Below are 115,343 nucleotides of genomic sequence, written 5' to 3' on the forward strand. Positions count from 1 at the left end.
ATCGTTTAAACGACTTGTTAGGTATTCCCGATCGTTATCGACCATGTAATAGGCTAACAATGCATCGGCCAACCATGAGCTGAATTGGTGGAATCGCGGCCTACTTTCTCCTTTATCCGCGTGATATAACCAAAAATCCACATACTCTTTCAAAAAATCATTATTCCGCAACCACCTCCCTTCATAGATATGATGTCCTAATGCACAACTGATTGCATTATATCGCGCGGCGTGCTTTACAGGCTCGATAAATTCCGTCACAATCGTGCCCTCCGGTGTCTCCTTGATGTGTTTTCGGTAAGACCACCACCGGAAATAATAGATCTCCTCTATCGCGCTATCCGGACAGGCAAACAACGGAATATTATCTTTCATCCAAGCTGCTGAACTTTTGTTATCAATCTTGTTGATAACTGCTTCATTATCCTGTCTGTTAAATTTATGGACATAGGTATCCAGCTTGGTGTTTAAATCCTCCTGTGCCGTTAAGGCTCCTGGTAAGAGGAACAGCAGCATACCTGCAAGTTTATTTATCTTTATTTTCATCGTTATTCTGTTACAGTTTAGTTTCTTCATAATACCCAAACAGATCGTCCATATCATCGCCTTGGTTATCCACATCGGCGTTGTAGGCATGTTGAAGCTCATCGTCGGATATAAATCCTAATATCAACGCCTCTCCTTTCGGTATTTTGAGCTCATTTTTTCCTTTCGGAAACGAATACGTATGGATATCCAACATCGGCATATATTGTATACGCAGTGCATTTCGAACCTTGGCTTCCGCCTGTCCGTAGTCGTTGGCAGAGGCATCAATTTCTAATACGGGTTTAGGTGCAAACACCTTATCTGTATTATTAAAGTATCCGACTAATACTTTCACATTTTGGTCACTTTCAAATACCAGCGTCGTTCCGTTTAATTTCTGTTCCTCCGAATTTATCATGACGGCTTTCATGCCTTCCAGTTCGTTTGCAAGATGGGTAACCACCAGTTCTTGATCCAAATGTAGTTTCGCACCTTTTTTCAACGTTGCATATTGTACGTCGGTCTTCACTTGAACTTCTTTTTCCCGGAGTAATTTACGTTCTTCTTTTGATGTTCCTGCTGCCGATGCTATCGAATCTATTGCTTGCCGAAAATTCTGTAGTTCGGTTTTGAAAACAGGCAACATTTCCGTCCAGTGTTTAAAGGTTGCATCTACGCCCCGCATCGGAATCTTCCGTTGCTTTGTTTGCATGCTATTGGCATAGAGATAGGTATCCGTTGTCAAATCTGTCAGCGCTCTATACGCTTCTACACTTTTTTCTAAGTCCGGTATTGCCTTACGCAGAGATTCTACGTCCTCCGTATACTTATACTCCAATAACTGAATAGCAGACTTTACTTTGAAGCTATAATGTTCGGCAAGTGCTTGATGTATATAGATATCATTTATCAAACGCTGAAACTCCTCTTTATTCCTGTTGGCAGCCTGCTGAATCCCGTCTATTGCCTGTACGGCTTTATTGGCATGGGCGACAATCTCGTCCGCAACACGCAAAGGTGTTTCACCGATATGCTGCTCGCCTTTGAATTCCTTTTCGGCATATTCGATGATCATTTCCCCTTCGGGTGCTTCCGATTCGTAAAGCAACGTAAAGAGTCCATATCGATAAGGGTTGATAAGCTGCGTCATCAGCATACCCAGCGAAGAGGTTTGGCGATTACCGTCTGTAATACCAAAACGTCGAAGAATCTTAGGTGATATTTCTCCAATTTCGTCCAACGCTGTCAGGAGTCTGGTTGCATCTTTCTTTGAAACACCGTAATATTCGCTTAATAAAGACGACCAATAGGCTTTTTCTTCCGATTCGGGGCGATCAGCTTTCCACGCATAACGTGCCCATGCTTTATACCATATCCAGTCGCGTTCCACCTGCAACAAGCGTTTTTCTGTCTTATCCGCCGTATACGGCCAATCCCAGTAAGAAGCTTGCGGATACAAATGTAGTCCATTGGAGAAATGGATGTCGTGCATTGATTTCACCGATTTCTGTATAAAATCGGGAGCGGCATATCTAAACGGTTCCAGGTTTGCTAAGATATGTACGTTCTGTATGTGTACCGTACCGATACTACCCAACGTTTGATGAAGTTCTGCCCATTTTCCGCGAGTTTCGTAAGTCGTAAGGGCTTCTCCATTAAACTTCGCCATCGTATACAAATTCTTATAAATCGGTAACGCCTCCTTCATTACGGCTGGTGCATCGGTATCATGAGCCCGCAATATAATCGGCGGTTCCAGCTCACTGCGTATAGCACCTAAACCATCTTTGACACCGGGGATAATCGTTTTTGTAAACCAATCGATATCATCCTGCCCTACGCCTTCCATCGCCTCCCCCAATGTAACCAGCAGCCCTACATTCGGATACTTCTCGACAAATGCAGCAATGGATTTACGCGTATAATCTTCTATCAGCGGTGTAATGACGCGGTTTCTTTCCTGCGTTTTTAAACCATGCTTGTCTGCAAAGGGTTTTGGGAGCAGAATATTGTAAAACATCTGAATGACCCAGATCCCCCGCTTATTCGCCTCTTCTGTTAAGAACCGATAAATCTCTTCATTCTTAGCGAATGTTTCGTCGTCCACTTCCAGCGCATAAGGGTAGTCTTTCAATTTCACCAATGACGAAAAGGGATGTCCGTTCCACAAATACAACGTATTGTAGCGGTTTTCCAACATCATATCCAGATACTGTATCCATAATTCCTTGTCATAGAACCATGGAAACAAATCTTCGGTATAAGGATATTCGTATACATCACGTCCGGGTAGATATTCGGTTTTCTGCATACCGATAGCCGTTCCACGCAACACCATTTCCGGCCCGTCCGTGTAAGAAACGGCTTTATCATCGTAAAATGCATTCTTTAGCGCTTTTTCACATCCATACAACAGTCCCGTTTCATCTTTTCCGACAATAATTAACGGAGATTTTTTATCTTTTCTATAGACAAGGAATGATTCTTTGTCTTTTAAGCTCTCTAACAGCGTTGTAGGAACAAATCCCTCCCAATGTTCTGTTGCTCCCAATACGCCCAACACAAGGTCATCTTTTTTCAATGATGTTTCTGCAAAACGGAACACGGATGATGGTTGACCTGTAGCGTTGACCATTTTATCAACGGCATACTGCAACCGTTGCTCATTCGTCACAGCGTTTTCGGCATAAAGGATGCGGACAGGCGCAGCAATTAAATCTGCCAGACCTACCAATCCACATAAGTAAAACACGAAAATATACCTAAAAAAACCCTTCATCTTTCTTCTTTTCTCTCTTGATTAATCCGCCCTCTTCTAAGCGGAAAAGTATTATAAAAAACCTAAACATAGATACACGTCTATATTGGTTATCCAAAACAACAATTAATATCGGTATTTTTCCTCTGTATAATTATCTAATTATTACAGAATGTTATCATCTGAACCTTTCATAACATGGACGTTACAGATAAAAGAAGCGAACATGCTATAGTAAAAGCCATTCTTTTCAGACCATATAATCTTTTTATTTTTTGCAAATCCCTTTTTTATTTTTCAACTTTAGCATTCCATTGGGGAAAAATTATTTTAGTTATCTCAAAACTTATGTTAAAAAAACTCTTGTTTTTCGCTTTTATCGTATCGACAACCACACTTTTTGGACAAAATAAACGGATGTTGCCGTACGCCATCCAAGAAGGCACATTGAACGAGCAATTCAACAATCTCAGCAATTTGTCTAGATCACAGGATGCCGATTTCAAACTCATCCGTCGTACAAATCTGGAAATCGTACGAAAAAATGTATTGGACTCGATCTCTCGATATCAAAAAGAGATTGCGACGCTTAAGGCAAATTCTTCCTCTTCGACAGGCACCATCAGTTCTCTGCGGGATTCGGTTACCACATTGGATGCCGCATTGCAAGCCGAACAACATAAAACGAATAGCATTTCCTTTCTCGGTATTGATTTTGCAAAAGGATCTTACCACACCATGGTGTGGAGCATCATTATCGTCTTCGTATTGGCATTTTTAATAACGTTAGCTTCTTTCAGAAAAGCAAAAGTAGATACGAACGAGCATAAGAAAACTTCAGAACAATTGCAGGAAGAACTGCAAGCATTGCGCAAGAAATCATTGGAAAAAGAGCAGCAGTTAAAGCGTCAGTTGCTCGACGAACAAATGAAGCGGAATTCATAAGACGCCTGTTTTTTATAACCATAGTTAAAAAGGAATAACTGATCAAACAATGATTATTTCTGAACATGCTAAGGAAGATAAAAGCTGGTGATGAGGTTGCATTCGGAAAGGTTTATCAAGAATACTTTCCAAAACTACTAAATTACATTTATAGCAAGACTCAATCTTGGTTTTTAGCGGAGGAAGTGACACAAATCACCTTTGTAAAATTGTGGAAAAACAGATCCCGCATTAACGAAGATTTGGCCATAGAAATACAGTTGTTCCGTATCGCTAAAACCTCCCTCATCGATGAAATCAGAAAACAAAATAATTTAATAGCAGCCCTTCGGGAGTTCTCACAACAAGAAGTGTCAAGTGGGGTGTGGGATCAGATACAATTAAAGGAAATTAATACAATGCTTCAGAAAGGTATCGAACAAATGCCTCCTGTGCGTAAACAGATATTCACATTAAGCAGAATTGAGGGATATTCTAATAAATATATCGCTGAAGAGCTTTCTATATCCATAAAAACAGTAGAAAAGCATATTACTTTAGCTATTAAACAGTTAAGAAAATATTTCTTGATATTCATTTTAATTGTACAAAAATTATTTTTCTATTGATTAGGGGTTGAAAGCTTTTAAAACGTAGATAATACAGGATGATAAGTCAAAGAGCTATACAGAATTTCTTAAAGGGGGCTTTACCACGCGAAGAAAGTGAGGCCATTGCCCGCTATTTAAGGGAAAACCCGGATGCGCTCACACCTTTTCTAAACGAAGACGACTGGTTATCTTATCTCACTAAATACCAAAATAATAACACACTGAACCATGATCTCCGCGAAAATGATAAGTTAATCGCTTTTTGGGCAGAAGAAAAGCAAAAAAGAAAACGGCGAAACGTCTTCAGGCTAGCCGTTTCTGTTGCCGCTTCTATCGTGATCATACTCGGTATTTTTGTTCTACTGCTCCATCAGGAGCAAAGACCTATAAATCAAAATCATGACTTTTTTGTCAATACAGGAACTGATTCTTTACTCTTCTCCCTTAAAGACGGCACTCAAGTAAATTTAGCACCTAATAGTAACCTGAAGTACGAAATAACAGAAGAAAACGAACGACTAGCAACGCTAGATGGTGGAGCTCATTTTGTCGTTCAAAGAGATAGCTTACGGAAATTCATCGTAAAAGCTCAAGAAATATATTCAACAGTACTCGGAACATCATTTTCGGTACAGGCAAATAAGTCGGATCGGATAATTAGAGTTGGCTTACATACCGGCAAATTAGCTGTACAATACATTTCAGATAATTTTTCCAAGGATAAGTATATATTACAACCAGGAGATGTTTATTATTATTCCAAAGAAACACAACAAGAAGAAGTAATACGGCATCAGCCATCAGAATTGATTGATAGTAAAGAAAACCCCTCACATCCGACTACCGAAACACGGAATCCTGAAAATCAATGGTATATGTTTAATAATCAGCCCTTGGGAGAAGTTTTCGATCAGTTGAGTGGTATCTATGGTGTAGATATATACTATCATACAGAAGATTTAAAAGAATTAACCTTTATCGGTAAAATTGATAAAACCGATACGCTTGAGCAAATTTTAGAATACCTTTCCAGACTAAATGGACTTGAGCTATCAAAAAAGAATAACCAATATATTATTAAAAATAAAATACCTAATTAAATAACATCAAGCAGCTTTTCAAATTCATTATAGACGCCACAAACGTCGAGGGTACGATATATTTTACCGCGATTCTATCGAATTATGTTAAAAATATAACTTAGGAGGTAGGGTTGGTCTTTTATGAAACGTATTCTTTATAGTTTATTTGACAATTGATTCAAAATTACTAATCAAATTTAAATTTTAATTATGTTTCATTACTTGTTTTTTCGGGAGTGGAAAAAATCTTTTCTAATCTTCTACACAATCTGCCTTACAGGTTTTGCTTTCGGTCAAAACTCCAATTCGGCAAAAGGGTACGTTCGCGATGACAAAGGGGAACCCCTCGGAGGTGCCTCTATTGTAGTTACGAACACAATTTCCGGTTTTACATCTGGAACTTCGTCTGATTCCAGTGGTTATTTCGAATTCCGACATCTCCCAATAGGTGACACCTATTCGTTTACTATTTCTAATACCGGATATATAGAAGAGAAATTATCAGGCTATAGAATCAAGGAGAATTCTAACATCTCACTCTTAGTAAAGCTTAAGGCTCAAGTAACCGATCTAGATGAGGTTATCGTAATCGGATACGGTACGCAACGGCGTAAGGACGTAAATGCAGCCATTGTTTCAGTAAACCCCGAACATATTGACAAAACATCGCAGCCATCTATAGACAACTTACTACAAGGACAGGCTTCTGGTGTTACCGTTACCAATTCTAGTGAACCGGGTGGCGGTGTTTCGGTATTAATCAGAGGTGCTACTTCTGCAGCCGCAGGAAATGGCCCCTTGGTTGTTATAGACGGGTTCCCAGTTATTTATGACGCTGTTGAACCTGGAAGTGGTAACAAGTATTACAACGGTGGCAGGGGTGCATTAAACGACATAAACCCCAACGACATCGAATCTATTCAAGTTCTAAAAGACGCTGCAGCCACCTCAATCTACGGCGCTAGAGGAAGCAATGGTGTCATTTTGATAACCACGAAAAGAGCCAAACTTGGTTCCGTTGTCGAAGGTTCTTTAAATACCTCCTACCAAACTATTGCGAGACGCCCACAACTTTTGACTGCAAAAGAATTTCTGGTTGAACAAAACCGATATATGTATGATATGTACCTTCAGCAAAACAAACTGCCTCCTTATGGCGGCGTAAATTCCTCTTTGGTTCCTCCTTTCGTACCCCCAAATTCCGATGAATTGATTGCTAATACCGGTAACGGTACAGACTGGTATGACATGATTACACAAACTGGAAAAGTGAACCAATTCAATCTTAGTATAGCCCGGGGTAGTGAAGCGGCTAAAGCATATTTTTCCTTAAATTATTTTGAACAGGAGGGTGTTATTAAAAGCACCGGCCTTGAAAGAGTCACCGCCCGATTTAACTACGATCAAAACATTAAAAGTTGGTGGGACTATGGCGCTTCCATTAGTGCGGCGTCTACCGAATCAAAAAATTCTCAATTAGGCGACGGACGGGATGCAGATGCCGGTATTATTGAATCGGCTTTAAACTATAGCCCGCTCATTGCCCCCGAACGAGATCCTGTTTCAGGTAAATGGGTAGAAGATCCGAAACAACCGCTTTTAGCACATCCATTATCTTATTTGGATATCGAAGACAACACCCAAGCCTATAGGTTTCTAGGCAATGTTTTCACTAACTTTTATCTTACGCCAAACAAAGACATCTGGCTAAAATTCTCGTACGGTGCGGATATTCGCAACAGTGCACGGAAAAGTTATTATCCGACCACGAGCAGATATGGAAGCCAAGTCAATGGAGAGGCTAATATCAACCGAGCTGAACGAACAGACTACGTCTCGGACATTACTTTAAATATGAATAAGACACTAGGAACTCTACACAAACTAGATGGGGTATTAGGTTATTCTTATCAAAACTATAACGGACAAGGATCTGGGGCACGGGCACAAGATTTTACAACGGATATTCTATCACACGATGCCATACAGGCGGGTTCGCAGAGACCTGTTGTCAATTCTTACCGCGACCGGCACGTACTCGTTTCCTATTTTTCCAGATTACAATACGCCTTTGACGGAAAATATATTGTGATGGCATCGGGACGAGTTGATGGCAGCGACCGGTTTGGAGCAAATAACCGGTACGCTTTTTTCCCGTCTGTCGCATTAGCGTGGCGGTTGTCAGATGAACATTTTCTTAAAGATGTCGCTGTCGTTTCTGACCTCAAATTGAGAACAAGTTTGGGACAAGTCGGGAATGAAAATATTCCTAATGACGCCGCGTCTGAATACTATCGCTTTGATGGCAGAAACTACTATTTCAACGGAAACCTCACACAAGGCGTAAATCTAAGTAAATTGGGAAACCCAAATCTTAAATGGGAAACGACCACGGAATTTAACGTTGGACTTGACTTTGGTTTCTTCGAAAACAGGGTGACGGGAAATTTTGATTTCTATTATAAAACCATTGAAGACCTTCTAAGTTATCGCGCACTTCCCCGAAGCTCGGTTGTGGGCTCCATACCTTGGAATATCGGCAGTACCCGTGGACATGGCTTTGAGTTTACGTTAAATACACTAAACATCGTCAATCCTTTGCGATGGAATACCATCCTAACTTTTACCGCTTATCGTGACCGTTGGGTGGACAGAGACCCCAAGGTAATGCTACAACCTTATCAGGGGCTCCATGATCCAATGACAGCAGTTTATGCACTTGTTCCTTACGGCATCAAGCAATTTGGAGAAAGTACACCAACTATGCCCTCCCTATTACCGGGCCAGCAAAAGTTTAAAGACATTGATGGTCTTGATGAAAATGGAAACCTAACCGGTGAACCAGACGGCATGATTAACCAGGCGGATGTGGTATATATGGGTACTCAAGCACCACGGTTCACTGCCGGTATAAACAATATCATCGAGTTTAAAAATTTTGAAATAATGGCTTTTCTATATGCTTCGGTCGGCGCATTGAGATGGCCAACAACGTACATAGAACATGGTGTGTTAGGTAGCTATGGGAAACAACGCTTTAGGGATAATTTTAACTTTCTACGCGAAGTTAAAGACCGTTGGACGCCTGATAATCCAAGCACCACCATGCCAAGCGGAGAAGTGAACAGCTATGGCTCTTACGGAAACCCGTATTGGCAAAATGCTTCATATCTCCGGTTGAAAACCCTTTCTGTAGGGTATAACTTTCCCAACGGATTTTTACATCGCGGAGGGATACAAAATCTTAAAATGGTAATCGGTGCACAAAATCTATTTACTATTACTAAATATACTGGCTTAGATCCCGAAGCGGAAAATAGTCGTGCAGCTTATCCTGCACAACGAACATTTTACGCTGGTATTAACTTTAAATTTTAATTTATGAAAAGGATAATATTTTCACTCATAGCATTGGTAGTGTTATCAAGTTCTTGTGAAAGAAATCTTGACCCAGAGCTGCCTGGCACTATTAATACCAATAATTTTTTCAGAACACCCGGAGACTTAAACGCCGCAGCAACAGCCATCTACCATGAACTGAGGTTGGGCGGGTGGGGTCCCTATTTGTTCTCCGATGGTAGTTCGCTCGTTATGGACGAAGTGGCAACCGATGAATGGACAACGAAGTGGGCCTGGTCTAACTTCTTAAACGGAAATTGGATTATCAATGAGGCCATGACAACAGGGTTTTATGACTGGTTAAATCCGGCAGTAACCAGAGCAACCTACACCTTGGCAAAAATGGATGAATCGCCGGTTGCTCCAGAGGCAAAAAAGGTCGTTATGGCAGAAGTAAGAGCCCTGAGAGCATTCTTCGTGTATGATCTATACCGGTTTTACGGTCCTCTTCCGCTTATTACAGACTATACCCATGCCTTACAGCCAGACCCCGATTACAAGCCTAATCGCCCGTCTGAACAAGAAGTGGAGACATTCATCGTTGATGAACTAAGGACAGCTGCAAACGATCTGCCTGTAGCACAAACTGAATTTGGCAAGGTGACAAAAGGCGCAGCACTGCATTACTTGTTAAAATTCTACATGAGAAAGAAAGACTGGAGTGAGGCAGTCCATGTAGCAGATGAAATCATCAATCTCAACCATTACCAACTGGAAACCGACTATGAGAAAATATTTCGCGCAGATAACAAAGGAAACCGAGAATTGATATTTACCATAGCTGGTGAAGCGCGAGATCAATATGGGAACCACACTTTTGTAAATATCATCCCTGGCGATTTTCAGTCACCTCATGGAAGTTCGCAATCATTAGACGGGTGGAATGGACACCGAATGCCATGGGCATTTTATAACACATTCCATGAAAATGACCTAAGACGAGATCTCTCATGGGCAGAGTACACCAATAAATCGAATCAAACCGTCAATTTAAGAACTACGGATATCGGTGCCTTACCCTTAAAATACGGCATCGACCCACAGGCTTTTGGAATATGGGCGGGGAATGACAAAGTTATGGACAGATATGCTGAAGTATTGTTATTTAAGGCTGAAGCTTTAAATGAAATAAATGGACCAAACCAAGAAAGTATAGATTTAATTAACCAGATAAGAGGGCGCGCGTTTGGTACGCCTACCGGTGTCCTCCCGTCTATGACGCTATTAGATGAAAAATTCGAAATTCCAATAGAGGGAAACAAAGCTGGTATCTTTAACATGAACAAATATGATGAAGCGGCATCTTGGAGTTATGAAATTGACAATACAGATAAATTAGGCGATCAAAATGCCTTAAAAATCGACGTAGCAAATTCAGGTAGCGAGTTTTGGGCTTTGCAAGTAAGAAATGAAACTTTTACTTACGAAACCGGGAGACAATACAAACTTTCTTTTATTGCTCTATCCGATAAGAACATCCGTTTCGATATACGGTTTGAGAATGGCTTTGACCATGTTGAAACCATATCTTTGGAAGCAAATACGCCTACAGAGATTGAAATAGAAACTTCCGAATCTTCAAGAACTGGTAATAATGCCAATGTTATGTTAGCGCTCGGTAATTCGGGTTCGAATTTTACGTTATGGATTGATAATTTTAAAGTAACATCGGTAGCAAAGCAAATAGGAGGAGACAACGAGTATTCTTTAAAATTGGTGGATTTTCCTGATAAAGGATCCTTAAGAGATCATATTTTAAAGGAAAGAGGCTGGGAGTTTTGGTATGAAGGAAAACGAAGAGAAGATTTAATCCGGATGGGAAAATATATAGAAGAAGGAAAAAAATACGCATTTAACTTTTCCGAAAAGAACTTATTATTTCCTATTCCACAATGGGCGATTATAGAGAACCCCAACTTAAAACAAAATCCTGGTTATAATTAATAAAATATTGACAGTCATGAAAGTCTTTTTATTTAATATCTATTTTTTATCTATATTATTTTCGGCATGCGATACCCAATGGGGTGAATATCCCGAAAGTATTATTGACACAGTTAAAGTTGCATATCCGATTCCCATAGAACAATTGCAAGGTAGAGATCCCTTTGTCTTTGCAGATGAAGTATCGGAAACCTATTATCTCACGTTTAACAATCAACCACATTTCCGAATGTATAGTAGCAAGGATCTTGAAAATTGGAAAGACGAGGGATACATATTTAGCGCAGGAGCCGATTTTTGGGGTAAACAGGATTTTTGGGCACCGGATTTATATAAATATCAAAACAAGTTCTATATTTTCGCTACATTTTCGGCTCCATCAGCTAAAAGGGGTACCTCTATATTAATTGCTGATAAAGTCACCGGACCGTACAAGCCTTTAGAAAACCGTGCTATCACACCAACTGAATGGATGAGTTTGGACGGAAGCCTTTTCATTGATGAGGAAGACACTCCGTGGATTGTTTTTTGCAGGGAATGGCTAGAAGTCACAGATGGTTTAATTTACGCACAGCGTTTAACCCCTGATTTAAAAACAACAATCGGAACACCTTTGTTGTTATTAAACGCTTCCGCGGCGGCATGGGCCGCTCCTATTCGCTCCGGAAACACAATCGGTTATGTAACAGATGCCCCATTTTTGTACAAAACGGCCAGTGGCAAGCTACAAATGTTATGGTCAAGCTTTGACAAAAACGGAAATTATGCAATCGGAGTTGCCGAATCTGAATCCGGAACAGTGGAAGGTCCTTGGAGGCATCTACCGGATCAACTGAATAACGACGATGGGGGACATGCTATGATTTTTAAAGGTTTCGATGGTTATAAATATATTTCGTATCATGTTCCGAATTCTGGCACTCCACGACCCAGGATCACCAAAATAGAAGAAGTAAACGGAAGCTTAATTATCAAATAAACATCTATAAATATGAAAATATTTTTGAACTATATCTACATCCTATTTTCTGCTTTTCTATACGTAGGGTGTGGTAGCCTACAGAAATCTGAAGATATGCGGCGACAACAAACACAGATGATCGACGCGAATGAGATGTCTTTAAGAGACCCGTTTATTCTCTACGATAGAAAAAGCGATTACTACTATACCTATGCTAATAATAAGCCTTCGATAAAAGGTTATAGAAGTAAAGATTTACAAGCTTGGGAAGATATTGGAAACGTATTCATTCCGGAGAATGATTTTTGGGGAAAAGAGGACTTTTGGGCACCGGATTGCTATTATTATAGAGGAAAATATTATTTGTTCGTGACATTTTCTGATGTATATAAAAAAAGAGGAACATCGATATTGGTATCCGATTACCCCGACAAAGATTTTAAACCACTAGTGAACGCGCCAATCACCCCTAAAGAATGGATGAGCCTTGACGCAGCATTGTATGTAGATCAAGATGACAAGCCCTGGATGCTTTTTTGCCGCGAATGGTTAGAAGTTACGGACGGGGAAATATATGCACAGCGAGTAAGCGATGATCTGACAACAGCTTTGGACGAGCCAATTTTATTATTTAAAGCAAGTGCGGCTCCATGGGTAAAGGGCATTTACTCTGAACAACATGATAAACACGGGAATATCACCGACGCTCCCTTTATACATCGCGGTGAAGATGGTATCCTGTTCATGCTGTGGTCGAGTTTTGATTTAACTGGGAAATATGCGATAGGTGTGGCTTATTCTGCTTCGGGAAAGATAGAAGGGCCTTGGAGACAATCGGAAAATCCCCTGAACAGTGACGACGGCGGACACGGAATGTTGTTCCGGACAAGAAACGGTAAATTCAAAATATCATATCACGCACCTAACAGTGGATCGGAAAAACTTATTATAAAAAATGCAAAAATCAAAAATGGAGTCTTAACGATCGCTCCCTAAATTATACATGTAAAAACCATATTCTCTTTTTGACAAAGTTCAGCCTTGGCCAAGCTTATATAGTTGGTCAAGGCTTTTTTGTTAAACCTGCTCCCGCCTTAGATAGTTTTAGTAACCTTTAATTAACATTTAAGTAACAGCTTTTTTCTAGTATTGCAACAAAATTTTAACATCCATTTTGAATTATGCTGTTACGTTCATTCTTTTATAACCCACCCCTTTACTTTCGTTTTGCTACGATTTTTTATTATTTATTTACGTTTTGTTTGTGTGTATAATTTTTTATATTTAATATTGTATCAGCAACCGTTATTTTTTGGATTACATATTGAAACACAACAAACAAACCACTATAAAAAACACTGGAAACAAATTATAAAGGAAGAAAACATACACATAACCAATAAAATAAAAAACTTTCATAAAGCTTCGTTTAAAAAGATAAAACAAACAACCAAGTACAAACTAACATATAATCTTAGTCTAGAGAAATTATTAAAACAACAAATATGATGAGAACTTTACTCTACCAAAGAGCAGATCGGCGTCAGGCAATTTCAAAAAGAAATTGTATGCTGCAGTTGTCTGCGTTCTTATTGCTCGCCCCACTGGCTTCGGCAGCGGCGAATAATATCGAACGAACGCACATCAGTTATCAGAACCAAGAACAGGTGACTGTACAAGGAAAGGTACTAGATGCCGCTAGTGGCGAATCCATTTCTTCGGTCACAATCACCAGCCAGGGAAGAACGTTGGGTACAACAGATGTTTCTGGAAACTTCTCTATTAGGGCAACACGCGGTAGCGAAGTAACGTTTTCCAGTATCGGATATACTGCCCATACTCAACGTATAACGGCCGGCGGCGAGGTTACAGTTCGTTTGACCTCCAGTACACAAGAAGTAGAAGAAGTTGTTGTAACGGCATTGGGAATCAAAAGGGAACAGAAAGCACTAGGGTATTCAACAACTACCGTATCAGGCGAAGCATTAACAGAGGCTATATCCAACAACTGGTCAGACGCCTTGGTCGGTAAAGTGGCAGGTCTTAATATTACAAAGTCAAATGGAGGACCCCTTGGGTCTAACGAGATTATCCTTCGGGGAGAAACCTCTCTCTCGGGTGACAATGGTGCCCTTATCGTCATTGATGGTATCATTATGGAAGCTGGCAGGACAATGACTTCCAGTGGAAGTGGAAACTACATCAGCTCGGACGCCCCTGTAGACTTCGGATCGTCCTTGTCCGATCTTAATCCGGACGATATCGAATCAGTTTCCGTACTAAAAGGACCTGCTGCCGCAGCTTTATATGGTTACCGTGGAGCTAACGGCGCTTTGATTATCACGACCAAAACCGGACGTAAAGGTGGTGGTTTCGGAGTTTCCATCAATTCCAATACTGCCATGGGAACGATCAACCGATGGCCAGACTATCAATATGAATATGGGCAGGGCAACGATGGGCAGGATTTGTACTATTCATACGGACAAACCGAAGACGGTGCCAGCACACTTAGTACGTCTTCCGCTTGGGGACCGAAATTTAACGGGCAGATGTATTACCAGTATGACCCCGAATATTATAGACTAGTTCCACCCGAACGTACCTTGTGGAGAGCTTACGAGAATAACCGAAAGTATTTTTTCAAACCGGAAGTAACTTCTACAAACAACATTAGTCTTTCCGGTTCTACAGATAAAACAGATGCTCGTTTCTCTTATACCAACGTATATAACACTTGGATAATTCCAAACATGGGCTACCGGAGAAATTCCGTGGCGGCAAACCTCAGCAACAAGTTGACGGATAAACTCACATTGGCCACCAAGATTAACTATAATCACCGCGGATCGGACAACTTGCCGAATACCGGTTACAATAACCAGACCTATATGTATTTCATTAGAGGATTGACGCCGAACATGAACCCGGAATATTTTGACGAGAATTGGCGTCCCAATAGATATGGTATTGAACAGACAACACCTTATTCCAACCTATTGGATAACCCCAAAACCATGTCGTATGACATGCTCAATTCGCAGGACAAGAATCACGTCATCGGTAATTTTCAAGCAGACTACAAATTTAACGACGAGCTGAATCTGATGGTCAGAGCCGGACTAGATTTTTCATACGATCAACGTTCGCAAGCACGGCCTTTTGATACGTACAACTTTTCACAAGGTTATTATCGGGAGCAGGGGGTTTATAGCCAGGAAAGTAATGCCGACTTCTTGTTGACCTACAACAATGTCAGACACAGCGACTTCAAATTTGGGGGAAGCGTCGGTGGTGCGCTGATGGTGAATACTTACGACAGAGAAGATGCTTGGACAAATCAACTTAACACACCAAACGAATACAGTTTCGCAAATTCAGCTATTGCTTTGTTATACGACCCATATTATCAACAATATGCCGTAAACAGTATCTATGCACTAGGTACTTTTAGCTATAAAGACACCTATTTTATTGATGCGACATCGCGTTTGGACTGGGCAAGTACATTAGCTTCGCCAAAGAAAAAAACATTGCTCCCGTTTTTTTACCCTTCGATTAATGCAAGTGTACTGTTGTCAGAGGCGTTTGAATTGCCCGGAGAAATTAGTTTCTGGAAATTGCGTTTGAGTGCTGCCAGTGTGGGTGGTGGCGGTAAAAGACCATACCTGAACCGGTATACGTACAGCAGACAATCAGCTTTCCCTGGCGGAGCGGCAAACCCAACACGGATTCCGGATGAAGATTTAACGTTTGAAATAAAAACATCTTATGAACTCGGAACGGATTTCAGGATGTTCAGAAACCGGGCGAGACTTGATGTAACGGTGTATAAAGCCATTAACACAGATCAGATTTTAGAAACCCCAATCGATCCTTCCAGTGGTTACCGAACACAGATCATCAACGCCGGTAAGGTAAGCAGCAGAGGGCTTGAAGTGGAAACCGAAGTGGAAATCTTAAGAAATCCCGAAGGATTTGGCTGGGCACTATTTGGAAACTACACCGCTTACGATACGAAAGTAGAAGAAATTCCGATTCAAGATGATGCCACATCTCTAGTTTTATCGACCATCTTTGGAAGCCGTGGTACGGTGGAAGCACGGATTGGTGGACGCTTCGGCGACCTTTACGGACTAGGTTATCTCCGGAATGCTGATGGAGCTATTATATATGGTGGCGGCGTACCCCAATATACCGAAGATCTGATCTATATCGGCAATCCGAACCCAACACAAAAGTTTGGTATCGGCAGCAGATTCAATTACAAAAACTTTCGCCTGAACGTACTGTTTGATGGTCAGTTTGGCGGAAAAGCATATTCATTGACACATGCTGTACTGATGGAAGAGGGAAAATTGAAAAAAACTATCCCTGGCCGCTATAACGGCATTATTGGAAACGGTGTAGTACAAAATGCGGATGGAACTTTCAGCCCAAATACCGAAATAGCACAAGCATCAACCTATTATCGGGCACATTTTAACCGGGATAATATCGAAGCCAATACATTCTCGACCGATTTCATCAAGCTTCGGGAATTACGCTTGGATTATACCTTGCCCAAATCGTTCTTGAGTCGTTTCAAAACTGAGCGAGCAACTATTGGTCTATACGGACGCGATCTTTTCGTATTCAGTAATTGGCCAGCTTTCGATCCGGAATTTGGCTCGCTGAACGCCAGCGGTATAGAAAAAGGAGCAGAAATTGCCCAGTTCCCGTCGACAAGAACTTTTGGTATTAATGTATCACTTGGATTTTAAGACATTATGAAAACAAGATTAAAATCAATCATATTAATGACAACCTTAGCCCTCGGAGGACTAAGTAGCTGTCAGGATTTCGTAGAAATCAACACCAATCCCAACGAGTCCGCAACAGCGGCTCCGCAAAGTTTATTAGGGCCTGCCGTGTATAAAGTAATCACGGCCAATATCAACCGAAATCTACGGATAAACAACGAGTTCACACAGGTTACCGTTACCACCAATGACAACCTGGAGTTCCACCGTTATCTTGTCCGCCCGTCGGAAAGCGAATACATGTGGCGAAGCTGGTATGTAGAACTGACCAACATTAAAGATATATATAAAAGTGCTGGTGAGCAGCAGCAGGCCGGTTACCAAATATATCAAGGTATCTCCCTGGTATTGGAAGCCTGGGTTTATTCCCTGCTGACCGATATGTTTGGCGATATTCCATATTACGAGAGCAACAAAGGCTATACAGACGGGAATACAAGCCCGGCTTTTGAAAGACAACAGGAAATATATAAGAATTTATTTTTGAAATTAGAACAAGCTAACCAGCTATTGAATACTACCAATGATATCGCGGGTGATAAGGCTGCATTAGACCCTATTTTCAACACTGATCCCGAAAAATGGCGAAAATTCGGAAATTCCTTATATCTGCGACTATTGCTTAGAGTTGCACATAAACCGGAATTGAATGCTATAACAAAAATCAAGGAAATAGTGGACATCAAACCGTCAGAATATCCAATTATGGAGAGTAATGATGATTCAGCTGTTCTGCGTTTCACGAATCAGCAACCCTACTTCAATCCTTATTTCAATGCCCGAGAGATTGATTTTAACGGCAATAAAGGTTATTCTGATTTCTTTATTAACAATTTAGTCGCAATGGGGGATCCGCGCCTTAAAATATGGGCAACAGAAGCTACATTAGGAGTTTACTCCGGTATGCAATCAGGCTATCAAGAAGGGTCTGTACCCGAGCGCGGCTCTACACTGCACAAAAATCTGATGACCGACCCACGCTTGGGGAACATCATGAACTATGCGGAACTACAGTTCATCTTGGCAGAATGTGCATTGCGCAATTATGTGAATCAAGATGCCGAAGCCGCATATAACGTTGGTATCAATGCTTCCATGGCCTTTTGGGATCAAACTATTGGTGACGAATACTTTGACAACCCTTTAGTTAGCTTCTCATCGACTGATAGCAATAACGATAAGTTAGGTAAAGTACATTTGCAAAAATATTTTGCAATGCTATTTACCGATTTCCAGCAGTGGTATGAGTACCGTCGGACGGGGTTATTGGATTTCAGCGACTATATCGGTGGCGGTGTGCAAAATGATGGTAAAATGCCCGTCCGGCTAAACTATCCGTTAATTACACAATCCTTAAATACGGCAAACTATAAAGCGGCCGTGGAGCGTCTGGGGGGTGATAATCTAAATGGATTAATGTGGTGGCAACCTAACCTGTTTTAAACTAAAAAATAATTCAGATGAAAAAGAGAATATTAAACGCATTATCATATATAGCTATATCGTCTTCCTTACTAGCAATAGGCTGCATCAAGGAAGACACAAATTACGCCATCGGGGAAAATAATCCGGAAACCTCGCTGTATGTAGTCAGAAATATCTTTCAAGGAAGCGATGTCACCTTAAACGCCGATTTGTTGACAAATGCGATGTACACAAAAGGTGTCGTGGTATCAGATTACACCGGAAAGAATCTTCCGGCAAACCATATTGCTGTTCAAAACGTATGGCGAAACCAACAAAGGGGTATATTGATTGAAGTGGATGATGTTGCAAAGTATAACTTCGGAGATTCCATAAGGATTAACCTTAACGGAGCAAAATTGTCTGCCCAAACCGGCTCCTTGACACTAACAGGTATAAAACAGAGTGATATTACTATTATCAATACTGGCAATACAGTGGCTTCAAGACCTGTAGCCATTTCAGTCCTACAAAATAAGTTCGGCGATTACGAGTCGACTTTTATTGATATTACTGCAGACTTGGAAGTAGAACCTGCTCCAGGAACACCAATTAGAGGAACAAAGACACTGATGGATCAGGATTCTTTAAAAATTGATCTTTATACATCTGATCAAGCAAGCTTTGCTGATGAAGTTGTTGCACCAAGTGCAACATTCAGAGGGATAGCCTATTCGGATGGCGAAAAAAGACAGCTACGATTGCAAAACTATGCAGGGATGGCTTATCCAAGTGGTAAAATCTATCCTGGATGGCCGGAAACATTTGAAACGAACAACAATAAAGACGGCTATGCAAACGCCAATAGAGTGTTAAAAACCGGAACTTGGTATTTCCAGCAATCGCTGTTGGGCATTACCGCCGGCCGTGACCGTATCGTATCTGGTGATACAGCAGTCCGCTTTCAGCAAGGGTTGAGCACAGATGCACTTCTACAGATGAATTTTGATGTACCTGACGGTGCCTCTAAAGTAACCTTATGGTATGGATCTTATTATACCGACAACTCCTGTACATTCACTTTGGAATCTTCAATAGACGGCGGGATTAACTGGCAACAAATCGGAGATCCCATCACAGATGCACATAGGACATCAGAAAGTTTAAACAGCAAACAAGCGGTATTTTTGATGGATATTGAAGGTCCTGTACGATTTAGAATCAATAAAAAAGGTATTGGAGCGAATACGAATTCCAATCCTAATGGTCGATTGGGAGTGGATGATATTTCCATTTTCAAAAGTTACTAACAAACTTACAATTAAAGCAAAAGTATGATGAAAAAATATAATTTTTTGGTATTAATTATCCTTGGTTTATTTGCCACAGGTTTGACTAATGCTTGCAAAAGTGATTTAGCCGTAGGGGTGGAGGATAAGATTGCGACCAGCATTCCTATTACCCATATTAATATACCTTATGTGTACAATATTAAAATTGGCGTGACAGAGATTGATATTGAAGGGGCAGGTTTTCTTGCCGACGATATCATATCATTTGTTCCGAGAAGCGGCCAGGGTGAAACTGTAGATCTGCCTATAGGTTCGCTCACGGACAATGGTGTCATCGTGGCTATATCAGATAATGTAAAAGATGGCGCTTATGATATTCGCGTGAAGCGAGGCGAGTTAAGCCAACTGATCGGAAAAACTTACGTTAATTTCGTTTTCAATACTGATATTCCGGACAAAGACGGTATGACTGTAAAAGGAACGGTATTTGTAGGTGACAAAGGCGTCGCCGATGTGGTGGTCTCTGACGGCGAAGTCGTAACTAAAACAGACGCAAACGGTGTTTATTATTTACCTTCAGCAAAGAAGAACGGCTATGTATTTGTTTCGGTTCCATCTAATTACGAAGTCATCACAACCAATACAGTACCACTGTTCTTTAAACCTTTAACCGGCATCACATCGGATGCTGAAATCCGGGATTTTGAACTATTCCCTGTAAACAACGATAACCATGTCGTTGCATTTTTGGCTGATATACATCTAGCCAACCGAAACGATGATATTGCACAATTCCAAAGCAACTTCTTAGCCGACATAAACAAAACATACGACTACTACAAGGATCAGAATAAGAAGTTCTATGGACTTACTTTGGGCGATCAATCCTGGGACCAATACTGGTACGCTAACAATTTCAAACTAGCGGAGTATTTGCAAACGATAAAGGATCTGGAATTTCCAATCTACAATGTTATAGGAAACCATGATTACGATCCTTATGTTGCCCTCAACGACTGGCTAGCGGCATCCCCCTACAGAAACCTCATGGGGCCAACTTATTACTCGATGAATATTGGTCAAGTACATTACATAATTCTTGACAACATGGACTACAAAAATACAGGTGGTTCAAATGGTATAATTGGCGATAGGGAATATACCAATGTCATCGCTCAAGAGCAATTAGATTGGCTACAAAAAGATTTATCCTATATCACGGATAAATCTACACCAATCGTAGTAGCCATGCATGTTCCCCTTCACTCAAATCCGGATGCGAACGGCAACTCCAATATTTCTTTGCAAAACGGGGCCACACTCGTTGGTATGTTGTCAGCTTTCAATAATGTAAAAGTACTTACCGGGCACACTCATATAAATTATCGTGTAAAACAATCTGGATCGAATATTACCGAATATAATATAGGAGCAGTAAGTGCGACATGGTGGTGGACAGGAAGGAGTGGTTATGCCGGTAATCATATCTGTAAAGACGGCAGCGTGGGAGGATATGCTGTACAGGAAGTCGAAGGGAGAACCCAAAAACTATATTATAAGAGTATTGGATATGAAAAAGATTATCAATTTAGGTCGTATGATTTAAATACCGTACATATTACAGCAGCTGCACATACACCTAATGCAAATGCCACATTTAAAGAAAAAGTTCCTGGAATAGCTGGAGAATATGCTACCAAAAGAGATGACAACCAAGTGTTAATTAACGTTTGGGGATACCAAGATAACTGGAAGATTAACGTAACGGAAAATGGTAATACACTGCCTTATACACGCGTTCGTAAAAAAGACCCATTGCATCTTATCTCCTATGATCTACAACGAATTAACGTAAATGCTGATCCAACAAGCTCATTTACAACAACAAATACCGCTCATTTGTTCTTAGTTAAGGCTGCAGAGGCGAAGACGACCTTGAAAATTACCGTCGAGGATGAATTCGGCAACGTCTATTCCGAAACAATGGAAAGACCAAAAGCATTTAATTATACTATGCGATAGGATAAAAAATATAAATGAGTTAAACCTTATACTTATAGCAGAGGCGTCATATATTATGCCTCTGCTTTTTTATGTGCCCTACCTCACTAAAACCCATAACGTAAAAAAACCGTTATAAAACGAAAAAAAACGAAATACTTTCTGATATTAGCGCAATAGATTGGCATAACATAAGACTGACAAATAAACCAGCATACAATGAACAATCAACGAAGAGATTTTCTAAAAAAGGCTTTATTACTTACCGGAATGGCAGGGATCGAACACACTATTCCAGCCGCTATACAACGCGCACTAGCCATTGAACCCCTACCCGGAAGCACCTTTATGGATGCGGAACACATCGTTATCCTTATGCAAGAAAATCGGTCTTTTGATCATGGGTTTGGAGCACTACAAGGTGTAAGGGGATTTAACGACCCTAGGTACATACGTCTTCCAAACGGCAATCCCGTTTGGTTCCAATCCGATAAACAAGGGAATACCTATGCCCCATTTCGCCTGAACCTCATGGATTCCAAATCGACGTGGATGGGTGCAGTACCTCATTCCCGACATAGCCAAGTAGACGCTTTTAATGGAGGTCATTATGACAACTGGATAGAAGCCAAACGTGTTGGGAAAGACTATGCCAATATACCTTTAACAATGGGGTATTACAATAGGCAAGATATTCCATTCAATTATGCATTGGCTGATGCATTTACAATATGCGATCAACATTTTTGTTCCGTAATGTCTAGCACTTGGCCCAATCGCTTTTTCTTTTGGACGGGCACGGTAAGAGCCGAACAGAACAAAAATGCCAAAGCCGAAATGCGAAATGAGTTACCCTTTGGTGCGGGGAAATGGCCCACGTTCCCAGAACTACTTGAAGATGCTGGGATACCATGGAAAATTTATCAAAACGACATAAGCTGTGGCGGTGGCTTCAGTGGAGAAGAACGCTCCTGGCTCGCTAGTTTTAGCTGTAATCCGCTAGAACGATTTGAAAAATATAATGTTCAGTTTTCCGATCGCTATGTCGCCAATCTCAAAATACAGACGGATAAGTTGCCAAAGGAAATTGCAGACCTTGAAGATAAACTACAGAAAACACCTCTTCAGGACAAACAATATGGTAAAATCCAGCATGCCTTAGAAGAGAAAAAAAAAGTCTTACAAAATGCCGAAAAAGAGCTGAAAATTTGGTCAACATCTAACTTCGACAAACTTCCTCAGCGAGAGAAAAACCTCTACCAAAAAGCTTTCGTCACCAACAAAAATGATCCCGACTACCGTCGTTTGGATAAGCTCCAATACACGGATAATAAAGGCAAAAAACAAGAAATGGATATTCCGAAAGGTGATATACTTCATCAGTTTAGACAAGATGTACAACGTGGGGAATTGCCTACAGTATCTTGGCTGATTCCGGCGCAGCGTTATTCGGACCACCCAAGCTCACCATGGTATGGGTCTTGGTACATCTCGGAAATTATCGATATCCTTACAAAGAATCCAAAAGTTTGGCAGAAAACCATTTTTATTTTGACATACGATGAAAATGATGGCTACTTTGATCATATCCCTCCCTTCACCCCTCCGAACCCCTATGCCGCGAATAGCGGAAAATGCTCTGCAGGAATAGATTCCGAAATAGAGTATATTACAGCAGAACAAGAACTCGCAGAAGGCCGTAGCAAAAAAACAGCCCGCACCGGTCCAATAGGGTTAGGATATCGGGTGCCGTTAATAGTGGCCTCACCTTGGAGCAAGGGAGGCAAAGTTTGCTCAGAAGTTTTTGATCATACGTCCACTTTACAGTTTCTAGAAAAATTCCTAAGTCATAAATTTAAGCGTGATATCGCATCAGATCAAATCAGCGATTGGAGACGGACGGTTTGTGGCAACCTAACCTCTATATTCAACGGCGCAGATCAGGAAAAAGCAGATGATAAGCTTCCATTTCTCAACCGCAACTCCTATCTGGAAAACATCCATCAAACCCAGCACAAGGCGTTACCCATCTTTGGTCAGCTTACAGTAGAAGATTTAATAAAAGGCAAAGAGCAGCCACATCATGTCGCCCTTATGCCCAAACAAGAAAGTGGGATACGTCCTTCCTGCGCCTTACCTTATGAACTGTACGTCGAAGGAAAATTGGAAGAAGAGGCCTTTGATTTGAAATTCCATGTGGACAACACTATTTTTGGCAACAGAAGCTCCGGTGCGCCTTTTACAGTATACGCAGACGGAGCGATACGTCATTATGCTGTCAAGGCTGGTGACAGCATTTCGGACGAGTTTACCTATACGCCAAACCAAGGGATTGATCTACATGTACATGGTCCCAATGGTTTTTTTCGACGTTTTAAAAACAAACATAAACTTGCCCCTATACAGCCATCTCTCGAATATGAACGGGAGGATAAAAGTTTCACCGGAAGAATTCAGTTATCATTAAAGAACGAGTCACAAAAAACAGTGCAGATCTATATCCAGGACAAAGGTTATGGACAAGCAATAAGGGAAGTGCTTCTTCCAGCTGGAAAACAGCATATCGAACTCGTCGACTTAAGAGCTAGCCGTCATTGGTATGATCTTGAAATAACCGTAAAAGGCTATCAAGATTTTCTATGGGCATATGCAGGACGTGTTGAAACTGGACAGTTGGGGTATACAGACCCTCAGATAGCACAAGTATAAAATTAACTAAAAATGAATAGAAGAAGTTTCTTAAAATCATCCGGCCTACTCATCGGCGGACTTTATCTGTCGGGTAAAGCCTTCGCCGTCATATCGCCGCAAGACAGGGGAAAACTTATCAAAGGACGTATAAGAGCACATCGAAGAAATATCGCCAATGCAGTCGTATCCGATGGATACAATGTGGCAATAAGCGACAGAAGGGGTAGATATGCCCTACAGCTGCACAACAACGCTAAACATATTTTCTTATCGAATCCATCTAGTTATAACGTAAAAAACGTAAATGGTTTCGCAGCTATTTATCGACTATCCGACAGTGGCGCGTATAATTTTGAACTTGAAAAAACTAGCTACAACGACGATCACCACTATTTCCTCGCCTTAGGCGATCCGCAGATACGGGATAAGGAAGACGCGCGGCAATTTCGAGAAGAATCGCTTCCGGATATCACACAATTCCTCACATCCATGCCTCAGGAAAAGTTTCACGGTATCAGTTTGGGAGATTCCATCTGGGATAAGCCAAAATTGTGGCAAGACTACAAAGAAACGATAGGTAAGATGGGTATTCCTTTCTTTCAGACGATCGGAAACCACGATAAAGAGGAAGCAACAGCCGATGAACCAGATGACGCAGCCTTATTCAAGGAACATTTTGGTCCTTCCTATTATTCCTTTAACAGGGGAAAAGCACATTACGTAGTATTGGATACTATCCGCTACACCAACATCAAAAAATATGATGGTCATATTAGTCCTGAACAGCTCTCTTGGTTGGAAAAGGATCTGCAACATGTACCCAAAGACCACGTACTGATCATCAGTGTGCATATTCCGATATATAATAGCATCAAAAATCGGGATGAGCTGTACGCTCTTCTCGAAGGTTTTCAGCAGATCCATGTTCTTTCCGGCCATACCCATCGGAACGCCAACCATGTTAACGGGCATATTTACGAACACACCCATGCCACACTATGTGGCGCCTGGTGGACAGGCTCGGTTTGCACAGACGGTACGCCGCGCGGATATGGTGTCTTCGAGGTGAACGGCACATCAGTAAGCTGGTTCTATAAATCTATCGGTAAAGACCGTAACTATCAATTCCGCAGCAGTGTTCAAAAGCTCAGTGGCGGCATGAACCGTGTGATGGTAAATGTCTGGAATTACGACCCACTCTGGAAAGTGACCTGGTTCGCCGATGGTGTCGCCAAAGGTCAATTGGAACAAACGAAAGGTTTCGACGAATTGGCTGTTGCCCTATATAAAGGTAAAGAGTTACCCAAAGAACGCAGGGCCTGGGTTGAACCTGGACGGACGGATCATTTATTTTATACCCAAACCGATGCTAAAACAGTGAAGATTGTGGTTACCGACCGTTTTGGAAAGGTGTATAAAGAGGAGATTAAACTCGCTTAATGGTCTATCATCGACATTTTGTCTGAGCCACGTTTAATATGATCATCATAGCGCTCAATACAATTGGAAGATACAGAATTGCACCACCCCTCCTTAACTTTAAAGGTCGCATCCAAATTTTTGAGGTTTCCGGAACTCATCCTTAGTACTATCCCTCTCCTCAAAGATTTGAAGCGACGATTTTTTTTGTTTCTTTTTTTGAGGTAAAAAAAGAAAATAAAATTATTATCAATAACCGTTTTGCTTTTAATAAGATATAGTTTATTTTTGCATTCCAAAATGTAGATGTATGAAACCATCTGCTATAAATTGATTAATAATTATTTAGTCCCTATAATATGCCCAATATTGGTAAAATAGCGCAGATTATCGGCCCAGTAGTTGACGTCAACTTCGCCGACAATGACAATCTTCCTAAGATTTACGATGCCTTGTACATTGAAAAAGACAATGGTCAACGTATTGTTCTAGAAGTTCAACAACACTTAGGTGAGGATCGCGTTCGTACTATCGCGATGGATGCAACCGAAGGTTTGGTACGTGGAATGAAAGTGGTTGATACCGGCGCTCCGATTAAAATGCCTGTTGGCGAAGAAATCAAAGGCCGCGTATTTAATGTAGTTGGTGGTGCCATCGATGGTATCCAAGATTTGGACACAACAAACGGACGCCCTATCCATGCTGAACCACCTAGATTCGACGAATTATCGACCGAATCAGAAATATTGTTTACAGGTATCAAAGTTATCGATTTGCTAGAGCCTTATGCTAAAGGTGGTAAAATTGGTTTGTTTGGTGGTGCCGGAGTAGGAAAAACGGTATTGATCCAGGAATTGATCAACAACATCGCTAAAGGACACGGTGGTCTTTCCGTTTTTGCAGGTGTTGGGGAACGCACGCGTGAAGGAAATGACTTATTGCGTGAAATGCTTGAATCAGGCATTATTAAATATGGCGAGCACTTCATGGAAGGCATGGAAAAAGGCGAATGGCCTTTGGACAAAGTAGACAATGAACTGCTTAAAGACTCTAAATGTACGTTCGTTTTCGGCCAAATGAATGAGCCTCCTGGAGCACGTGCTCGTGTAGCATTATCGGGACTTACCGTAGCGGAATATTTCCGTGACGGGGATGGACAAGGACAAGGACGTGATGTACTTTTCTTTATTGACAATATCTTCCGTTTCACGCAAGCGGGTTCTGAAGTATCCGCACTTTTAGGCCGTATGCCTTCAGCCGTAGGTTATCAACCGACGTTAGCAACAGAGATGGGTTTGATGCAAGAGCGTATTACCTCTACTAAAAACGGATCTATTACATCGGTACAAGCAGTATATGTACCCGCCGATGACTTAACTGACCCTGCGCCAGCCACAACTTTCGCCCACTTGGACGCAACAACCGTATTGTCACGTAAAATTGCAGAATTGGGTATTTATCCTGCGGTTGACCCGTTGGATTCGACTTCTCGTATCTTGACTCCAGCAGTATTAGGTGACGAACACTACAATACAGCGCAACGCGTAAAAGAAATTTTGCAACGTTATAAAGAGCTTCAAGATATCATCGCTATCCTAGGTATGGACGAGTTATCAGAAGAAGATAAATTGACTGTTCACCGTGCACGTCGTGTACAACGTTTCTTATCACAACCGTTCCACGTAGCAGAGCAATTTACCGGCTTAAAAGGTGTACTTGTTGACATCAAAGATACGATCAAAGGTTTCAACATGATTATCGATGGTGAGGTAGATGAATATCCGGAAGCTGCATTTAACTTGGTCGGCAACATCGAAGAAGCTATCGAAAAAGGCAAAAAATTATTAGCGGAGGCTGTTTAAGATGAAATTAACGATTATTACGCCAGACAAATTAGCATACGAGGGGAACGCTACGGCAGTAACGGTACCTGGTAGCGCTGGCTCTTTTCAAATTTTACAGGACCACGCTCCCATCGTATCTACTTTAGAAGATGGAAAAGTTATTATTCGGGACGCACAAGGCCAAACGGTTTTCGTTATTAAAGGCGGTGTTGTAGAGGCTAAAGACAACAATATTACTGTTTTAGCAGAAGGAATCGTGGAAGAATAATAGTTAAAAAATACATTCAATTATATAGCCCAGGGTCTAAACCGAGGGCTATTTTTTTTCAACTTTCCTCCGACTTTTGCCTATTTTAAGAAGAATTTTGCTCTTTTTCCATAAAGACTTAATTTTGAACATCTATACCGATTTTAATTTTAGTCTATCAACACAAAAATATAAAATCACTATGCTTAAAGTATATAAAATAATATTCTATTATAAATAAAATAACAGAATAATAAACTTTTTCAAAATACTTTGTTTTGCTATTGTAAAGAATTTTTAATAGCGCTAACTTGACCATAGTGAAATTGAGGGAGACACTATGCAGTATTATAATCAAGACACTTACATTTATTTGGATGGGGATTTTGTAAAAGCCACAGATGCCGGAATCGACTTATTTGGTCAATCACTGCATTATGGGTACGGTGCTTTTGAAGGATTAAGAGCATACGGCACACATCATGGCACAAGAATTTTTAAAGCAGAAGAACATTTTACGCGTTTGCAGCGGTCATGTGAAGCTATTAACCTTCCTTATCTTTGGAACAATCAAGTATTGATAGAAAAATCATACGCTTTATTAGAAACTAATAATCTGCGATCTGCTTATATCCGTCCACTTGTATTTTCCGGATCGAACATGCATCTTACTTCGGCAAAAGATGCGCATATTATGATTGCTGCATGGGAATGGGGGCCCTATTTAGGGCAAAACCTACTTCGTGTCTGCACCTCCAAAATTCAACGTCTCCATCCCAAATCTTTTCAGATCGAAGCGAAAGTATCCGGTCAATACATTAATGCTATTTTGGCGTCGAGTGAAGCGATACGTGAAGGGTTTGACGAAGCACTTATGCTGGATCACGATGGCTTTTTAGCACAGGCATCCAGTGAAAATTTATTTATAGAGAAAGATTTTAAGCTATACACCCCGCCGTTAGGGAATATATTTCCTGGCATCACACGTCAGACAGTTATTGAACTGTGTAAGAGTTTAAATATTGAGGTAATAGAAAAAAAACTGACCGTTCAAGACGTTCACGAAGCAGACAGCGCTTTTTTGTGTGGTACCGCAGCCGAAATCATCGGTATCAAGGAGGTGGATGGCATTATGTATGAAGAAGACTGGGAGCATACTATTGGTGCTTCTATCCAAAGGAAATATAAAAAATTAGTTTTAGAAGAAGAGAATTATGAAGTCATCATCTGACATGAAAAGTGTAATGAACAAGTACAGTCGCATCTTTACACAAGATGAAACACAACCTGCAGCAAAAGCCATGTTGTATGGTATTGGACTTACAGACGCCGATATGGACAAAGCGCAAGTCGGTATTGCCTCTATGGGGTATGATGGAAATACCTGTAACATGCACTTGAACGACTTGGCTCAATTGGTAAAACAAGGCATTTGGAGCAGTGATTTAGTCGGGCTCACCTTTGGAACAATCGGCGTAAGCGACGGTATGAGCAATGGTACAGAAGGAATGCGCTATTCGTTGGTATCTCGTGATGTCATTGCAGACAGTATCGAAACAATCTGTGGTGGTCAATACTATGATGGTGTAGTCGCTATTCCGGGCTGTGATAAGAACATGCCAGGCGCTATCATGGCAATGGGCAGATTAAACCGTCCGGCTATTATGGTATACGGAGGAACAATTGCTCCGGGCCATTATAAAGGCGAAGAATTAAATATTGTATCCGCTTTCGAAGCCTTGGGTAAAAAAATCGCAGGCACTATTTCGGACGAGGATTATGATGGCGTTATCCGCCATACTTGTCCTGGCGCAGGTGCGTGTGGCGGGATGTACACCGCGAACACCATGGCGTCAGCTATCGAAGCACTGGGCATGAGCTTACCTTATTCCTCTTCCAACCCAGCCATCTCAGAAGAGAAAAAGAAAGAATGTTTGGAGGTAGGAAAATATATGCATACGCTTTTGGAAAGAGACATCAAACCGACCGACATCATGACACGTAAGGCTTTCGAAAATGCCATGCGTGTGATTGTGGTTATGGGTGGATCGACAAATGCGGTATTGCATTTTATCGCGATAGGTAAAGCAGTAGGTGTTGATATCACACCAGATGATTTCCAACGGATGTCTGACGAAACTCCGGTATTAGCAGATTTTAAGCCATCGGGCAAATTCTTAATGCAAGATTTACAACAGTACGGTGGTACACCTGCCGTCATGAAATATCTATTGGATGAAGGTTTATTACATGGAGACTGCTTAACCGTTACTGGAAAAACTATAGCAGAAAATCTAGCGGACGTTAAATCTATTATGGCATACGATCAGCCGATTATACAGCCGCTGGATAATCCTATCAAGAAAACAGGACATTTGCAGATTCTTTACGGAAACTTGGCAGAACAAGGATCCGTAGCTAAAATATCGGGTAAAGAAGGAGAGAAATTTACGGGCCCTGCTCGTGTATTCGATGGGGAACAAGATTTGGCGAAAGGCGTTGCTTCGGGACGTGTTAAACCGGGCGATGTTATCGTCATCAAAAACGAAGGCCCCAAAGGTGCGCCCGGAATGCCAGAAATGTTGAAACCAACTTCTTTGATTATCGGGGCAGGCCTGGGGAAATCCGTCGCCCTAATCACGGACGGTCGTTTCTCTGGTGGTACACATGGTTTCGTCGTCGGTCACATCACTCCCGAAGCTTACGAAGGCGGTCTTATCGGTCTCGTCCAGGACGATGACATCATTGAAATTGATGCCGTAAACAACACCATTAATGTAAATCTGTCGGATGAAGAAATTGCTTCTCGCCGGGCAAACTGGAAACAGCCGGCATTAAAAGTAAACAAAGGTGTGTTGTATAAATACGCGAAGACAGTTGCCAATGCTTCCCAAGGTTGTGTAACAGATTTATAAAAAGTAGTGATACAAAATCTCTAATATTAAAAAAATGAGTACACTGGAAAAAACACGATCAAAGCCACAAGAGTCTACAGCGCCTAAAACCCAATTAAGTGGGTCTCAAGCTGTATTGGAAGCTTTGATTCAAGAAGGAGTAGATACCCTATTTGGTTATCCAGGGGGGGCGATTATGCCTATATACGATGCATTATACGATTATAATGACAGATTAAACCATATCTTGGTTCGCCATGAACAGGGCGGAATCCATGCTGCGCAAGGCTATGCCCGCACGTCTGGACGCGTTGGTGTCGCATTTGCGACCAGTGGGCCTGGAGCAACCAATTTGGTAACTGGATTAGCAGACGCGATGATCGACAGTAATCCTATCGTATGCATTACGGGACAAGTATTTGCTTCATTGTTAGGGACAGATGCTTTCCAGGAAACAGACGTCATCAATATCACGACACCGGTCACTAAGTGGAATTATCAAGTTACCGATGCGACGGAAATTCCGAGCGTGTTGGCAAAGGCATTTTATATAGCACAAACCGGACGACCAGGCCCCGTTTTAATTGATATTACGAAAAACGCACAAATACAATTGTTTGATTACAAAGGCTATGAAAAATGTGACCATGTTCGTAGCTACCGTCCTAAGCCTATTGTGCGCAAGGAATATATCGAACAAGCCGCGGCGCTTATTAACAACGCAAAAAAACCTTTTGTGCTGTTCGGACAAGGTATCATTTTAGGTAAAGCGGAGCAGGATCTCAAAGACTTTATCGAAAAGGGCGGTTTTCCAGCTGCAACAACCGTAATGGGTTTAAGTGCATTGGAAACGGATCATCCATTGCATGTTGGTATGCTCGGCATGCACGGGAACTATGCGCCCAACGTCATGACTAATGAATGTGATGTATTAATTGCCGTTGGGATGCGTTTTGACGATCGTGTAACCGGTCGGTTGGATAAATATGCCAAGCAGGCAAAAGTCGTCCACCTGGATATTGATCCAGCTGAAATCGACAAAAATGTAGCAACTACCGTACCTGTGTGGGGCGATTGCAAGGAAACCCTGCCTATGTTAACGCAGCTGATCGAACGGCATGATCATAGCGCTTGGCTAGCGGAATTCCGCGAATTAGAGAAAAAGGAAGTTAAAGAAGTCATCCAAGATGAATTGAACCCCACGTCAGATATCATGACAATGGGAGAAGTAATCAAGGTTTTGAATGAATTAACTGGGGGCGACGCCGTTATCGTAACAGATGTAGGGCAACACCAAATGGTTACTTGCCGTTATGCAAAATTCAATAAATCGAAGTCGAATGTCACTTCCGGAGGATTGGGGACCATGGGCTTTGGGTTACCTGCGGCTATTGGTGCATGGTACGGAGCCCCCGAGCGCGACGTCGTTGCAATCATCGGCGACGGCGGAATCCAGATGACCATCCAAGAATTGGGGACGATCATGCAATTCGGTGCAAAAGTCAAAATCCTCATCCTTAACAATGAGTTTTTAGGTATGGTACGTCAATGGCAACAGTTATTTAACGATAAGCGTTACTCTTTTGTCAACATAACGAGTCCAGATTTTGTAGCGGTAGCGAAAGGGTATCATATTGAAGGGAATAAAATTTCCGAACGTAAAGATCTACATACAGCGTTGAAGACTATGCTTGACCATGATGGGTCTTATTTACTGGAGGTTATGGTCGGCAAGGAAAATAATGTCTTCCCTATGGTTCCGCAAGGTGCATCTGTATCGGAAATACGTTTAAAGTAAAAAAGCAAACAATGGAAAAACAAGAATATACTATCACGTTATATACAGAGAACTCTATTGGTATGATAGGACGCATCTCTGGTATCTTTTCCAGAAGAAAAATCAATGTAGAAAGCTTGAACACCTCACCATCAGAGGTAGAAGGCATCCACCGCTTCACAATTTTAATTAATGAAAGTGAAGATGTGGTCCGTAAACTATGTCGGCAGATCGAAAAACAAGTAGAAGTTCTGAAAGCCTATTACAATACGGACGAAGAGTTAATCTGGCAAGAGCAGGCCCTTTACAAAGTTCCGACAGAAGTCATTGCCGAAAAGGCATCTGTAGAACGGCTGCTTCGGGAGTATGGTGCCTCTGCCGTCGTTATCCGGCATGATTACACCGTGTTTGAAACCGCAGGGCATCGTGAAGAAATCGACCGTCTGACAAATGCCTTAGGTGAATACGGACTCATTGAATTTGTACGAGGTGCGCGTATTGCCATCATCAAGGACAGTGCTGGCTTCCATACAAAAATCAAACAATTTGAGCGTGAGGAGCCGTCACCAGATACCGTAGAAAATGAATACCTTGATCAGCAGGACAGTGTTTTTACTATGTAAAGTGCGGAGAAAAAAATGACAGAAATATTTAAATTTATTATAGATAGCCGTAACGCTTTTATCCGCTTACTGGACGAACTTACTTTAGATGAACTCAATCAAATTCCAGCGGGTTTTAATAACAATATTATCTGGAATTTCGGGCACATCGTCGTGAGTACACAAACGCTATGCTATGTACGGACAGGCATCACTTCCGATACATCTTTCGTCAAGTATATCGAAGCATATAAAAAAGGTTCAAAACCGGAATACTTCGTCTCGGCGGAAGAAGTCGCCGAACTTAAGCAGCTAGCTATTTCTACTATTCAAAAAATACAGGAAGATTACCAGAAAGGAACATTCGAAAAAATCGCTCCTTTTGATACCTCCACCTTCGGTGTGCTCATAAACAGCATCGAAGAGGTTTTGGTCACCACGGTAGGCCATGATAACACGCATTTCGGTTATGCTATAGCCCAGCGGAGAACAATTAAAAAATAAATCAATCAAAAACAAACGTATTATAACAACAAAAACAATGGCAAATTATTTTAACACATTACCTCTTAGAGAACAATTAAACCAATTGGGACATGCTGAATTTATGGATTCAAATGAATTTTCGGATGGTGTTAGCGCTTTAAAAGGTAAAAAAATCGTCATCGTAGGATGTGGTGCTCAAGGCTTGAACCAAGGTTTAAACCTTAGAGACAGTGGATTGGACGTTTCCTATGCATTACGTAAGGAAGCTATTGAACAAAAAAGAGATTCTTGGAAAAATGCCACGGACAACAACTTCAACGTAGGAACTTACGAAGAATTGATTCCGTCAGCAGATTTAGTAATCAACCTCACACCTGATAAACAACATACATCGGTTATCAATGCTGTTCAGCCATTGATGAAACAAGGAGCTGCCCTATCCTATTCACACGGGTTTAACATTGTGGAAGAAGGTATGCAGATACGTAAAGACATTACAGTTCTCATGGTAGCGCCTAAATGTCCGGGTTCTGAAGTCCGTGCAGAATATTTAAGAGGATTCGGTGTTCCTACTTTAATTGCGGTACACCCGGAAAATGATCCAGAAGGCAAGGGATGGCCTTACGCAAAAGCATATTGTGTAGGTACAGGCGGACACCGTGCGGGTGTATTGAAGTCTTCGTTTGTCGCTGAAGTGAAATCCGACTTGATGGGTGAGCAAACCATCCTTTGTGGGTTATTGCAAACCGGCTCGATTCTATCTTTTGATAAAATGGTAGAAAAAGGTATTGACCCAGGCTACGCTTCGAAATTAGTACAATATGGCGTGGAAGTCATTACAGAAGCCTTGAAACATGGTGGCGTGAGCGGCATGATGGATCGCTTGTCCAACCAAGCAAAAATCAAAGCTTTCCAAGTATCGGAAGAATTGAAAGACATTATGCGTCCGTTATTCCAAAAACACCAAGACGATATCATGTCGGGCGAATTTAGTAAAACGATGATGGAAGATTGGGCAAACGGAGATGCCAATCTATTAAAATGGAGAGCAGAAACAGGTGAAACGGCTTTTGAAAAAACGCCTGCCGGTGATGTAAAAATCAACGAACAGGAATATTTTGACAATTATTTGTTAATGGTTGCTTTCGTCAGAGCAGGTGTAGAATTAGCATTCGAAACCATGGTGGAAGCAGGTATTAAACCAGAATCTGCTTATTATGAATCGTTGCATGAAACACCTTTGATTGCCAACACCATTGCGCGTAAAAAATTATTCGAAATGAACCGTGTCATTTCAGACACAGCTGAATATGGTTGTTACTTATTCGATCAAGCATGTAAACCGCTATTGACTGATTTCATGACAAAAGTAGACACTGATTTAGTTGGCAAAAACTTCAACGAAGGAAAAGACGGCTCCGTTGACAACGTTCAGCTGGTACAAGTTAACGAAATTTTACGCAGCCATCCTGTAGAAACCGTGGGTGTTAGATTACGTAAAGCAATGACAGCGATGAAGGCTATCAAAACTGTTTAAGAGCGTTATAAGGTGATAATGGGTTACAAGGTTACGGGAATAGCGGTCTATCTCGTAACTTTGTAACTATATTACAAAAAAGAGAGAAATGGGAAAAACATTAGTAGAGAAGATTTGGGATGCGCACGTTGTCAAGCGCCAAGAGGGCTTCCCAGATATTTTATATATAGATACGCATTTGATTCATGAGGTAACTTCGCCTCAAGCATTTGACGGATTGCGGAAACGAGGAATACCCGTTTTTCGTCCGAATCAAACGGTAGCTACCGCGGATCACAACGTGCCTACACTCAATCAACATCTTCCAATCCAAGAAGAACTTTCACGTTACCAAGTGGATATGTTGACCAAAAATTGTAAGGAGTTTGGTATTGAGCTTTATGGCTTGGGACACCCCTATCAAGGTATCGTTCACGTTATCGGACCAGAGTTAGGTATTACCCAGCCGGGGAAAACAATGGTATGTGGAGATAGCCATACCTCTACACATGGTGCTTTCGGCGCTATTGCGTTTGGAATTGGAACTTCGCAGGTAGAGCAGGTATTTGCTACACAATGTTTATTGCAACAAAAGCCAAAAACGATGAAAATCGAAGTTAACGGTGAGTTGGCAAAAGGCGTTGGTGCGAAAGATATTGTTTTATATATCATCTCTAAAACAACCGCTGCGGGTGGAACGGGATATTTCGTAGAATTTGCCGGTTCAGCCATTCGTTCATTAAGTATGGAAGGCCGGATGACGGTCTGTAACATGAGTATAGAAATGGGTGCCCGTGGTGGACTCATCGCTCCAGATCAAACGACATTTGACTATGTTCATGGTCGGGAATTTGCCCCGAAAGGCGAAGAGTGGGATAAGGCCCTTGCTTATTGGCAGACATTGTATTCAGACGAAGATGCGCAATTCGATGCGGTATTGAAATTTGATGCTGCTGACATTCAGCCTATGATTACCTATGGAACCAATCCGGGAATGGGAATCGGTATTTCGGAAGCCATTCCGGCAACTGTAGATCAACCTGAATCAGAACGCCCATCCTATAAAAAAGCATTGGATTATATGGGCTTCCGTGATAATGAAACATTATTAGGGCATCCTGTAGACTATGTTTTTATCGGTTCTTGTACCAACTCCCGTATCGAGGATTTACGGGCTGTTGCTTCTTTTGTACAAGGCAAGAAAAAAGCAGAACATGTAGAGGTGTGGATTGTTCCGGGCTCTAAACAGGTAGAAGCGCAAGCTAAAGAAGAAGGTATAGACAAAATATTTGAGGAAGCGGGTTTTATGCTTCGCGAACCAGGTTGTTCGGCTTGCTTGGGTATGAATGAGGATAAAATCCCGGCGGGAAAATATTGTGTTTCGACTTCTAACAGAAATTTCGAAGGTCGGCAGGGTCCGAATGCACGTACCATGCTTGCCAGTCCACTTACCGCTGCTGCGGCTGCTGTCAGCGGAAAGATTGTGGACGTGAGGGAATTATTGGCGGAATATGATGTTGTTTAAACCATCCAACCGCAAGCTTTTGGGAGATGTGGACAAAAAGGCTTTTCAAACGATGCTTCGTTTTGAAGAATACCTTGCACAAACTTCCATTTCTAAAATCCACGCCGAATTGATTAAAATCAGAGTGTCCCAAATTAATGGCTGCTCTTATTGTATCGATAAACACATTCAGGATGCTATACAATATGGTGAAGACCATAGACGTATACATCTTTTGTCGGTGTGGCATGAAGTTCCTTGCTTTTCTACAGAGGAGCGTGCAATCCTAGCGTTGTGTGATTGTATCACCCTTATCCATCAACAAGGTGTACCGGATGATGTATATGACCAAGCTTTGGAGATTTTAGGTCAACAGTATTTTACAGAGGTAATGATGGCTATCATCGCGATGAACGCCTGGAATAGAGTTGGAATAACAACCGGACGTTTTCCTGAGATATAACTTTGAAATCTGATAGCTTCATCACCTTAAAGAACATTTATTAAGATGAAACCTGCATAAATTGCCCTATACAGAAGACAATGAATAATTTATGCAAGCTTCATTGTCATTAAAAAACAAACCGAGTGTAATGAGCTCATCTATACAATCGAGATTTAACACTCATAGATAATTATTCGAATGAAAAAATTTGAAAAATTAACATCAAGGATAGTACCCTTACCGATTGAAAATATCGACACCGACCAAATTATCCCTGCGCGCTTTTTAAAAGCAACCACAAGAGAGGGTTTTGGCGACAATTTGTTTCGCGACTGGCGTTACGATAGTGACGGACAACCGAAAGCAGACTTTGTGATGAACAACCCTAACTACAGCGGCAAAATGTTAGTAGCTGGTAAAAACTTTGGTTGTGGTTCTTCCCGCGAACATGCGGCATGGGCTATCCAAGATTATGGCTTTGACGTCGTCATCAGTTCATTCTTTGCTGATATTTTCAAAGGCAATGCGTTAAACAATGGTGTATTGCCTATTACAGTGTCCGATAGTTTCTTAGAGAAAATATTTGACGTCGTTTTTGCAGATCCAAATACCAACCTAACCGTTGATTTGGAGGCACAAACAGTAACGATCAACGCTACGGGAGACAGTTTTGAGTTTGAAATCAACCCGTATAAAAAATCTTGTTTAATCAATGGCTATGATGATATCGACTACATCTTGAGCCACAAAGTAGACATCGAAAAATTTGAACAAACAAGACATTTTTCATATTATCAATAAAATCGTTAACATGAAGAATCAAAGGATCACATTACTATTTTTTATTGCTCTGTCATTAATATGCCGGATAGGGTTTGCACAAACGAATTCTCTGGAGCAATTGCAAAGTGAAATTACAAGTCTCAAGAGGCAACTAGCCGATGAAAAGGAAAAGGTAGCTTATTTCAAAGATGCACTCGATCTGCGTAATAGTGAGCTTGAAATCACACAAGATAGCGTAACGATAAAACTGACCGAAGTCAAGGGTAATTCTTCGGAAAAAACAATTTCGATTAAAGGGTTAGTCATCTATCACGGTGATACTGAAAAAAGGTTTCAATTTTATCATGAGCAGCAATTTGTTGATCCTAACGGCAACATCATTGATCAGCAATTTAATATAGTAAGAGCAAATGATCCTACAAAGCGTCTAATGGCCATAGAAGATTTAGAAAAAGATATTCCGTATGCATTTCTAATGAAATTTGAAAATTGTTCAGAAAAAATTCCAACCATTAGTTTATTACGGATTGAGGCTTTCAGCAATCCTTTAAAATCACGCTTAAACTATAAATTTAAAGGCGTAGACGTTGCTTGGGATTAAGCATAAAACATAATATTTCAACTTTTGAATCTTAACGTTTTAAATATCGAAAACCTGACAGTCCAATACAGTAATAAAGCTGTATTAGATAATTTTTCGTGGGCAATTATACAAGGCGAAAATTGGGTTATTGGTGGAAAAAGCGGAACAGGGAAAACTTCTTTAGCCAAAGCTATCGTAGGAGAGGAGAAAGCTACGGGAGAGATTACCTTTCATTTTGATGAACATAGCGCATGTCCGCCGCGTGCTTATTATGTCTCCAACTGGTATCAGTTTACAAACTTGGAGGGAGACCGCAACTTTTATTATCAACAACGCTATAATAAATTTCAGAAAAACGATACGCTTACTGTCTACGCCGACCTTTTACATTTCGGTCGGAAGAACAACCTTCGCTATGCAGATGCCGAGCCAATTTTGTATGCACTGGGTTTCGAAAACTGTAAGGATACACAGCTAATCGAGCTATCTAGTGGCGAGCATAAAAAACTGCAATTGGTACAGGCTCTTTGGCTTAATCCACAGCTTTTAATCATTGACGAACCCTTTACAGGACTAGACAAACAATCGAGAGCCAATCTTTTGGATATTTTCAATGAAGTTACCCGTAAGGGGACAACATTAATTTTAATCACAAATGATACACAACTCCCTTCTTGCATCAATCGTTTTGCTGAAATCAAAGACGGTCAGCTCCATGTGGTAGAACAGGCAAACGATTTTTCAAAAGATGCTATCCGCGAAAAGAAACCTCTCCCCTATTTCTTACAAAAGGAGCCGGAAAGCACGAGTCAAACCATGGTTGAGCTGAAAAATGTTTCTGTTCGCTACGGAGATAAAGTCGTATTAAAAAATATAAACTGGAGGGTAAAAGCAGGTGAAAAATGGTTGTTACAAGGACCAAATGGCTCTGGTAAATCCACTTTGTTGAGCTTATTAAATGGAGATCATCCCCAAGCTTATGCTGCAGATATATGGTTATTCGGAGCCAAACGCGGTTCAGGTGAAAGTATTTGGGATATTAAGGAAAAAGTGGGTATCATCTCACCGGAGATGCACTGGTATTTTGATCGGAATGCCACCGTATGGCATACGGTGGCATCGGGTTTTTACGATAGCATCGGTTGGTTTATGGACGTAAAGTACGAAGAAAAAAAACGTATGGAGCAGCTATTAGATTTCTTTGATTTATTGCCCTATAAAAACCAATTGCTTCATACGCTTCCGTTAGGAAAACAGCGCTTGGCTCTTTTGGCAAGAACCATCATCAAAAATCCGCCACTGCTGATACTGGATGAGCCTTGTCAAGGACTGGATATCGCACAAACCACACATTTCAACGCCGTGGTAGACGAGCTGTGTGCGCATGGCAATACACTAATTTACGTCGGTCATTATGAATCACAATTACCGTCTTGCATAGAACATAAACTTATTTTGGAAAAAGGTGAGGTGGTAGAGGAAGTAACGATATAAATAATTATATACACATGAACAAAAATATTTTAATCATCCCCGGAGATGGTATTGGACAAGAAGTAACGACATGGGGAAAACAAGTATTAGAAACAGTAGCAGCAAAATATGGTCATGAGTTTAGCTTCGATGAAGCCATTATGGGGCATACGGCTATTGAAGCAACAGGTAATCCGCTACCCGATGAAACGCTAGAAAAAGCGAAAACATCAGACGCGATCCTATTCGGTGCTATCGGACATGCGAAATACGATAATGATCCATCGGCGAAAGTAAGACCCGAACAGGGTTTATTAAAAATACGTAAAGAGCTAGGTTTGTACGCGAACCTGCGCCCTATATTGTTATTTGACGAGTTGTTAGAAGCTTCCAGTCTAAAGCCGGAAGTCTTACGCGGAACAGATATTTTATTTTTCCGCGAGTTGACTGGAGATGTATATTTTGGAGAAAAAATACGCAGTGAAGACAATACTTTTGCTTCGGATTTAATGAATTACCACCGTTATGAAGTAGAACGCATTGCACGTAAAGCTTATGATGCGGCTCGTACACGTAATAAAAAGCTGTGCTCCGTTGATAAAGCAAACGTATTGGAGACGTCCCGCTTATGGCGAGATGTTGTGCAAGAAATAGCACGCGAATATCCGGATGTTGAAACGGAACACATGTTTATCGACAACGCCGCTATGCAATTAGTGAAGAATCCTAAAAAATTCGATGTCGTATTGACGGCCAACCTGTTCGGAGATATCCTGACAGACGAGGCTTCTCAAATTGCAGGTTCTATGGGTATGTTAGCGTCGGCATCTATTGGTGATGGAACAGGATTTTTCGAACCGATTCACGGATCCGCACATGATATTGCGGGGCAAAACAAGGCAAATCCATTAGCATCTATTCTATCCGCCGCATTAATGCTCGATATTGCATTCGGCTTACAAGAAGAAGCCAAAGCGGTAACCCAAGCTGTTGCGGACACCCTAAAAGCAGGTTGGCGGACAGGTGATATCGCCAATGCAGAAACACCTGCTACGCAGATATTAGGCACAAACGAGATGGGCGCCAAAGTATTGGAATATTTGAGATAAGGAAAAAGATTTTTTAATTTTAGGTTTTTAACCGATCCGCCAGTTGGCGAATCATCTTTAGATAAATTTAAGACTATGTTACACGATCCTAATCATTTATATATTTTCGATACGACCTTACGCGATGGTGAACAGGTTCCTGGCTGTCAGTTAACGACTTCAGAAAAAATAGATATTGCCAAAGATTTAGAGCTTTTAGGTGTTGACATCATCGAAGCCGGATTTCCCGTATCGAGTCCAGGGGATTTCCAATCGGTTGTCGAATTATCGAAAGCGGTGGACAATGTTATCATTTGTGCACTTACGCGTGCAAACAAAAACGACATTGATGTTGCCGCTGATGCGTTGAAGTATGCCAAACGTCCACGTATCCACACCGGAATCGGCTCGTCGGATATGCATATTCAATACAAATTCAATTCTACACGTGAGGAAATCCTGGAACGTGCGGTTGCTGCAGTAAAACATGCCAAATCTTATGTAGAAGATGTTGAATTTTATGCAGAAGACGCTGGCCGGGCAGATTTAGCCTATTTAGCCAAAATGGTAGAAGCTGTCATTGCGGCAGGAGCTACCGTTGTCAACATCCCCGATACCAACGGCTATTGCTTACCAGATCAATACGGTGCAAAAATCAAATACTTAAAAGAAAATGTAAAAAACATCGATGAAGCTATCATCTCTGCACATTGCCATAATGATTTAGGATTAGCCACAGCCAATTCCATTGCCGCTGTTCAAAACGGAGCTCGTCAAGTCGAGTGTACTATCAATGGTATTGGTGAACGTGCAGGAAATACCTCGCTGGAAGAAGTTGCGATGATTATGCAAGTACATGCAAGTCAATTTCCAGGCCTAACCTCCAACCTCAACAGCAAGATGTTCACGCACATTTCCCGTAAGGTAAGTTCCATGATGCGCATGCCTGTGCAACCAAACAAGGCTATTGTTGGGAAAAATGCCTTTGCACACAGTTCTGGAATCCATCAGGATGGTTTCTTAAAGCATCGTGAAAATTACGAGATTATCCGTCCGGAAGATGTAGGCTTAGTAGAAGCCGATATTATCCTGACTGCTCGTTCTGGCCGGCATGCATTGAAACACCATTTGGAGCGTTTGGGTTATCAGTTGGACAAAGATAACCTTGCTGTAATTTATGAGAAGTTCCTTATCATGGCAGATGCAAAAAAAGACATCAACGACGAGGATCTGCATACCTTGTTAAAATAAAACATGGCCAAACATTTAGAATTTGGAAAGCAGGGGGAATGGGAAGCACAAGAATTTCTACGTACTCAAGGCTACCAAATTCTACAATTAAATTGGCGATATAAATGGTGGGAAATAGACATCATTGCTAAAGAGGGTGATATACTGGCTTTTGTAGAAGTAAAAAGTCGCAGTTCAACCGCATATGGTGAGCCGTTTCAGTTTGTTGATTTAAAAAAGCAGAAAAGCCTCATCAAAGCCGCAGGTGTTTTTTTAAAACGAATCAACCATCAGGGCGATATCAGATTTGATATTGTTTCTATTTATAGCCGTAACGGCAAAAAAGATATTTCACTCGTTAAAGACGCTTTTTGGGGCAGTTATTCTTAAACACTATGACCTTAAACAACTTGTCCGACCACTGGCGGATAGATTCATTGCAAGCGGCAGAACGCATAAAAGGTGTTGTGAACCGTACACCTTTGCAGTACAACATACACCTTTCCGAAAAATATGATGCGGAGGTATACTTAAAACGGGAAGACCTGCAGGTTGTCCGTTCCTATAAGCTACGTGGTGCTTACAATAAAATCGTCAGTCTATCTGAAGACGAAAAACGTCGGGGCGTTACCTGCGCCAGTGCAGGTAACCACGCACAGGGTGTCGCTCTTTCCTGTAAAAAACTAGATATCAAGGGTGTTATTTTTATGCCAGGTCCTACCCCACGTCAAAAAATTACACAAACCGAGATGTGGGGCAACGGCAATATTGAAATCGTATTAACCGGCGATACCTTCGACGACTGCCAGAAAGCAGCATTAGAATACACAAAAGAACACAACATGACGTTCATTCCTCCTTTCGACGACGAAAAAATAATCGAAGGGCAAGGTACGGTCGCTGTAGAAATATTGGAAGATCTTCCTGAAGTAGATGCTGTCATTATCCCTATAGGAGGTGGTGGACTATCGTCGGGGTTGAGCTATCACATGAAAAAATATGCTCCTCATGTGAAACTGTACGGTGTAGAACCAGAAGGGGCACCGTCCATGATTGCCGCTATGCGGAATAACGGTCCGATAGAACTGGAACACATCAATAAATTTGTGGACGGGGCTGCTGTGAAAAAAATAGGTACACTAACGTACGAGATTAGCAGTAAGCTACTTGATAGTGTGAAGCCGATACCCGAAGGCAAAATCTGCACGACCATTTTACAGCTTTACAATAAGGACGCCATTGTGGCAGAACCCGCAGGAGCATTATCCATTGCGGCCTTAGATTTCCACAAAGAAGAAATAAAAGGGAAAAAAGTTGTTTGCATTGTATCCGGAGGCAATAATGATATCGATCGCATGAGCGAAATTAAAGAAATGTCGTTGCTCTACGAAGGCTTTAAGCATTACTTTATCGTTCGCTTCCCACAACGTCCGGGCGCGTTACGTCTGCTTGTAACAGAAGTACTCGGACCAAAGGACGACATTACCCGTTTCGAATATATTAAGAAAACAGAACGCGAAAGAGGCCCCGCATTAATCGGTATCGAACTAAATGATCCCAAAGATTACATTTCTTTTATCGAAAGAATGAAATCTTATAAATTCGATTTCATCGAGGTCAATAAAGATCAGACGTTGTTTGAGTATTTGGTTTAATCCTTTATTTTCAACATATTCCGTTCTCTCGGTTTGTTGATGATACCTAGTTTCACACGAGATGGTGCTGAGCCGCTTTTTCGCGTCGAAGCACGCATACTACTAGGAATTCCCGCTAATGCTAATGCTTTGGCAATCATATCCTCATTAGTATCTCCAAAATCATAAAATATACGATCGGGCACAATCTCGGTCGTTGCTATGGGTAGACCATCCCAATAATTTTGAAATTTTCTATCCTCTTCCGTTTGTGCATTGTTCATGGTTTTGAAAGAAGCAGCCCATAAGGAAACTTCACTATCAGGAATTTTCTGTTCGAAAAAGCCCACTGGTTTTCCATATGTTCTCGGTTCATCTCCTATCAAGATAACATTCATATATGGTTTTAAAACACTAATAAGTAATTCAGACGCCGAAGCGGTTTGTTCAGTGACTAGCACAAATACCTTGTCTAAGTTCAAATTATTTTTTCGATTGAAGTTGAGTTGCTCAAAATTCAGACCACGAGGCACGTTATTATTAACAGCCAAATATTCATTTGTTTCATAAGAAAACATCATTTGCTTATCTCCGGAGCTCCCAATAATTTTATTTGCTAGATATTCCGCCGCATCCACGTATCCACCAGGATTATACCTTAAATCCAAAATCAAATCGTTAATGTTCGCGGACTCAAATGCTTGGAATATCTGTTCCAGCTTTTGATAATTTCGATGACTACTAGGCCATACTTCTTCAAACGAAGAATAAGCCAGGTAACCAATTTTTTTATCTGGATAGGTATATATAGAGTCTAAGATGACAGGATCTATTTCATAACTCGAAGCATGATTCAAGGTATAATCATTTATCAAACCTTCCGAATCCTTCAATTTCAATTTCAACTCAGGCTTGTCCATGGCGTCATACCATTCGTTTTGTATTTGTTGTGCCAGGTTCTCATCTTCAATATAATAATTCCCATTTCTATATACTACCGACACCCGGGTATTCTCTCTTTCATTTATCGCCTGCACTGTCAGCCCTCGTTTTATACCTTTTTGTTGTCCAGGAGATCCCCCTTCCACAAAATAAATGACAGGACGAGCCCAATTCTCTGAATTTTCCTGTATCTGTCCCCAATAGAAATAAAGTCCATAACCTTCATTCGTATCCATCCGAAAGCCATCAGCGTAGCTTACATTTCCTTCTGTGTCAGATTCATCTAAGAAAGAATAACGGTCGTAGCGATTCCCAACAGTAATATTTAGAGTTTGGTAAGGTTGAAAAAAATACTGGGGCGTCATATTTTTCAAAGCCGTCAAGAGGCCTTGGTGAGAAGAATATTTCTTTACAAAGTCCAGCCGTCCCTTCTCATCGAGATCCGGGATATTCTCTGTCCACAACGAATATTTATTAAAATAGTCGTATATATTTGCTCTTAAACGTTCCTGCTCTGTCGGTTCTTCCGGCTCAGGATTCGGCGGACTTTTGATTTCCTTTTTACAAGCAAACAAAATACCCAAGCAGAGCAATAATAAATATTTTTGTAGGTTCATTAACTGCTTTTATAGGTTACTAAGATAGCAGTTATTTTTGTTATTTCTTATCCCAAATATTTATTGGAATATTTATGATACGGACGGTGTATTTCCTAAAGATACACTAGGTATTAGTTCTGTTCTCTAAAAGCAGAAGGGATCACACCTATTTTTGATTTAAAAAATTTAGAAAAACTAGCTTGATCATAAAACCCCAACTCATAAGCAATTTCTTTAACTGATCTATCAGAAACCTTAAGTAACCTTTTAGCTTCTAATAAAACTCGATCTTGAATGAGAAAGGATGCCGAGATAAACATATACTTCTTGCATAGGATATTGAGATAATTCGCTGATATACATAATTTATCCGCATAAAAAGCTACCGATCTGCTTTCTCTAAAACAGTGATCCACTAATATGGAGAATTTCGATAAAATGGGATTTATATTATAAGCTTGGATATCTCGGAACGTATCTTCCAACACTAGACTAACCAAAAGTGATACTACTTGCAGACGGGAAGTTAACAAAGGCCAGCATATATTTCTGCATTGTAAGCCTTGTCCAATCTGTCCAAATTCATATCTCAATGTGGTAAATTGCTCAGGCGACAATTGCAATACAGGATGTTTCTGGTAAAATGTCTGTGGAAATCGAAAAGAAGGAACGATATGTTCAAATAACGATCTATCAACCATCAGTTGATATCCAACCGTTTCCTCCTCAACATGCCATTGATGCACTTGCCCTGGAAACACCAAATGCAATTGATAGTCCCTAAGACTATGCTCAATAAAATCAATTTTGTGCATACCCCTCGCTTTCTCAAACAAGAGGATCATAAAAAAATCATGTTTATGTGGTCTATCGATATGCCGTTCGCCATGCAATTCGTGGAACAACAAGCTATTGTTCGAAAAGATGTCCTCATGATATCGGCTTATTCCCAAAACAGGAAAAGATTCCTGTCCCTTGCGATCCCCCATATTCTCCTAAACGTAAACGGTCAAAATATATCTACCTTCTCCAAGGTATTTGTTTTTTCTACAATTTACTAATTTTTTGCAATCTGAAGTATTTTCAATATTTCCGTGTACCCCAACCGTTCGGCATGCTGTAGTGGAAAGATTCCGTCTTTATCCGAAATTAACGTATCGCATCCGGCATCCACTAAAATTTGTACAATCTCGATGTAACGTGCACTTCCATCGCCAAGCACTATAGCTTCCATCAATGCTGTCCAACCTAATCGATTTATATGATCTATCGGAAAACCGTTTGTATTAGCCAGCAACCGTACCGTTTCTACATGACCACGTTCACACGCTGGAATAAGCGCCGTTCCGTTATAACGGTTATACACATCAAAACGTGCACCATGCTTTAAAAATAACTCCAAGAAACTCGTTTGTCCAGCCGCACCGGCGTACAGAAAGGCACTGTCATGATGGCTATCTTGCAAGTTGACATCTGCACCATGTTGTAAAAGTAATTCTATCATCTCTATGTTATCTGCCTGCGTTGCTATCAATAACAAAGATTTTCCACTCTCGTCCTGGGTGTTCACATCTATTCCTCTCTCCAGTGCTTTTACAACAATCTCTATCTTATTCTCTTCCACTGCCTCTATAATGGATTTTTGGGGTGTTTTCATTTCCATATACTCCTTCTGTTCCTAGAATACCATATTTCCTTTATACACCAATGATTTAACAGGAGATATCCGGGATACTGCCTCTGCAGAACAGCTGGCATCTAAAAGCACAAAACTTGCTTCTTTTCCTTCCTTGGGCCATTGTTGTACCCCGCTATCGTCGAGTGGCAACACATTATGAGTGGCAAGCTTTAAGCTACGCGACAACATATATTCCGTGTTATATCCATACAGCTGCGCCATCAAATTAGCCTTTTCTAACACACTCCCTGACCCGAAAGTATTCCAGTGATCTACGATACTATCATTACCCGTAGCGACATCTACCCCATGCTTATATAAAGTTGGAATAGGCATAATTAATCGCCCAAATGGAATAGTCGACACTACACCAATTTTTGCCTGCCCTAATCTTTCAGCAAGTTCTTCCTGTTTTTTTGGTTCTATAGCGCCAAGCACAAAGCAATGACTTAGAAAAGTTTTACCCTTTAAAACCGGATTTTCATTAACGCGATCAATTAAATATTCCACCGTTTTTAAGCCGGAATCACCAGATTCATGTAGGTGTATATCTATGCCCTTTCCATTATCCAATGCCAATTGAACAATAAAATCGATAGGCTTCTCAATACTTCCGTCAATACTATAAGGATCAACGCCTCCTATATAATCAATATTCATCGTTGCAGCTTCCTTCATAAGACTAGCAGAATCAGTATAAAAAAGACCATGTTGTGGGAAAGCCACTAATTCAGTACCAAACAAGCTCTTTTTATTCTCCAGTGCTATTTCGAGATTCTTCAAAGAATTAAGCCCCGATGTCGGTTCAATATTCACATGGCTTCTGGCAAAACCCGTCCCACAGGATTGTAATAGCTCAATAAGTTTTTCAGCACGATATGTAGATGTTTTTAACAGCTCTGGTAGAATTTCCTGTTCCAATGCAATCATGCCTTTCACTCCTCCCTGCCTTTTACGGGTAGCTCGCCAAGGGCCAGCATAAAATGTTTTATCCAAATGGATATGCATATCCTTAAAAGCGGGTAACATCAATAAACCCTGCGCATCGATAGCTTGCTTATGCTCATCATTTGGTGCAATAGTGCTAATTTTTCCTTTGGAAATTTCTATACAGAACAACGCTGTAGATGTCGCCACAACCTCATCTTCCTCATATCTAAAACCGGTTTCCAGTCGAACGTTCTTTAGCCAAAAAGGTTGTCCATCACGTAAAATCTCTTTCTTCATATCTTTACTTGTTACATCATCCGCTGCAAATCCCTGAGAGGAGGCCATAAAGCCACCCAATAGTAAGGCAGAATTTCTTATAAAATCCTTACGGGATACATAGTCTCTGTTCATGGTATAAATTTCATTTTTACAAAAATAGCGATTAGACAACCTATAGGATTATACGGATCATCACAATACTTGTATAATTTATAACAAAAACATAAAATCATATAATCATAGTACAAAATATAAATTCGATACTTTCCTTCTTAATTTTTTCAGAAAAATTGGTTTGAAAAACCGAACTTATTCAGACTCAGCAACTATGAAAAACACGTCAGAAATGAGTCAGTTTTTTACCCATATGACCTATACAATTTTTATATAAAATTTGTGTAAATTTTAGTCGGCAAAATTGATTTTAAAGTTATCAACATTTACGTCAGATTCTATAAATCAATATTTTACACGAAAAAACACGCGTAGAACGCCGTTTATTCTTCACGTTTGTCAACCATGTGGAAAAGTATCATTACCGCTCGGAATTAAAATGTTGGATATTTGTTATGCTTGAGATGCAGACCTGCCTCAAGTCTCGTGTTTTAACTTCTTGGAGATGGTTAACTGTCTCCGCAAATTTAAACTTAACAACAACATGGCAAGAATCATTAAATTCGAAAAAAATGACTGTGCGCCATGCGCACAAGTGTCCGCCTTCTTAGACAACAGAGGGATCACATACGAAACTATCAACCCGTTCGACCAACCTGATTTAGCTGCTAAGTTTAAAATCAGAACGGTTCCAACGGTCCTTGTACTCGACAATGAAGAAGTACAACAGCGCATCATCGGTTTCAAACCCGAAGAATTGGCGTCTATAGCCCTTTAATTGTTTCACCCTTAACGGAGCGAGATATGGTTCATCTATATTACGATTCAAAAACTGGAAATGTCCAGCGCTTTATCGACAAAGTTATCCAAATAACCGGATGGCAGGCGCATAAAATTGAAGAAAATCTGGAAATACAGGAATCCGGACATCTGATTACTTATACGACCAAGATGGGTGCTATGCCGGATAATACGAAGATGTTTATGGATAACCATGCGGAAAAGATCTATTCCGTAACCTCCAGTGGAAATAGAAACTGGGGCCGAAACTTTGGGTTGGCAGCCGACAAGGTATCAGAAGATTACGATATCCCACTCGCCATGAAATTCGAGCTTTCTGGCACCATGGAAGATATCAATCAATTTATTGAAATTATAAAACACCAATACAATGATAGCAAACGAGGTAGCAAAAAATTGGATATTGCTTAATAACGAAATCATGATTAAGCATGATGAGGAGTACAGCTTGCATAAAGACAAAGAAGCTGTACGTGCCTATTTCTTGGAACACGTAAACAAGAACACCGTTTTCTTTTATACGCTGAAAGAAAAGATTGATTATTTAATCGAGCATAATTATTATATCAATTTCTATGAGTGGTTCACCTTCGAAGAAATGGAACAGGTATACAATTATGTCCATGCCAAGAAATTCCGGTTCCAATCGTTCATGGCAGCATTTAAGTTCTTCCAGAGCTACGCATTACGTGATGACTCGGGAGAAAAATTCTTGGAGCGCTATGAAGACCGTGTGGTAGCCGTAGCACTTTTCCTTGCTCGAGAAGAGGGTATACAAAAAGCTATCGAGTATGCCGAAATCATGATCAATCAAGAATATCAGCCTGCTACCCCGACATTCTTGAACGCTGGAAAAAAACGTTCCGGCGAATTGGTATCTTGTTTCTTAGATGAGATTGGTGATAATTTGAACGGTATTGGTTATGCTGTCGACTCTGCCATGAAACTATCTTCTATCGGTGGCGGTGTTTCCTTTAATATTTCCAAAATTCGGGCTCGCGGAGAAGCTATCAAAGGTGTGGATGGCCGTGCAGGAGGTGTTCTTCCTATTATGAAAATCATGGAAGATACGTTCTCCTATGCCAACCAACTGGGGCAACGCCCAGGTGCGGGAGCAGTGTACCTCAACATCTTTCACGCCGACATTGAAGAATTCCTTGATTGTAAAAAAATCAATGTTGATGAGAAAGTGCGTATCAAATCACTTTCTATAGGTATCATCGTTCCGGATAAATTCATGGAAATGGCCGAAAAAGATGAACCATGCTACCTTATTTATCCGCATACCGTCATGCAGGAATATGGCAAATACCTAGACGATATGGATATGGATAAGATGTATGATGAATTGATTACCAATCCAAACGTCAAAAAGAAAAAAGTCAATGCACGCCATTTATTAGTACGCATCGCCCAAATTCAGAAGGAGTCCGGTTACCCTTACATCTTCTTCAAAGAGAACACCAATAGAGTACATGCCTTAAACGGGATTGGCCAAGTGAAGTTCTCTAATTTGTGTACAGAGATTATGCAAGTTTCCGAAGTTTCGGATATCGAGATATATGGTAAAGAGGACACTATCCGATATGGTATATCCTGTAACCTCGGGTCACTCAATATCGCAACCGTAATGGATAACAAGCGTATTAAAGAGGCTGTGAAAACGGCCACACGTGCGTTAACTGTCGTCACGGATGTAACGAACATCGATATGGTTCCATCTATTGCTAAAGCAAACAGAGAATTACATTCCGTTGGGCTAGGTGCTATGAACCTACACGGTTATCTCGCTAAAAGCTTCATTATGTATGAATCAACGGAAGCATTAGATTTTGCCAATACCTTCTTCATGATGATGAATTACTACTCTTTGGAAGCATCTATGGAGATTGCCAAAGAGCGTGGTAAAACATTCGTGGGCTTTGAGAAATCTGCTTATGCAGACGGTACCTATTTCGACAAATATACATCGCAAGACTATATACCAACTACCGACAAGGTTAAGGAATTGTTTGAAGGTGTTCACGTGCCAACGAGACAAGATTGGGAAAACTTAAAAGCACAAGTACAAGAGCATGGCATCTACCACGCTTACCGCTTGGCTATTGCACCGAACCAATCTACTTCCTATATCATGAATGCGACGGCATCGGTTATGCCTGTAGTGGATATTATTGAGGTTCGTGAGTACGGAGATAGTACCACTTATTATCCAATGCCTTATTTAACGAACGATAATTATTTCTATTTCAAGTCGGCATACGATATGGATCAATTCAAGGTACTGAAGTTGATTTCGGTTATCCAGCGTCACATCGATCAAGGAGTGTCCACGATTCTTCATACCAATTCGAAGGATACAACAAGAGATTTAGCGAAGTATTATATCTACGCGCATAAGCTTGGTTTGAAATCGCTGTATTACACGCGCACACGTAAATCAACCGTAGAAGAATGTATTTCCTGTTCAGCATAATTGGTTAAAGAACAGAAACTGATCACTAGCTACTGATCACAAATAAAAATAGATATACAATGAAACAATATAAAGCGGTAAACTGGAACACCCCTGAAAACGATTATGTATTGATGTTCTGGGAACAGAATATCAAACAATTCTGGATTGATACGGAATATATCCCTTCCAAAGACATCGATAGCTGGAAAGGATTAAGTTGGGATATGAAAGAGTGCTATAAGAAAGCATTAGGCGGACTAACGTTATTAGATACGCTCCAAAGCCATACGGGTATGCCTAAAATCATCGATCATATCGACTCTTTGCAGAATAAAGCTGTATTGTCGTATATGTGTATGATGGAAGCCATACATGCAAAATCATATTCCACTATTTTTACGACCGTATCAACCACAAACGAAATCAATGATGTATTCGGTTGGGTAAAAGAGAACAAGTTCTTGCAGTACAAAGCCGCAACTATCGATAAATATTACCGTGCTATTGATAAAGAAAAAGTCTCTGATGAGGAACTTTTCATGGCACTTGGCGCATCCGTATTATTAGAATCTTTCTTATTCTATTCGGGTTTCTTCCTGCCTCTTTGGTTATGCGGTCAAGGACAAATGGTTGCTTCTGCAGATATTATCAAGAAGATTATTGCCGATGAATCCATCCACGGTGTATTTGTAGGTCTGATTGCACAGGAAGTATTTGCGAAACTTCCAAACAAAGAAGAGGTAAAAGCACGTTTCTTGAATTTGTTGAATGACCTCTATGAAAACGAAATTAAGTACACCGAAGAATTGTATACTGTCGTAGGTCTAACTGCAGAGGTGAAAGAGTATGTACGTTATAACGGAAATAAAGCGCTAATGAATCTCGGCTTCGATCCTATTTTTGAAGTTAAACAAGTGAATCCGATTGTGTTGAATGGATTAAATACAGAAACCACACAGCACGATTTCTTTTCAAAAAAATCGACTAACTACGAGAAAGCTATGGAAATTGTACATTTAAAAGATGATGATTTCAAAATGGAAATCTCGCTGGAAGTATAAAAAGTTTAACAAACCGTATCTATTTAACAAGCCTTTTTCGGTATAGAGAAAGGCTTGTTTCTTTTAGGGAAAATTGCTGTTCTATTCAACGAACCCAACATAAACGGAGTCCGACAACTCCTCCGTATACACATCAACAACCCCCATATACACATGTAGTGGTCCTTTCTTATATGCGGATAACGTACATAACATACTGTACTCCTCTTTATGTACATCCTCCTCTGCAACATGGAATCGGCACTCATGATCAATGTCGTAAATTACAATATTAATTCTGTATGTTTGACTACCCCGTGTGGGTTCATAGCTCCATTTAAAATGTAAACTATCATCTTCCTGCCAAACGGAACAGTCTTTTGGAGGATTCAAGCTACCGCGAAACACACGTACTTTTTCCGGATTGACATACGGTTTACCTTTTCCGTCAATCTCCAAACATTCTTTGAAAATATGTGATTGGGCCAACTGTACGGCTCCTACCCGACTACCTTTGGGAGCTAGCTCTCGATATCCGTAACGAAAACAGGGGACTAACATGGTAGCAAAATCACTGGCGACCTTCATTTTCGCCCGGTTTAGAAGCATAGCAGGTGTAGGTTTCTTTGTAGATGGTTTCCGCTTTCCCCGGATAATGTTCTGACCATTGAGTACATAGCCATAAACACTTCCTACTTTTCCGATATAAGCTCCGTTTGGCCCGTCTTTCTGTATAGCCATAATCTTTCGTTTAATTCGTTATCATTTAATAGGTATCTCAATATACACAGATTATCCCTTAAGTGCAATTTTATAGGGAAATTATAGGGTATTAATAGGGACTTTATCTCCACTAATACCCTATTATACCCCTACTAACCCCCTGTTAAACCCCTATAAATAGATAAGCAGATAACTAGAAGTTAGCTTGTCTCCTATAACATTTTATTTATCTTTGTTATGAGCACAATAGTAATACATATGAAGATTATTGCCATAGGTAGAAATTATATCGATCACGCTAAAGAGTTAAATAACCCTGTTCCCGACGACCCGGTGATCTTTATGAAACCGGATACCGCATTACTAAAAGACAATAAAGATTTTTATTATCCTGAGTTTTCTCAGGACGTGCACTACGAAGTCGAAGTAGTATTTCGTATCTGTAACGAGGGAAAGCATGTATCGCCTAAGTTTGCGCATAAATACGTTGATGCAGTAGGTTTAGGCATTGATTTCACTGCACGTGATATCCAATCCATTCATAAAGAAAAAGGTCTGCCATGGGAGTTGGCAAAATCATTTGACCACTCTGCTGTCATCAGTCCGCTTTTTCCAAAAGAAAACTTCCCAGACCTTAAAAACATCGCTTTCTCTTTAAAGAAAAATGGTGAAACCGTACAATCGGGAAACACAAAAGATATGATTTTCGATATCGATAGCTTGATCGTATTCATTTCAAAATATATTACATTACGCAAAGGAGACCTTATCTATACCGGAACCCCAGTGGGTGTTGGGCCTATTGCGATAGGTGACAAATTTGAAGGGTTTATACAGGAGAACCCCGTATTCAGTTGCCAGATAAAGTAGACATTCCAATATGAAAAAAAAATACAGATTATTATACGTATGCCTGGGGCTTGCCGTAAGCAGCATTCCAGCACAGGCACAACATAAAGACATCATTACTTCGCGCGAATATCCCCAAGGATATTTCCGTAATCCACTCAATATAGCGATGGACGCGTCCGGCACCTTCGGTGAACTCCGCGCTACACACTTCCATGCCGGCGATGACTACCGCACACAGCAACGTATTGGCCTGCCTCTACATGCAGCAGCGGAAGGTCATGTCTCCCGTGTCCGTGTACAGATTGGTGGCGGTGGAAATTCCGTTTATATTGACCACCCGAATGGATACACAACGGTTTATTTGCACATGGATAAATTCAACGATGCGCTGACGAATATTATCCGAACCGAACAATACAAACAACAGCTGTTTGATGTAGATGTCATTGTAGACCCTGGTGTGGTAAAACTGACAAAAGGACAATATATAGGTAACGCCGGTAATACGGGAGCATCCGGTGGACCTCACCTGCATTTTGAAATTCGCGATACCAAAACACAGCACCCGCTTAACCCACAATTGTTCGGGTTACGTTTCAACGATCGTTTTCTTCCTACAATCAACAACATCATGGTTTACGATCTAAACGATGATTTGTTCAATGAACATACACCACGACGTGCTATGCAAGTAAAGGCGGTCCGAAACGGTGTGTATACTTTAGCGCAAAACACACCCATTAAAGTAAACGGAAGATTCGGATTGGGCATTAACAGCATTGATAGACACCGTGCTGGAGGTTTTCAGAATGGTGTTTATTCTATTGAGCTTTTCATCGATGGAAAAGCTGTTTCCACTGTCGTGTTCGAAGAGCTTGACTTCAATACTTCCCGCGGCATACATGCTTATATTGATTATCCGCATTGGCGAAGAACTAAGGCTAAAGTTCAAAAGAGCTTCAAAGATCCAGGAAATCCTATTGAGATATTCAAAGTCCTAAAAAACGAAGGTGTAATAACACTTCCCGATGATAAAATATACGATGCAAAGTATGTCGTGAAAGATGTTGCAGGGAATTGTAGTGAACTGAACTTTAAGATACAAAATGGCGCTACTACACAGGGTGCACAACAAAAACGTCATGGTGTTCAACTATTCAAATACAATGCGGAGAATATGTTTGAAAACAACGATATCCAGATAAATATGCCAAAAGGTGTCCTATATGGTGATTTAGACTTTACATACAATACCGCTCCTCAACCTGTCGGAGGATACTCTTTGATCCATCGTGTACATAACAACTTGACGCCGTTATTTAGCACATATAATTTGCGTGTCAGGCCCAGTAACCTACCCGCTCATTTGGAAAGCAAGGCACTTCTGGCCTCTGTCGAAAATGGTTCGGAAGGCGGTAAGTTTGAGGATGGATGGGTAACAGTCAACACGCGGAATCTTGGGAGTTTCTACGTAGCTGTAGACACAGTAGCGCCTACAATCACACCTCGCAACTTGAGCAACGGAAAAAATGTAAGTGCACAGACAAAAATAGATTTTACCATTCGGGACAACTTTTCGGGCATACAGTCCTTTAATGGATATATTGACGGAAAGTGGGTATTGATGGAATATGATCCGAAAAATCGACATTTATGGCATACATTTGATTCTTCCCTTTCCAAAGGACAACATATCTTTAAATTGGTTGTAATAGACTGGAAAGACAACGAACAGGTTTACGAAGCGAAATTTATTAGATAAAATACCATGGCAACACTACAAATAGGCGATAAAGCGCCGGCAATCACTGCAACGAACCAATCTGGAGAAACCATTAACTTGTCCGATTTCAAGGGCAAGAAGGTTATCCTTTATTTCTACCCCAAAGACAATACGCCCGGCTGTACCACCGAAGCTTGTAATTTCCGAGATAATTATCAGTCACTAGTTAAAGATGGGTTTGAAGTGATAGGCGTTAGCATTGACAGCGAACAATCGCACCAAAAGTTTATCAGCAAGTTCGACTTACCTTTCAATTTGCTAGCAGACGAAGATCAAAAAATCGTAAATGACTACGGTGTATGGGTAGAGAAAAATATGTATGGACGGAAATATATGGGAACAGCACGTACTACTTTTGTGATTGACGAACAAGGTATTATCCAGCATATCATCAAGAAGGTAGATAATAAAAATGCTTCACAGCAGATTCGGGATTTAGTGAGCAAGGATTAAGTTCTTTTAGCTATATTTGCGATTATGAGTAAGCAAACAGACGACTTTTTCAAGAATATTATATCACATGCTAAGGAATACGGGTTTGTATTTCCTTCAAGTGAAATTTACGACGGTCTAAGTGCCGTGTACGACTATGGTCAAATGGGTTCGGAATTGAAAAACAACCTAAAGACCTATTGGTGGAAATCTATGGTGCAATTAAATGAAAATATTGTCGGTATTGATGCGGCAATTTTCATGCACCCTACAACTTGGAAGGCGTCTGGCCATGTCGATGGGTTTAACGATCCGATGATAGACAACAAGGATTCCAAGAAACGTTACCGTGCAGATCAACTTATAGAGGATAAAATAGACCGTTATGAAAAAGACGGCAAAACGGATAAAGCAGCGCAGCTTCAAAAAGACCTTGATGAAGCTATTACGGCTGATGATTTAGTACGCTTAAAAGCAATCATCGAAGAGCATAATATCGTATGTCCGGTTTCGGGAACAAAGAACTGGACAGAAGTACGCCAGTTCAACCTTATGTTTGCTACGCAGATGGGGGCCATGGCGGAGGAAGCGGAAAAGGTATATCTCCGTCCAGAGACTGCCCAAGGTATCTTTGTTAACTTTTTGAACGTACAAAAGACAGGTCGTATGAAGATCCCTTTCGGGATAGCACAAATCGGTAAAGCTTTCCGAAACGAGGTTATTGCCCGTCAGTTTATCATGCGTATGCGTGAGTTTGAACAAATGGAACTGCAATTTTTCATCCGTCCCGGAACGGAAATGGAATGGTACGAAAAATGGAAAGCAACACGTTTGAAATGGCATTTAGCTTTAGGAGCAGATTCCACAAAATATCGTTATCACGATCATGTGAAACCAGCCCATTATGCTAATGCAGCCGTGGATATCGAATACCAATTTCCATTTGGGTTTAAAGAAGTCGAAGGAATACATTCCCGTACAGACTTCGATTTGAAACAGCATCAGGAATATTCCAAAAAGAAAATGCAGTATTTCGACCCGGAGATCAATCAAAACTATGTACCATATGTGGTTGAAACCTCTATCGGTTTGGACCGTTTATTTTTAACGGTATTGGCTAATTCCTTGGTAGAAGAAGACCTATCAACGGAAGAGAAGAAAGATTCGCGTGTGGTCTTGAAGTTCCACCCTGCTATTGCTCCGGTTAAAGCTGCAGTATTACCGCTTACCAAAAAAGACGGACTACCGGATAAAGCTCGGGAGATTATGGCTAAGTTGAAATTGGACTTCAATATCCAATATGACGAAAAAGACGCTATCGGAAAACGTTATCGCCGACAAGATGCTATCGGCACGCCGTTCTGTATTACGGTAGACTACCAAACGTTGGAGGACGATACAGTCACGATTCGCCATCGCGACAGCATGGAGCAAGAACGTGTTCCAGCAACTGATCTTCGCCGCATCATTGGTGAACTCGTTAGCTGGAACAACCTGTTGGAACAACTGGTATAGAGGAGGAGAGCATGAAAATCGTAGTTTTAGATGGTTACACACTTAATCCCGGCGATCTAAGCTGGGATGCTTTAGAAGCATTGGGCGATCTTGTCGTCCATGAGCGTACGTCAGAAAACGAGATTGTCGAACGTGCTGCAGACGCTGACATGCTGCTCACCAACAAAGTACCGTTGTCGGCTAAGGTAATCAACGCTTTACCGAAGCTAAAATATATTGGTGTTACCGCTACGGGATATAATATTATCGATATGGCGTGTGCCAAAGAACGGAATATCACCGTAACCAATGTTCCGGGATACAGCACCGCCTCCGTTGTCCAATTGACATTTTCCCTCCTTCTAGAACTATGTTATCGTACGCAACGGCACAGTGATGCTGTGATGGAAGGCAAATGGTCTGCAAGCCCGGATTTCTGTTTTTGGGATTACCCTTTAACTGAACTATCCGGAAAAACACTCGGGATTATAGGATTCGGAAGTATCGGACAGAAAGTAGCTGATGTAGGTGCTGCTTTTGGTATGCCCATTTTAGCATCCAGCCGTACACAAACCGATCAATCTAGTCGAAAAAACTTTCAATGGGTTGCTCGAGAAGAACTCTTTGCACAGGCAGATGTGATTAGTTTACACTGTCCTTTGACTCCCGAAACCGAAAACATCATTAACACCGAGTCTTTGTCACTCATGAAATCCTCTGCCAAGCTTATCAATACGTCAAGGGGAGGATTGGTTAATGCCCAAGACCTTGCTGATGCACTAAATAACGAAAGCATAAGCGGTGCAGGATTAGACGTACTAGCAACAGAACCACCACCGGCTGATCATCCGCTTTTCCGAGCAAAAAACTGTATCATTACCCCACATATAGGCTGGGCGACGAAAGAAGCCAGACTTCGTCTGATGGATACTGTGGTAGAAAATGTTAAGGCATTTTTGCAAGGTAATCCGGTAAATGTAATATAAAAAAGAGGGTGCTTAAACACCCTCTAATATCAAATTAAATTATAACCTATCTTATAAAAATTACTTATTTAATTAAAAATCAACTTGTTTTTCGCCGCCCCAATTTTCGTTTAGGCGGACAATAAACCCTCCATTAGGCGAATCCAATAACTTACCACGAAAGAGCAGTTGCATATTGTTATGGATTTCGCTTTCTACCTGGAATGTTGTTATCAATTCATCTGATACATCGTAAGCTTCTACCCTATACATTAATGGTGCGGCAACCGTTATATTCCCCATAAATTGATTGAAAAATATTTCTCGATCGTCTTCATTAAATTCGGGAAGAATAATGATCTCGGACATGTCTTCTACCGGGTTATCCATCGCTGACTGAAAAGGTGCATAAAACTGGGGGTCATGCTCTTGTTTGACAACAAGCTTGGCTACATGCGACAAATCTCCGGCATCTGTAAATGCAAACCGAACCTCACTATAATATCGGCTTAGCTCTATCTCCTTTTGCATATCCCCATTGACGGAAAATGTATCTAAAACACCAAAAATCTTTGCTTTATAATTGGAAAATGTATTGGCAATAAAATATACGTTTGCATTCCCGGTTTCCGGAATGTTTAGCTCTGCGTTAGATACATTTGTCACAAAGGAGGCAATGTAGTCTCCAGTGGGCAATGTTAGCTGAAAATCAGATAACGTTCCTTCTCGGAAATGATCCGCTCCCGAGAGAACAAGGTTCTTTGTTATCGCATCAAAAATATGATAATGTATCCGGCGTACACTCGCATCGGCGACTTCCTCCGCAATTCCAGATAACCGGAAATTATCAATACGCATAAGACCGGTAACATCGTTGTAATCACCTGCATTTCCACGATGGCCCGCTTTGGGAATCAATTTGATATATAAATCCTCCGAAAAGTCCAGCGATAGTTCATCCAATGAAAAAGCAAATGAATTTCTTGCTTGTGGCGTATTTGTATTCGTAAACTGATTATTATCTTTCAGCACCGTATAGCTTTCTCCATCTTGAGAAAACAAAAGAGAGAAATCTTTTGGCCCTGTTCCCGAAGAACTTACATCGAACGCCAATTCATGAACCTCGAGTACTTTCGTCAATGGCATTTTGAAAATTAATTCGTTCAAGCCTTTTAATGACAAAGCAACTCCGGCAACATAACTTTCATAACTCCAACCTACTGCATATTCATCGGGAATCAGCCCTTGGTTGTAGGTAATACTCCAATGTGTACTTGGATAGCTATCTGGCATCAAGGTTTCTGCGTTGAAAGACCAATAATAAATATAGCCTTCGTAGGTGTCTTGATTCGTATTATAGGTAGCAGAGCGTTTCTTAGCATCTCCCGCCATTTGTACTTTTGTTCCCAAAGGGGAAATAAGGTGTTCAAATTCCTGGAATTTGAACCCTATGGTATAGCTTTCTTGCCCATCATCTGGTTCTGCCGCATTTTTCTTGCAGGAAGCCATGTTAAGCATGATAAACAAGATGGAAAAACTATACCAAACCGAATGGATTGGTCTTTTCATCATAGTTCAGTTATCAAGTTATAATTTAATTGATAACCAAATATAATGAACGAGCATAAGAAAACCAAACAAACAGCTGATTTTCTTATGCTTGCGATATCATTCGCTCTTATCTTACGCTATTTCCCAAGCAGCGTAAACGATGCGACAGAGAATATTTTACCCACGGTTTCTACTGGAACAAACCGTATATATTTATCTTGAATCGGTGTATCCACTGCAATGATCTGCTCGATCGGATTTGCCTGAATATTTGAAAATTCTCCGGTCTTAATAGTTTTCCAGTTTTTACCGTCAGCACTAGTCGCAATCTCATACTTCAACGCAATACCTTCTTTTTGTCCGTCTTGACGTGGCAAATAGCCTATTGCTGAAACTGTTTTTTTCAATTCAAAGACAACGCCATCTTCAATTTCAGTGAGTGTCTCGAATGTTGCAGAATTATTGTCCGTGCTCTTCGGAAGGCCATTTCCAGTTCGTATGGTAAAGTCATTTGCGGCTAGTGCCATCTGTCCGTCTTTGACATCTTCACCAAATGTGAACGGCTCCTTAAACTCTTTGAACAAGCCGAAATCACTCAATGTCGGTGCTACCGGCGCATATAACTTAATCTTTAGCTTCGTAGCCTTTACCGATTTATCTAAATAGATAAGTCGATTGGCACCGATACTCGTTGCCGATACCAGAGGCACCCATTCATTATCTTGGGAGATGGATATGGACACGCTGTCCAATCGCTGTCCCAACTTGATATTTTCACGTAGGCGAATGATATCAAACTCTTGTTCCGAGGTTAATATAATCTCTAGCTCCGGCTCTAATACATCGTCGTCTGAAGCGTAATAAGTATAGCGGTCATTGTCCAGTATCCATTTTGTTCCAAACTTGTTGGAATTGCCCCGTACATTGGAAGCTTTGACCTGTGCCCCTTCTGCAAGATTCGTTTCGAAGGTTTTTTCTACTTTCCGACCAAATGCCCCTAACGATTTCACATCGTTAGCATGCAAATAACCGGCCGGCATCGGCGCTAGTCCCAAGTTCATATTAGCACCGCGTCCCACCGACTTTAGATATATCTCAAACAGTTCATCCGGTGTTTTCACCCGGTCATCTTGATCAGGATGGTAGAACCAACCCGGTCGATGGGGCACATCACATTCTGCCGGAATCCAGTGTTCGCCATTGCGTGTGCCTGTCTCGGACTCACTGTAGTCCGAAGCCCCTGGCAACGCGGGACCTCCATCGATTCCTCTTGGCGTATAGGTGGCCCAACTTGTTTCAGCTGCGAAACCTTTTTCGTTGCCAACCCAGCGCATGTCTGGTCCTACATCTGAAAAGATCATCGCCATCGGTTGCTTTTCTCGCACAATAGGCCAGGTTTTCTCATGCCATTCGTAGTATGTCGTACGATCGATGATACGCTTCTCTTTTTTACCTCCATAATAGCCATCGCCACCGTTTGCTCCATCATGCCATGATGTAAATAATTCACCATATTGGGTCATCAATTCCATCAGCTGCTCGCGATAAGCTTCCGCATAGGCCGGAGAGCCGTAACGGGTGTCGTTTCTATCCCAAGCAGACAGGTATACGCCAAACTTCATCCCTTGGTCGTGGGTGGCTTGCATAAACTCCTTCACCATGTCCCCCTTTCCGTCTTTCCAAGGTGATGCAGCTATGCTGTAATTTGTCGTTTCCGTAGGCCATAGACAAAAGCCATCGTGGTGTTTAGCTACAGAAATCAACCCTTTAAAACCAGCCGAGGCAGCTGCTGCTGCAATCTGCTGCGCATCAAAATGCTGCGGGTTGAAGATCTGGGGATCAGCATCGCCAAACCCCCACTCTTTATTCTGAAAGGTTGTTGGCGTATAATGAATTAAAGAATACATCTCCATTTCATGCCAACGCAATTGGCGTTCCGTCGGTAAAGCCCCGTAAGGCTCTGGTTCAGCTACCTCTTGCATACATGCTGTTACCGGCAAAATAAAAGATAGTAAGAGTAATCTTGATTTTTTCATCGAAATAAATTTAATGGAACCAAACTGTCATAAGTCCACATTTTTTGTTGCCCGTGAACAGCTGGCTCCTAATAACATTATCTTAATATAAGATGTAATAATCGAAAATAAGGTTTTTTTAAAACATACATACAATAGATTGGCTACCAGTCTTTATTCTGAGAATATCCGGCAAGATTAATCTGATCGATAGGTATAGGATAGTGATAATATTTATCATTCCAGCTGCGCGCATCTGCTATATTATTGTAAATAATGACATAATCCTGATTGTCAGTAATTACTGAAGACACATCATTACCACTTTGTCGATATTCGTTTCGCAATGCTGCAGTTAACTTCATTCCCTTTATTGTTTTCCGATTCTCAATGAGTTTTCCGGCTCTCCACCTCAGGATATCAAAAAATCTCAAGCCTTCCCCAATAAGTTCGATTTGCCGTTCGCGTCGGATTTCCCTTAAAAGAGCAGAGAGTTGATAACCGTAATCGAAACCATCCGGGTCAACTGCTACATTAACCATTAAAGGAGGCATATTAACGCGTGCGCGCAAAAGATTTATGCTATTTTCCATATCCTGCTGTGAGAGATTGCCTTGTAATTCATATTTAGCTTCTGCATAATTCAGCAATACTTCCCCGAAGCGGAAAATAAAGGCGTCGATATCCGATTGATTTGCGTTAAATTGAGCCAAGTCACTTGAGCGCCCCTTTATCAACCAATACCCTGTCGTTGTACGTGCGGTCCCGATCGCAGGTAAACCTGTTTTTAACGGTGTTGGGACACCCTCCCCTCTTCTCCAAACAAAGTCTGGAGTAGCTATTGTCTGTATATAGCGAAGATCTCTATTTAGCGCCTCCGTGTCCGGTCGAGAATCGTCATAATCGTATGTTGTCGTGGCAATAGGCTTTCCGTCCCTAAAAAGGTATTGCTCCACAAACGCTTTGCTCACACCGGTATTATTTTCTGTTGCCGTTCTGGTGTAGCCTTGTGTGTTTACACCCAATACATACGACCGGTGTAGGATATTTTCCGGATTTCCATCGAGATTCTGCTGGATAAATAAATTATAATAGTCTTCGCTCGGGTTTCCGGTCGAATACAGACTATATCTTCCCGACTCCATCAACTCCTCAGATGCAGTTAGTGACGCCTGTAAAGGTGCTTGCTCGTCACCCAATTGGTGGTATTTGCGATAAGTACCTTCCCAAAGTCCGATACGAGACAGCAATGCTCTCGCAGCATCTTTATGCAACCTTCCACCTTCTGCCGCTCCCTTCTCTGGCAGATTAGTGACAGCGAACTGTAAATCATCCAACACCTGATCCATCACAACGTTTCGACTCACACGCGCACCAAAAAGTTCCTCTGAAGAATCATCCAGATCTTTAAGAACCAATGGCACATCACCAAAGCGGGCCACTTTCTGCCAATAAAAAAGACCTCTGAAAAAGCGTACTTCTGCAGCATACATATCGGCATTTGCTATTTGCGCTCTTTGGTAACGCTCTAAAAAGTAATTACATTCGCGGATTAACAACCAGTCTTCTGCTGCCCAACCTCCTCCAGTACTCGGTACCGAGAGTGTCCCGCCTAGCAGGGCATCTTGAGTCCGGGGCACCATGTTGTCCGAGTTATTATCTGCATCGAAACTGGCTGCGACCGGCAAGTCGTCGTAAAATTTATTCGCATACAGCTTTAAATCATTTTCAGATTGAAAATAGGTCGGATCGCTAAATTGATCCTGCGGAAAACGGTCGAGAAATCCATCGTTCTTACAGCCTTGGAGGCTAAAAGTAGCTAATGCTATATATACTATTAATTTATGAAATTTCATGAGATTAGAGATTTAATTGAAGACCAAAAGCGAATATTTTTTGAATCGGGTAAGCCATGCGATCTGTCTTTTCCGGGTCGTAGCTTTCAAACATTTTCGTCCATACAAACGGATTTTCGGAAGTTAAGTAAAAGCGTACTTTTGAAAGCTTAGCTTTCTGCAAAATCTTAGACGGCAACGTATAGCCTAATGTCAGTTGCTTTACCCGTAAATACGAGGCGTCCTGCAAATATTGAGTCTGCGTTTGGAAGTTTCCGCCACCACCAAACCGCTGGCGTGGGAAGTAAGCATTGGGATTTTCCTCTGTCCAGTAATCCAGCGACGCCGTTGTAGGCACAGACCATTCACTGGTAAAGCCCCAGAAATAAGTACCGCCCAACATGATATCACGCTTACCTACCCCTTGCATAAAAATTGTCAAATCGAAATTTTTATACTCTCCTCCCAAGCGCAAACCATAGTTGTATCTCGGTTCATTATTTCCAATGATGCGTAGATCGCCAGGATCATCCAACGTATTTAGTCCATTGTTGACAGCTCCGTCATTGTTTAAGTCAGCATAACGTACATCACCTGCCAACCATTTTCCTCCCCAAATGCGGCTCTTATTCAACTGCGCCGCCTCTTCGTCGGTTGCATACAATCCATCGGAAGTATAACCCCAAATCTCACCGATTCTTTTACCCACATAGTGATCGTCCAAGCTGCCAGTAGGATTTAAATCGTACTTCGTTATCTCGGCTTTATTATCGCTCAGATTAAAGCTAGCGAAGTAACGAAAGCCACTTTCCAACTGATCTCTCCAGGAAAGTTCAAACTCCCAACCATTGGTTTTCAGATCAGCCGCATTACGGTTGGGTGCTCCCGTGCCTAAAATAGCAGGTAACGCCAACCCTCGTACGATCATTCCTTTGGTATCACGGCGGTAGATGTCAAATGCTCCTGTCAGGCGATTGTCCAGCATAGTAAAATCTAATCCGAAGTTTCTTGTCGACACTTTCTCCCAAGAGAAATTTGAACTTACTAACCCAGGTGCTGTGATATAGGTCTGCTGCGCATCTCCAAAAATATAATCCGTCGTCCCATAAGGCATCGTCGCAACGTAAGGATAATAATTTATCACCATCGCAACGTCGGAATTATCCAACATCTGATTAGGCAGCTGTCCATATGAACCTCTCAATTTAATGTCGTTGAACAACGGTTTAGCAAAGTCCATAAAAGATTCGTCAGAAAGTCGCCAACCGGCAGATACAGAAGGGCTGAATACATACCGGTTCTCTGCTGCGAAGCGGGAAGATCCATCATAACGCCCGTTAACCTCGATCAAATATTTGTTATCAAATGTATAATTCACACGGAAAAATTGGCCGATAAGTGCCCAATCCCCGATAGTTGACCCCACTAAAGGCTTCTCGTCGTTGTTCAGGTTCACAAAAGGATAATCTTGATTTAGCAAGTTTTTGACCTGAAGGTTGAAAGATTCGTTCTTCTTGTACTCTTGGTTATACCCTCCCATTACCTTTAAATAGTGCTTATCAAACGTATTTTCGTATTGCGCATACACGTTTATTGCCGAATAGATGTCATGACTATTTTCTTCTTGTACAAAGGCCGGGTTATTATGCGGATAGAGGCCTAGTAATGCTGCTTGCGTTGGATCGGTGATATCACCTCCGGCTGGAACCGCACCATACTCATAAAAGGATTTCGTATTCGATTTTCTGTTATAATGGTAAGAGTTCCAAGTCAAATCACCCACGATCTGAAAATTTTTAAGGGGGTTCAGCGTAAATCCTCCTGTTAACCAGATATCATCGGACTTGAACCGGTTTCTTCCATTGTTTTCAATAAGCGCAAATGGGTTTGTGAAGCTACCTTGTCCCGAATAATTGCCATCTGGATGGCGGATAGGCATAATCGGACGGATATCATCCGATATCCTATCACCTAGGATATCGTATCTGGACGTAGTCCCTGGCCTGTCATCCTCTTTTCGATTAAACCGCATTTTTCCCGAAAGCTCCAGCCATTCGGTAGGTTTTACGTTGATCCCCAAATTTCCGTTATATCGATTGAATTTTTGATCAGCAGCTTTGAAGAGTCCTTTTTGTGTAAAAGCCCCTAACGAAGAATAATACGAAATCTTCTCGCTTCCTCCCGATAAAGACAGGTCATGTTGACTCATCGGCTGCGATCCCGGAAACATTTCTCTCATCCAGTTTGTATTCCCCACATACCGGTATCGAGAAGGGTCGTTCGGATCGATATAAACCGCATTTTCCGGTGTAGGGTTAGCCAAATAGCTTTTGATTTTTTCGATATCCAAATCGGTGAATACATCCGAACCCGTCGCACCGCCCGACAGACGACCATTTTGATCCGCCTCGCGGTACATCGTTACGTAATCCAAGGAATTGACGAGGTCTGGTAAAACCGTCGGTCTGGCAAATGATTGGTTTAATGAGTAAGATACGCGAGTGGGTGATTCATATTTACCGCTTTTGGTCGTTATTAAAATAACGCCGTATGCTGCCCGTCCACCGTATATGGCTGCTGAAGCAGCATCTTTTAATACGGTGACACTGGCTACGTCATCCGGATTAATTTGGTTCGGGTCGATTTGCACACCATCCACAAGTACCAATGGCGATCCCCCATTCAATGAGTTGTATCCCCGGATATTGAAAGAAGAACCAGAACCTGGTCTACCGTCGCCTGTGGTCACGTTTAGGTTTGGTACTGCCCCCTGTAACCCTTGTCCCAAATTTGTTATTGAACGCCCTTCGAGCGCTTCCGAACTAACGGAAGACACCGCACCGGTGAGATTAGCTTTCCGATTCGTACCATACCCTACAACAACCACCTCATCTAGCGAGTTGTTTTCGGGTTCGAGTACTACTTTGATCGTTTCCTGTGAACGGATAGAAGAGGTAAACTGTTTAAATCCGACCAAGCGTACCTCGAGGATCGAGCCGGCACTGACCGCAATCTGAAACCGGCCTTCCGTATCCGTAACTGTTGCAACGTCCGAATCTAATACACTTACAGTAGCACCGACAAGTGGATTTCCTTCAATATCCACAACATGCCCGATCAGTGTTTGTTGTACATTCTGATAGTGAATGACAGCACCGCCAGCATAAACGATCTGTGGCTCGCCGAATAAAACAAAAGATAACAAGGTGTAAGTAAGCGCCTTGTTTAACAATTTCCTTCGAAACAGAAACTTCTTTTGGTTGTAAGTTTGCTCCATTGTAATAAGGTTTAAATTTAGTATAACACTACAAACATATATACCTCCGGTCATTTCTTATTTAATAAAATTACCTATCGTATAAACGATTTTATCATAGATATCGATATTCGAGATGATTTTATGAAAAAATAACTTACCACCTACCTTCAAAATGCATTTTCATGTTTCTTTATAATCTTTAAGTTAGTCTATACCCCCTCAAACTCCGGCTAACTCGCTCTTAGAATTTAACTAACTATTATTAGTTAAAATTTCGTACCTTAATAATCTCATTTAAAATTAGAAATCATGGCTAAAATTACATTTAAAGGAACAGCAGTACATACACAAGGTGATTTACCCACAGTGGGGTCTTCTGCTCCCGAATTCAAATTGACCGCAGGCGATTTATCCGAGAAAAGTTTGGGCGACTTTAAAGGAAAGAAAGTTGTGTTAAATATCTTTCCAAGCATAGATACGGGCACATGCGCTATGTCAGTACGTACGTTTAACGAAAAAGCCTCAGGATTGGAAAACACGGTCGTATTGTGCATCTCACGGGACCTTCCTTTCGCACAAGGACGCTTCTGTGCCGCAGAAAATTTAGAAAACGTTATTACCCTTTCCGAATATAAGGACAGTAATTTTTCAGATGCTTATCAGGTTAAGTTTGTAGATGGTCCTTTGACCGGCCTATTAAGTCGCTCGGTTGTCGTTATTGACGAAGAAGGCAAGGTGTCTTATATAGAGCAGGTTGCTGAAACAACAGAAGAGCCAGATTACGATAAGGCGCTCGCAGCGTTGTAAATTCATTGTTCGTGATTCGTGACTAGAAAAGACCGTCACGAATCACGAGTTACCAATCACTTAGAAGCTTCCAAAGCTTGCAAGATATCTGCTATAATATCGTCTTTATCCTCAATGCCCACTGAGAGACGGACACTTCCTGGTTTGATCCCTAAGTTTAATCGTTCTTTTTCGGTCAACTTTGAATGTGTAGTAGAACCCGGATGCGTTGCGATAGAGCGTGCATCGCCAAGATTGGAAGTATACAAAATCATTTGTAAAGCATCTAAAAACCGGAAGGCTCGTGCTGCCCCACCTTTTACTTCAAAGGTAACAATACCACCACCGGCTTTCATTTGTTTAGTAGCCAACTCATATTGCGGATGTGATGGTAAAAAAGGATATTTCACATCTACTATCTCTGTATGTTTTTCTAACACGTTAGCTAATGCCAGTGCATTGCTACAATGTCTATCCATCCGCAGACTTAATGTATCTAGGCTTTTTGATAATACCCAAGCATTAAAAGGAGACATTGCCGGTCCCGTATGACGTATAAAGAACATTAACTGATCAATCAAATCCTGCTTTCCAACGATAACGCCACCTAATACGCGTCCCTGTCCATCCATATATTTTGTCGCAGAATGGATGGAAAGATCAAAGCCATATTGCAACGGCTTTTGCAAATACGGTGTAGCAAAACAATTATCAATCGCAAAAATAACATGGGGATACTTTTCTTTCAAAGATCCCAAGAAAGCTAAATCAGCTAACTCTAAGCCGGGATTAGAAGGAGATTCAAGAAAAACTATTTTCGTATTAGGTTGGATTGCACGTTCCCATGCGTCATTATCTACCGCATCCACATAGGTATGTGTCACTCCCCAACGCGGGAACAATTGTGTCAAAAGCTGATGGGTTGAGCCGAAAAGAGCCCGGGCAGAGACGATGTGATCACCCTGTCTGATAAATGCGGCAAAAGAAGCAAAAACAGCTGCCATTCCAGAAGAGAATGCCAGACCAGCCTCTGCCTCTTCCATAATACAAACCTTGTTTATAAATTCGGCTGTATTAGGATTTGCATAACGCGAATATACCATTCCATCTTCTTCTTCGGCAAAAATGGCCCGACCTTGCTCGGCACTATCAAAAATAAAACTCGATGTTAAATACAAGGGAACGGAATGCTCTCTCGTTGCTGATCGTGGCGCTTGCTCCCTTATGATTTTAGATTGATCTTTCTCCATAACGGACAAAGTTAAAGTTTTTTCCATATTTTATGGATATAAAATATTATGCTGGCATATAGTTTGCTACCTTACTATTTAGGAATCTATAAACCTATTAATGCGTTTTATCTAAAAAACAATTATGCAGATAAAGAAACTACTACTAGGATTGTTACTTGCCAGCCCAACCATGTTATGGGCACAGGGATCACAGGTAAACACACAAGGCCAAAAAGCCGTCGGTATGGCTGGTGCGGGATCCGCACTTTTTGTAGATGAAACTTCCATTTTCTACAGTCCCGGCGCATTAGTAAAAATGGATCATAATGCCGTATCCGTAGGAGCTAGCGCTATCATGTACCGCTCGGCATTCCGGGAGTTTAATAGCAATGATGTGCACCACACCAAGTTTAAAATCTCACCACCATTTTCTGTATTTGCAACGTTCGGCCCTCAAAATTCATGGTGGAAAGCCGGTCTTGGGGTATATACACCGTTTGGCGGTTCTGTCGATTGGGGTGATCAGTGGCCTGGCCGATATGAATTGAACCACCTACAAATGCGCGCTATATATATCCAACCGACATTAAGTTTCAAACTAACAGAAAACTTCGGTATCGGTGGAGGCTTTGTCTACAATGTAGGTTTGGTCGATCTTTCACGATCCATTCCAATAGCTGCGGCAGATGGCACACCCGGACGGGCTGAGCTTTCGGGAGTAGGTACCGGTATGGGCTTTAATGTCGGTGTACATTATAATCTAGAAGATGATTTTGCAATCTCGTTAAGTTACCGTTCCCAGGTTATCACCAAGCTTAAGGATGGCGATGCTCAATTTACCGTGCCCCCTGCATTAGCTGCTTCCTTCCCCAACACGACATTTGAAGCGGAGCTTCCATTACCAAGTTCATTCAACGTGGGACTTACATTTCCTGCCAGTGAACGGGTAGATATTGCGGCGGATGCTACTTTCATTGGCTACAGTGTATATAAAGAACTTGTTTTCGATTACAAAGACAATACACCGGTGCTAGAAGATACAAGGCAGGAAAAAAAATATGAAAATGCTCTTTCTGCTAAAGTGGGCGTCAATTATGAAGCATCTGATCGCCTCGATCTGCGGGTAGGGGGAGGATATGTATATAGTCCCGTTCGAGGACCTTATGTATCCCCTGAAACTCCGGACAACAATCGTATGATGGGATCTATAGGATTTACGTACGATATTAATGACCGATGGGATCTTACCGGCGCTTACGTTTTCCAACACATTCTAGAGCGTACAGTAACTAGTGCAAACACCGGACTTTCTGGTACATACAAAACAAATATTCATGCTCCTGGCATATCCTTAACTTATAAATGGTAGTGATGATGAAAAGAATATTCAAAAATATAGCGCTATACATTGGTATCTTATCCACCCTTGTAGCTTCTTCCTGTAAACCCGAAATTGAAGGCTTTCAAACCACATCCGGCGAGGCGAATTTCTCAAAATATATTTCGGTTGGAAATTCATTAACAGCGGGATTTGCCGATGGCGGATTATACCTTGAAGGACAACAGGTGGCATTTCCTAATCTTATTGCCGAACAACTGCGGCAAGTGGGTGGAGGTGATTTTAGAAGTCCTTTTTTCTCTGAAAATGAACGTAGTGGTTCGGGCTACTTACGACTTAAAGATCTTGTCAATGGGCAACCTGTGTTGGAGAACGTTACCGATAACTTAGCTTATCGTGAACCGGGGAAGCTCAGCAAGCACACAGGAGATATTGAAAACCTAGGTGTTCCGGGTATGCGACTAGACCTCTCCAAATTCGGTCCTTTCAGTGCCGCAAACATGTATTTTGAGCGCTTATTGCAAGATGGAGATGTAGGAACAAAAACGTATATGGATTTTGCCACCGGAAGAGACCACACATTTTTCAGTTTTTGGCTAGGAAACAACGATGTTTTGGGTTATGCCATGAACGGTGCCGTAACGAATCAAGGTGATCTTACCACGGTATTGACGGAAACGGCAATGTTTGAGCAGACATACAGAGATTTTATTGGGGCATTGACAACCAACGATCGGAAAGGTGTGGTGGCGACTATTCCTGATGTAACAGCCATTCCTTTTTTCACCACCGTGACACGGGCAGCGTTGATCGCTGCCATAAAAGCTGAGAGCGGGCAAGACGTCCAGGACATTTATATCGAAACCGGAACAGGTACACCTAGAGCAGCCTCAGATAATGACTTATTTGTACTGCCGTTTGCATCGGCGGGATTGCTAGGTAGCACATCAGCGGAAAGTCCCTACCCATATGGTTTATACCCCGATAATCCTGTCGAAAGCCAATACGTGCTGGACAGCGATGAGGTGACGGCTATTCAGGCTCGTGTAAAGGCGTTTAATGACATCATTAAACAGGTCGCGGAAGAAAAGGGCTTGGCGTTGGCTGATGCGCATACTTATCTCAATCGCGTTAAAGATCCGGGTATTGTTTACAATGGAGTGATCGTCAATGCATCATTTATTACGGGAAATGCTTTTTCGCTAGACGGCGTGCATCTCACACCAATGGGAAATGCCATTATCGCCAACCTTTTTATTGAAGCCATAAATAAACAATACAGCAGTAGAATTCCAAAAGTCGATGCTTCAAAATATAGGGGAGTGAAGTTTCCTTAGTGAAAATTTCCTAGTGCAAAAGTGTTTATTTTTTGCACTAGGAAATAAACCATCTATTTCTTATTGATTTTCTTAAGATAGGTAATCAAATACGGACTCCGATCGGTCTGTATAATCCTAGCATTTAACGTATTTACCAAATATCCATAGGAAGCGTCGGGGTTTTCCACAGCCTTGTCGTCATCGTTCCCACCTGCCAACGTATCCCAAAGCGTATTGTACCACAATAGATTTTTTCCTTTCAATTCATAAGCAAGCTGTAAGGGCAATTTATTAGTCGTTTCTTTATAAACTAATTCAAACGCTACCGGATTTATTTCGTCATTGAAATCATCAATTATTTTTTTGGCGTTTGGTTTATCTAGATTTACTATAGGCATATAAATTACCTTATCCAAATATCGCCCGAATTGACGTTTGACAGTGGCCACATCCTTATTTCCTTTCATGATAATATGATCGACCGTATTTGTTTTCTCCAATAGTTCATAAACCTCATCAAATAAATCGTAAGCTTTATCCAGATTTAACATCACTCTCCCCTTGGCAAGAAGTAGGGCTTCTTCCAATGTCGGGATGCTATGGTGTGTACGTAGCCCTGCGCCGTTCTTCAGTTTCAACACTGTTAACGAATCAAGAGTCCACTCTGCTACATTGCCTTTTCCCGTCGTTGTCCTATCCAAGGTTTTATCGTGCATAAGAATCAACTGACCGTCTTTCGTTTTCGCAATATCGATCTCGACAATATCCACACCTGCTTCAATCGCCAATTCGATTGCCTTGAGTGAGTTTTCCGGTGCCTGTCTCCATTCTCCACGATGGGAAACTACCATCACATTTGTTTCATCACGATCCACCAAAGCTTGCCTTATTTTATCAACTTGTCCAAATATTGCTTGGATCTGAAGCAAGAATATTACGATTATACAATATCTCTTCATTTTCTTAAGATTTATGAGAAAAATTCATCTGCTTTGACAAAGATATTATATTTATACCTAATAGGTATACCTATTTATAGTCTGCCATTTCGCTAATCTCATTCGGTTTTTCCATAGCCCGATGAGCAGCATTTTGGGCGATTTCTGCTTCTTTAGGCGATACATCCGTCGGTCTGTATGAATTTCCAAGTACGCTTTCATCAAAAAGTGCTTCGAACCAAACACATGCGGCGGTGTACCGCCCTATGCCTAGATCAAGATGATATCCGTCCCGATCAAACCGATCACCGATAGCACTCGTACGTCCGTTTTGAATGGCTGTACCTGTCGGCACTACAAAACTGATATTTGCCAAGTCTTTCGCTCTTTCCACGGTTTCTACAATAGCTTTGTACATTGTTAGCTGATCATTGTCGTAGTTTGCAAACCCATTGTGCGTCGAATGCTGGGCATATGCCCAAACTTGATGTAAGATTAACGCCATATTAGGATTCGTTGCATGCTCCTCTACATATTTCGCGATGTCGGTTAAGAAAGGTCTATAAGTTACATATCTTCCGGACAAAGAGCTCGCCTGTTGTAGGACGATATAATCCCACTCTTCATCCATGATAGCCGTCCGTATACGTATATTTCGTTCGTTGGTACGTCTACCTTCACGATCAATTTTTCTATATTGATAAGCAGCATTGTCTGCGCTGGCGTTTTCCCAATGTGTGGTTAGGGTTGCACCACCGATATACAAGTTCCCAATTACAATTGTCTTATCTGCTGCTTCGGCTAACTCATACAAGTATCCTTCCAGCGCATCTTCAGAAAAACTGTTTCCGATAGCAAGTACCTTAACAACCTTCTCCTCTTCGGGAGAAGGTTGTTCGATTTCTGTCTGTTTCTCATCTTTATCACAGGAGATGAACCCGGACATCATCCCTATCGCTAAAATAAAGACAAACTGTTTTATTATATTCTTCATGATTATTTATTCTACTATTGCCCCCATGGTTGTTTTGGAACCTCTATCATTTCCATGAAGATCTTGCACGATCAAATTCTCATCCAAAGCAGGATTATATTCATTCGCTAAGTCCTTCAGCGCGGTACTACTCATGCCAAAGGTCAATGCCGGATTATTTGAGCCGATCGGTAAGAACTGATTGCTTAACATAGTAGACGCATTAAATGCTTCACCCGATTGTACTGTTCCTCCCGCACTATATATCGCTGTGCCGATAGCCGAATTTTTAATAACAGGTGCTACTGCTCCCTCTTCAAAAGCATCAATATCACCACTGCTACTGACTTGTTTGTTACCTGAAATAATAGAATTCACAACCGTTAGGTGATTGATATTGTTTCTTCTATAAACACCGCCTCCTGGCCCAGCGGCCTCGTTGCCAACTACCGTGGTATTGATTAAGTGTACTTCTGTATTATTGTATAACATTACACCTCCCCCTCCGTTAGCTGAAGTAGAAATATTATCTGTAATCAGACAATTTACCAGGTATCCGTTCGAATTCTGCCGCACATAGAACCCAGCTCCGTAAGCGTTGTTACGGTTGCCCGAAATCACACAGTTGTACATATAGATATCGGTATCCGGATACCCATGTACCGCACCTGCTGTACCTGTCGTCGTATTATCATTAAATGTAGAGTTGTACATATATGCATTAGAGCGATCTAACCACAGTCCACCACCGTTTCCAAACCCTTCGTTTTTAGTAACATGCGAATCAAACATATATAGTTCTGCTCCACTATGAACAAACATTCCTGTCGCATACCCTTGTGAACCTACTCTATCCGTTGCTTTATTTTCGGTTACGATTACTTGCCGCAGCACAATTTTACTTCCACCGATATTCATACCTCCACCGTATCCACGAGTATAACCAATATCATTTACCGTAATTCTTGTAGAACGGTCTGATGTATTTCCATCCCGAATCGTAACACCTTGAATTTCAACCTGCATATCATCCACTTTTGGAGCCGTTACCGTGACAACGTGGTATACTTCTGTACCTGAGTTGAGCTTGCCGGAGAATATAGTTAGGTTTTGTGCGGCGTCTGGCGTTGAGCTTGCCGTAGCATTTACAGGATACCCACCAACAAGTTTTATGTTTTTGTTGATTTCAAATGTGTTATCGGCTTCATCGTCTTCATCTCCGTTAGTGATTGTTTGAGTTGGTCGGTATGTACCGGCAGCGATATGAATTTCGCTACCACTCGTAGCTTGTGTAAGCGCGGTTTGTAAATCGGTAGCACTTTCCCATGAACTTCCATCACCCGCTCCATTTTCTTTCACATATATCACATTTACAGCCCCCGACTCTTGCATAACGATAATCTCGCGTATTTCCGCATTGCCAGAGCGTATCGTGATGGTACCGGTTCGTTCGTTGTCATCATTACGATCAACGGTCAATGCGATTTTATGTTTACCTTTTTCACCGGTATTGTTTTCGATCGTTATCCAATTCACATCGGCACTCGCCTCGTATGTAGCTGTTGTGACTATATCCAGAACATACGATCCTCCCCCACTCGACACCTCTAAGCGATCACCATTTACAATAAGTTCGTCATTAAACTTTTCATCTTTCTTACAGCTTAGCGCCGTAGCAACCAAAAGCAATAAAATACATAATTGTTTAACGATATGTTGTTTTTTTATACGATTCATAATTTTTGTTTTTTATTTTAAAGATTGTACATAGTTTGCATGCAGGGTGTTATAGCAATTCACTAAATCTTTTACGTCATCAAAATTACACTCATACATGAATACACCTTCATAACCAACCTTGTCCAAAGCGCTCAATATAGCGTTCCAGTCATTTTCACCCTGCCCAGAACAGGGAAACCAATGGTTTTCAGCCCGCCCGGTGCCATCGCTGACATGAACCGTCATTAAACGATCGCCTAATCGTTCAATCAATATTTCCGGATTTTTTATATGGCACATATCCACTGCCAATCCGATAGTTCTAGGTAAGCGTCCCATTATTTCGACGCATTCCTCCACCGTACGCATCAACGGACGCTCTCGCTGCCCCGCCATCAATTCTGGACCAAGCATATTTTCAACTACTAGCGTCGAACCTATTGCCTTTACTGCTTCATTCAATTCGTTTAGTGATTTCAGCAGTTGGCTTTTGCGCTGCTCCCGTTGATTAGGCGGGTCAAGGTAGTAGCTGGGGTGCACTAGAATATAATCAGGTTTTAACACTTTAATGTATTCCAGTAGTTTAATATGTCCTTGTACAACTTTTTTGCGGCTTTCTTCGTTGATGAGAGATAAATCCATCTTCTCACTATACGCCATGTGAATAGACGAAACGTTTATTCCTTCTGCATCTGCTGCTGCTTTCGCACTATTAAAAATACTTTGCATCGTACCTTCCGTTTGCGACAGTTCACCGTTACTATCAAAAAAATAGTTCATGCCGGCTGCTTCTACATGGTCGATACCCACCGATTTGGCGTAGGCTAGTATTTCATTTGTGAAGTTCCGAACACCTAAAGAATAACCTATTTCCAATTTCTCCGGTACCTCCACTTCGTCGGGTTCAGGTTTAACGTCCTCTTTCCCAGAAGAAGAGCAACCTAATGTAAAACATGCTAATAAAGCAAGAATAGTATATCGTATTATCATTTCCAATATGGGTTTTGTTCCAGATTATCATTCAGATTAAGATCCTCAAGCGGAATGGGGTAATAATAATCCCGTTCTTCATCAAAGCTTCCACCCAGTGGAAAAGGATCTAAATTGCCGGAAGTAGCACTACCGTTTCCTGTCAAGGGGTCACGCAGTGTACGCTGTTGAATATCAATCATAGATGTCACTGTTGGTGGTGCTCCGGCACTACTCCCACTATACACATAAACATCCGCCACACCGTCTCCGGTGAAATCATATGATCCTACTCCGGGAAAATAAATTCCTACAATGGGCTGTTCCAGCTTTTTACCGGCTCGCCAACGCATTAGATCGTCCCATCTATGACCTTCGTTGAACAACTCTATACGACGTTCCCGCCGGATTTCGAGAATGACTCCCTTATTTGCCGCATCAATCGGTACCTTGGGACCTGCAACGCCATTTAAATAGTGTGCCTCTTGATACGAATCCGGATTGGCGTTTGCCGCGGCCATATTTAATGGCGGCATGTCGACACGTGCCCGTAATAGGTTGATTGTACGGTCGAGATCTGCTTGGTTCAATGTGCCTAATTCAGCCTTCGCTTCCGCCAAAATCAATAAGGCTTCCGCATAGCGAAATAAAATAAGATCAAAGTGAGCCAACATCCATTGATCCCTGTCGAGCAACGCTTTGATGACACGATAGCCTGTTGTTGTTCCGGCTAGGGTAACCGGCTCCGGCCTGGTTTCACCAATAACCGTAAAATCCGGTGGAGCTGTTGTCTGCGCCATACGCGGGTCACGGTTTTGAAACTCTTCCAAGTATCCTACAGTTTGGTAATTGGACTTATCTGTAAACCTTGACCCATCTTTCATCAGATAGGAATTTATCATATCTTTATTGATTCCATAGGCTCCAAAAGTTGGGCTGGTCATCGACTGATTTATATCATTATGTGTACGCAAACCACGTTCATAATCTGCTGCTAAGATTGTCTCCACCGCATCTTGGTTATCGCGAGCAAACAGATTGCGGTATGCCTCTGTCGGACCTCCCGTGGTAAATAATGTATACGCTCTGGAGGCAATCAGCTGTTCAGCCGCCTCTACAGCTGCTTCTAGAAAAGGTTCATATCCACTGATCTTGTGATATTTTCGGAAAGTTCCCTCATGCAAACCGATGCGTGCTTTCAAGAGTATCGCGGTATATTTTGAAATACGGTTAAGTGTTTTCTCCGCCGGGATATTGGCAATCGCAAAATCAATGTCTCGCATTACGGAATCCATGACCAGCTGTCGCGAATCACGCGGTTTATACAGATCGGGGTCATTCGCAGCCAACACCTTACCATACCATGGGACATCGCCAAAGCGCTTCACTTTCTCAAAGTAAAAATAAGCTCTAAAAAAACGAGCAACGCCACCATAATGCGCCTTTGCGGCCTCGTCATCCACCTGATGGTAATTCTCCAAAAAATAATTGATATCACGCAAATCTCCCCAAGACCATCCTCCACTACCTTTTGCAGTAGGCACGATACGGTTTCCCCGGATCCTGTTGTTCGGGCTCAGTGGCATTATATTATCCGAAGCTGCATCATCTCTATACACCTCCGTTGTCTGCAATATTGAATAGAAGTTATTCGTCGCCACTTCCAAATCTTTGGCGGTATTAAAGAAAAACTCCGCTTCTACCTGATCTTTCGCCGGCCGATCCAAAAAATCCCGTTCACAGGAAGAAAAACCAAGCCAAGCAATAGTTAAAATACCAAGTTGAATATATTTCATGTTCTTTATATTCTTTATCATCGTATTATGGTCTATACTCTTTATAAACTTAAATTAACACCAAAAGAAAACGTTTTTCCCATTGGATAATCCCTCAAATCGGCACGGGACACTGCATTCCCAGGGTTAGAGAAATTAACCGCGGAACCTGCCTGTTCCGGATCAATATATTTCGTCAAGCCACCAAATGCCCACGTAAAAATATTTTCCCCGCTGAAGAACACCCGCAACCGATCAACCTTCGCTCTCTGCGTCCACTTTTGTGGAATCGTATACCCAACTGTTAGGTTTTTAACCCGTAAAAAACCAACATTTTGCAACAAGTAATCATTCGCTTCATACATAGAACGATTATCCCCTAAAGCGGCATATCCTCTCTCTATCTGCGGATACATCCCTCCCGGATTTTCAGGTGACCAAGCATTTTCAATTAAATCTTTTCGTATAAACGACAGATAAGGTCTGGCATAAGATCCCCAGAAAAGATCGCCGGTAGGCGACCAATGTTGTTGTCCTACACCAGCTACTGCCATTGAGAAATCAACATTTTTCCAACGCGCCTGCATATTCATACCGAATAAATATTGCGGCATTGCGTTTCCGATAGGTTCCAAATCTCCATGATCTTCCAGTGTATATTCGCCTCTATCAATACGACCGTCGCCATCGAGATCCAAGTATTTCAAATCTCCGGCTCTGAGTCGATTCCATTCACTATTTTGTACGACATTCAGTTCGTAGTGATAAACCTGTCCTAAGCTGTTTCCCGGATTGCTGAATGATTCTTGATAGGCTCTCGCTTCCTCATCGGATTGAAATTGTCCGGCAACGCGATACCCCCAAATCTCTCCGAGACGTTGTCCTTCCCAATACGTACTCATCAGTCCTCTTGGGTTATCATAGCGTGTAATGTATCCTTTAAAGTTGGATACATTAGCAGATACATTGAAGTGTAATGGCGAGCCAGCAACATCAAACTGGTCACGATAACTAAGTCCCAATTCAAAACCATTGTTGCGCAATGCGGCATAATTTTCTCTCGGCTCGGCCGCTCCAAACACGGCTGGCAAAGGCGTACCCGGAAGATACATACCATCCGTCACTTTCCTAAACCAATCGAAATTTACGAACAAGCGATTGTCGAGCAATCCTAAATCTGTTCCCAAGTTTAAACTTTGCGTCACCTCCCAAGTTACCACCCTAGGCAAAGGGCTGGGTGAGTCAGCATAGATAATACGCTCGCCATTATCCAACCAGTCTGCCCGTCCAACGTTCATCAATTGCTTGAAGGTGTTTACCCCCACAGTCTGGTTGCCCAAACGTCCGTATGATCCGCGAATTTTCATCGAGGATAGATATGGGCGGATAGGTTCCCAAAAATTTTCACGATCCAACTGCCACCCGGCCGAAACAGAAGGGAAGAACCCCCAACGGCTTTCTCCCGGAAAACGCGATGAACCATCGTAGCGAGCATTAACCTCCAAAAGGTATTTTCCTCGGTAATCATAATTGAAGCGTCCGAAATATCCCTGCACAGCCCAATCGAGTGTAGAGCCCTCCATATTATACATTTCGGTTCCCAAAGAAAGATTTGCCAGATCTCGAATCAGCAGACCGTTCATTTGCGCGGCAATTCTATCACGTTCAAATTCCTCTTGGTTAAATCCTACCAATAATTTAAAACTGTGGTCGTCTTGAACGGTCTTTTGGTAAGTACCAAAAATATTTAATGCCCTGTATTTATCTTTCCAGCGCCATTCTCCTAGTCTATTGATACCAGCAGTGGTGTAATCTAAACGGTTATTTGAATAATATTCAAATTCACTGTACCGATAGGTTCTTCCGGTATTGTCAAAACGGTGACTATAATCTAGGTTTAGTTCTAGACCTTCCACAGGACGTGCTTTCACACGAAAGGTATTTGTAAACTCTTCCGTATTGAATTTCATCCAGTTGTTACGTCCTTCCATCGCCGCCTGTCCTCCTTGTCCACCCGTTCCACTGTTGCCGACATCGACAGGAATTCCATCGACATGTGTCGGAAAAAAAGGGAAAAGGTTGTACCAGGACGTGGTGCTCCACAAACCGCCATAACCATTTCTGAACCCACCATATTCTTTATCGTATTCGTTGATAAACTGAATATTATTGGATATTTCCAACCAATGGTTGGGCGTAAATGTGATATTGGTCTTGATGTTATAACGATCCATGTCCCCATCGTCTGCAATATTGTTGATAGTTTCACGGTTAAAGATGCGTCCCGAAAGGTAACCTTTCAGTTTTTCGGAACCTCCGGAAACTGAAATATTATGAAAGCTAGAGGGTTGATATTGTTTAAACTGATAATCCCACCAATTGGTATTATAGAAGAACTTATACGTTCCGTTTGATTGCAATTCATGAAAAGGCTCTATCTGGCCGTTTGCAACCAACCTGATGGTTTCCCAATCCATGTCGTTATAACCCGTATATGAAGCGCCATTATAGCCATACAAGGCTGCATCTATTGTCTTTCCGTATACATACGGATCAGAAATATAATCCGTGCGTGTAGTCGGCGTTGTCCAACCAAAATTGTTGGTATATTCGACTTTTAGATCACCTGCCTTACCTGCTTTTGTCGTGATGAGTATCACCCCAAAAGATCCTCTGGCACCATAGATGGCTGCGGAAGCGGCATCTTTCAGTACAGTAACGCTCTCGATATCATTAGGGTTAACACGGGTAATATTCCCTTCAATTCCATCGATCAGAACTAATGGACTGCCCCCATTGATGGAATTGAATCCCCTTACATTAATATCGGGCGTCGCAGTCGGATCACCGGTGTTGATCTGGATATTGAGACCGGGCATCAATCCTTGTAACGCTGTGCTAATGTTGGCATCTGGGCGTAACGCAATATCCTCCGCATTTATCTGGGCTACCGCACCTGTTAGGTTAGCTCTTTTTTGTGTACCATATCCCACCACAACCACTTCATCAAGGTCACTGATGAGCTCTCTTAGCGTCACCTGGATTTCCTGACCTTGTCTAAAACTCACCACTTGCTCTTCATAGCCAAGAGCTGTAATCAATAACTCTCCTTCAAGTTGGTCAATTCGAAGCACGAATCGTCCATTATCATCGGTAGCTCCAGCAATATTGCTGTTTCGATATAACACAGATGCCCCACTGATTGAGGAACCCTGTTCGTCTCGTACAACGCCGCTAACCTGTTGTTGTACATCTAATATATATGCATCCATGCCGATGGGTTCAGCTTTTTTAATCAGCACCGTGTTATTCTGTATTACGTATACCAATCCACGTGGTGTAAGACAGGTATTCAATACTTTTTGCAGATCGGCTCCCTTCACATCTAAATCTATCTTAGATACGTTTTCCAATTGGGAGGCATTATATAAGAAATCCAAATTGGTCTGCTTTTGAATTTGATCCAATACATCAGATAGTTCCACATTATTTACAGACAAGCTTATTTTTTGCGCATAAGTCGAGGCATTGGTTTGCATGGCTAATACAAACAGCAGGACAAAAAGCATTTTCATAATAAGTAGATACTTATACATTTGTTGCCTCATTGGCAACAATGCGGCAATATTTTTATACATTTGACATTAGGTATTTGGTAATTTATGTAATAATTAACTGTTGATTTCCATTTACTGCTCGGGAGGTGTTGCTGCACCTCCTTTTTGTTTTCTTATAAAGTTATTTCATAACGATAACCCTCCCTTCCTTTACAACAAAAGATAAATCTGAAACTTCTTCTATCGCGGCGAGGATATCCGTTAATTTTTTTGATCGCCGTATACTTCCCGTAAACTTATCCATATTCCCTTCAGGTATTTCAACAGCCGAAATAGGATACCATTTTTGTAGTTCACGCATAATGTTAGCAATAGGTTCATCCCGAAATCTAAAAAAGCCGTCCTTCCATGCCATAACTAAGTTTATATTGACGTCTTTGTGTAGCTGCATCGAGGCATCCTCTCTTACAACGGCCTGTTCACCTGGCCGTAGAATCAGTGAATTCCGGGAAGCAGATACATCGACTTTTCCTTCTATCAGCGTAGCTTTCACTTCTTTATCCAAATCATAGGCAGAAAGATTAAACACTGTCCCCAAGACTTTCACCTCGACATCTTTTGCCGTCACATAGAAAGGTTTATTTTTATCGTGTTGAACATCAAAATATCCTTCTCCACTCAACTCGACTGAACGATTTTGTTGATTGTATGATGCCCATATACTAATAGAAGAGCCCGAGTTAAGCCATACCGAAGAGCTATCCGGAAGTACCACATGCAATGCGACTCCTTTTGGTGCTACCACTCTATGCCGAGCATCTTCGCCAAAATAGTGCTGCTCCGAATTTTCCTGTTTCATCACGAGACTTCCATCTGCTGTGCGTACGATCTCCAATCCTTTATGTCGAACGGTATCAACCGTAGTGAACACCATTTGGGTACCGTCTGCTAGTGTTACCATAGCTTCTTCTTCATCCGGTAGAATAAGCTCCTCTGCATTTAACCTCCCTCTTTTTTCAACAAGTTTTAGCGATTCTTGATGTTCTCCGGTCCTATACAGCCATAACACAACGGAAAGTACTAAAAATAGCATCGCAGCTATAGCTATCAGTGGATGTTTGATTAGGCGGCGGATAGGTGTAATTCTATCCTGCGCCGCAATACGATTTTTTATACGATCACGAACGGTATCTTTAGAAAAATCGTGATTTTCCTCCACTGCGATATATTCATCGACCCATGCAGAAAATGTATCTTCATCCAGCATTTGCATCCCTTGTTTCAACTCTTCTCGCTCCTCCAGAGTGAGTTCGCCTTTTAGATGCTTTTGGAATAATATATTAATGCGTTTTTTATCCACTGTTGTGCACTATTTATACTATGTACACCTAACCCAGGGAGAGGTACTAGTAGAAAAATAAAAAAATCGGATATACTATTTCAGCTATTGCAATAAAGAAGAACAATAATCACTGAAACCGATACATCAGAAAAAAAGAAAGAAAAAGAGGAAAGCGGTATAGTCGATATTCATCAACTTCTTACGGAGATATTTCAGTGCTTGGCTGATATGGTTTTTAACGGTATTTTGAGAAATTCCCATCTTATAGCTTATCTCTTGATGAGATAAGCCTTTTTCTCTACTTAAATAAAAAGCAATTCTCTGTTTTTCCGGTAGATTGTCTATATGGCGTTGAAGCAAGTTTTGCAGCTCTGTATAATGAAGCCCTTCTTCCACATCATTCACCGCAGCTATTGGGTTTATGTTTTGCACTGCTTCCTTAGCAACACGTTCGTTACGAAGAACATTGAAACATAACCGCTTACACATCACATAAAGATAATACCACAGCTCATAGGCTGGATTTATAACTTCTCTATTGAGCCAAAGTTTCACAAAGCACTCTTGCACGACCTCCTCTGCCGAAACGCGATCACGTAGTATTTTGAACGCAACGTCAAATACTGCTGGAGAATATACTTCATATACCGTATTAAACGCAGCGCGGTTGCCACGTATCAGTTTATAAAGTATATCCTCGGAAACTCTGTTCATTTTTTATTGGTTAAAGCGCAAATAAAGGTAAAAAATTTTTCATATTTTAATATTGATTACGGCAACGAAGATAACCAGTTCATATTAAATATCTGTAAACTCCATGTGAAGTCGTCAAAAAACTCTTTTTCCGAAACTTTTGCGTAATTTTAACAGCATTTAAAAAAAACAAACCGAGTGTAACGAGCTCATCTATACAATTGAGATTTAACATTTAACACTCATAGATAATTTATTCGAATGAAAATCCATTTGCAACGTAAAAACGAAGCAGTTCATTTCGAGGGTTCGAGCGAACTTGCCGATGTAAAAGTAAATATTGATGGTTCTGAGAGTATCGGCGGTGAAGGAAAGGGTGTACGCCCGATGGAACTGGTATTGATGGCTTTAGGTTCCTGTAGCGTATTTGATCTTTCCAGTATCCTAAAGAAGCAGCGTCAAACCATAGAAGACATACAGGTTGAGGTAGAAGGGAAGCGTCGAGAAGAAATTCCTAATATTTTCACCCACATTCATATCACTTTTACGCTGAAAGGGCAACTTGACGAAGCAAAAGTACAAAAGGCTGCGGAACTAGCGGTAAAGAAATATTGCTCTGTCCATGATATGTTAGCTGCGGGCGGTGTGGAGATTACCTATAGTTTGAAAATTACTTAGGTTACAAACCAGTTTCTACCTTTTCTTCAAAAAATGCGTTATGCGACGTCCTTGCGGCATCTGCATCGGGGAGGCATTCCAAGTATCCCACATTTACTTGCTCTACTAATTGCGAGAGCGTATCTGTCATAGCGTTGAATAGATCTTTATTCCAACGGAGGGCAGTACAGCTTGGAAGGACAGCAACTAGGCTTTCCATACCTTTTTTCCATGTAAACCTATTTAATGGAGCTTGTTCCAGTCGCACAAAACCTTTTAACTCTACACATTTGTTTTTGTAGCACGGTGTTTTCCCACTCCATGGCGTTCCATATATTATGGCCCTACCATCTTCTTCAAGTCGCACAACGGGGTTATCATCGTTTAGCAATTCGGTATCTGGAATATGTTGTAGCCAAAGCCTACTATGCGTACTCTTTCCTGTGCCACTTTTCCCCAAAAAGGCTACCCCTTGCTTTTGTTGGTAGGCAATAACGGAAGCGTGGATCAATATCAGCCGATGCTGCAATCCCACCTGACCAAAAACCACCATCAACAACCAACTGACAAACTCACCCATACGCAGATCGTCTGCTTTACCATATATGCGGGATTCCCTGAAATCCTTCGTGCTCTTCATCATCCATTGCTTGTCCTTTATTTTATGTTTGATCAATGTGACAAATGCATCTTTCTGCTCATAGAAACGAAAATTGTCTCCCCACACCAGCGAGATATCGCTTCGAAGCGTACCCCATTCTTCTTCCGAGGGCACCTCCTCTTCCCTAAAGGTTACGACCGCAGCAGATGTTTTGTTACTATGTTCCACACGAAAACCGACAAAAGAAGGTAAAATATGATCTAAGTTTAACGCTGAAGGAAAACGTAATTCCAGTTGTAAACCTGCGATTTCATAATAATGGTTTGTCAATTCCAATACTGTATTGGCTTCCATATTTTTTTAATCTATCCTATGCTTCCAAAAGACCAGCTTTCTCGAATTCTTCAAGGAGCGCGATGGCGTCCAAGTTTGCCTGATGGTGTGTAACATCGTAGCGATCGCACAACAGATCCGCCACGTCATCCCCATCAAATTCTTTACCCGATAATTGTTCCCAGAGCCACGCAGCCGTCTCATTAAGGGTATGAACTTTAGAAAGGTCTACCATACCTTGACTAGGGTCTACCATAATATAGTCGTCCCCAACTTTCCTAAGGACTAAGTCTTGTCTTAACTTCATAATGAACAAAAATAACATTATTTCCGATAAATCACTTTTCTTTGCGCCATATCCGTTCAGCCCATCTGCCCACAAACCAAAATGACCCCGCCAATAGGAGAAAGAATATCGTACGATTGATGTTATCCCATAAATATTCCACAAAGCGGGTATAGAGGTTAAGGATGAAAAATACGAAACCTATGTCGCGCGAAGCGTGATCTTTTGTTTTCATCCCGTACAACGCCAATCCTAACGAAAGCCCGATAGCCAGGATTCCCCAATAAAGGATATGGTATTGGCGAACTTGTGTCCAGGCATCGAAATCACTGTAATTCCCAAAGATAGAAAGACACCACAAAGCAATCATCGTATACAATAATCCAACGATATAGCTTGTTGATTGAAAAGGTTTCAGCGGTTTTATTTTTTCCTGCCCCCACACTGCAAAAGTGGTTAAAATCAATCCAAACAATGTAAAACGCAGCGGATAGTTCATCCCCCAAAACTTAAAACCCCAATTGCTGTGGTAAGCTGTTTCCGTTGCAAACCAGATGCCAAGAGCCACTAACGTAAATACCCATATCAGTTTTGAGTTAAGCTTAACCGACAGGATGCCGTATATTACAATCGACAACAGAAAAAGAAGTGTATAATGGCTTGTCGTTCGATCCAATACCTGTCCAAGAAAACCGATGCATGCCGCTGTTGCAAAAGAACCGGCGAGCATAAGGGTTTCATTGGAAAATGTTTTTTCCGGATATCGCTTTTTATTGCGGAAACCCAGAAAATAAAAAAGCACCGCGAGCCCCGCAAAAAACAGGCAAAAAACAATATTTGGTGTCTCATAAAAACGTTCCACAAAACGAATCAGTGTATCGTCCGCAAAAAGTGAAAATACTGCAAAAATGAGGGACACCAATGCTATCCAGAACGCGTATCGTGCTAAATGTTTCCATTCGAAACCTCTTTCGTCAATATTCTGCTTCAGCTCTTCCACCTTACCAGCTTCCAATAAATTGGACTCTTCCCAGTGGTTAAGTGCGTTTTCAACGACTTCTCGTTCCTGTTTTGTCAAATCCAGTTTTTTCACGCGCTGTTTTGTTTTTAAACAACCAAGGTACAAATTACCAGCCAATTATTTTTGTAACTCGTGATTATCTAAAGATGAGCCCGGGGTTCGCACGACTTTACATCTTCACGACTTTACAATTCCACACCAAAATTCCGTATCTTTGTACCTTCAAAATTCAGGACAATACAACATGAGCTCTACCAAGCAGCACAATCATATAGATTTAGGTGAACAACGTGAAATTGAGGTATTTGGCGCGCGCGTACACAATCTCAGAAATATCGACGTTAGTTTTCCTCGCAATGAATTAGTCGTGATTACCGGGCTAAGCGGTAGCGGTAAATCTTCGTTGGCATTCGATACGATTTACGCAGAAGGACAGCGTCGTTATATGGAAACTTTCTCGGCTTATAGCCGACAGTTTTTAGGAGGGATGGAACGCCCCGATGTCGACAAAATATCAGGGCTAAGCCCTGTGATATCCATCGAACAGAAAACTACAAACAAGAATCCACGCTCAACCGTTGGAACGATCACGGAGATCTACGATTTCCTTCGATTACTGTATGCAAGGGCAAGCGAGGCTTATTCTTACGTGACTGGCAAACTCATGCAGCGCATGTCGGAAGAGCAGATTGTAGACAGGATATTACTTGAATTCCGTGATGAACCTATATATATTCTAGCTCCTGTTGTAAAAGGACGAAAAGGGCACTATCGTGAGCTTTTTGAACAAATTCGCAAACAAGGTTACACGAAGGTGCGCGTAGATGGTGAAATTCTAGACCTCGTACCCAAAATGCAGGTCGACCGCTATAAAATTCACGATATTGAAACGGTTGTAGATCGGCTATACGCAAGCGAAGGGGATAAAAAAAGGCTATATGCATCTGTTATGCAAGCTATGAAAGTAGCCAAAGGTATTATCAAGATTGCGAACAAGGACGGACGGGAGCATTTTTTCAGTCGCTACCTGATGGATGCAGAATCGGGCATCTCTTACGATGAACCACAGCCGAACACTTTCTCTTTCAACTCTCCGTATGGCGCGTGTCCAAAATGTGATGGACTCGGTTATATATTCGAAATAGACAAAGACATTGTTATCCCCGATAAAAAAGGGAGTATACAAAAGGGTGCTATTCTTCCTTTAGGCCCATCACGTGACTCTTGGACGTTCCAGGTTGTGAAGGCTGTGGCCAAGAAACTGGACTTTTCGTTGACCAGCCCTATCGAAAAGCTAAGTGAGGAACAACTGGATACCCTTCTTTTTGGAGGTGAAGAGCCGCTAAGCCTCACAGTTTCTTACGGAAGTTATGGTGCGCGCGAATACAAGATACAGTTTACAGGTATCTTCGATATGTTGGAAGAAATAAACGGCAGAGGTTCAGACGATGCGCCTATCTTAGAAGATTTCCGTACGAAAGTTGTGTGCCCCACCTGCGAAGGTGCTCGTTTGAAAAAAGAGTCTTTACATTTCAAAATAGACCAAAAGAATATTCACGAGCTGGCCAGCATGGATATCACTGCACTACATGATTGGTTTGATGGTATAGAAAGCCGACTCAACGAACGCCAAAACACTATTGCTGCCGAAATTCTAAAAGAAATTCGTGCGAGGATAGGTTTCCTCTTGGATGTCGGACTAAGCTACCTTACTTTAGATCGCTCCTCCAAAACACTTTCTGGTGGTGAAGCACAGCGTATAAGACTGGCGACACAAATAGGTTCTCAACTCGTGAATGTTTTGTATATTCTGGACGAACCGAGCATCGGATTGCATCAACGGGATAACGAACGGTTGATCAATTCGCTGAAAAACCTGCGTGATATTGGCAATTCGGTGTTGGTTGTGGAGCATGACAAAGACATGATTCTACAGGCTGATTACGTGATCGATATGGGACCGGAGGCAGGTATACACGGAGGAAGCGTGGTAGCTCAAGGAACTCCAAAAGAGATTATGAAAGCTGATACGTTGACCGCCAGTTATCTCAACGGGCAGAAAGAAGTCGCTATCCCGACTAAACGACGTCAAGGCAATGGCAAAACATTATCGCTAAAAGGTGCTTCTGGAAATAATTTGAAGAATGTCCAAGTAGATTTTCCTTTAGGAAAATTAATTTTGGTAACAGGTGTATCCGGCTCGGGAAAATCCAGTCTTATCACGGGTACGCTCTATCCTATTTTAAATAAACATTTTTTCCGTGCGAAAAGCACACCGCTACCTTATAAAAAGATAGAAGGGCTTGAACATATAGACAAGGTTATCGAAATCAACCAAAGTCCGATAGGACGTACGCCGCGCTCCAACCCATCGACTTATACTGGTGTGTTCTCGGATATCCGCACCTTGTTCGTACAATTGCCGGAAGCAAAAATACGAGGCTACAAGCCTGGTCGTTTTTCTTTTAACGTTAAAGGCGGACGCTGCGAAACTTGTCAGGGGGCGGGCATGAAGATCATCGAAATGAATTTCTTACCCGATGTACAAGTTCCATGCGAAACTTGTCACGGAAAGCGTTATAATCGCGAAACACTAGAAGTTCGTTACCGCGGAAAATCTATTTCAGACGTACTGGATATGAGTATTGACGAAGCAGTGGATTTCTTTGAAAATATCCCTTCCATTTATAGAAAGATCAAAACGCTACAAGATGTAGGGTTAGGTTATATCACGTTAGGACAATCGTCTACTACCCTGTCAGGGGGAGAAGCACAACGGGTGAAGCTGGCTACCGAATTGTCGAAAAAAGACACGGGCAATACGTTCTACATCTTAGATGAGCCAACAACAGGTCTGCACTTTGAAGACGTCAATGTTTTATTGGGTGTTATTAACCGATTAGTAGATCGCGGAAACACCGTATTGATCATTGAGCATAATCTAGACGTCGTCAAAACCGCGGACTGGGTTATTGATATGGGTCCCGAAGGCGGTAAAAATGGCGGACAATTAATGTTTGCCGGGTTGCCGGAAGATCTCATCAAACAGAAAGGGAATGAAACAGCCAGGTTTTTGAAAACAGAGTTTTCTTAACTTCATTTTTTCCTTGATGAAAAAACGAAGCAAAAAAAATCAAGGCTGAGAACGTTTCCGCTATTTTTCTTTGACTATCCCTAAACAAAATAAACTCGCTTCGCTCAAACAGTATTTTGTTTTTAACGGAATAGCCTTCAGAAAAATGGCCGCGGAAAAGTTCAAGGCCGTTTTAACTCCGCACAACCGCTAAGCAATATTGATCTCGTTCAGCAACGCATTTGTACAATCCCCCTATTAACACTAAATGTCGCATCCAGATATTTGAGGCATGTATCAACTCATCCTTAGTACTATCCACTCCTCTCAAATATCTGAAGCGACGAGGTTTTTGGTTCTTTTTTACGAAAAAAAAGAACTAAACAACTTTTTCAAACTTACCGTAAAGCTTCCAGAAATAAGATTTCTTTTCCGCAGCAAATCCCTTTTTCATCCAGTCGTTCAAGATTAGCTCAATATCATTACCATTGGTTTGATATTGACCAAAAAATAGTTCATCAGCTCCCAAATAAACACCATAGTGTTGATCAAGTGTATGTAGAATCGCAATTTCTACAGGCTCAAAAAATAGAATGGCATTTTCTTCAAATGGAAATATCAGTGGCTTGGGAATAAAAGAACAGTTTTCTAACGCGAGAAAGTTTTGTTTATGATAAATCGGAAAATAGATTTTCGGCATGTTGGTTACGTCTATTTTTCGATTGGCATGCAAGAAATTTTCTCGTCCTATAAAGGGTACGGCGCTCATATTTTTGGCTGCCATGAGGGTCGTACTATCTTCAAAATAGTCCTCAAAGTTTAAAATCTCGTTTACCGTTAGTTGTTTCTCCAGCAATTGCGCAACGGGAATGCTAAAATATTTTGCAATCTGCAAAATAACCTCAATTTTTGGTTCGGCTCGTCGTTCTTCATATGACGAGATATTCCCACGTGTCAAACTAAACAAATCAGCAAAAGCCTGTTGACTTAATCCCTTCACTTTTCTAAGCTTTTTTATGTTACTTCCGATCTGACTCATTCAAACTTTTTTTATTTTTATTTGCAAAATATTTTTGCATTTATTATTTTTATGCAAAGTTTATGAGCAAATATACAATTTAATCGGCTATGCTGTTTCAAAAAATAAAAAAATATATAGAAGACATTGGATTCACCATCTGCAAAAATAGTGAGCAAGAAGGCTTCTTCATCGTTGAAAGTGATGCGGATAGTATCCGTAATTTGATCATTGGGATTGCGCCACCAGTTATTATTTTCGAGCAATACCTGTTTACCTTGCGATCGGACAATCTTGCGACTTTCAAAGCATTGCTCATAAAAAACCGGGATATTATACACGGAGGTTTTGCCGTTACGGAAGATGGCAAAAAAGTGATATTCCGCTACACATTGCAGGCGCATAATATCGATCAGAACGAATTCGATGCAGCCATCAATTCGCTCTCTTTATTGCTCAGCGAGTATTATGAACAGTTGATAGCATTTTCAAAGAATTAAAGAAACAAGTATATGATAAGCATTTTCAAAAGACTTTTAAAGATAGGGCAATCAGAAATCCACGCATTGGTCGATAGAATGGAAGATCCTATCCACATGGTTGAACAAGGTATCCGGGACTTGAAAGAAGAACTCGCCGATATTACAGAACAATTAGCTCAAGCTAAAGCTTCTAAAATACGTCTGTCCAACAAAGCGGAACATAACCGTCGACACGCCGAACAGATGGAAGAGAAAGCTAGGACAATATTATTGAAACACCATGCAGGCGAATTGGAAATCAACGTAGCGAACCGACTGGCTAAAGAAGCTTTATTATACAAGCAGGATTTACTGGCGGAACTGGACAATTTGCAAGACCAAATCGAAAGTCAAGGAGAAGTTGTGGAAAAAATTTCACAAAAATTGGAAATTTTACGCTATAACATTTCCAAATGGGAGAAAGAATTGACAATTTTAAAGGCAAAGCAGAAAGTTACGCAGGCTTCCGAACTCGCTAACCGTCATATCGCCACTATGGACACACACGGAACAATCGTCATGCTTGAACGCATGAAGAACAAAGCAGACCACAGTGAAGACCTAGCCCAAGCGTATGAGGAAATTGCACGACAGAACACCATACACGACGAGAAAGAGATAAAAAGTAAAGAAAAGTCCGCAGAGGAAGAGCTGGAAAGTTTGAAACAACAACTAAAAAAAGGAGAATAATATGGACCCCTTATTATTTGTAAACATAGGCACACAAGAAGTCATTTTCTTATTCGTCTTCGCTATCGCGGGGATAGCTCCTTTAATATTTGCCATCATCGCACTGTTTGATGTATTCAAAAGAGAGTTCGGCAATAAAACAACAGATAGAATATTACTGATTCTGTTAATTGTATTCGCACCGCTTATAGGCTCTATGATATATTACCTGGTATTAAGACAAAACTATCCACTAAAACGACAAAGATATTGATATGAAAAAGTTTGAATACAAAACCATTGTCATAAAACCAACCGGATTTTGGGGAATGAAAATGGACAAAATCTAAAACCATATGGCAGACGTAATAAACCTTTTATTCCATCCACTTCCTAATGCCATCATGACCGTGTTGACAGGCATTTCTCTGCTCTATTGGCTCTTCACGATGTTGTTAGGCGATGGATTTGACTTTGGCGAAGCTGATGTCGCGTTTGAGGGCGCCGATGTCCACGAAGTCGACATGCCAGACGATGCCGATGCAAACACCGACGGCGAGCCTTCATTCTTATCCAAAGCGATGGATTTTATCAACGTGGGCAAAGCACCGTTTATGGTCATTGTCACCTTATTTAAATTTATCGGTTGGATCGTTACAATTGCGTCGTCCATCCTCTTCAACCTTGCACAATTTGGGTGGAAGTCCGTTCTGATATTAATTCCCGTGCTGGTACTCACGTTCTTTTTGATGCATTATGTCACCATTCCTTTAGTGAAACTATACAAAAAAGTGGGTTATACCGGGGAAGAAGCACACGACTTTCTGGGGCGGTCAGGCAAAATGCGCTCTACCATCGAAGGCGAACGTTTAGGCTGGCTGGAAGTCTTTATTGGTGGCGATATTATCCAGCTCAATGTAAAAAGTGAAAATGGAGAAAAGATTGCATATGGCGAACAGGCTGTTGTCGTCAATGAAGGCGTCGACAAAAAATTCTATTACGTCAAGAAAGAAATCACACTAGAAAACATATAATTAAACTAATAAACCAATGACAAGCAATACACTATTATTTGTAGACGGATTGACCGGCATCGTTTTAATTGCGGTAGGCGCCGTCGTCTTCTTTATCCTTGCTTTTTTTGTAGTACTGAGCATGTTCTACAAAAAGATTCCACAAGGAAAAGCTATTGTGCGTAGCGGCGTGGGCGGCACCAAGGTCGCTTTCAATAAAGGGATGTACGTCGTTCCTGTATTCCACCGGATGGAAATCATGGATATTTCGGTCAAGAAAATCGAAATAGCCAGGATGCAACACGACGGGCTGATTTGTAGGGATAATATCCGAGCAGACATTAAAGTCGCTTTCTTCGTACGGGTGAATAAATCGGTCGACGATGTGGTCAACGTTGCCCAAAACCTCGGTTGTGTCCGCGCTAGCGATCCCGAAACACTAAAGAGCATCTTCGAATCTAAATTTTCAGAAGCATTGAAAACCGTGGGTAAAAAATTCGATTTCATCGAACTCTATGAAGCCAGACGTGAGTTTAGGGAAGAAATTTTAAACATTATCGGTACAGATCTCAACGGCTATATCTTGGACGATTGCGCCATTGACTATCTGGAACAAACCGAGCTGAAGTTCTTAAGTCCCGATAACATTCTAGACTCCGAAGGGATTAAAAAAATAACGGAACTGACCGCCAAACAGAATATGAATGCTAACCTGATCCGTCGAGAAGAAGAGAAAGTCATCAAGAAACAAGACGTGGAAGCACGAGAGGCCATCCTGGAACTCGAACGCCAGTTAGCTGAAAAAGAAGAAAAACAGCGCAGGGAAGTCGATAACATCAAAGCTAGAGAGGAAGCAGAAATCGTAAAAGTGCGGGAAGAAGAGCGGCTAAAATCCGAAACAGTGCGCATCACTACCGAAGAACAACTGGCCATTCAAGAAGAAAACAAGCTTCGCCAGATCATCATCGCGGAGAAGAACAAACTCCGTACGGACGCCATCGAAACCGAACGCGTGGAAAAAGACCGGGCATTGGAAGCAACCGAGCGGGAACGGATTGTTACCTTAGCACAAATTGACAAACAGCGGTCGATCGAAACGGAGCAAAAAAGTATCCAAGGGGTTATCAAAGAGCGCGTCCAACTGGAGAAAGGGGTTATTGAAGAGCAACAAGCTGTTAAAGACCTGGAGGTATTCCGCGATGTAGAGCGTAAGAAGCAAGCGGGTGTCATCGCTGCTTCGCAGGAAGCCGAGGAGCGTTTGATCGCGACTGTAAAAGCAGCGGAAGCAGCCAAGATTGCAGCGGAGCAAGAAGCAGAGAAAAAAGTCATCGATGCCGAAGCCGCCCGTCAAATTGCGGAGAAAAAAGCACAGGAGTTGCTGATCGAAGCCGAAGCGAAGAAAGAAGCTTCTGCAAAAGAAGCCGAAGCGCGCAAAATTATAGCCGAAGCACAGGCGAAGGAAGAAGCGGCGCTTGGCCTTTCGGAAGCAGAGGTCATGGTTGCCAAAGCAGAAGCAGAAGAAATTCAAGGCACCAAGGAGGCCGTTGTGATCGAGAAAAAAGCAGAAGCATTACGCAAAGAAGGTTTGGCGCAAGCCGAAGTAGTCCGTGAAAAAGCATTGGCAGAAGCAAAAGGTATCGAAGAGAAAGCGGCTGCGATGAAACAATTGGATGGCGTGGGTAAAGAGCATGAAGAGTTCAAATTACAATTACAAAAAGAACGTGATGTGGAATTGGCACATATCAACATCCAAAAAGATATTGCTGCCGCACAGGCAGATGTACTGTCAGAAGCTTTGAAAACGGCGAAGATTGACATCGTCGGTGGGGAAACGATGTTCTTCGAAAATATTGTTCGCCAAGTATCAAACGCAAAGGGCTTTGACCATCTGATCAACAACTCCAAACATGCTACAGATATCAAAGATTCATTGATAGGCGTGAGTGGCAATGGTGATTTAGCAGAGAAAATTCGCGGGCTTGCTGATAAATATGGTGTCTCTTCCAACGATATCAAAAACCTAACCGTATCTGCTGCATTGATTAAATTACAACAAGCTGCTAAAGCCGAAGGCGAAGAGGAAGACACAGGTTTTATCAATTCGCTGTTCGGATTGGCGAAAAACTTAGGGGTATCGAACAAGAAACTGAACGGTTAGTTTTATGCAGGAACAACAAAACAGCCTTGATCAAGGCGCGTATGAAATCATCCGGAAGCGTCTGCAAACGCAAAAGGAAGATCTTATCAAAAGATTGCAGGCGCTCAACGACTCCCGTCGGGAGGTGTTCAGTGCCACATCCTTTACATTAAAAGCCAACCAACGGATTACGACGGATAACACCTGCGCTGCACGCGGCATCGTCGCTATCGACGAGGTATGTATCTTCGGCTACAATGTACATTTCGGCTTACGCACAGAAATCAAGCTGGAAGATGTTTTCAGCATCTACCTTTTTGAAAACAACCAGTTCATCCCGCAACCGTTAGATTTGATCAACGATCCGAACTTCGTCGTCGACTATCAAAATCTGTACAAATACTATCGAGATGCTATCTTCGCGCGATTCCGCCGTACGGAGAACTATCTCTACATGATATTCCAAACCAGCAAGAAAGCTTCCGATCTGAAAGCATTCAAGTGGCTCATCAAAGATGGAAAACTCCACTATCAAGACGACAGGAGTATACATGACGTACGGCTGCCTGATCAGTTTGAATTTGACTGGACAAGAACTACGTTGGAAGATCGTCGTTTAGGTAAATTCCCACATATTTCCATTTTAGATAAAGTGTTTATCGAAGCGCTGCATGGCGATATCACGTTTAAAATAGAAGATAATACCGACAGCGGGAAGGGAATTTACGCCGAAAAAGTAACAAATCTCGACCAACAACTCGATGATGCCGAGTACTATTATGCCGATCTGGGCAACCTCATTGCCATACGGATAAAACCTTATCAAGAAGATTTCCGGGCTTATGTGTTCAACCAGCGTACCAAGGAAGTCGTCAACCTCAAATCGCTGAACGAGTCCGCCATCCTATTGCCCGATAATCAAGGACTGATTTTCTCCAACGGGTATTACCTCCAAAATGGCACCCACAAAATCTTTGAGGGCAACGCAGACAATATGACTTTTCTACGGAAAATCGCTTCACCAAATGGTGAGGATTTCCTGTATGTCTTTAGCCAGAAAGAAACGAACACCTTTGTACTGCTGTCATACAACATCATTCAGCAGGCCGTGGAAACACCTATTATCTGTAACGGATTTACGATTTTTAACGACGGAAGCCTTATCTATTTCCGAACGGAAGCCGAGGCGACACGCCACCACCAGGTGCAAATTTGGGAAACGCCTTATATGGAAATGCTTCAGGAAAACGAAGCAAAAAAGAACCATCCGCTATATAAAGTCGGCAACAAACAAATCGTGCAGGCGATGGCAGAGGCCCAGGAAGTGATTCAATTAGTCCATAAAGAAGATAGCTACGAGGGTCTATACGAAGATATTCTCAAAAAATCCAGCAACCTGCTGGACTCGTATTTCTGGATTCAGGACGAAGCGTTGGCCAGTCTTGGGATCCCGCTGACGGAAATAAAGGAAATTGCCAATACCGCTATCGATGAGTTTGTAAAAGTGCAAGCACAGCGCAAACACGCGGAAGAGCGCATACAGGCGCTGGAAGAAAAACTGGAGCAGTTGCAATTTGACATCAACAGCACGGTGGTCGAACAACTGGATCAGTTGGTACATCAATTAGCAGACGCCCGACGCTTGCTCGGCGAAGCTATTGAACTTAAAAATGTCAAATATATTGCCTTAGATCGCGTCGAAGCATTACAGGAAACACTACATCAAATAACCGACGAACTTTCACAAAATACGGTCGCTTTCCTGTTACGTGAAGAAGCGCTCAGCCCGTACGAACAACGTGTAGAAGGACAAAAACAGCAGGTCACGGCCATAGAAAAAGCGTTTGACGCGAAACCCATTGAAGAAGGTAACTTGACTATTGCCAACGAGCTGGAACTTTTGATCGATATTCTGCATAGCCTCAAGATCGAAGACGCGACACAAACCACACAGATAGTAGAAAAAATATCGATTATCTTCGCTTCTTTAAACGAAGTGCGTGCACAACTGACACGTAAGCTCAAATCGTTACAGGGCAAAGAAGCTATCGCCGAGTTTTCGGCACAAATGACCCTGTTGGAGCAATCGGTCACTAATTATTTAGAATTGTCGACTTCCGCTGATAAGGTAGAAGAATATTATAGCAAAATACTAGTTCAATTGGAAGAACTGGAAAGCAAATTTGCTGATTTCGATGATTTTGCGTTAAAAATAGCTGACAAACGAGATGACGTTATCAAGGCGTTCAACATCCGGCGCGAGCAATTGGTCGAGCAGATCAATAAACGAACAGGTTCTTTAGAGCAGATCGGCCTGCGTGTATTAAAAAATATCGAAAACAAATCGGCTACCTTTCAGAGCCGGGCAGAAATACAAAGCTTTTATGCAGCCGACCTCATGATAGACAAGGTCAGGCAACTTGTTGCTGAGCTAAAAAGCCTAAACGATATTTCTAAAGCCGAAAACCTGGAAAACCTGTTAAAAAAATCACAGGAAGATGCCTTGCGGACATTGCGGGACAAAACCGAACTGTATGTGGACGGCGACAACATCATCGCGCTCGGCACACACAAATTTACGGTCAATAAGCAATCGCTCAGCCTTACGCTTGTCCGCCGCAGCGAAGAACTCTATTTCCACCTAACCGGCACCAGCTTCTATCAAAAGGTAAAAAATAACGAACTGCAAAATTACCACGACATCTGGGAACAGGAACTCTTATCAGAGAACAAACACGTTTACCGCGGTGAATACCTTGCATATCAAGCCTTCTTAGCTTCACAAGTGACCGAGCAATTTAATGCCGAAACCTATATTGCAACTTACATCGAACAACATTATTCAGAAGGCTATATCAAAGGCGTTCATAATATCGATGCTTTAGAAATTTTCAAAGCCGTCAAGCAATTAGACGAGAAACTCGAATTATTATGCTTTGAAAGCCCATTGCGTGCGATTGCACAGTTGTTTTGGCACAGCTTATCAAAAAATAAGCGGGAGCGGCTACAATACCTCATCCAATCAGGGCGAGCCGTACGCAAAGCCTTCCCTACTTCCAAGCACTACCAATCTATCATCGATGAGATTGCCACGCAATTTTCATCCTGGGAAACATATCTTGATCTATCCGTCTATGCACCACATATGGTGGCCACTTATCTCTTTCAGACATTCACCACTTACGATAAACTGACGTTAAGTGAACAAGCTGACCATCTGCGGCAGGAGTTTGTCCGTGATCTGGAAAACAAAAAAATATATGCTGATTTTGAACAGGATTTTCAAAACGAACATTTCGACAATACCGATCGTTATCTACTCCTATTAAACTGGCTACATGCTTTCGTCGATCAAACCCAACAAGCCGACAGCTACCAGCCAATCATGGAAGAAACGGCGGCAGCACTCCTGTTTCCGAAAGATGATTATCATCTCATATTCGGACAATTTAGTGTAACATTGGAACAACTGAAAGGTAACCATGTCTTGTTGGAGGATGGGTCATTATACCTAAACTATCACGCCTTTATGCAAAAAATGGGTGTTTTCGTAACCGTAGATGTCCCTCGCTTTGTAGCTTTTGCGCAACTAAAGGAACAAATCAGCAAATCGTATGAAAAAGAATTAAAAATAAATGAATTTGAGCCGAAGGTATTGACGTCTTTCGTTAGAAACAAACTCATTAACGACGTCTATTTTCCACTCATTGGCAACAATTTGGCAAAACAATTAGGCGCAGCGGGCGACAACAAACGTACGGCGCGTATGGGCATGCTTTTGCTGATTTCTCCACCGGGCTACGGCAAGACAACGTTGATGGAATACCTCGCCAAAACGATGGGCTTACATTTTGTAAAAGTAAACGGTCCGACGATCGGGCATTCGATCACCTCTATTGACCCCGTAGAGGCGAAGACATCGGGCGAGCGCGAGGAACTCAAAAAAATAAACTTGTCTTTTGAGATGGCAGACAACGTGATGTTGTACCTGGATGACATACAGCATTTAAGTGCCGAATTTCTACAGAAATTCATCTCATTGGCGGACGGGCAACGTAAGATCGACGGTATTTTCAACGGCGAGAGCAAAACCTACGACCTGCGTGGCAAGCGCTTTTGCATTGTTATGGCGGGCAATCCCTATACGGAAAGTGGTTCTAAATTCCAGATTCCGGACATGCTTGCCAACCGGGCAGATGTGTATAATCTCGGTGATGTTATTGGTGATACGGAACACTTGTTCAATCTGAGCTTGGTGGAAAATGCGGCTATTGAAAATAGCTATCTGGCGAAGATTGCCGGAAAATCCTTCCCAGATTTTTATGCGCTTGTCGACTACGTACAATCCGGTGCCGAGCAGATTCCGGAGTTGGAAGGGGTTTATCTGAAACAAGAAATTGATGATTTCATCGCCGTGCTACGCCACGTGATGAAAATTCGCGATACCGTACTCAAGGTCAACAAAAGCTATATCCAAAGTGCAGCGATGCAGGATAGCTACCGTACCGAGCCTCCTTTCAAGATGCAGGGTTCTTACCGCAACATGAGCAAATTGGTCGCACAGATCATTCCGATGATGAACAATGAAGAGATCAGCCAAACATTGTTGGCACACTACGAAAGTGAATCACAAACGCTGACGAGCGACACCGAGAGCAATCTATTGAAATTAAAAGAGCTCGCCGGATTGATTCGCCCAGACGAGCAGAAACGTTGGGAAGACATCAAGGAAATATTCCGCAAGAACAATAAACATGGCGGACTGGCAAAAGATGACAAAGTTTTCGCACAGCTTTTGGAGTTTAATGAGAACTTAGAAGGGATCATCAAGGCTATTCAGAACGGCAGGGGTTAACCTCTGCCATTCTATCGCTACCACCTACCTCCCGCGCCACCGCCTCCCGATGAACCGCCTCCAAAGCTACCACCACCTCCACCGGAGGAGCCGCCACTAAAACTTCCACCGCCAGAACTACCACTACCGCCGGAACTTCGTACTAATTTCGGAATGACCCGCGTCCCCTTATCCTCTTTATGTTTACAATGTAGACAGTGATCATAGACTTGTTGCAATCCACTCTCTTTGTAGGTCGCAACTTTCAATATTTTACCTCTTTTTCCCTTTTCATACGTTCTAAATCCACATGATGGACAGACGGCTAACTTTGTCTTCCCCGTCCATCCCAACACTTTTCGCTCTCCTGTCTTTTTGTTGATCCATACCTCATAAAACTTAGCATGTAAGTTTTCTTCCTTTAACTGTCCTTGGCTCAGATATCTTTTCATATCACCTAACTTCACCACATCCCGATTAATCCGCTCCCAATTGCCGGAATCATCTGGCGGTACAAAGCGAATCTTACTATCTTTCCATTTTTGTCGGAAGAGGAAAAAACTAAACAGCATTAAGGGACTCAACAAATAGGGAATAAACGTTTGTAGCTGAAAACGTTGCAAAGCTTTTAGTTTATTCTCTTCGTCTTTATAGCTTTTTTTTATCGCATCCCGCGTTTCCCAAATCCGACCAGCGACCGTGTAACTTCCCCACACAGCAAAAAGCCAAGGCAACGTTGAAAGTTGGAACATACGCTCCATATCATTTAACACAAACGCAAAAATCATCATGACAAACAGCATCGTAAATATTGTCGCGAAGCCCCCAAATACCATATAGACGAACCAACCGCCACAACCTTTTTTTTGTCGCTTTTTTCCTGACTGTGCCGACAAAGGAGTCCACACTGCATCAGTCCATGCACTCCCCACGCGATACACCCAATAATACAGTGCTACATATAGTAGTATAACCACCATGGAATTGACAAAATGGGGATTTCGTTTGCTGAAAAAAGGCGTTGCTTCCGGCATCATACGGTGTAGCTCCGCCTGTACATCGGGAGCCGTCAATGCTTGTTGAATCGCTTGTGACGCTTCCAATACACCCCGGTTATAATCCCCTTCCCGGAAATGAGGCACCAAGAATTTCTCACCAATACGATGCAGGTATACATCCGGAAAGATGGCTTCCATTCCGTAACCTGAGATAAACCGATACTCCCGTTTATCTTTAGCAATAAATAATAGCAGACCATTGTTTTGTTCTTGCTTGCCTATTCCCCATGTATTGAACAGTTTCAGCGCAAATTCAAATACATCGTACCCTTCAAAATCGTTTACAACCACGATGGCATATTCTGCTCCTGAGGATTCTTCTATTTCGGTAGAAAGCCGATTTAGCTGGTCTACCGTTTCAGAAGACAACGCGCCGTCTGGATTGCTGACATAAAAATCTTGTCCAGCTTCCTTCGGGCTAGGCAATGTCTCGACCGTATACAAACGCTGGGCAAAACCACTAGAAACAAAAAGTACGGCTAAAAATAAAAGAGAAATATGCCGCTGACACAACGAGGTATAACGTTTCATAGACTTTAAAAAAATTGCGAAACTCGCACAGGGCTTAAAGTTAGAAAACAATAAGAACTAAAGCTTATCTGAACAAATTCTTATGCGGTCAGCTAAATCATTCAGCGCATGTTTTAACTTTTCCTTTTCTTCTTTTGTAAACTCAGTGGCTGTACCATTCCCATCTAGCCCGTTCATTTTCTGGCTTAACCAAGAGCGAGATTTACCAAAGTATTTTTGTGATATCTGTGCCCAAGACACATCTACAATGATATCCCATAGTTGAGATTTCATACTTTCCTTTTTTACTTGCACTTCCATATCTTTTGTTTTTATGTCCTTTTCAAGAGTTATTATTAATCTTGTTCTTTGTCCAACAATATATCCACGAGCATCATGATATACCACTCAAGTTCAACAGACGGGGGATACGTTTTCTTGTAATTGCGGATGCTTTCAATCAACTCCCATTCCCGAGCTGTTAGTTCTTTTTTCATATTCCGTTATAATAGTTTTCATAACAAATATATTAAACATTTGTATAATAACCAAAAACGAATCACAAGTTATGACACACAAAATTTTTGTAACTTTGCTCTTGTATGTCAGATATTATACAGTTACTGCCGGATTCAGTTGCTAATCAGATTGCTGCAGGGGAAGTGGTGCAACGTCCCGCTTCTGCGGTGAAAGAGCTTATTGAAAATGCGATCGATTCGGGAGCGGATAAAATTAAACTTATCGTTAAGGACGCTGGAAAATCCCTCATACAAGTCATCGATAACGGCTGTGGCATGAGCATCACTGACGCGCGTCTTTGTTTTGAAAGACATGCAACTTCCAAAATACGCCAAGCAGAAGATTTATTTGCGATCCGGACAATGGGGTTTCGTGGGGAAGCCTTAGCATCGATTGCCGCCATCGCACAGGTAGAGCTGAAAAGCAGACGCGTCGAAGATGAACTGGGAACGATTATACAAATCGAGGGTTCGAAGGTCATCAGTCAGGAGCCCGAAGCGTTGCCCGCAGGCACGAGTATCTGTGTAAAGAATCTTTTTTACAACATCCCTGCCCGCCGTAATTTTTTGAAAAGCAATTCTGTTGAAATGCGGCATATCATTGACGAATTTCAACGTGTCGCCTTAGCCCATCCAAAAATATTTTTCAGTCTACATAGTGATGGAAACGAACTCTTTCATTTGCCATCGGAGACCTTGAAACAGCGGATAGTACACCTCTTCGGAAACAACTATAACCAACGTCTTGTGCCGGTAGAGGAAGATACCACGATTATTACGGTCAGTGGATTTATCGGGAAGCCGGAATTTGCAAAGAAGACGCGTGGCGAACAGTTTTTCTTTGTCAACAAACGTTTTGTTAAAGATCCTTATCTCCATCACGCAGTGATGAATGCCTACGACGATATTCTTCCGGCAGATACTTATCCGTTGTACGTTTTGTTTATTGAGATAGACCCCTCTAAAATCGACATCAACGTTCATCCGACGAAAACAGAAATTAAATATGAGGATGACAAGGCGATGTACGCTATTTTACGGTCGACGGTTAAACGCTCCTTAGGTCGTTATAATATTACGCCGACATTAGATTTTAACCAAGAAACAAGCTTTACTAATCTCATTACCAATAAACCGCTCGAAGAGATTCAAGCGCCGACGATTTCATTTAACCCTAATTTTAATCCATTCGAAGATACGAAATCATCTTCTTCAAGCAGTTCCCGTGCTTCCAATTACGCCGCCGGCCTGGAGAAAAAAGCAGGGATTCCGCAGAACTGGGATTCCTTATATCAAATCACCCAACGAGACACCGCGGAACAACTATCGTTACATCAAGGCGAAAAGACACCTCATGATGTTCCAACGACAGAACATTCCGAATCCTCGGCAAACGTCCAAGAAGCTCCCAAGCAATTTTTTCAGTTGCACAACCGTTTTATTGTTTCCCAGATCCATTCGGGCTTCATGTTGATAGATCAACAAGCGGCACATGAGCGTATTTTATTTGAACATTACCTAGAGCAATTGGAGCACAACCAAGGAAGTAGCCAACAAAGTCTGTTCCCACAAACAGTAGAACTAAGTCCGGCAGACTTTGCGTTGATGGAAGATATTTTACCTGAAATCCAAACACTTGGTTTTCAGGTTCGGCCTTTCGGAAAAACAACTTTTATTGTCGATGGCATTCCTGCTGATTTAGGGCAGGGCATCAATGAAACAAAAATTTTAGAACAGCTTTTGGAAGATTTCAAAAACAATAAGGACGAATTACAACTTAATAAAAGAGAAAACTTGGCACGTAGCCTTGCAAAGAACGCGGCAATCAAACCGGGCACTGTATTGGACAACCAGGAGATGTCTGAATTGATAGATAAGCTCTTTGCTACCCAATCACCAAGTATATCCATACAAGGTAAGCCGATTGTGGTAACGATTACATTGCAAGAACTCATGGAACGTTTTAATAAGAACTAAGCATTTACGACCTACGATATAGTATATGAACAACATCCTCTCAAATCTAACCCCAGTAGTTAAAAATCTCCTCATCATCAATGTGGTGTGTTTTATTGGCTCGGCCATCTTTATGCAAGCACCTCGTTTTTTTGGGGTATACTATCCAGATTCACCTTTTTTCCATGTATGGCAAGTGATTACTTATATGTTTATGCATGGAGGGTTCGGGCATATCTTCTTTAATATGTTTTCCCTAGTGATGTTCGGCCCGATTATCGAACAAGTATTAGGATCTAAACGTTTCATAAATTTTTATCTAATTTGTGGTATTGGAGCACTTGTATTACAATACGGCGTACAAGCTGCTGAGGTTTACAATATTGCTGGTACGGTAAGAGCCTCCGAATTTTTAAATTTCGATATGCTGAACAATCGAGTCAGCTCCAATCTTAACGTAACACAGAGTGAGTTTGATACCTTAGCATCGATATATGGGACACCGTTAGTTGGTGCTTCCGGTGCGATATTTGGCTTGCTATTAGCTTTTGGTTATTTGTTTCCGAACATGTCGCTGTACCTCTTTTTTATCCCCGTTCCGATCAAAGCGAAATATTTTATTCCCATTTTAATTTTAATTGAGATATATTTAGGTTTTTCAAACGCAGGGGGGTCGATTGCCCATCTGGCGCATGTTGGCGGTGCGTTATTTGCCTATATCCTGCTCAAAATATGGCGTATTAGAAGAGGGAGCATGTATTAAAAGAATAGTGTAACTGATGAAAGAGAGTGTGTTAAAAACTTTTTGGCGCGATACTTACCGAAGTAGGTCCCCCATCCCTTTTATCATATCGGTACAAGTTGTCATCTTTGTACTTATCCATCTTTTTGATCTATTGAAAGAGGTCAACCTCCTTCAAGTATCCCTGTATGATTATGCAATTGACTATTTAAGCTTGCCCTTGTCTTTTAGTCAGTTCCTGAAACAACCTTGGTCTATCATAACCTATCCTTTTTTGTATACGGGATTGTTTCAGTTGCTGTTCGACTGCCTGTGGCTATACTGGATGGGCAATATTTTCCTGAACTTTCTCAACAGAAGACAATTCCTATTTCTCTATTTCAGTGCTGTCGTTTTGGGGGCATGCATTTATCTGGGGCTTGGCTTTATACCGATGCTACAAAATAGCGTGCAACTGTCATTCCGCACCTCGACGCTTGCTTTGGGAGCAGTGGTAGCGTCGGTTGCAACCTTAGCGCCACGTTATGAATTAAGGTTGCTCCTATTGGGTACAATCTCCTTAAAAACCATCGCACTTATATATATCTGTGTTGAACTGGTTTTTACCGGCCTTATGAACAAGGCAGGAGGTATAAGCTTTCTAGCGATGACATTTTGGGGTATCTTGTTTATTCGCTCACTAAACAGAGGAAAAGACTTTAGCTTATTTAAATTAAGAAAACCGATAAGAAAGGCGAAAATGAAAGTCGTGCACCAAAGCAAGACAACTTCAGCGAATTACAGCAGTTACCGTCACGCATCCGACCTTCCGAATCAAGAAGAAATTGATGAAATTTTGGATAAAATTTCCATAGGCGGCTATGAAAGCTTAACTTCACGGGAAAAAGAAGTGCTATTCAAAGCAAGTAAGGATGATCAATAGACATGGCAAGGAAGAGTCTCTTCAAAAAAAATTTAGGTTTCTTTAGTAAAACGATATTTCTATGCAATATGGTTGCTGTACTCTTTTTGCTATTGAGTTATGCAGCATCTTTCATAAACCCTAAAACAGCTTGGCTTCTTCCTTTCTTTGGCTTAGGCTATCTTCCTATTTTAATAGTCAATATCGGTTTTGTATTATACTGGCTACTGCGCCGTCCGTTATACGCTCTTTTTACTTTGATTCCTGTTCTTCTCGGTTGGAATCTGCTCACGCAACATGTAGGTTTTCGCTCTAAGGTTAAGGATGTGGGTAAAAATGAACAAGCTTTACGTGTCATGAGTTTCAACGCCCATCTCTTCAACGAAGTGAATGAGATGCCGTCTACAACCATTCGAGATAAAGTTGTATCTCTTATAAAAAACACCGATCCCGATGTCCTCTGCATACAGGAGTTCTTCACAAAAATCAAAGGAACCAAACAAATGAGCGATCGTATCCTAGCGGAGAGCGGACTTCAAGATTATTTTTTTGAGCCGGCGACCAAAAGCGAACATGAGGGTTACGGGCAAGTTATTTTTTCCAAATATCCAATTATCCATTCGGGCACTATTACTAAGAATGAATACGGTATTAACCGCATCACCTTTGCCGATATCGTAAAAGACCAAGACACGATTCGTGTCTATAATGTACATTTACGTTCTTTTGGGCTACAAACAGAAGACAAGGAGTTTATCCAGAATCCGTCCAACACACCGAGCGAAGATCATGCCACCACACGTGTTGGCCGAAAATTAAAGTATGCCTTTGAACGTCGAAGTCAACAAGCAGAGGCACTCCGCGATCATATCGTTGCGACACATTACCCTATTATTATCATGGGTGATTTCAATGACACGCCGATGTCGTATAGTGTAAATCTTATTGGAAAGGGAATGAAAAACACCTTTCAGGAAAAGGGCCAGGGTTGGGGAGTTACCCATTACGAAATGCTTCCCCTTTTTCAAATCGACTATATATTCTGCAGTCCACAGTTTCAAGTCGAAAATTATCGGATAATCAAGCAAGAACTTTCCGACCATTACCCTCTTTTTGCAGATATAAGGTTAACAACCCAAGATCAATAACCATCGCAAATTTTTGCTATATATGGAAATGAAGTAACAAAATGTTTGAGAAGTTCACTATCTTCATTTTTTAAGACTTAAACCACCGAACCACCATGGACTTATGCTTATTTCCGAATAGGAAAGGGATTGATCTTTTTGTTTTATGCTTTACATCGTTCCTTCTATTGAACTTCACGGTAGTTCATGCGACACAAACGGAAGCTCCAGAAATACAGGATACCAGCGCAGTTAACCGATTGAACGAGCAGGCATTAGCATTTTGGTCTTCTAAACCAGATTCCACCATTATCCTAGCGTCGCTAGCTTTAGAGATAAGTATACGCCATCAGGACATAAAAGGGCAGATGCACTCCTTACGAAATCTCGGTATTGGCTATTACGAAAAGGGAAACTATAGGGAAGCCATACAATCTTACAAACGTGCTATAGCATTCGCAGAAGCTTTAGACGACGAACCATACAACGCACAGATACGCAGCAACTTATCTATGCCCTATCTTGCATTGAGCGCGCACGATGAGGCACTGGAAAACCTGTATACTGCTTTGGAGATTGCTGAAAAAAACAATCTCACTAATACGGTAGCACATGCAAACCATAACATCGGCATGGTATACCATTATCAATTCAAGAATGACCAAGCCATTGCGTTCTACGAAAAAAGCCGGCAGTTATACGAAGCGAACGGTGACACAACCCGTTCTACTTTTATACTAGGAAATATAGCGCATCTTTATCTTAAAAAAAAGGACTTCCAAAAAGCAGAGACATTATACTTGCAATCATTGGCATTAGCCGAAAAATACGACAATAAAAAGGCTATCGGAAATGCCCTTCAGTCGCTAGGCGCATTCTTTATGGAACAAGGAGGCACCGAAATAGCGCTCTCCTACTTCTTAAGAGCTAAAGAAACGCTGGAATTGACAGGGGAGCAAACCGAATATCTCCGGCTTTTGGATAATTTGGCGGCTTGTTATATGAAAATTGGCAACACAGATGCCGCTTATACCTATGCCATAAAGAATCATGAGCTGGCGACCCGTCAGCAGCAGTTCTATTATATCCAGACATCAGCTCGACAATTATGCGAATTATATGAAAAACGTGGTGACTACCGAACAGCATTGGATTACTTTAGAAAAGCAACTTCTGCATCCGATAGCCTCCACAGCCAGCAAAATAAAGAGGAGCTGGTACGCATGGAAGAGAGATATAAATACCAAAAAGATCAGGAGCAAACTGCCTTTTTACACCATACGCAACTGAGAAGACAAAACCAATGGTTATACAGCGCCATTGTGCTGGTCTGCGTGCTAGTTGTCATCGCATTTTTATTCGCGAGTAACATCCGGCAAAAACGAAGAACAAATCGTATCTTGAAGGAGACAAACGATTTTTTTGAAGAGCAGAATACCCTGCTAGAGGCTTCGAATCATTTTAAAGAACAACTGATATCATTGGTTGCCCACGATGTACGCCACCCGATCGTCAGCCTGCAAAAAGTGCTATCTCTTTTTGAAAATAAACACTTGACGTCCGCAGAAATACAGCAGCTGATGTCTTCATCGCATCGAGATGTGAACAACTTGATCCGTCTGCTAGACGATCTGCTGCTTTGGGTGAGACTCCAACTTAAGTACACGCAATTGCAAAAAACAAGATTCAGGATACAAGATGTATTAAAGCCTATAATGGACCTGCATCAACAGAAAGCAGATGACAAGAATATTCATTTGGTGGTAGAACATATGGTAAATACCGAGGTATACGCTGACAGAGAAGCTATCGCAATAGTTATTCGCAACTTAATCGATAATGGCATCAAGTTTTCGAACCCAGGAGACGTTGTCCGAATTCACACCACATTAACAGCAGACAACCGTTGTGTAATAATACAGATTGCGGACACCGGTATCGGTATGTCCGAAGAAACTATTAACAATCTATTTTTGACTCCTAGCTATGCTCGTCGGTACGGCACACATAATGAAGAAGGGTCCGGGTTGGGTATACAAATATGCATACATTATCTCCAGCTGAACAATAGTGAGTTATTTGTAGAAAGCAGCCTTGGACAAGGAACAAAATTTTGGTTTGAAATTGATAGCATATTAGAGACATAGGGTTTCGCGTCTCTATATCTCAAATCAGATGATTCTTCTGGGCATAGGTGAGCATTTCTGCGATAGTATGGCAGTTGGCTTTTGCCATCATTTTTCGGCGATGGGCAACGATCGTGTGTGGGCTTAAAAACGTTTTGGCCGCTGTTTCCGCAATGCTATTTCCTTGCGAAAAGTATTTTAATAATTCGATTTCCCTGGGTGTAAAGGTTACAACACGCTCACCACGCTGCATTACAAACGGTTCAAATTGTGGATCAATATATTCCCTTCCTCGCTCAATAGCCTCTAAACACATTATAAAATCCTGTATATCAGCAGATTTACTAAGTATCCCATGTGGTTTGTACCGCAAGATGTTTCTAATGACAGCTGGTGCAATTGCACTTGTAATAAAAACAATCTTAGCTTGGTTATTCAATCTTTTTATATCTGTCAATATGGAAAGTCCATTCGTCTCTGGTAGGTAATAATCCAAAAAAACATAGAGTTTTTGATTACCAAAGGATCGGAGGAAATCGATAAATTCATCCACTTTACTAAAAGAAGAGACAGCATCAAAAGCACCGAATCTTTGTAGCAACAGTGCAAAAGAATCGGCAAACAACCGGTGGTCATCCAAAACAACAGCATGCGTTAAAATTTTCATAAGGCAAAACAAATATCTTATTAAAAACCATATGTTTTTCTATCTCCAAAGCACACTATTCTTAAATGTAGCTTTTCTACTACAAACATCTCACAAAGCATAGCATGTTTTTGTTATTTTCTCATAAAACAGTAGCAAAAATTTGTTACACAGCGCTTTACGTGCCAAAAAATCAATTATAAAACTTCGTTCTTTGCGTCAAAATTCAGGGTTTGAGTTTTAAAATCAGGAATGAATGTGTTGCTAAACGAGAAAAAAAATTAAAATATCAACAATAAAAAAATCATGGAAACTAAAAGTTCAACTAAAAATCTGGACGCTAAGCTAAGTTATGAAGCTCCTATGCTTCGGTCAATCGAAGTCGAATTGGAAGAGGGTATTGCTAGCGTATCTGGCAATATTGAAGTGCAACAACAATGGAAAGAAACAGAGACACAATCTCAAGACGTACAAAACAACTATTGGTAGGCACCCCTTTTATTTAGCAGACTTTATTTTAACAATACATTTGAAATTAAAAAGAATGAAACATAATTATATCAAAGCCCTAGTAGCCTGCTTTATAGCGGTTGCTGTTTTTGCGTCTTCTTGTCAGAAAGAAAATGGCGTAGATAATTTAGGTGGTGAAGCGACTGTTACCATCAACATGCAGGGCGTGGGACCCTCAACCGGCAATAAAGCTAAAGCTGGTCTACGTGCATCTGCTAGTGCAGGCAACACTGTCGCGACGCCTGCTGTACAACGTCAAGTCGTTAAATTTAACAATCAGTTTAACGTTAAAGCAACCCTGAGAGAGGTAACTCCTGCTTCTTCTACACCGGCATTACGTGCTTCTGCAAACCGTGCAGAGACAACCGCAACTGGCGCAGGCGATATCCTTCCTTTGGCGGATGGCACGGAATATACTGTTGTCATATCTCAAGGCGGCGAAGTAGTCACTACCGAAACCTTCACACAAGGTGATAGTGAACATAAATTTAATATCGAGGCTGGCAGCTATACGTATGTAGCCTATGCTTACGGAGATGCAGATGCTTCCGGCGCAGACCGTGATCCCCTTTGGGTATCGGGTAGCTTGAACGTAACAGCGGGCGAAAATAATACCCTTTCCATTGTATTGGAGCACAAGCTTACCGAAGTAACTGTAGTGTTCGATGCAGGCGCGGGACGTACGATTAACGCTATTGGTGCGGGTACGCTTGCTCCAAACCACAGCTATGAATTTAATGAACAAACGGGTGTTGTTACTTTTGGTGGGGCAACAACAGCAGCAGCCATTAGTTTCACCGGCCAAACTCCAGGTCAAATATGGACGAGCAACCCGACGATGATCGCGGTAGAAGATACGGACAATGGTGTGGTTGAATTATCAAATGTCACTATTAATAATACTCCAGGTTCTATTACTAGCGATGGCTGGGCACTAAGAGCAGGAGTTCAATATAGATTGGAACTGAATTTGGGTGATAAGGAAGAGGAAGGAATTGAGATTGGCGGATCGGTGTGGTCACCTGGTAATTTAACTTATGATCCTTCCACAGACGAGTATGGCTTTTCTGATGCAAATAATCAACCTGGAGATTACTGGTTTGCCGGCTATACAAAACCCAAAGTCCTTCCGGATCCAAGCAACAGCAACCAAAATCCAAGCTTAGGCACAAATGGTCCGTTAGGAGACCCGTGTGCTTTGGCTGGATCGTGGCGACTTCCTACTAGAGCGGAAATGGCAGAATTACAAACAAACACAAATGCGGGAGGAGCGGACAATCCCGGCACTCCACAGTCTTGGGCTGTTGCCAGATGGGTCGATACCTTTACGCCAAGCACGGGTAACACCTTGGGTATGTTCTTCGGAACACAAGTTCACCCCGGCGTAGCTAATAGAGACAATTATCTTTTCTTGTTATTCGGAGGTTCTTACAACGATAATAATGTGCTTTCTGCATTAAACACTAAAGGCTATTATCTTATCACGGATCCAAGTCAAACTAGCGGATATAATTTCTTAGATATCGGTGGACAAAAAGAATCGCTTGGTTGGGATATGAGTTTTACTTATAATGCTAACCATGCTGTTCAAATCCGTTGCGTACAAAACTAGAACTACATCACAATTTTACACATAGAGAAGAGGGGCTTTCCGCAAGGTTAGCCTCTTTTTTTAAAATATACTTACCATAACAACGTCGCATTATATTTTGGAAAGTTTTCGTCTTTAGAAATGATGGTTAACTTTTCAATCATTGCTTGCGAGATAATAATGCGGTCAAATGGATCTCTATGATGATATTCCAATATAAGCAGTTTTTGTAGATGGGAAAAGCTAATCGGCAGTATATCAATCTGATTGTTTTCAAGAAATTCAGTTATTAGACTAAAATCAGATGCTAATTTGAGATTGCCTAGGCTATGTTTTATTGCAATTTCCCAAAGACTAGCGATACTAAGGAAACAGTTGTTACGTATATTGGCAATGGCGTCCCGGCTATTATCGGATAGATGGGGATCACCCTCCATGAACCAAATGAAAGCATGGGTGTCCAACAACAAATTCATTTACATGTAGTCTTTAAAATCATCCAAAGGCTTATCAAAATCTTCCGTCATCGTGAAAAAACCTTTTGCATAACCAAATTCCCTCTTCTTAAGTTTTTTCTTCGAATTCTTGGATTTAAGAAATGCGACAAAATCCGAAACTTCTTGCTTAAGGTTTTCCGGCAATGAGCTAATATCGGTAAATAACTGAATATCTGTCATAGCAATTACTTATTTATATAGCACAAGTATACTAAAAACTAAGATTGATTCAAAACAGGATGAACAATGAATCTCCCTTACTCCTCCTTATTGAGGCGTGTCCCAAACCGCTAATAATCACTGACTACTGACTACTGGCTACTATCTCCCCCAAAAACTCCAATGCCCTCTGCACGAAGTTATCATTTCGATTCCTCACTTTGAAATAGGCCTCACGGCCAAAATAAAAACGTCCCACCAAAGCTTCTATATCCGTTTCGATCAGATCCCTCAGTTCATTTTTCTTTCGGTCGGAGATAACAAATCCTTCTTCACGTACAAAGTCAATAAACGCGTGGTATTCATTATCCGGCAGGTGGTAACCCTGCAAGAAATTCTCAATAGAATAAGCCGGTGCTTGCTTTGTAAACCGTGTATACACAAATTGCTCGATAAAACTGTATTGTATCAAATCCTGATAAAAAAGACTCAGTGCATTCGAATCCTGTGCAACATGAATATCGGGCAATATCCCGCCACCGCTATATACTTGTTTACCAGCTTTGGTTTCGAAAGCTTTTCCATGCGCATATAAGGTGTCGAGCGCCCACAATCCCCTGTACATGCTATTGAAGTCGACCATATTTGACCAATTTGCCATATACTTCTTTTGTATACTCCGTCCGAGAGGTGTGAAATAACGGGCAATGCTCAAGTTTACCGTTGAACCGTCCGAAAAATCGAATTGTTCTTGCACAATCCCTTTTCCATACGATCGCCTTCCGATAATCGTTCCGCGATCCCAATCTTGTATAGCACCGGCTACAATTTCACTTGCCGAAGCTGTATTTTCATTAATAAGTATAGCCAGTTCTCCTGTGGCAAAGTTGCCTCCTTGCAAACTGTCTGAGAAATACTCACGTCGTTCTTCATGCGCCCCTTGTGTATACACAATAAGACGTCTGTCGGCAAAAAACTCGCTGGCTAACTTGATAGCCATGTGGAAATATCCTCCACCATTGTCACGGAGATCAAGAATAAGCTTTTTAGCCCCTTGCTTTTTCAATTCAATGATAGCCTGCCGAAATTCATCTGCCGTGTTGATCCCAAACCGTCTTACCTTTACATATCCAACACCCGGTTCAATCATATAAACCACATCTAACGAGCTTACTGTTACCTGATCGCGAACTACCTTTATAGGCAAATCCATTTCCTCTCCATCTCGTTTCACATGTATACTAATGGCTGTTCCACGACGGCCGCGGATCAGCTTCTCCACACTTTCCCGCGAAATATGTATGCCAGCTACAGGTTCATTTCCTATCTTCAGCAGCCTATCCCCTACCCGAAACCCAGCCTTATCTGCCGGCCCACCATTAATCAGCGATACAATCATTAACGTATCGTTTAGATTAAAATACTCCATTCCTATACCCTCGAACGTTCCTTCCAGAATTTCTGTCTGGCGCTGCGATTCGTTAGGAACCAAATAACTAGAATAAGGGTCTAAATGAGAGATAATATGATTGATGGCTCCGTTTTGTACCGAGTCGATGTCAACACTATCTACATATGCTTCGGCGACGAGATCCAATAATTGCTGGACTTTCCATGTGTTGCCCGACAATCCGATGGGCATCAGGCTATTACCGGGCTTGTTACCTTGCTCATCTACGTAGTTCTGCCCCAGCAGTATGCCCAAGAGCAATACTGCTGCGTAAGTAGCTGCGACAAAGATATTCCGTTTAGTGCCTTTTTGCATGGATAAAATTCGGTTGCAAAATTAAAATAGTTTTCTCAAATATTTGCGTGATAAGTTAACAAGTATTTGAATAATATACGTATTAAATGCTTTATTGTTCATAATAATTTCGTAAAATCTACGTGATAATTTATTTCTATCTTTGTTAAAACGTATTTGCTTTGCATGAGATAGAACCATATTATAATTGGCGCGATGATTATATCGCTTCGGAAGACGAAAAATCGCCTTTTTACGGCATAGTATATAGCGAATTTGAATTCGACAAACAGATTTATAACTTTCTGCTGCATCCCCAATGGGATGAATTCGGCTCACTCACCTTATATATAAAAATCCTCTACGCAGACTATGACCGAGGGTTTGCTATCATGGAATTAATCGGCGAATGGAACGATGCCATTTACAACGATATTATGCTGTTAAAACGAGAAGTCGTCGATATTATGGTTGCAGAAGGAATTAATAAGTTTTTGCTTATTGGCGAAAATATACTCAACTTCCATGGTTCAGATGATTCTTATTATGAAGAGTGGTTCCAGGATATCGATGATGGCTGGATTGTAGCTATGAATTTTCGCGATCATGTTATCCAAGAATTTCAAGCACAAGGGATTGACTATTATATACACTTTGGGGGTGACTTCAATACATTTCCGTGGCGTACACTGAAACCCAAACAGCTATACCATCATATACAGCAGCGAATTAATAACCGGCTGGGGATGTAAGTGTTTGGTGTGTAACAAAAATTCCTTTT

89 protein-coding genes (1 of these 89 only partly in view) are annotated in these 115,343 nt (G+C 41.5%); 58 read left to right on the forward strand and 31 right to left on the reverse strand.

The window, feature by feature from the left end; translation table 11 throughout:
• Both H8B21_RS03305 and H8B21_RS03310 read right to left on the reverse strand, forming a co-directional pair.
• A protein-coding gene (locus tag H8B21_RS03305) for an MGH1-like glycoside hydrolase domain-containing protein (RefSeq protein ID WP_190312345.1) crosses the window boundary here: on the reverse strand, positions 1–546 show its 5' portion. Its footprint begins 1,002 nt before the window's first position; 546 of the gene's 1,548 nt are visible here — the first part of the coding sequence; the start codon lies at positions 544–546; the stop codon falls past the left edge of the window.
• Positions 547–556: 10 nt separating this feature from the next.
• Positions 557–3,307: an alpha-d-galacturonidase gene (locus tag H8B21_RS03310; protein ID WP_190312346.1), complete on the reverse strand. Its 2,751-nt coding sequence runs from the start codon at positions 3,305–3,307 to the stop codon at positions 557–559.
• 327 nt (positions 3,308–3,634) lie between these two features.
• Here H8B21_RS03310 and H8B21_RS03315 point away from each other — a divergent pair, with 327 nt between their 5' ends.
• The 30 genes from H8B21_RS03315 to ilvA all read left to right on the forward strand — a co-directional run bounded on the left by H8B21_RS03315 (position 3,635) and on the right by ilvA (position 43,943).
• Complete coding sequence (locus H8B21_RS03315; protein ID WP_190312347.1) at positions 3,635–4,231, forward strand: hypothetical protein; 597 nt, start codon at positions 3,635–3,637, stop codon at positions 4,229–4,231.
• Between the two features lie 65 nt (positions 4,232–4,296).
• Positions 4,297–4,839 carry an RNA polymerase sigma-70 factor gene (locus H8B21_RS03320; RefSeq protein ID WP_190312348.1) on the forward strand — a complete coding sequence of 181 codons (543 nt, stop codon included), beginning with the start codon at positions 4,297–4,299 and terminating at the stop codon, positions 4,837–4,839.
• 38 nt (positions 4,840–4,877) lie between these two features.
• Positions 4,878–5,921 carry a FecR family protein gene (locus H8B21_RS03325; RefSeq protein WP_190312349.1) on the forward strand — a complete coding sequence of 348 codons (1,044 nt, stop codon included), beginning with the start codon at positions 4,878–4,880 and terminating at the stop codon, positions 5,919–5,921.
• A 192-nt stretch (positions 5,922–6,113) separates the two neighbouring features.
• Positions 6,114–9,281: a SusC/RagA family TonB-linked outer membrane protein gene (locus tag H8B21_RS03330; protein WP_190312350.1), complete on the forward strand. Its 3,168-nt coding sequence runs from the start codon at positions 6,114–6,116 to the stop codon at positions 9,279–9,281.
• Between the two features lie 3 nt (positions 9,282–9,284).
• On the forward strand, positions 9,285–11,246 hold the full coding sequence (locus tag H8B21_RS03335) for a RagB/SusD family nutrient uptake outer membrane protein (RefSeq protein ID WP_190312351.1): 1,962 nt from the start codon (positions 9,285–9,287) through the stop codon (positions 11,244–11,246).
• A gap of 16 nt (positions 11,247–11,262) precedes the next feature.
• Positions 11,263–12,225 carry a glycoside hydrolase family 43 protein gene (locus H8B21_RS03340; RefSeq protein ID WP_190312352.1) on the forward strand — a complete coding sequence of 321 codons (963 nt, stop codon included), beginning with the start codon at positions 11,263–11,265 and terminating at the stop codon, positions 12,223–12,225.
• A 12-nt stretch (positions 12,226–12,237) separates the two neighbouring features.
• Positions 12,238–13,203 (forward strand): glycoside hydrolase family 43 protein, encoded by a 966-nt coding sequence (locus H8B21_RS03345; protein ID WP_190312353.1) that lies wholly within the window; start codon positions 12,238–12,240, stop codon positions 13,201–13,203.
• Positions 13,204–13,712: 509 nt separating this feature from the next.
• Positions 13,713–16,970 carry a SusC/RagA family TonB-linked outer membrane protein gene (locus H8B21_RS03350; protein ID WP_190312354.1) on the forward strand — a complete coding sequence of 1,086 codons (3,258 nt, stop codon included), beginning with the start codon at positions 13,713–13,715 and terminating at the stop codon, positions 16,968–16,970.
• A gap of 6 nt (positions 16,971–16,976) precedes the next feature.
• A complete protein-coding gene (locus H8B21_RS03355) occupies positions 16,977–18,452 on the forward strand; it encodes a SusD/RagB family nutrient-binding outer membrane lipoprotein (protein ID WP_190312355.1) in 1,476 nt (491 codons plus the stop codon).
• A gap of 17 nt (positions 18,453–18,469) precedes the next feature.
• Positions 18,470–19,723, forward strand: coding sequence for a DUF5689 domain-containing protein (locus H8B21_RS03360; RefSeq protein WP_190312356.1), 1,254 nt, complete (start codon positions 18,470–18,472; stop codon positions 19,721–19,723).
• Positions 19,724–19,747: 24 nt separating this feature from the next.
• On the forward strand, positions 19,748–21,727 hold the full coding sequence (locus tag H8B21_RS03365; RefSeq protein ID WP_223814808.1) for a calcineurin-like phosphoesterase C-terminal domain-containing protein: 1,980 nt from the start codon (positions 19,748–19,750) through the stop codon (positions 21,725–21,727).
• A gap of 198 nt (positions 21,728–21,925) precedes the next feature.
• Entirely contained in the window at positions 21,926–24,415 is a 2,490-nt protein-coding gene (locus H8B21_RS03370; protein ID WP_190312357.1) for a phosphocholine-specific phospholipase C, read from the forward strand.
• Positions 24,416–24,427: 12 nt separating this feature from the next.
• Positions 24,428–25,837 (forward strand): calcineurin-like phosphoesterase C-terminal domain-containing protein, encoded by a 1,410-nt coding sequence (locus H8B21_RS03375; RefSeq protein WP_190312358.1) that lies wholly within the window; start codon positions 24,428–24,430, stop codon positions 25,835–25,837.
• 338 nt (positions 25,838–26,175) lie between these two features.
• Positions 26,176–27,678 carry a F0F1 ATP synthase subunit beta gene (gene atpD / locus H8B21_RS03380; RefSeq protein ID WP_190312359.1) on the forward strand — a complete coding sequence of 501 codons (1,503 nt, stop codon included), beginning with the start codon at positions 26,176–26,178 and terminating at the stop codon, positions 27,676–27,678.
• A 1-nt stretch (position 27,679) separates the two neighbouring features.
• Positions 27,680–27,928: an ATP synthase F1 subunit epsilon gene (gene atpC / locus H8B21_RS03385; RefSeq protein WP_190312360.1), complete on the forward strand. Its 249-nt coding sequence runs from the start codon at positions 27,680–27,682 to the stop codon at positions 27,926–27,928.
• Between the two features lie 319 nt (positions 27,929–28,247).
• Positions 28,248–29,138 (forward strand): branched-chain amino acid transaminase, encoded by an 891-nt coding sequence (locus tag H8B21_RS03390; RefSeq protein WP_190312361.1) that lies wholly within the window; start codon positions 28,248–28,250, stop codon positions 29,136–29,138.
• Positions 29,122–30,822, forward strand: coding sequence for a dihydroxy-acid dehydratase (gene ilvD, locus H8B21_RS03395; RefSeq protein ID WP_190312362.1), 1,701 nt, complete (start codon positions 29,122–29,124; stop codon positions 30,820–30,822). The genes H8B21_RS03390 and ilvD overlap by 17 nt, the downstream gene beginning before the upstream one ends.
• Before the next feature lie 34 nt (positions 30,823–30,856).
• Positions 30,857–32,599 (forward strand): biosynthetic-type acetolactate synthase large subunit, encoded by a 1,743-nt coding sequence (gene ilvB, locus H8B21_RS03400; RefSeq protein WP_190312363.1) that lies wholly within the window; start codon positions 30,857–30,859, stop codon positions 32,597–32,599.
• A gap of 11 nt (positions 32,600–32,610) precedes the next feature.
• On the forward strand, positions 32,611–33,201 hold the full coding sequence (gene ilvN, locus H8B21_RS03405) for an acetolactate synthase small subunit (protein ID WP_190312364.1): 591 nt from the start codon (positions 32,611–32,613) through the stop codon (positions 33,199–33,201).
• A gap of 15 nt (positions 33,202–33,216) precedes the next feature.
• On the forward strand, positions 33,217–33,684 hold the full coding sequence (locus tag H8B21_RS03410; RefSeq protein ID WP_190312365.1) for a DinB family protein: 468 nt from the start codon (positions 33,217–33,219) through the stop codon (positions 33,682–33,684).
• A gap of 37 nt (positions 33,685–33,721) precedes the next feature.
• Entirely contained in the window at positions 33,722–35,203 is a 1,482-nt protein-coding gene (gene ilvC, locus H8B21_RS03415) for a ketol-acid reductoisomerase (protein ID WP_190312366.1), read from the forward strand.
• A gap of 88 nt (positions 35,204–35,291) precedes the next feature.
• Complete coding sequence (gene leuC / locus H8B21_RS03420) at positions 35,292–36,707, forward strand: 3-isopropylmalate dehydratase large subunit (protein ID WP_190312367.1); 1,416 nt, start codon at positions 35,292–35,294, stop codon at positions 36,705–36,707.
• The gene (locus tag H8B21_RS03425; protein ID WP_223814809.1) at positions 36,694–37,149 is read left to right on the forward strand and encodes a carboxymuconolactone decarboxylase family protein; all 456 of its coding nucleotides are present in this window, start codon (positions 36,694–36,696) and stop codon (positions 37,147–37,149) included. The genes leuC and H8B21_RS03425 overlap by 14 nt, the downstream gene beginning before the upstream one ends.
• 180 nt (positions 37,150–37,329) lie before the next feature.
• On the forward strand, positions 37,330–37,932 hold the full coding sequence (gene leuD / locus H8B21_RS03430; RefSeq protein ID WP_190312368.1) for a 3-isopropylmalate dehydratase small subunit: 603 nt from the start codon (positions 37,330–37,332) through the stop codon (positions 37,930–37,932).
• Positions 37,933–37,942: 10 nt separating this feature from the next.
• Positions 37,943–38,515 carry a hypothetical protein gene (locus tag H8B21_RS03435; protein WP_190312369.1) on the forward strand — a complete coding sequence of 191 codons (573 nt, stop codon included), beginning with the start codon at positions 37,943–37,945 and terminating at the stop codon, positions 38,513–38,515.
• A gap of 24 nt (positions 38,516–38,539) precedes the next feature.
• The gene (locus H8B21_RS03440; RefSeq protein WP_190312370.1) at positions 38,540–39,991 is read left to right on the forward strand and encodes an ATP-binding cassette domain-containing protein; all 1,452 of its coding nucleotides are present in this window, start codon (positions 38,540–38,542) and stop codon (positions 39,989–39,991) included.
• 14 nt (positions 39,992–40,005) lie between these two features.
• Positions 40,006–41,079 (forward strand): 3-isopropylmalate dehydrogenase, encoded by a 1,074-nt coding sequence (gene leuB, locus H8B21_RS03445; RefSeq protein WP_190312371.1) that lies wholly within the window; start codon positions 40,006–40,008, stop codon positions 41,077–41,079.
• A 75-nt stretch (positions 41,080–41,154) separates the two neighbouring features.
• Entirely contained in the window at positions 41,155–42,309 is a 1,155-nt protein-coding gene (locus H8B21_RS03450) for a 2-isopropylmalate synthase (RefSeq protein WP_190312372.1), read from the forward strand.
• A 3-nt stretch (positions 42,310–42,312) separates the two neighbouring features.
• On the forward strand, positions 42,313–42,678 hold the full coding sequence (locus H8B21_RS03455; RefSeq protein WP_190312373.1) for a YraN family protein: 366 nt from the start codon (positions 42,313–42,315) through the stop codon (positions 42,676–42,678).
• 5 nt (positions 42,679–42,683) lie between these two features.
• A complete protein-coding gene (gene ilvA / locus H8B21_RS03460; protein WP_190312374.1) occupies positions 42,684–43,943 on the forward strand; it encodes a threonine ammonia-lyase IlvA in 1,260 nt (419 codons plus the stop codon).
• On the opposite strand, the gene H8B21_RS03465 is transcribed toward ilvA, so the two are convergent.
• The 4 genes from H8B21_RS03465 to H8B21_RS03480 form a co-directional block, all read right to left on the reverse strand.
• On the reverse strand, positions 43,940–45,481 hold the full coding sequence (locus H8B21_RS03465; RefSeq protein WP_190312375.1) for a S41 family peptidase: 1,542 nt from the start codon (positions 45,479–45,481) through the stop codon (positions 43,940–43,942). The two genes, ilvA and H8B21_RS03465, sit on opposite strands and share 4 nt — an antisense overlap.
• 113 nt (positions 45,482–45,594) lie before the next feature.
• Positions 45,595–46,452, reverse strand: a complete 858-nt coding sequence (locus H8B21_RS03470) for a helix-turn-helix domain-containing protein (protein WP_190312376.1) — start codon at positions 46,450–46,452, stop codon at positions 45,595–45,597.
• A gap of 68 nt (positions 46,453–46,520) precedes the next feature.
• Positions 46,521–47,126: an ankyrin repeat domain-containing protein gene (locus H8B21_RS03475; protein WP_190312377.1), complete on the reverse strand. Its 606-nt coding sequence runs from the start codon at positions 47,124–47,126 to the stop codon at positions 46,521–46,523.
• A 15-nt stretch (positions 47,127–47,141) separates the two neighbouring features.
• The gene (locus tag H8B21_RS03480; RefSeq protein ID WP_190312378.1) at positions 47,142–48,482 is read right to left on the reverse strand and encodes an amidohydrolase family protein; all 1,341 of its coding nucleotides are present in this window, start codon (positions 48,480–48,482) and stop codon (positions 47,142–47,144) included.
• 526 nt (positions 48,483–49,008) lie between these two features.
• Here H8B21_RS03480 and H8B21_RS03485 point away from each other — a divergent pair.
• The 4 genes from H8B21_RS03485 to nrdF are packed head-to-tail and all read left to right on the forward strand — an operon-like array spanning position 49,009 to position 52,784.
• Positions 49,009–49,242 (forward strand): glutaredoxin family protein, encoded by a 234-nt coding sequence (locus H8B21_RS03485; protein ID WP_165293451.1) that lies wholly within the window; start codon positions 49,009–49,011, stop codon positions 49,240–49,242.
• A gap of 26 nt (positions 49,243–49,268) precedes the next feature.
• Complete coding sequence (gene nrdI / locus H8B21_RS03490) at positions 49,269–49,676, forward strand: class Ib ribonucleoside-diphosphate reductase assembly flavoprotein NrdI (protein WP_190312379.1); 408 nt, start codon at positions 49,269–49,271, stop codon at positions 49,674–49,676.
• Positions 49,636–51,741, forward strand: a complete 2,106-nt coding sequence (gene nrdE / locus H8B21_RS03495) for a class 1b ribonucleoside-diphosphate reductase subunit alpha (RefSeq protein ID WP_190312380.1) — start codon at positions 49,636–49,638, stop codon at positions 51,739–51,741. Before nrdI ends, nrdE begins: the two co-directional genes overlap by 41 nt.
• Before the next feature lie 59 nt (positions 51,742–51,800).
• Positions 51,801–52,784: a class 1b ribonucleoside-diphosphate reductase subunit beta gene (gene nrdF / locus H8B21_RS03500; protein ID WP_190312381.1), complete on the forward strand. Its 984-nt coding sequence runs from the start codon at positions 51,801–51,803 to the stop codon at positions 52,782–52,784.
• An 81-nt stretch (positions 52,785–52,865) separates the two neighbouring features.
• On the opposite strand, the gene H8B21_RS03505 is transcribed toward nrdF, so the two are convergent.
• Positions 52,866–53,504, reverse strand: coding sequence for a DUF6266 family protein (locus H8B21_RS03505; RefSeq protein WP_190312382.1), 639 nt, complete (start codon positions 53,502–53,504; stop codon positions 52,866–52,868).
• A gap of 240 nt (positions 53,505–53,744) precedes the next feature.
• Here H8B21_RS03505 and H8B21_RS03510 point away from each other — a divergent pair, with 240 nt between their 5' ends.
• From H8B21_RS03510 to H8B21_RS03530, 5 genes are read left to right on the forward strand one after another with little or no spacing between them, the layout of a single operon-like run.
• Positions 53,745–54,356 carry a fumarylacetoacetate hydrolase family protein gene (locus tag H8B21_RS03510; RefSeq protein WP_190312383.1) on the forward strand — a complete coding sequence of 204 codons (612 nt, stop codon included), beginning with the start codon at positions 53,745–53,747 and terminating at the stop codon, positions 54,354–54,356.
• A 10-nt stretch (positions 54,357–54,366) separates the two neighbouring features.
• Complete coding sequence (locus tag H8B21_RS03515) at positions 54,367–56,100, forward strand: M23 family metallopeptidase (RefSeq protein WP_190312384.1); 1,734 nt, start codon at positions 54,367–54,369, stop codon at positions 56,098–56,100.
• Between the two features lie 6 nt (positions 56,101–56,106).
• Positions 56,107–56,574 carry a thioredoxin-dependent thiol peroxidase gene (bcp, locus tag H8B21_RS03520; protein WP_190312385.1) on the forward strand — a complete coding sequence of 156 codons (468 nt, stop codon included), beginning with the start codon at positions 56,107–56,109 and terminating at the stop codon, positions 56,572–56,574.
• A gap of 24 nt (positions 56,575–56,598) precedes the next feature.
• Positions 56,599–58,068, forward strand: coding sequence for a glycine--tRNA ligase (locus H8B21_RS03525; protein ID WP_190312386.1), 1,470 nt, complete (start codon positions 56,599–56,601; stop codon positions 58,066–58,068).
• 11 nt (positions 58,069–58,079) lie between these two features.
• Entirely contained in the window at positions 58,080–59,033 is a 954-nt protein-coding gene (locus H8B21_RS03530; protein WP_190312387.1) for a D-2-hydroxyacid dehydrogenase, read from the forward strand.
• Positions 59,034–59,105: 72 nt separating this feature from the next.
• Here the strand turns inward: H8B21_RS03530 and H8B21_RS03535 are convergent, their stop codons facing one another.
• The 4 genes from H8B21_RS03535 to H8B21_RS03550 all read right to left on the reverse strand — a co-directional run bounded on the left by H8B21_RS03535 (position 59,106) and on the right by H8B21_RS03550 (position 67,690).
• Positions 59,106–60,584: a hypothetical protein gene (locus H8B21_RS03535; RefSeq protein ID WP_190312388.1), complete on the reverse strand. Its 1,479-nt coding sequence runs from the start codon at positions 60,582–60,584 to the stop codon at positions 59,106–59,108.
• Positions 60,585–60,700: 116 nt separating this feature from the next.
• On the reverse strand, positions 60,701–62,599 hold the full coding sequence (locus tag H8B21_RS03540) for an alpha-L-fucosidase (RefSeq protein ID WP_190312389.1): 1,899 nt from the start codon (positions 62,597–62,599) through the stop codon (positions 60,701–60,703).
• Between the two features lie 143 nt (positions 62,600–62,742).
• Entirely contained in the window at positions 62,743–64,434 is a 1,692-nt protein-coding gene (locus tag H8B21_RS03545) for a RagB/SusD family nutrient uptake outer membrane protein (RefSeq protein ID WP_190312390.1), read from the reverse strand.
• Positions 64,435–64,438: 4 nt separating this feature from the next.
• Positions 64,439–67,690, reverse strand: coding sequence for a SusC/RagA family TonB-linked outer membrane protein (locus tag H8B21_RS03550; protein WP_223814810.1), 3,252 nt, complete (start codon positions 67,688–67,690; stop codon positions 64,439–64,441).
• Between the two features lie 291 nt (positions 67,691–67,981).
• On the opposite strand from H8B21_RS03550, the gene tpx reads away from it, so the two are divergent.
• Positions 67,982–68,479, forward strand: coding sequence for a thiol peroxidase (gene tpx / locus H8B21_RS03555; RefSeq protein ID WP_190312392.1), 498 nt, complete (start codon positions 67,982–67,984; stop codon positions 68,477–68,479).
• Between the two features lie 56 nt (positions 68,480–68,535).
• On the opposite strand, the gene H8B21_RS03560 is transcribed toward tpx, so the two are convergent.
• The gene (locus tag H8B21_RS03560; RefSeq protein WP_190312940.1) at positions 68,536–69,708 is read right to left on the reverse strand and encodes a trans-sulfuration enzyme family protein; all 1,173 of its coding nucleotides are present in this window, start codon (positions 69,706–69,708) and stop codon (positions 68,536–68,538) included.
• Positions 69,709–69,832: 124 nt separating this feature from the next.
• On the opposite strand from H8B21_RS03560, the gene H8B21_RS03565 reads away from it, so the two are divergent.
• Entirely contained in the window at positions 69,833–71,059 is a 1,227-nt protein-coding gene (locus H8B21_RS03565) for an OmpP1/FadL family transporter (RefSeq protein WP_223814811.1), read from the forward strand.
• 2 nt (positions 71,060–71,061) lie between these two features.
• Positions 71,062–72,366 (forward strand): SGNH/GDSL hydrolase family protein, encoded by a 1,305-nt coding sequence (locus H8B21_RS03570; RefSeq protein WP_223814812.1) that lies wholly within the window; start codon positions 71,062–71,064, stop codon positions 72,364–72,366.
• Between the two features lie 53 nt (positions 72,367–72,419).
• Here the strand turns inward: H8B21_RS03570 and H8B21_RS03575 are convergent, their stop codons facing one another.
• The 8 genes from H8B21_RS03575 to H8B21_RS03610 form a co-directional block, all read right to left on the reverse strand.
• Positions 72,420–73,307, reverse strand: coding sequence for a glycerophosphodiester phosphodiesterase family protein (locus H8B21_RS03575; protein WP_190312393.1), 888 nt, complete (start codon positions 73,305–73,307; stop codon positions 72,420–72,422).
• Positions 73,308–73,377: 70 nt separating this feature from the next.
• Positions 73,378–74,280, reverse strand: a complete 903-nt coding sequence (locus tag H8B21_RS03580) for a DUF4886 domain-containing protein (RefSeq protein ID WP_223814813.1) — start codon at positions 74,278–74,280, stop codon at positions 73,378–73,380.
• A gap of 6 nt (positions 74,281–74,286) precedes the next feature.
• On the reverse strand, positions 74,287–75,996 hold the full coding sequence (locus H8B21_RS03585; protein WP_190312394.1) for a BACON domain-containing protein: 1,710 nt from the start codon (positions 75,994–75,996) through the stop codon (positions 74,287–74,289).
• A 12-nt stretch (positions 75,997–76,008) separates the two neighbouring features.
• Positions 76,009–76,968 carry a sugar phosphate isomerase/epimerase family protein gene (locus H8B21_RS03590; RefSeq protein WP_190312395.1) on the reverse strand — a complete coding sequence of 320 codons (960 nt, stop codon included), beginning with the start codon at positions 76,966–76,968 and terminating at the stop codon, positions 76,009–76,011.
• Positions 76,965–78,764 (reverse strand): RagB/SusD family nutrient uptake outer membrane protein, encoded by a 1,800-nt coding sequence (locus tag H8B21_RS03595; protein WP_223814814.1) that lies wholly within the window; start codon positions 78,762–78,764, stop codon positions 76,965–76,967. The genes H8B21_RS03590 and H8B21_RS03595 overlap by 4 nt, the downstream gene beginning before the upstream one ends.
• A 20-nt stretch (positions 78,765–78,784) precedes the next feature.
• Positions 78,785–82,297 carry a TonB-dependent receptor gene (locus tag H8B21_RS03600; protein ID WP_223814815.1) on the reverse strand — a complete coding sequence of 1,171 codons (3,513 nt, stop codon included), beginning with the start codon at positions 82,295–82,297 and terminating at the stop codon, positions 78,785–78,787.
• A gap of 163 nt (positions 82,298–82,460) precedes the next feature.
• Positions 82,461–83,639 carry a FecR family protein gene (locus H8B21_RS20795; RefSeq protein WP_190312397.1) on the reverse strand — a complete coding sequence of 393 codons (1,179 nt, stop codon included), beginning with the start codon at positions 83,637–83,639 and terminating at the stop codon, positions 82,461–82,463.
• 126 nt (positions 83,640–83,765) lie between these two features.
• Positions 83,766–84,335, reverse strand: a complete 570-nt coding sequence (locus H8B21_RS03610; RefSeq protein WP_190312398.1) for an RNA polymerase sigma-70 factor — start codon at positions 84,333–84,335, stop codon at positions 83,766–83,768.
• A 240-nt stretch (positions 84,336–84,575) separates the two neighbouring features.
• Here H8B21_RS03610 and H8B21_RS03615 point away from each other — a divergent pair, with 240 nt between their 5' ends.
• A complete protein-coding gene (locus H8B21_RS03615) occupies positions 84,576–84,992 on the forward strand; it encodes an OsmC family protein (protein ID WP_190312399.1) in 417 nt (138 codons plus the stop codon).
• 1 nt (position 84,993) lies between these two features.
• On the opposite strand, the gene H8B21_RS03620 is transcribed toward H8B21_RS03615, so the two are convergent.
• The 3 genes from H8B21_RS03620 to H8B21_RS03630 are packed head-to-tail and all read right to left on the reverse strand — an operon-like array spanning position 84,994 to position 87,284.
• Positions 84,994–85,926: a hypothetical protein gene (locus H8B21_RS03620; RefSeq protein ID WP_190312400.1), complete on the reverse strand. Its 933-nt coding sequence runs from the start codon at positions 85,924–85,926 to the stop codon at positions 84,994–84,996.
• Positions 85,927–85,942: 16 nt separating this feature from the next.
• Entirely contained in the window at positions 85,943–86,212 is a 270-nt protein-coding gene (locus H8B21_RS03625) for a PqqD family protein (protein ID WP_190312401.1), read from the reverse strand.
• A gap of 31 nt (positions 86,213–86,243) precedes the next feature.
• The gene (locus H8B21_RS03630; RefSeq protein ID WP_190312402.1) at positions 86,244–87,284 is read right to left on the reverse strand and encodes a DUF2157 domain-containing protein; all 1,041 of its coding nucleotides are present in this window, start codon (positions 87,282–87,284) and stop codon (positions 86,244–86,246) included.
• A gap of 172 nt (positions 87,285–87,456) precedes the next feature.
• Between H8B21_RS03630 and uvrA the strand changes: the two genes are divergently transcribed.
• On the forward strand, positions 87,457–90,306 hold the full coding sequence (gene uvrA, locus H8B21_RS03635; protein WP_190312403.1) for an excinuclease ABC subunit UvrA: 2,850 nt from the start codon (positions 87,457–87,459) through the stop codon (positions 90,304–90,306).
• Positions 90,307–90,664: 358 nt separating this feature from the next.
• Here uvrA and H8B21_RS03640 read toward each other — a convergent pair whose 3' ends face one another.
• Entirely contained in the window at positions 90,665–91,324 is a 660-nt protein-coding gene (locus tag H8B21_RS03640) for a helix-turn-helix domain-containing protein (protein ID WP_190312404.1), read from the reverse strand.
• An 89-nt stretch (positions 91,325–91,413) separates the two neighbouring features.
• Here H8B21_RS03640 and H8B21_RS03645 point away from each other — a divergent pair, with 89 nt between their 5' ends.
• From H8B21_RS03645 to H8B21_RS03670, 6 genes are all read left to right on the forward strand, one after another.
• On the forward strand, positions 91,414–91,803 hold the full coding sequence (locus H8B21_RS03645) for a type III secretion system chaperone family protein (protein WP_190312405.1): 390 nt from the start codon (positions 91,414–91,416) through the stop codon (positions 91,801–91,803).
• Between the two features lie 12 nt (positions 91,804–91,815).
• Positions 91,816–92,514: a PspA/IM30 family protein gene (locus tag H8B21_RS03650; protein WP_190312406.1), complete on the forward strand. Its 699-nt coding sequence runs from the start codon at positions 91,816–91,818 to the stop codon at positions 92,512–92,514.
• A 1-nt stretch (position 92,515) separates the two neighbouring features.
• Positions 92,516–92,767 carry a PLDc N-terminal domain-containing protein gene (locus tag H8B21_RS03655; protein WP_190312407.1) on the forward strand — a complete coding sequence of 84 codons (252 nt, stop codon included), beginning with the start codon at positions 92,516–92,518 and terminating at the stop codon, positions 92,765–92,767.
• An 82-nt stretch (positions 92,768–92,849) separates the two neighbouring features.
• A complete protein-coding gene (locus tag H8B21_RS03660; protein WP_190312408.1) occupies positions 92,850–93,527 on the forward strand; it encodes an OB-fold-containig protein in 678 nt (225 codons plus the stop codon).
• A gap of 16 nt (positions 93,528–93,543) precedes the next feature.
• On the forward strand, positions 93,544–95,664 hold the full coding sequence (locus H8B21_RS03665; protein WP_190312409.1) for a flotillin family protein: 2,121 nt from the start codon (positions 93,544–93,546) through the stop codon (positions 95,662–95,664).
• A gap of 4 nt (positions 95,665–95,668) precedes the next feature.
• Entirely contained in the window at positions 95,669–100,498 is a 4,830-nt protein-coding gene (locus tag H8B21_RS03670) for a DNA repair ATPase (protein ID WP_190312410.1), read from the forward strand.
• 17 nt (positions 100,499–100,515) lie between these two features.
• Here the strand turns inward: H8B21_RS03670 and H8B21_RS03675 are convergent, their stop codons facing one another.
• From H8B21_RS03675 to H8B21_RS03685, 3 genes are all read right to left on the reverse strand, one after another.
• Complete coding sequence (locus tag H8B21_RS03675; RefSeq protein WP_190312411.1) at positions 100,516–102,066, reverse strand: TPM domain-containing protein; 1,551 nt, start codon at positions 102,064–102,066, stop codon at positions 100,516–100,518.
• A 57-nt stretch (positions 102,067–102,123) separates the two neighbouring features.
• The gene (locus H8B21_RS03680) at positions 102,124–102,339 is read right to left on the reverse strand and encodes a DUF5053 domain-containing protein (RefSeq protein ID WP_223814816.1); all 216 of its coding nucleotides are present in this window, start codon (positions 102,337–102,339) and stop codon (positions 102,124–102,126) included.
• Between the two features lie 62 nt (positions 102,340–102,401).
• A complete protein-coding gene (locus tag H8B21_RS03685) occupies positions 102,402–102,542 on the reverse strand; it encodes a hypothetical protein (protein ID WP_190312413.1) in 141 nt (46 codons plus the stop codon).
• A gap of 105 nt (positions 102,543–102,647) precedes the next feature.
• Between H8B21_RS03685 and mutL the strand changes: the two genes are divergently transcribed.
• The 5 genes from mutL (at position 102,648) to H8B21_RS03710 (ending at position 109,436) form a co-directional block, all read left to right on the forward strand.
• Positions 102,648–104,540 carry a DNA mismatch repair endonuclease MutL gene (gene mutL / locus H8B21_RS03690; protein ID WP_190312414.1) on the forward strand — a complete coding sequence of 631 codons (1,893 nt, stop codon included), beginning with the start codon at positions 102,648–102,650 and terminating at the stop codon, positions 104,538–104,540.
• 25 nt (positions 104,541–104,565) lie between these two features.
• Complete coding sequence (locus tag H8B21_RS03695) at positions 104,566–105,282, forward strand: rhomboid family intramembrane serine protease (RefSeq protein WP_190312415.1); 717 nt, start codon at positions 104,566–104,568, stop codon at positions 105,280–105,282.
• A gap of 16 nt (positions 105,283–105,298) precedes the next feature.
• A complete protein-coding gene (locus H8B21_RS03700) occupies positions 105,299–106,183 on the forward strand; it encodes a rhomboid family intramembrane serine protease (RefSeq protein WP_190312416.1) in 885 nt (294 codons plus the stop codon).
• A 2-nt stretch (positions 106,184–106,185) separates the two neighbouring features.
• Positions 106,186–107,310 carry an endonuclease/exonuclease/phosphatase family protein gene (locus H8B21_RS03705; RefSeq protein ID WP_190312417.1) on the forward strand — a complete coding sequence of 375 codons (1,125 nt, stop codon included), beginning with the start codon at positions 106,186–106,188 and terminating at the stop codon, positions 107,308–107,310.
• A 95-nt stretch (positions 107,311–107,405) separates the two neighbouring features.
• The gene (locus H8B21_RS03710; RefSeq protein ID WP_190312418.1) at positions 107,406–109,436 is read left to right on the forward strand and encodes a tetratricopeptide repeat-containing sensor histidine kinase; all 2,031 of its coding nucleotides are present in this window, start codon (positions 107,406–107,408) and stop codon (positions 109,434–109,436) included.
• 19 nt (positions 109,437–109,455) lie between these two features.
• Here the strand turns inward: H8B21_RS03710 and H8B21_RS03715 are convergent, their stop codons facing one another.
• A complete protein-coding gene (locus H8B21_RS03715; RefSeq protein WP_190312419.1) occupies positions 109,456–110,082 on the reverse strand; it encodes a response regulator transcription factor in 627 nt (208 codons plus the stop codon).
• A gap of 285 nt (positions 110,083–110,367) precedes the next feature.
• Here H8B21_RS03715 and H8B21_RS03720 point away from each other — a divergent pair, with 285 nt between their 5' ends.
• Positions 110,368–110,550 (forward strand): hypothetical protein, encoded by a 183-nt coding sequence (locus H8B21_RS03720; protein WP_190312420.1) that lies wholly within the window; start codon positions 110,368–110,370, stop codon positions 110,548–110,550.
• Positions 110,551–110,605: 55 nt separating this feature from the next.
• Positions 110,606–112,183, forward strand: coding sequence for a hypothetical protein (locus tag H8B21_RS03725; RefSeq protein WP_190312421.1), 1,578 nt, complete (start codon positions 110,606–110,608; stop codon positions 112,181–112,183).
• A 71-nt stretch (positions 112,184–112,254) separates the two neighbouring features.
• On the opposite strand, the gene H8B21_RS03730 is transcribed toward H8B21_RS03725, so the two are convergent.
• The 3 genes from H8B21_RS03730 to H8B21_RS03740 form a co-directional block, all read right to left on the reverse strand.
• The gene (locus H8B21_RS03730; protein WP_190312422.1) at positions 112,255–112,638 is read right to left on the reverse strand and encodes a type II toxin-antitoxin system VapC family toxin; all 384 of its coding nucleotides are present in this window, start codon (positions 112,636–112,638) and stop codon (positions 112,255–112,257) included.
• Entirely contained in the window at positions 112,639–112,839 is a 201-nt protein-coding gene (gene vapB, locus H8B21_RS03735) for a type II toxin-antitoxin system VapB family antitoxin (protein ID WP_190312423.1), read from the reverse strand. It lies immediately after the preceding gene.
• Positions 112,840–112,963: 124 nt separating this feature from the next.
• Complete coding sequence (locus tag H8B21_RS03740; protein ID WP_190312424.1) at positions 112,964–114,583, reverse strand: S41 family peptidase; 1,620 nt, start codon at positions 114,581–114,583, stop codon at positions 112,964–112,966.
• A 161-nt stretch (positions 114,584–114,744) separates the two neighbouring features.
• Between H8B21_RS03740 and H8B21_RS03745 the strand changes: the two genes are divergently transcribed.
• The gene (locus H8B21_RS03745) at positions 114,745–115,314 is read left to right on the forward strand and encodes a hypothetical protein (RefSeq protein ID WP_190312425.1); all 570 of its coding nucleotides are present in this window, start codon (positions 114,745–114,747) and stop codon (positions 115,312–115,314) included.
• The last annotated feature ends 29 nt before the right edge of the window (positions 115,315–115,343 follow it).

This window comes from Sphingobacterium chuzhouense, from assembly GCF_014692525.1.
Lineage (GTDB): Bacteria > Bacteroidota > Bacteroidia > Sphingobacteriales > Sphingobacteriaceae > Sphingobacterium > Sphingobacterium chuzhouense.

Excerpts from the sequence above, each read along its gene's own strand:
- H8B21_RS03310 (WP_190312346.1), bottom strand. The coding sequence starts at position 3,307 with ATGAAGGGTTTTTTTAGGTATATTTTCGTGTTTTACTTATGTGGATTG.
- H8B21_RS03315 (WP_190312347.1), top strand. The coding sequence starts at position 3,635 with ATGTTAAAAAAACTCTTGTTTTTCGCTTTTATCGTATCGACAACCACA.
- H8B21_RS03320 (WP_190312348.1), top strand. The coding sequence starts at position 4,297 with ATGCTAAGGAAGATAAAAGCTGGTGATGAGGTTGCATTCGGAAAGGTT.
- H8B21_RS03325 (WP_190312349.1), top strand. The coding sequence starts at position 4,878 with ATGATAAGTCAAAGAGCTATACAGAATTTCTTAAAGGGGGCTTTACCA.
- H8B21_RS03330 (WP_190312350.1), top strand. The coding sequence starts at position 6,114 with ATGTTTCATTACTTGTTTTTTCGGGAGTGGAAAAAATCTTTTCTAATC.
- H8B21_RS03335 (WP_190312351.1), top strand. The coding sequence starts at position 9,285 with ATGAAAAGGATAATATTTTCACTCATAGCATTGGTAGTGTTATCAAGT.
- H8B21_RS03340 (WP_190312352.1), top strand. The coding sequence starts at position 11,263 with ATGAAAGTCTTTTTATTTAATATCTATTTTTTATCTATATTATTTTCG.
- H8B21_RS03345 (WP_190312353.1), top strand. The coding sequence starts at position 12,238 with ATGAAAATATTTTTGAACTATATCTACATCCTATTTTCTGCTTTTCTA.
- H8B21_RS03350 (WP_190312354.1), top strand. The coding sequence starts at position 13,713 with ATGATGAGAACTTTACTCTACCAAAGAGCAGATCGGCGTCAGGCAATT.
- H8B21_RS03355 (WP_190312355.1), top strand. The coding sequence starts at position 16,977 with ATGAAAACAAGATTAAAATCAATCATATTAATGACAACCTTAGCCCTC.
- H8B21_RS03360 (WP_190312356.1), top strand. The coding sequence starts at position 18,470 with ATGAAAAAGAGAATATTAAACGCATTATCATATATAGCTATATCGTCT.
- H8B21_RS03365 (WP_223814808.1), top strand. The coding sequence starts at position 19,748 with ATGATGAAAAAATATAATTTTTTGGTATTAATTATCCTTGGTTTATTT.
- H8B21_RS03370 (WP_190312357.1), top strand. The coding sequence starts at position 21,926 with ATGAACAATCAACGAAGAGATTTTCTAAAAAAGGCTTTATTACTTACC.
- H8B21_RS03375 (WP_190312358.1), top strand. The coding sequence starts at position 24,428 with ATGAATAGAAGAAGTTTCTTAAAATCATCCGGCCTACTCATCGGCGGA.
- atpD (WP_190312359.1), top strand. The coding sequence starts at position 26,176 with ATGCCCAATATTGGTAAAATAGCGCAGATTATCGGCCCAGTAGTTGAC.
- atpC (WP_190312360.1), top strand. The coding sequence starts at position 27,680 with ATGAAATTAACGATTATTACGCCAGACAAATTAGCATACGAGGGGAAC.
- H8B21_RS03390 (WP_190312361.1), top strand. The coding sequence starts at position 28,248 with ATGCAGTATTATAATCAAGACACTTACATTTATTTGGATGGGGATTTT.
- ilvD (WP_190312362.1), top strand. The coding sequence starts at position 29,122 with ATGAAGTCATCATCTGACATGAAAAGTGTAATGAACAAGTACAGTCGC.
- ilvB (WP_190312363.1), top strand. The coding sequence starts at position 30,857 with ATGAGTACACTGGAAAAAACACGATCAAAGCCACAAGAGTCTACAGCG.
- ilvN (WP_190312364.1), top strand. The coding sequence starts at position 32,611 with ATGGAAAAACAAGAATATACTATCACGTTATATACAGAGAACTCTATT.
- H8B21_RS03410 (WP_190312365.1), top strand. The coding sequence starts at position 33,217 with ATGACAGAAATATTTAAATTTATTATAGATAGCCGTAACGCTTTTATC.
- ilvC (WP_190312366.1), top strand. The coding sequence starts at position 33,722 with ATGGCAAATTATTTTAACACATTACCTCTTAGAGAACAATTAAACCAA.
- leuC (WP_190312367.1), top strand. The coding sequence starts at position 35,292 with ATGGGAAAAACATTAGTAGAGAAGATTTGGGATGCGCACGTTGTCAAG.
- H8B21_RS03425 (WP_223814809.1), top strand. The coding sequence starts at position 36,694 with ATGATGTTGTTTAAACCATCCAACCGCAAGCTTTTGGGAGATGTGGAC.
- leuD (WP_190312368.1), top strand. The coding sequence starts at position 37,330 with ATGAAAAAATTTGAAAAATTAACATCAAGGATAGTACCCTTACCGATT.
- H8B21_RS03435 (WP_190312369.1), top strand. The coding sequence starts at position 37,943 with ATGAAGAATCAAAGGATCACATTACTATTTTTTATTGCTCTGTCATTA.
- leuB (WP_190312371.1), top strand. The coding sequence starts at position 40,006 with ATGAACAAAAATATTTTAATCATCCCCGGAGATGGTATTGGACAAGAA.
- H8B21_RS03450 (WP_190312372.1), top strand. The coding sequence starts at position 41,155 with ATGTTACACGATCCTAATCATTTATATATTTTCGATACGACCTTACGC.
- H8B21_RS03455 (WP_190312373.1), top strand. The coding sequence starts at position 42,313 with ATGGCCAAACATTTAGAATTTGGAAAGCAGGGGGAATGGGAAGCACAA.
- ilvA (WP_190312374.1), top strand. The coding sequence starts at position 42,684 with ATGACCTTAAACAACTTGTCCGACCACTGGCGGATAGATTCATTGCAA.
- H8B21_RS03465 (WP_190312375.1), bottom strand. The coding sequence starts at position 45,481 with ATGAACCTACAAAAATATTTATTATTGCTCTGCTTGGGTATTTTGTTT.
- H8B21_RS03470 (WP_190312376.1), bottom strand. The coding sequence starts at position 46,452 with ATGGGGGATCGCAAGGGACAGGAATCTTTTCCTGTTTTGGGAATAAGC.
- H8B21_RS03475 (WP_190312377.1), bottom strand. The coding sequence starts at position 47,126 with ATGGAAATGAAAACACCCCAAAAATCCATTATAGAGGCAGTGGAAGAG.
- H8B21_RS03480 (WP_190312378.1), bottom strand. The coding sequence starts at position 48,482 with ATGAACAGAGACTATGTATCCCGTAAGGATTTTATAAGAAATTCTGCC.
- H8B21_RS03485 (WP_165293451.1), top strand. The coding sequence starts at position 49,009 with ATGGCAAGAATCATTAAATTCGAAAAAAATGACTGTGCGCCATGCGCA.
- nrdI (WP_190312379.1), top strand. The coding sequence starts at position 49,269 with ATGGTTCATCTATATTACGATTCAAAAACTGGAAATGTCCAGCGCTTT.
- nrdE (WP_190312380.1), top strand. The coding sequence starts at position 49,636 with ATGATAGCAAACGAGGTAGCAAAAAATTGGATATTGCTTAATAACGAA.
- nrdF (WP_190312381.1), top strand. The coding sequence starts at position 51,801 with ATGAAACAATATAAAGCGGTAAACTGGAACACCCCTGAAAACGATTAT.
- H8B21_RS03505 (WP_190312382.1), bottom strand. The coding sequence starts at position 53,504 with ATGGCTATACAGAAAGACGGGCCAAACGGAGCTTATATCGGAAAAGTA.
- H8B21_RS03510 (WP_190312383.1), top strand. The coding sequence starts at position 53,745 with ATGAAGATTATTGCCATAGGTAGAAATTATATCGATCACGCTAAAGAG.
- H8B21_RS03515 (WP_190312384.1), top strand. The coding sequence starts at position 54,367 with ATGAAAAAAAAATACAGATTATTATACGTATGCCTGGGGCTTGCCGTA.
- bcp (WP_190312385.1), top strand. The coding sequence starts at position 56,107 with ATGGCAACACTACAAATAGGCGATAAAGCGCCGGCAATCACTGCAACG.
- H8B21_RS03525 (WP_190312386.1), top strand. The coding sequence starts at position 56,599 with ATGAGTAAGCAAACAGACGACTTTTTCAAGAATATTATATCACATGCT.
- H8B21_RS03530 (WP_190312387.1), top strand. The coding sequence starts at position 58,080 with ATGAAAATCGTAGTTTTAGATGGTTACACACTTAATCCCGGCGATCTA.
- H8B21_RS03535 (WP_190312388.1), bottom strand. The coding sequence starts at position 60,584 with ATGATGAAAAGACCAATCCATTCGGTTTGGTATAGTTTTTCCATCTTG.
- H8B21_RS03540 (WP_190312389.1), bottom strand. The coding sequence starts at position 62,599 with ATGAAAAAATCAAGATTACTCTTACTATCTTTTATTTTGCCGGTAACA.
- H8B21_RS03545 (WP_190312390.1), bottom strand. The coding sequence starts at position 64,434 with ATGAAATTTCATAAATTAATAGTATATATAGCATTAGCTACTTTTAGC.
- H8B21_RS03550 (WP_223814810.1), bottom strand. The coding sequence starts at position 67,690 with ATGGAGCAAACTTACAACCAAAAGAAGTTTCTGTTTCGAAGGAAATTG.
- tpx (WP_190312392.1), top strand. The coding sequence starts at position 67,982 with ATGGCTAAAATTACATTTAAAGGAACAGCAGTACATACACAAGGTGAT.
- H8B21_RS03560 (WP_190312940.1), bottom strand. The coding sequence starts at position 69,708 with ATGGAGAAAGATCAATCTAAAATCATAAGGGAGCAAGCGCCACGATCA.
- H8B21_RS03565 (WP_223814811.1), top strand. The coding sequence starts at position 69,833 with ATGCAGATAAAGAAACTACTACTAGGATTGTTACTTGCCAGCCCAACC.
- H8B21_RS03570 (WP_223814812.1), top strand. The coding sequence starts at position 71,062 with ATGATGAAAAGAATATTCAAAAATATAGCGCTATACATTGGTATCTTA.
- H8B21_RS03575 (WP_190312393.1), bottom strand. The coding sequence starts at position 73,307 with ATGAAGAGATATTGTATAATCGTAATATTCTTGCTTCAGATCCAAGCA.
- H8B21_RS03580 (WP_223814813.1), bottom strand. The coding sequence starts at position 74,280 with ATGAAGAATATAATAAAACAGTTTGTCTTTATTTTAGCGATAGGGATG.
- H8B21_RS03585 (WP_190312394.1), bottom strand. The coding sequence starts at position 75,996 with ATGAATCGTATAAAAAAACAACATATCGTTAAACAATTATGTATTTTA.
- H8B21_RS03590 (WP_190312395.1), bottom strand. The coding sequence starts at position 76,968 with ATGATAATACGATATACTATTCTTGCTTTATTAGCATGTTTTACATTA.
- H8B21_RS03595 (WP_223814814.1), bottom strand. The coding sequence starts at position 78,764 with ATGATAAAGAATATAAAGAACATGAAATATATTCAACTTGGTATTTTA.
- H8B21_RS03600 (WP_223814815.1), bottom strand. The coding sequence starts at position 82,297 with ATGAAAATGCTTTTTGTCCTGCTGTTTGTATTAGCCATGCAAACCAAT.
- H8B21_RS03610 (WP_190312398.1), bottom strand. The coding sequence starts at position 84,335 with ATGAACAGAGTTTCCGAGGATATACTTTATAAACTGATACGTGGCAAC.
- H8B21_RS03615 (WP_190312399.1), top strand. The coding sequence starts at position 84,576 with ATGAAAATCCATTTGCAACGTAAAAACGAAGCAGTTCATTTCGAGGGT.
- H8B21_RS03620 (WP_190312400.1), bottom strand. The coding sequence starts at position 85,926 with ATGGAAGCCAATACAGTATTGGAATTGACAAACCATTATTATGAAATC.
- H8B21_RS03625 (WP_190312401.1), bottom strand. The coding sequence starts at position 86,212 with ATGAAGTTAAGACAAGACTTAGTCCTTAGGAAAGTTGGGGACGACTAT.
- uvrA (WP_190312403.1), top strand. The coding sequence starts at position 87,457 with ATGAGCTCTACCAAGCAGCACAATCATATAGATTTAGGTGAACAACGT.
- H8B21_RS03640 (WP_190312404.1), bottom strand. The coding sequence starts at position 91,324 with ATGAGTCAGATCGGAAGTAACATAAAAAAGCTTAGAAAAGTGAAGGGA.
- H8B21_RS03645 (WP_190312405.1), top strand. The coding sequence starts at position 91,414 with ATGCTGTTTCAAAAAATAAAAAAATATATAGAAGACATTGGATTCACC.
- H8B21_RS03650 (WP_190312406.1), top strand. The coding sequence starts at position 91,816 with ATGATAAGCATTTTCAAAAGACTTTTAAAGATAGGGCAATCAGAAATC.
- H8B21_RS03655 (WP_190312407.1), top strand. The coding sequence starts at position 92,516 with ATGGACCCCTTATTATTTGTAAACATAGGCACACAAGAAGTCATTTTC.
- H8B21_RS03660 (WP_190312408.1), top strand. The coding sequence starts at position 92,850 with ATGGCAGACGTAATAAACCTTTTATTCCATCCACTTCCTAATGCCATC.
- H8B21_RS03665 (WP_190312409.1), top strand. The coding sequence starts at position 93,544 with ATGACAAGCAATACACTATTATTTGTAGACGGATTGACCGGCATCGTT.
- H8B21_RS03670 (WP_190312410.1), top strand. The coding sequence starts at position 95,669 with ATGCAGGAACAACAAAACAGCCTTGATCAAGGCGCGTATGAAATCATC.
- H8B21_RS03675 (WP_190312411.1), bottom strand. The coding sequence starts at position 102,066 with ATGAAACGTTATACCTCGTTGTGTCAGCGGCATATTTCTCTTTTATTT.
- H8B21_RS03680 (WP_223814816.1), bottom strand. The coding sequence starts at position 102,339 with ATGAAATCTCAACTATGGGATATCATTGTAGATGTGTCTTGGGCACAG.
- H8B21_RS03685 (WP_190312413.1), bottom strand. The coding sequence starts at position 102,542 with ATGAAAAAAGAACTAACAGCTCGGGAATGGGAGTTGATTGAAAGCATC.
- mutL (WP_190312414.1), top strand. The coding sequence starts at position 102,648 with ATGTCAGATATTATACAGTTACTGCCGGATTCAGTTGCTAATCAGATT.
- H8B21_RS03695 (WP_190312415.1), top strand. The coding sequence starts at position 104,566 with ATGAACAACATCCTCTCAAATCTAACCCCAGTAGTTAAAAATCTCCTC.
- H8B21_RS03700 (WP_190312416.1), top strand. The coding sequence starts at position 105,299 with ATGAAAGAGAGTGTGTTAAAAACTTTTTGGCGCGATACTTACCGAAGT.
- H8B21_RS03705 (WP_190312417.1), top strand. The coding sequence starts at position 106,186 with ATGGCAAGGAAGAGTCTCTTCAAAAAAAATTTAGGTTTCTTTAGTAAA.
- H8B21_RS03710 (WP_190312418.1), top strand. The coding sequence starts at position 107,406 with ATGGACTTATGCTTATTTCCGAATAGGAAAGGGATTGATCTTTTTGTT.
- H8B21_RS03715 (WP_190312419.1), bottom strand. The coding sequence starts at position 110,082 with ATGAAAATTTTAACGCATGCTGTTGTTTTGGATGACCACCGGTTGTTT.
- H8B21_RS03720 (WP_190312420.1), top strand. The coding sequence starts at position 110,368 with ATGGAAACTAAAAGTTCAACTAAAAATCTGGACGCTAAGCTAAGTTAT.
- H8B21_RS03725 (WP_190312421.1), top strand. The coding sequence starts at position 110,606 with ATGAAACATAATTATATCAAAGCCCTAGTAGCCTGCTTTATAGCGGTT.
- H8B21_RS03730 (WP_190312422.1), bottom strand. The coding sequence starts at position 112,638 with ATGAATTTGTTGTTGGACACCCATGCTTTCATTTGGTTCATGGAGGGT.
- vapB (WP_190312423.1), bottom strand. The coding sequence starts at position 112,839 with ATGACAGATATTCAGTTATTTACCGATATTAGCTCATTGCCGGAAAAC.
- H8B21_RS03740 (WP_190312424.1), bottom strand. The coding sequence starts at position 114,583 with ATGCAAAAAGGCACTAAACGGAATATCTTTGTCGCAGCTACTTACGCA.